The sequence below is a fragment of the Pedobacter sp. GR22-6 genome (assembly GCF_037402555.1).
GTDB lineage: Bacteria > Bacteroidota > Bacteroidia > Sphingobacteriales > Sphingobacteriaceae > Pedobacter.
This window is the reverse complement of record NZ_JBBEUC010000008.1, coordinates 1-93,964: the sequence shown is the minus strand read 5'-3', so window position 1 is coordinate 93,964 and position 93,964 is coordinate 1. Positions and strand designations below refer to the sequence as shown.

The window sequence follows — 93,964 nt, the reverse complement described above, 5'->3', positions numbered from 1 at the left end:
TTGTCATGCTTTAGATACCAAGTCTCTGGGGCCATCCTTTAAGGCAGTTTCCCTAAAATACAAAGGCAGTAAAACTGCGGAATCAGCACTTACTAAGAAGGTGATCAATGGCGGTTCCGGCGTCTGGGGAGATGCCATGATGCCTGCGCATTCTTCAATGCCAGTAAGTGAAGTCAGCTCTATTGTAAAATACATCCTGAGCCTGAGCCAAAAAGCCCCGGCCAGTAAAAACCTGCCTGTAGTAGGAAGCTACACAACGAATGTAAAGCCAGACCAGACCAATAAAGGCACATTTATATTCCGGGCTGCTTATAAAGACCGTGGAGCCAAGCTCGCTCCCGCACAGCTTGGAGAGCACATCGTGGTGCTGCGCCATCCGCATATTCTGGTCAACAACACCGACGGTTCTCATGAAATGAATTTCAATAAAGAGCGGACAATAGCGAGTTCCAAATCAGCAGGTGCTTTTCTACAACTCAAAAGCATAGACCTCACAGAGCTCAAAGGTATAGAGTTCATACTCAACGGCGATGTCAAAGGAAGCATCGAAATACATCTGGACTCGCCAGCAGGCTCAATTATCGGGAAGACTGAAGGCACTTCTGCGATTGCCAATCTGCAGGCCATTGAAGGGAAGCGCAACCTCTGGTTGGTTTTCACTGAAAAGGGAAATAAAATATCAGCAATAAAAATGTTAGGGATATAAATGCCTAGTTTTGTACCATTCAGTCAGCAATGTGAAAGCCAATATCCCATTACATAAGCTCAAAGAGCGATCAAAAAACGGCCTCGAAATGCACCATTTCGAGGCTGTTACATTGGTTACGGATACCCCCTTACAAGAAGCCCATCGCGACGATCACTATATTTTTATCTTACAGGAAAGCGGCAGAAACCAGTTTATGCTCGATTTCAAATTGCTGGATATTCCCGATGCCGCGATGCTCTATGTATTGCCCGGACAAGTGCATCATGGCGTGCTTTCTGAAAATACTACGGGTTATTTTTTGGCCATCGATACTTTGCTGGTTGCAGAAGAATACCGTACCATTTTCGAGCAGCAAATCCCCATCAACGCACCGCTCGCGCTGGATGCCGTACAAAAAAACAGATTGAAACAGAGCCTGGAACTGCTCTACCACAGATACCTGAACATGGAAACCAGCTTGGGCAAATCCATAGCACATGCTTTGGCATCGGCCTTTATCGGTTTGGTTGCCGAGCTGTACCTGGAGCAGGGGAGTGCTACACTACAGCAGAATTCAAGACCAGTACAGATCAGCAACGAGTTCAGGCAATTGTTGCTGCAGCACTACAAAACCACTAAAAGTCCTTCCGCCTACGCGGGGTTATTACACATTTCCCTGAGCTACCTCAATGAGGTGCTGAAATCTGTCACGGGCTTTTCAGTCAGCTACTGGATCCAGCATGAACTGATGCTGGAAGCCAAACGCTTATTGTATTACACGGATCTAAACGTAAAGCAAATCGCTTTTGAACTCGGCTTTTCCGACCATACTTATTTTTCCAGATTGTTTAGCAAATCCGAAGGGATGTCCGCAGGCAAATTCCGCTCTGCTTACCGCTGATTGTCCAATACTTACCTCAGATCATTCATTGATACCTAGCGCTATTTAGCCTTGCTTTGCAATGTTAAATACATCAGTTATGAATATTATCAAGAAAAAAGCCATAGATATCATTGAAAAGCAGTTTGCGAAAACCGCTCAGGTACTCGATGTTCGTGCATGGAATCCTTCAACTTTTTATGAAATTGACCTGCATCTCCCAGGCGTAGACATGCAGAAATGGCAAAGCGTACAGCACATGAAAATAAAAGTAGCAGCGCATACCTTTAGGGATTATACACCTGCAGATTGGGATGCCAGCACCGAAACCTGTACACTCTACGTAGATGCTGCGCATGACGGTGCAGGCAGCCATTGGGCGGCTTCCCTGAAAACCGGCGACGAAGTCCGCTATATGGGCATTAGCACTACCTTTACCAAACCCCTGGATGCTGCCATGTTGTTTTGTCTTGGCGACAGTTCCGCTATCGGACATTTCCTGGCCCTTGAACAGTTAGCGGGTAAAGGTAAGTTGTCCGGAGCCCTGGTCATTAGCGATCCGGAGCACCGCGACTTTTTCAGCCGCGATTTCGATTCCCGGCTGGAAGCGATTCCCCAGGAAACTCCTGATAATATCGATAACCTGCATGCCTGGCTCCAGGAGCAACAATTGGACAACAGCACCGTGTATCTTGCAGGCAATGTGCCTATGGTTGTAGAACTTAGGAAAAAAATAAAATCAATGTCAGGATTTAAAGGATTGGTAAAGGTGCAGGGATTTTGGTGGTAAAGTCTTATCTTTGCCGCCGAAATATTTTAAAAGGGGCAGATGAATACAGCGCTGGAAAGAATCAAGAATACCATTGAGCCGTTACGGCAACAGATTATTAACCACAAAGTTTACTCAGTGATCAATGACCTGGAAGACCTCCGGGTTTTTATGCAATACCACGTTTACGCGGTTTGGGATTTCATGTCGCTGCTCAAATCTCTGCAGATCAACCTTACCTGTACTACCTTGCCCTGGTTTCCGGTTGGCTCTGGAAGCACACGTGCGCTGATCAATGAGATCGTGGCCGGCGAAGAGTCCGATGTAGATGCCGAAGGCGAGAAAAAAAGCCATTTTGAGATGTATCTCGATGCCATGGAACAATGTGGCGCTGATACCTTTGAAATGGATTGTTTCATTGCTGCGCTCAAGCAGACAGGCGATCTGGAGAAAGCTTATGCGATGGCCAGTACTCCTGAAGAAGCCCGTAATTTCGTAGATTTCACCTTCGAGATCATCAATAGTAAGCAAGCACATTTACAGGCCAGTACCTTCACCTTTGGCCGGGAAGACCTCATCCCTAATATGTTTCATGCGATTGTCAACGACCTGAACAAAAAGTTTCCTGATCAGATTTCTCTTTTCAAATATTACCTCGACAGACACATCGAAGTAGATGGAGACCACCACAGTCACCTGGCACTGGAGATGACTGCTGAACTTTGTGCTGAGAATGAAGAATTCTGGAATGCTGCCGAAGCCGCTACTGTCGCTTCTTTGAAAAAGCGGATAGAACTTTGGGACGGCGCTTATTATAAGATCAGCGCAAAAAGTCTGGCTGCTATTTAATCAGCGTAAAGAATTTTGGCAGATCTTTGTCTTCACTGGAGAAGTAAATCAACTTCCTGTCAGGACCAAACAGATACAATGCCGGATATTGTTTCGGATGGAAGAGGGGAATGAATACACGATCTCTGTCCTGTACGATAGTCACGTTTTTCATGGTCAGTAAGGTCTTGCCGTAATTGTTCATGAAATAATCAATGGAACGTTGCTCATCCTGGGTCACCAATAAGATATTGATATTGCTGAATTCCTTATTCCTTTTAGAAATCGTAGCTGCCACCTTTTGGCAATGCCCGCAAGTGGCGTCAAAGAACATCAATAACGTCTTTTTACCACGTACTACCTGATCAGTACTAAAAGTGGTCCCATTGGAACGATAAAATACCGCTTTGGGGATATCTGTTCCCGGAGCCAGTCCCTGAGCACGTACACTTACTGCAGCACTGCAGATCAATAAAGCTAAAAGAAGGTGTTTCATAAGGTTTCATTTTTCAGTGCAGCTAATATCAGATTCTTTCACTTAAGTTTTGTCATCTGAAGGGTAAAATTCCTATGGCATTCTTTGCAACAAAAGCAGGATATTGCCCTGGTTGGAAGCGATTTTAAAAAACTTTTAATTAAGTTTGTTATATACAAATGAGACAAATATAATGGAAGTAAAGGAGTTGGCGCCCAAGGCGCTTTGGGTCAATTTTGCAGGCCTGAACGCCATACCGAGGGCATCAAAAAAGGAGACGAGGGTGATCCGGTTTATGGTAGATTTCGGACATAGCCTAGGGCTGGAAACCATACAGGACAGTATCGGTAATGTAGTGATCAAGAAGCCAGCCACAGCCGGAATGGAAGACCGCCAGACGGTCATATTGCAGTCCCACCTGGACATGGTGCACCAAAAGAATAGCGACAGTAATTTCGATTTCGATACCCAGGGTATAGACATGCATATTGATGGCGATTGGGTTCGTGCCAAAGGCACTACATTGGGCGCAGACAATGGCATAGGCGTAGCCACCATCATGGGAATTCTCGCTGCATCTGATATCCCGCATCCGGCCATAGAAGCACTGTTTACTATTGACGAAGAAACAGGCATGACCGGAGCCAAACAACTCGATCCGACCAATTTATCCGGCAGCATATTGCTGAACCTGGATACGGAGGAGGATCATGAGCTGACCATCGGCTGCGCCGGGGGAATCGATACTAATACGATTTATAACTATAAACAACAGGCAGTAGCTGCAGATGATCTCGCTTTTGAGTTGAGCATCAAAGGGCTCCTGGGCGGGCACTCCGGCATGGACATCCATAAAGGCAGGGCCAATGCCAATAAACTGATGAACCGCCTGCTGCATGATGCACTTCAGGTATTGCCATTGCAGGTCGCCGCCATAGATGGGGGTAGCCTGCGCAATGCCATTCCCCGCGAATCTAAAGCGGTTGTCGTACTCGATAAAGCTGATGAACAATCTTTCAAAAGCTTTCTGGCGCAATTCCAAAATACCATTCAGGCAGAATACCGATCTATAGAACCGGGCCTCAAAATCAATGCTGTACCTTCCGAACTGCCTTCGCATGTGGTAGCTCCTGAAGAGCTCAAAAAGATGATTTACGCCATTTACACATTGCCAAATGGGGTGTTCAGGATGAGTCCTGATATCGCCAATCTGGTAGAAGCTTCTTCAAATCTGGCAAGGGTCATTGTAAAAGGCGGCGACTTCATCACGCAATCGCTCCAGCGCAGTAGCGTAGAAAGCAGCAAAACGGATGTGGCCAACGCAGTTGCCTCGGCTTTTGAACTCATGGGCTGCAATGTCTCCCGTAGTGGCGATTATCCCGGATGGAAGCCCAATGCCGATTCGGATATACTCAGATTAATGACCGAACTTTACAGAACGACGTTCAATGAGGAACCTCATGTAAATGCCTGTCATGCCGGTTTGGAATGTGGTATCCTGGGAGCTCATCTGCCCGGAATGGACATGATCTCTTTCGGTCCTACCATCCATGGCGCCCATTCTCCTGATGAATGTGTGAAAATTTCATCCGTACAGAAATTCTGGACTTACCTGCTCAAAGTATTGAGCCAAATTCCCGTAAAAAGCTAGCATCAACATGAAAGGATATCAATATACCGTTCTGGGCATTGTGCTGTTTTCACTGTATCAGTGTCAGAGCTACAAAATGGCAACCAGCACCAGTCAGGCCAGTGGAATGGCCAAAGGCATAGATTTTAGTAGCTCACCTGTAGTGGCGGCCGATGAAGCCATCACCAAGATGAGAATTGAAGAGGGCTTTGAAGTAAAACTCGTGGCTGCAGAACCTATGGTCAGCATGCCGGTGGCCATGTCTTTCGATGGCAAAGGCCGCATGTGGGTTGTGGAGATGAACGGCTACATGCCCGATTCCCTTGGCAGGGGCGAAGACAAACCCAATGGCAAGGTTGTGATCCTGGAAGATAAAAATGGAGATGGCGTAGCCGATACCAGGAAACTGTTTCTGGATTCCCTGGTGATGCCCAGATCCATTTGCCTCATCGAAGATGGCATTCTAGTGGCCACGCCACCTAATTTATGGTATTACAAGATCAAGGATGATAAACCCGCAGGCCGCACATTGGTAGATTCCAAATTTGCCACTGAGGGCAATGTAGAGCATCAGCCCAATGGCTTGATGCGGGGACTGGACAACTGGATTTACAATGCCAAAGACAACAGACGTTTCCGTAAAAGAGGCGAAGACTGGATTATAGAAAATACCCATTTCCGCGGACAATGGGGGGTAACGCAGGACGACTATGGCCGCTTGTATTACAACGATAATTCTACCAACCTCATCGGCGATTACTTTGCACCTGGCTTTGGTGCCGGCAACAAGAGCTTACGCAATGTAGCTGGTTACAATGAAAGGACTGTGCCCGACAATAAGGTATATCCGATCAGGCCTACTCCCGGTGTCAATAGGGGCTATGTCAAGGGAATGCTGGATGACAGTCTGCGTTTAAAGGAATTTACTGCTGCATGCGGCCCGCTGATCTACCGAGGCAACCTCTTTGGCGATGCTTACAAATGGAATGCATTTGTAGCTGAACCTTCTGCTAATCTGATCAAGCGTAACATCCTGACAGAAGACCGTTTTAAGGTAAAAGGAAAGCAGGCTTATGCGCAAAAAGAATTTCTGGCGAGTGTCGACGAGCGTTTCCGTCCCGTAAGCTTATATAACGGTCCAGACGGGGCCATGTACGTGCTGGACATGTACCATGGCATCATACAGCACAAAACCTATGTGACACCTTATCTGATGAAGCAGTTTGCAATGCGCAATCTATCGCAGCCTGTAGGTTGTGGCCGGATCTATAAGATCGTACCAAAAGGTAAGAAACCAAAAGCGGTCAGCATACCAAACGACCCTGCTCAGCAAGTCGCCTTATTGGGCAATCCTAACGGTTTCATCCGGGATCTTACCCAGCAGATTATGGTCGACCAGAAAAATAGGAAAGCCATCCCATATCTGAAAGCAGCGCTGAAAAATACACAGAATCCGATGCAGGTCATCCATGCCATGTGGGTGTTGGAAGGGCTTTATGCACTGCAGACCAACGAGGTAACCGATCTGATGCAGAGCGGCAATTGGGTCATCAGGACCCAGTCCTTAGCTGCCGCCCCTTCAGTAATCAATCTATCCAGCTACCCGGCCTACGTAAAGGCTTTGAAACAATTGCTAGCCAATGGCGATGAATTTGCTGCTCCCTATATTGCTTACGTAGCCAATTACATCAAACCATTCAATGAGCAGGAAGCCAGTCAGTTGTTGCTGGATTTAGCCAGGAAATATCCCGACAATAGTTACGTAGTAGATGCCATAGTAAGTACATTGCCGATGCGGGAAGAAGGCTTTCAACAAAGCATAGCTCAGCAACTTCCGGATACCAATCTAAAGATCAATAAGCAGTTGGCAAAGGTGATCAACAACTTTAGGAGCGCACAGAAAAACCGTGACCCAGAGGTTATTGCCAGGGCATTTCCGAAAGGGGCAGCCTTGTTCCGCAGTACCTGTCAGACCTGCCATGCGCCGGACGGCAACGGGATTAAGTCACTGGCACCGCCGCTCAACAAATCAGAATGGGTTACGGGTAGCCTGAATAAGTTGATTCCCATTGTGATGTATGGACTAACGGGTCCAATTAAGGTCAATGATCACCTTTACCAATCCCCTGAGATTTCTGCTGATATGCCGGGTGTAGCCTATGGTGAGGAAATCTCTGATGAAGACATTGCCCAGGTCTTGAGTTTCATCAGAAGCTCCTGGCAGAATAATGCAGGTAAAGTAGAAGTCAAGGACATTGCTGCTGCACGCCAGAAATACAAAGGCAGAGAGACTGCTTTTACCCAGGAAGAATTGAATAACATCAAATAAAATAAAGCAATATGAAAGTTGTCATCGGATCAGACCACGCAGGATTTAAATACAAAACCATCATCGCCAAGCTTTTGGTGGAAAACGGCTATGAAGTCGTCGATAAAGGCACCTTTACCGAGCAAGCTTCAGACTATCCAGACCATGCGGCAGACGTAGCACTGGCCTTACTAAACAGGGAAGGGGAAAGGGGTATTTTGATCTGTGGAAGTTCTGTGGGCGTCAGTATTGCGGCCAATAAATTTAAAGGTATCAGGGCAGGAGTCTGCCATGATACCTATTCTGCACATCAGTCTGTGGAACATGATGATGTCAATGTCTTGTGTTTGGGAGAGCGTGTATTGGGTATTGAGCTCGCAAAGGAGATCGTATTTGCTTTTCTAAGGGCCAGCTTTACCAATGAAGAGCGTCACGTAAAACGATTGGAAAAGATTCGGGCCATTGAAAACAGGGATTTGTAGCAGGCCTAGTTGGCTACTACAAATCCGCCGAAAGGTTTCTCAGACTCGGCTGGGGTCAGTAAACCCTTGGCAATGATTGTATAAATGCCGCCTTTCTTGATATCTACTTCAGCCATCTCAGCTTTACTCAGGTTGCTGGCTTTATCTTTTAGATCGAAAATGTATTTCCTTGCTTCTACCTCAACGAAGGCGCTTACGCTTTTGTAGGCTTTGTCGGAAATGATGGCATCTTTGCCCTTTTCATGCAGGTTTAGTGCCGGTGCATCGGGAGAGAGGTTGATGAAGCGAATCAGTGCTTTATCAGTTGCAGGCGCTTTCAGCTCATCTTCAACCTGCAGGATGTCAAATTTATCAGTGCCCTCAGTCTTTCCAGCCCTTCCGATGATGAATAAAGAATAACCTTTATTTGCATCAAAGCTAAATTGCTTGCTGAGCTTATTTTCTGAACTGCTCTCCGGTGTCAGTTTTACAGTGTACGTAGTTGGATTGATCTGTTTGTAGGCGATATTGCCTTCATAAGGAAGTGCACCATTGATCAGCTTATTGGCATCAAAATAAATGTTGTAAGTTGCGCTGCTTGGTGAGGCATTGGTTACGCTCACGAAAGTGTAATCGGGAATAGTTACAGGGTCTTTTTTGCAGGCGCTAAGCAACGAAGCTGCAGTCAGCATAGAAAAAAAAGCGGTAGTAAAGGATCGTTTCATAATTCGGGTTTTAGTTTTTTTTGGAAAAAGAAATGGAGCTGGATCCGAAGACCCAACCCCATCATCTAATTTAACGCTCTCATATAACCAAACGAGGCGAGTGCCAGATTCGCTACAGTAATGATGAAAAAAAATCAATCTTTTTTCAAGAGCATGTCAGACAATGGTTTATCTCTTTCGTAAATGTCTTTTCTAAAGTTTAATAAATTGTTTCGGTCTATAAAGGATGTAAAATAGGCAATAAAAACCGGAACAGGTTCTTTTAGTGTCACATACTGTTCTTTGCCGGAGTTCATGGCGGTTTTTATTTTCTGCTCATCCCAGTTTTTGCTGTTCCTCAAGAGGAAGCCGGCAAGCTTTGCAGGTTCAGAGATGCGGATGCAGCCATGACTAAATGCCCTTGAAGATTCAGTAAACAGGGATTTAGCGGGTGTGTCGTGGAGGTAGATGTTGTAGCTGTTTGGGAAAAGGAATTTCACCTGGCCCAATGAGTTTTTCGGTCCGGGTTTTTGTCTTACCACCGGCAGGCCTTCGCTTTTCCCGGTGATCTCCATCCGCGCAGCATTCAGGTAGCCCGGATTGCGACGCATGGCCGGCAGCACCTCGTTGCGCACAATGCTTGGTGGTACATTCCAATAGGGACTAAATACCACATATTTCATGTCGCCACCAAAAATTACCGTTTTATGCACCGACTGTCCGACGACCACATTACAGCTCCATAAAAGGCTGTCTGCATGGTAAACATGCAAGCGGAACTCGGGAATGTTTACAGCCAGATAATCTGAATTCATATGCACTGGCAGCCATCTGCAGCGCTCCATATTGACCAATAGCTGAGTGATCCTGGTCTTCAATGGCGTATTCAATGCAGCAAATGTGCCAGGACCTATTGCGCCATCTGCGATAAGTCCATGCCTGCTCTGAAACTGCTTCATCGCCACAAGTAGTTCATCGTCGTAGTGGGTATCTAAAGTATCCCCTTTAAAATCCTCCAGCTTGAACAACCTCGTTTTTATAGCCGAAAGCACGGTTGATGAATCACCTGGTTTATAGGATTTCTGGTCCGCAACAATCACTGGCCAATCGTCCTTTTCATCCAGCGCCCTGTATTTCTGCAGGAAGGTTTTCAATAAGTCGTACTGTCGATATACCGGTGCAACGCCGATGCCGGAAAACTTGCCTGGCGACTTGATCATGCTGTCCAGGTATTGCTCATAAGCCACCTTTTTCCTTGGTAGGAACCACTGAGTCTTTTTACTGATGGAAGCATCCATTCCCTGCCAGGCCAGTTTGGCAAATACGAAATATTGGGCCGTAAGCATCAGCTCCAGGTTGAGGTCAGGCTTCTTTGCCGACTTTTCGTACAGTAAAGAATCCAGCGTACTTAAATATGGTGCTGGTTTGGCAACACCCTCTTCGCCAAGGTTTCTGATCCGGTCGGCAAGGTTACCTGCCTGCTCAATCAGCCCTTTTTTGGTATACCAGGCGTAGGCGAAATTGCGACCTGCGTAGAATTTCCTGATTTCCGGGGCATAAGTAGCCAGTTCAGGTTTTTGTTTCAGGAAGTCTTCAATTTTTAATGTATCAAAAAACAAATCCTGTTCAGCGCTAAAGTTTCCAGGGATGGTTTTGTTCCAATCCTTGATGGCACGTTTTTTCAATGTTTGCCTGGAAATCTGCTTTTTTTCCCTATCGGGCGAGCGACAAGCTTGCAGGTAGGATAATATACCAAACAGAAAAAGGAGCAATAATTTGGAATAATTGATCTTCATAAGCGGATGTTGTACGTAAATATGTGAATAAACTGTGTATAAACCTCAAATTAATGTGTAAAACTTTGTGGATAACAGGTGTATAACTAAAAGCCTTTAAAGCTTTGTATTGTAGTCAATTGTCTGTATATTAGATATATCAATTAGCAGGTACTTTGACAGTCTGAAGAAATTCCAAAAAGAACAATAGCCTAAGGGCAGAGGGTTCTGGCAATTTCAAGAGCAGAAGCATAAGGGCCCGGCAGCAATGGAGACATGGCAAGCGGGACATCAAATTTGACAGGAGCTGAGAAGCGAATGCAAAATAGCAGAACTCAAAACAGACATTAAACAGCAAGAAGGGGATATTCTACGGAAAGAGCCAGAAGCTTTAATTTAGACGGGTTTGGAAGTTCCAAGGAACTAGGAAAACTACGAAAGGTCAGGTAACAAGAAGCAATTGATGGTCATTTCACAGCTAAGGCTGGAAATGATTGGAAACGGAGCACTGAAATCGAAAGAAGACAGGCTCCGTTTTCTTTTTGCCCTAAAATTCCTTAGTTGTTAATTTTTGTTAAAGTAATTTATTTTATTTTGCTTTTATGTCAAGCGTTTTTATATTCGTTAAACATAAACACACAAATATAAACAATTATGAAAAAACAATTGATTTTCGCTCTGGCAATGCTCTTATCCGTTTCCGGATACGCTCAAACAAAAGGAACCAGCACTTTAGGTCTTACTCTTGGTTCTAATACCATCAAAAATGATTACACCGACGCTGCTAATGCTGACACAAAAATCACGGGATTAGATATTGGCCTAGGCTATGGATTTTTCATTAAAGACAACTCAAAAATTAGCTTGGACTTGTCCTATGGACGAAATAAACAGAAAAGCGCAGGTACAGGAGGTTCCGATAGCAAATCAGATACTTACGGTGCAAGCATCACCTACCAAAAGTACTTCCCTTTAGTAGGTAAGTTCTATGCTTATGCTGGCGGGAAAGCAGATTATTTTCGCTCTAATCAAAGTCAGACAGTAATATACAATGTCGATCCTGAAGTAAGAAATTACAAAGGTGACACTTATAAGCTGAATGCTGTAGGAGGTTTGAGCTGGTTTTTTGCAAAGCATTGGGCAATAGAAACGCAATTGCTTTCGGCAGGTGCTCTGTATGCTAATTATAAACAGAAATATGCTTCATCAACTACGCAATTAGCTGAACAAACTGGCTTTTCTCTTAACAGTGGAGGTTTTCTTAAAGACACTAGTTTCAAAATATACTTCTTGTTCTAAATTAATATCAATGCTCCCGTGTAAAAAGCAGCCCGCAAGGCTGCTTTTTTTGTTTGTATTCCCTATTTTAGTACATCATGAGCAAATCCGCAAAACAATCTTCCCAGCAGCAGAAAATCTTCGTTCTCGATACCTCTGTGATCCTCTATGATCACAATGCCTTTAGCAATTTCCAGGAGCATGATGTAGCCATTCCGATCCAGGTTTTGGAGGAACTCGACAATATGAAGAGCGGTAATGAAACCCGCAATGCGGAAGCGCGTAGCTTTATCCGACTGATGGACAAAGCTTCCGGAGAACAAATCATGAACAAATGGATTCCTTTTAATGGCAGCATGAAAGGCAACTTTAAAGTGGTGATGGACACCAAACCCGATCACCTCGATGCCGAAGCAGTATTCGGTACCGGCAAAATAGACCATAAGATACTAAATGCGGCCCTCAGCCTCAGGCAGGAGTTTCCTGCAAAGAAGGTAATCTTGGTATCTAAAGACATCTGCCTCCGGCTCAAAGCGAAATCTCTTGACCTGCATGCAGAAGATTACGAAACTGGGAAGGTAAAGAATCTCGATGAACTTTACACCGGAACGACCACGCTCAGCAAAGTTCCTGAACTGCTTTTCCACGAACTGAAAACAGAAGGTAGCATCCCAACGAACGAACTACAGCTTTCCAATAGGACCGGCAACCATTTCTGCATCCTGAAAAGCAACCGCAAAACGGCAATGGGCTGGTACGATTTCCAATCGGAACGCATTGCGGCCATCAAACCCAGGTCGATATTCAAGATCGCTCCCCGAAACCATGAGCAGTCTTTTGCTGTTCATGCCCTGCTCAATCCAGACATCAAGCTCGTCACCATACAAGGTAAAGCGGGCACGGGAAAAACCCTGTTGGCCATTGCCAGTGCGCTGGAGCAGCGTAAGGACTACCGGCAAATTTATGTCACTAGACCTATCGTAGCATTGAGCAACAAAGACATCGGCTTCCTTCCCGGTGATGTAAAATCTAAAATAGACCCTTACATGGCGCCGATCTGGGATAACATGCGCTTCATTAAGGAGCAGTATAGCGACGATCCCAAAATGCAAGCCCGTATAGATGAATTTGTGAAGACCGAAAAGATCGTGATCACACCCTTGGCTTACATCCGTGGACGCACCCTCAGTAAGATCTTTTTCATTGTAGATGAAGCTCAGAACCTCACACCACATGAGATCAAAACCATCATTTCAAGGGCAGGAGAGGACACCAAGATTGTGTTTACAGGAGACATTTATCAGATCGATACCCCATATCTGGATGCGGAAAGTAACGGCCTTTCTTATTTGATAGAAAATGCTAAGAACCATCCGCTTTATGCGCACATCACCTTAGCGAAAGGCGAGCGGAGCGAACTGGCGAACCTGGCCAATGACCTGTTGTAGGAATCTTTAGCTGAGCAAAGTAAAAAGTAAAATCAAAATATAGGCCCCGGTGCCGATGAGCAAAAGGAGCCTATCGGCCTTCAGGATTCCCATTCCCAGAAGCACCAATGATATGGCCAGTGCGGGCAGTTGTAAGCTGAACATTCCATTGGCCAGCAGGTAGATGAGATGCGCAAGGCCGATATTGCCCGCAATAAGCGCTATGGGAATCAGCGTATGCTGAATGACTTTAGCCTCCTTCATATGCCGATAGTTTTAGTTGTCGAATTTCTTTTGTTAAGCATAGCTACCACGATGGCGTAGAAGATGTAGCCAAATAAACTGCCATTGACCAGCCAAGCTGCTATCGCAGATGCCTGGCGATAACCAATAAACATGCTGATCAGCGCAATCACCACGAGTACAATCAAAATAACGAGGCAATACACAAAGGTAGTTTTCCAGGGGCTCATCCGGCGTTGTTGCTTTTTGTCGGTTCGGTAGAGGTATACTACGAAACCGCTGATCGACAAAAATGCGCTTGTTAATCCCAAAATGGTGTAGACGATCTTCAATCCCAGGCCACCATAGTCTCCAAAATGAAGGGCTTCCTGCACGGAATAAAAGCGCTGAGCGAAAGTCATTGTTCGCACATCACATTTGAAAAGCGGTTTATAGCTGGTCTTGGCCAAAACCAAAGCGTTGATGTTTTTCTCATACACCTGACCATCTATGCTTCCATGCACTTCGATGGTGGCCGTTCCGTCTTCAGAAGCACGCATATAGCCAGGTTTCAGGTCTGGAAACTCTTTTTTCAAAACCAGGAAAACCTCATCCCAATGCACTACGGTTGCCGCATCCACTTTGGGCTCCAATAGCTTAGGGAAATCATGGTCATTTGGCGCTTTTATATTAAACCATTGCATGAGTTTCGGTTGTAAACCCAACCATGCACCAGTACAGGCAATCACAAAATTGAAGGCCAGGGCACTAATGCCCAATATTTTATGCCAGTCGCCCATCAAGATTCGCATTCCTTTGCGCCTGACATTTGGATAAGTCTGCTTTTTCATAAACTGACCATAGATCAGAAAACCGGTTACAGTCACTACGATAAAAGCCACACCCGCAAGGCCGACCAATTGTCTGCCCCAAAAGCCCTCGTACAAGCGCACATGCATCTGCCTTAGGTAATTGGCCAACGAGTTCTGACGATCCCGGCTTCCGAGAATCTTGTCTTTTGCCGGGTCTACAAATAAAAAATAGAACTTGCTGGAGGCCTTGTCCTTACCCTTTACCGCGAAACTGAAGGTAGCCACACCTCCCGGCTGATCTGGCATATCGATCAATAAGCCAGTCATTTTTGGATATTGTTTTCTGGCTTCCGCCAATGCCCCGTCTATTTTGGGAGCTTGCCCAGGTACGGGGCTGGAAGCATAAACCGAATAATAACGACGTTGGATCAAACTATCAATCTCAGGGATAAATACGGCAATGGCACCTGTAAAGCAAAGGATGCCGATCACGAGACCTGCATAGAGGCCCGACCAATGGTGTATTTTCCAGAGTAGCTTCTGATCTTTTTTGTCCTTATTATTCGGCTTCATGTTGCTAAATTAGAAAGTATAACCGATACCGATCAGGAAATTCCGTGGTGCTCCAGGATACAGACGGTTGAAATCGTATCCGCCCACCCAATGTGTTTTATTGAACACGTTGTTCAGGTTTCCGGAGATCTTGAATTTATCAATGTTATAATAAAGCGCTGCGCTGAATAAGGTGTACTCCGGAAGTTCCAGAATCGTATTCAAGGTGTTTCTCTTTCCGGTATAGTTTACACCAGCACCTACACCAAGACCTTTTAAATCTGGATTCAGGAAGGTATATTTTGCCCACAGTCCACCTTGCGCCTTGGGCGCATTGGCTGCAAGTGTTCCAATAAGTTCGGGTTTGTCGCTTTTCGTAGTTTCATTTCTGCTGATCGCAAAGTTGGCCGTGATGCTGAAATTAGGCATAATGGCACCGTTTACATCCAGTTCGATCCCCTTAGAGCGCTGCTGGCCAATTTGGGTAAGCTCATCTGTGTTTCCGGGATTACCTGCATTTACCAATACGTTATTTTGTTCTATTCTGTAAAAAGCCAGATTTGCTGACAATCTTTTTTCAAACAATTCCGTTTTGGCACCCACTTCATACATATTGCTGATCAGTGGATCAAAAGGGCCACCAAAACGGGCTGGATCACCTATTGTTCCCGCACTCTGTGGCTGATAACCCTCCGTGTAAGTTCCGTAAAAGCTGACTTGGTCCAGCGGTGTGTACACCAGGCCAAATCTAGGCAACAGGGCTTTTTGCTCTACTTTCTTTTCTGTAGCTTTCTTGTAGTTCAATACATCGGTAAAATACTCTTGTCTTAAACCAACTAGCGCCTGGAATTGTCCAAAGCTGATCTGATCTTGAATATAGATACCATGCTGATAGTATAGTGCCGGATCAGTTTGAGAGGAAGCATTGATGTAACCAGAAATTTCTGAAATGCTGTAATCAGGGTTTACCAAATCGAAATGAGGAACGTTCGGTACAGGATTGCCATCTTTCATGACAAATTGTGCCGCATTATTCTTGTTATAGTTGGCAACGGTACCGTCCAATTTTCTGTAACCCGTTGCATTATAGTTGGAGTTTCCTATCGGTGATTGATTTTGAATGTAATCATAACCAGTCACGATTTTGTGCGTAAGCGGACCGGTTTTCAAATCCGTAACAAAATAAGCAGTAATGTTATCACTGTAGTTTTTGCCTTGTCTGCGGATCGTCTGCATTTCCATTTTGGTAGGAACAGCTACACCAGCTGCATCCACGGCATAACGGTTCGAAGTACGGTGCTCCAACAAATCCTCGTCATATAAGAATTTCATGTAAGAAACGTTGAATGTTACCTTTTCACTGATCTTGCGGCGCAATGAAGTAGTCACATACAAATTCAGCTCATTTTCAAAATCGTTTCTTTTTCCAAGTGCAAAAGAGATAGGAGTAGAGTTCAAATCAGTTCCCGCAGTTGCACCAAATATCGGCTGGCCACGATCCAGCCTGCTTTTAGTCTTGGAATACACAAAGTCAAAGTTCACGGAGGTCTTCTCATCGGGAATAAAGGAAATCGATGGTGCAATCACGATGTCCTCGCCACCCTGGAGCACGCGGAAAGATTCTGCGTTCTGATAAGCCAGGTTCAAGCGGTAAAGCAAAGTTTTACTTTCATTCATAGGGCCGGTAAAATCTGCCATCAAACGGTTTGTGTTCCAGCTGCCTGTAGCGAAATTGATCGACTTACGTGCCTCCTCCAAAGGTTTTTTTGTTACCGTATTTACGATACCTCCGGGATCTGCATTGGCAAACAATGCCGAAGCAGGTCCTTTGATCACTTCCACACGCTCCACGTTGGGTAGCAAAGGCTGGCTCCAACTGCTTGTAGGTGTACGTAATCCATTGATCAAAGCATTGCTGGATCTGAATCCCCTTAGGGCGATGTCATTATTATAGTAAGAAAAATGAGTGGCGCCACTCATGTTTTTGATCACATCACTCGCTTTAAAAGCCTGCTGGTCTTCTATTACTTCTTTAGTCACATAACTGATCGACTGAGGTACATACCGCATAGGTGTTTCCGTTTTGGTGCCGGAAAAAGACTTGGTATTCTTGTAAGCCTGTTCTTTACGGCCCAAAATCTCCACTCCCTGTAAGTCATTGTCTTCCTCTATGAGACTGATGGTAAAATCGCCACTGCTTGCCTTCAGGTTGATTTTGCTATTTTTTGTGGTGTAACCTACATAGGAACTCTGCACAGTGTAGTTGCCCTCTGGCAGGTCTACAAAGCTAAAGCCTCCTTGCTGGTCAGTAGTTTGGAGCAGGTTTTTCTCTACCAGCTTTATGGTTACACCTGGCAAAGGCTTATTTTGTTGATCTACCACCCGTCCTTTAAGCGTAGATTGCGACATGGCCGCCAATGAAGTTGCCATTATACACGAGAGCGTGATTAAATGGTATATAAATCTCATATCTTATTTAGATTAATTAAAAACAGTGGCAAATATATAAGTATTTCCCGCAAATTTTCATTCTAACTGTTACAAAATATTCAGCATATTTAACATTCAAATTCCAGTCATGAAAAATCTACTCATCTTACTGCTGCTCATCGCCCTTGGCAAAGCCAATGCTCAGGAAAACCTCAACTTCGGACGTCAAAAAGAGGTGGTGTCGCCACAGGTCAACCCAGACGGTACGGTCATCTTTCGGATGAAGGCGCCAGGGGCGAAACGCGTGCAAGTGCAGGGCGATTTCCTGCCAAGGAGTGGATCCGCAGACATGAAGATGGATGCCGATAGCATTTGGAGCTATACCTCAGCGGTATTGCCTTCAGAACTATATAGTTACAGTTTTGTAGTAGATGGATTGAAAGTTCGTGATCCCAACAATGTATACCTGATCAGGGATGTAGCTTCGGTAGTCAATGTCTTGCTGATCGGCAATGGTAAGGCTGATAATTATAAGGTGCAGGAAGTACCTCATGGCACGGTTGCCAAGCGCTGGTATAGTTCTGCGGAGCTGAAAATCAACAGGCGCATGACGGTCTATACCCCACCGGGCTACGAGCAAAGCAAAGAAAAGTATCCTGTACTATACCTGCTGCATGGCATGGGCGGCGATGAAGAAGCCTGGCCGGCATTGGGCAGGGCTACACAAATTCTGGACAACCTCATTGCCCAGGGCAAAGCCAAGCCGATGATTGTGGTGATGACCAACGGCAATGTATCTCAGGAAGCCGCACCTGGCGAATCTTCCAAGGGCTTTTACAAACCGGGGATGATGCTGCCAAATACCATGGATGGTAGGATGGAGGAGACTTTCCCGGAGGTGATTAAATTCATTGAAAGCAACTATAGGGTAAATGCACGGAAGGATCAGCGCGCCATTGCGGGACTGTCCATGGGTGGTTACCATTCCCTGCACATCTCCCGTTTTTATCCCCAGACTTTCGATTATATCGGCCTGTTTTCACCAGCGGTGATGGCCGATGGAAGGCACAAATCTAAGGTGTATGCCAATTTTGAGGAAAGCCTGAAAGTGCAAAAAAACAACGGTTATAAATTGTACTGGATCGCCATCGGCAAAACCGATTTCTTATACAAAAACGTGGCCGACTACCGCGCCAAGCTGGACCAGATCGGTATGAAATATACGTATAGAGAGACTGAAGGGGGACATACCTGGTCCAACTGGAGGGATTACCTCTCGGAATTTGCGCCTTTGTTATTTAAGTAATTTCCTAATACATTTCTTTTATTTTTTTTAGGCGCTGAGGGCGCCGTGGATTTCCTATGCGCAAACCTTGCTGGTATGTAAACCCGGATAATCTAATGGAAAAGTTCGGAGAAAGTTTTGTATAAACTTGGATTTAATACATGATTAGTACTGGTTTGAGTCGTATCTATGCGAATCAAACCCCTATCAAACCTGTATCAAACCCGACTCAAACCTAAATAGATAAAATGCTTTTCCTATACTTTTTCATTATTTATTTGAAATTTTTTTGCTTTATGGTATTGATATTCCCAATAGCTCTATTTATATTAGTGTCAATAACCAAATATTTAACCTTATAGAACAAAGATTATGGGCATCTCAAAAGACGGACTCCATGGCAAAACAAATGGTAAAGTAGGAAACCTGGTTTATTACGAGCGATTGGGTAAAAATATCGTTCGTACTATAGGTCAGAATTCAAAACCAGCCTCAGTGGCTCAGCTCCAAAGTAGACAAGAACAATCCGTATGCAGTAAAATGATGAGCGCAGTGCTTCCCTTTATTAAGGTAGGCTATAGCATGCAGATTGTCGGCACCGATAAAAGCGCATTTAATATGGGGATGAAGTACAATAGATCGCATGCGCTAAGTGGTACATACCCCGATGTAGCAGTTGTATACGAAAAAATTCAGTTGAGCGATGGGAAGCTCTTACCGGCCCAGGAGCCAGTGGTAGTACAAATTGCGGAGGGACTGGAGTTTAGTTGGTTAGCAGATCCGTATATGGCCTGGGAGGAATCTCAGGATCAGGTAATGCTCTGTGCTTATTTTCCTGAAAATAATGTATTTAGCTACAAATTGTTCGGCAACACCAGGCTTACAGGCAGGGATATACTTTTTTTAAAGGAAGAAGAGCAATCGCAATACATGGAGGTGTATATATCCTTCGTGGCTGCCGACAGGAAGAGTGTAGCATTGAGTACTTACTTAGGAAATTTCAATAAACCCTAATTATGGGCATACAAAAGTCGGGGCCATTTGGTGGCTTTTACAAAAAAACCGGACCGATTATAGGGCGAAGATCAAGGAATCAGAACGTGATTACGGCTTTGCACCACCCGAGTAATAAACCATCTTCGGAGGATCAGCTTGTGGTGCAGGATAGGTTTACGTTGCTAACGGAGTTTTTGAATGAGTTGAAGCTTTTGATTAACCTGGGCTTCAAGGCCTATGCTAAAGGCAGATCGGCTTTGAATGCAGCGTTTAGTTATAACTATCCCCATGCTTTTTTATCGACGGAATCTGGTTTGGCGATCAACTATCCAAAGATGGTGTACAGCCGTGGTAAGATCAATTGGGTTTCAATTACGCAGTTGTCGAGGAATGGCCAGGAGTTGAATTTGACATGGTCTCCGGATGTGCAATCTGATTATTGCCAGTTCAGCGATCTGGGTACGCTTTTGGTATACAATGCAGATATTGGTAAGGGGATGGCTTATCCAAATGCGATGAAGAGGAAGGATTTGGGCTATGTAGCAGTATTGCCGAAAGGTTTTGAATCGGCCACCTTGCATTGTTATCTGGACTTTTGTTCGGCAGATGGGAAGTTGAGGGGGAATAGTAAATATTTGGGTTGTATCAATTTTTAGTTTGCATAAGATTGCTGGAACTTGTAAAAGTATATACTTTAGTCCGTACAAAACGAAAATATAGCATTAGGGAGGCGGCGGATACCGGCTCCCTTTTGTTTGCCTACCAGAGCTCAGTTTACTTTTAATTTATATTTCCGTGAAATGGACATACATTCCCAAAGCTATTAAATCAAGCGTTTTATGATCTGGATGCTTCGTATGAGTTCTCCTTCTGTAGATGATGCAAAACCAAGTCTTAAACCATTCTCGTAAATGGGTGTTGTTCCTATTTTTCCATCCGATAGCAAAAGTCCCTTTTGGTAAGCTTTGGTCACAAGTGATTGAAGATCAATTTCGGGATTAAATTTAGTCCATACAGACATCCCACCGTCCGGTATATTAAAATCAACTTGGTTTGGCAGTTCATCCGCCAGGAGCTGACAAAAGAGATTCCGTCTCTGCTCATATATTGGCAGTGCTCTCCTTAAATAACGTTGTATAGTACCTTCATTAATCAGCTCTGCCATTGCGTTATCCATGATGTGATCGCCTTGCCTGTCGTGCAATATCCTCACTTTAGCCAAATGCGCAATCACGTTTTCTGCCGCAACCAGATAGCCCATTCTAAATGCAGGCGAAAAGCTTTTACTGAAAGACCCACAGTAAATCACAACTGCATTTCATCCATACTCGCCAATGGCAGCAGCGGGCGGTGTTTGTAATGAAAATCAAAATCGTAATCATCTTCCAGAATGATGAAACCATATTCAGCGGCGAGCCGGAGCAGTTCTAATCGTCGGTCCATTCTCAGTGATACCGTAGTTGGGTAATGATGATGCGGCGTCACATATACCATTCTTACACGATGTTTTTTTTTAAGATTTTCTTCAAGACTTCAACTACCAAACCATTTTCATCTACTGGAATTCCGATATGCCTGGTTTTTGCATGCATAAAATTATGCTCTACTCTTTTCCAGCCCGGAACGCCAGATACCACTATATCGCCTGGAGTAATCAAAGCACTGCAGACCAAATGAATACCCATTAAGGTTCCTCTTGTAGAAAGGATATTGCGGCTACTCGTTCTCAAACTACGCGTAGTATTTAAGTAATCGGACATAGTTTGCCTGTAGTATGGTGATCCTGACGGATTGCCATAGCTGCCAAACTTTTCATATACGCCCCTGCGGGTAAGCTGGCTGCGATATGCCCTGTATAGCTCTTTCATCGGTGCCAGTGCCGGGTCAGGATAGCCGTCGTCCAGATGAAGTTCCGGGATGTCTATATCTTGAACGCCATCCAAGTATTCTGCGGGTTTAATGGTAAAGCCAGCTTTTTTGAATGTTTCACCAAAAGCCAGTTTCTCAGGCTTCCTCGTATCATGATCTGTGAGGTGCCGGGAAACAAACGTACCGCGGCCCAGCTTGCTTTCCAGCCAGCCTTGCGCTTGAAGCTCTTCAAAGGCTTTTTTGATGGTGATCCGGTTCAGCCTGAGTATTGTTGCTAAATCCCTGCTACCTGGAAGCTTTTGCCCGGCCTGCAGTTTGCCTCTCTGTATCAAGAACAGCATACCATCAGCGATTTGAAGGTATATTGGTCGTTTAGTACTGGGATCTATAGCTATTTCCTCAAATAGTTTCCATAAAATTGGGCTATCCATTATCTTGATATTGGGCTACAAATGTAATCCAATGTCTTCGTAATTTTGTAATAACATAGCAACTAGATAGTCAATGATGCATAATGATAACATACAAATCCGTAAAGCAATGGAAGAAGACAGCGAAAATCTATGGATTTTAATGCAAAAGCTGGCCATCTTCGAAAACTACATCGATTCATTCGAGATTACTCCAGAGGTGGTTCGGGAACGGGGCTTTAAGAAAAGCCCTCCCGATTTTTATTGCCTCCTGGCAGATGATCATGGTATTATTGCTGGAATGTTGGTATATTATTTTCATCCCTATACCGCCCAAAACAGACCTGCTATATTTATGAAGGAACTCTATGTTGAGGATGCCTATAGAGGACTAAAGATTGGCGAGCGGTTGATGCATGCCATAAAGCAGGAAGCAAAGCTAAATAACTGTAAGCAAGTTAAATGGGGAGTTGCCCCCTGGAATGAAGCTGGGCTGAGATTTTACCACCGTTTGGGCGCAGTCCAGAACAACGACTGGCTGAATTATGAGTGGAATATTGATTGAGCAAAAATATAAAGATGGAACCTATTGAAATAAAGACTGCTAGCCTAAATGATATAGAGCTGTTGCAGCAAATCGGACGACAAACCTTTTATGAGACCTTCGCCGCCTCAAATACAGAGGAAAACATGGCTAAATACCTGGAGGATGGCTTCTCGATTGAAAAGCTCGGAACGGAACTGAGCAATGCAGGATCGGAATTTCACTTAGCTGTGTTCAATAACGAAGTCATTGGCTATCTAAAAATTAACTCCGGGGAGTCTCAGACTGAGCTCAAAGAAGCCCAATCACTGGAAATTGAGCGCATTTATGTGTTGAAGCAATTTCATGGACAAAAAGTAGGTCAGCTTCTTTATGAAAAAGCGATACAGCGGGCATTGGAAAAGAAAGTTGCTTATGTCTGGCTTGGCGTGTGGGAAGAGAACACACGTGCCATTCGCTTTTACCAAAAGAATGGTTTCGTCGAATTCGATAAGCATATTTTCAGATTGGGAGAGGAGGAGCAAACCGATATTATGATGAAAAAGCAGTTAAACGCGACTTTAGATCTGCAAGCAATTTTGGAAAATGAGCACATCGCACTTTATCCTTTAAGCGCACATGATTTTGAAATGCTGTATGCAGCAGCTTCCGATCCGGAAATCTGGCGCCAACATCCAAATAAAGATCGCTGGAAAAAAGAGGTTTTTCGTAATTTTTTTGAGGGCGCTTTACAAAGCAAAGGTGCTTTCAGAATCGTAGATAAAACCAGTGGTAAGACGATAGGCAGTACACGCTACTATGATCATGAGCCGAATGACAATAGCATTTTTATCGGCTATACTTTTTATGCCACATCTTGCTGGGGCAAAGGCATTAATCCGGCAGTAAAGGCGCTAATGCTTGACTATATTTTTCAATTCGTAAATAAAGTTTACTTCCATATTGGGGCAGGAAATATCCGGTCACAAATCGCTATTCTCCGCCTCGGTGCAGTAAAAATTGATGAGCAGGAAGTTACCTATTTCGGTGAAAGTGCTAAACTCAATTTTGTGTATGAGATCCAAAGGGATCAATGGCAGCAACGAAAGCCTGTACATTGTTAAGATTCATGGCTTATTTGGATAGAATCAAAAATAGTGATTCTGTGTTTTTTTTCAAAATATTGAATTTTTCACCAAAATTCTTCAATTAATCACAATAAATTAATTACAGAGAAACATTTGGTTGTTTTAGTTGTTGTTGGTATATTTGTTTCAACTTGTCATTTAGGTTAAACAGATGAAAAAATACCAGGATAAATTAGAAGATATACTAGCGGATACTACGGTTGCTGAATCTGCGGGCGAGTATATTAATGCGGAGGAGCGTAACCCTTTTATTAACCCTTTAGTAGACTGGGCTTTTAAGCGGATTTTTGCGAGCGAGGCGAATAAAGGAGTAGCTAAAGCTTTTCTTAATGAAGTGCTAAGAGGAAGAAGGGAAATTGTATCCATTGCCTATGGTAAGAATGAGTACCCGGGAGAGATAAAGGGTAAGCGGGGCGCGGTGTTGGACTTTGTTTGCAAAGATCAAGATGGGGTTTCTTTTCTGGTGGAACTGCAAAGGCAAGAACAGCCCTATTTTAAGGACCGCTCTCTGTTTTATGCCAGCAGATTGATTAGTGATCAGGGATCGAAAGGAAAGGATTGGAACTATGAATTGAAAGCTGTTTATGTGATTTGCTTGCTTGAAAAATCCAGCTTTTTAGGAACAGCGGAGGAAATGTATCTGCATGATGTTTCCTTGATTAACACCAGAGCGGGTGCAATTTTTAATGATAAACTTCATTTCGTTTATATCGAACTGGACAAATTTAACAAAACAGAATCTATGGTGGAAACCGGTTTGGATAAATGGATTTACAGTTTGAAAAATGCTGGCAAAATGACCACGGAACCGGTATTCGCAGAAGAAATGAACGTATTTTTTGAATCGGCAAGATGCGCCAATTTGACAAAGGAGGAACTAGACATGTACAGAACAGCACAAGAAGAACAATGGGACAATCAGAATGCTTTTAATTTTGCGACAGAAAAGGCGATGAAAGCAGGTCTTGAAAAGGGAGCTTTAACTAAGGCAATTGAAATCGCTTTGGAGTTGCTTAAGGAAGGGATTGATATCGAGCAGATTGCTAAATATACAAAGCTTTCTAAAGCACAAATATTGGCATTGTAATGAATGCAATGAGTTGGATATTTTATTGCGAGATGTCCACAAATTGACTTGTTGTTTAGATGGAACAAATGAAAATGCAATTAGAAAGCTATTATATAAAAAGGGATATTCCTACTAAAGTTGGTGTTAAGTATTATTTTTTGAGTACGGGAAATAACAATGTTATCAAAGCAGTTGATTACTCCTACTCAATGACACTTTAATGGGCGAAGGGTCTATAATATGGGTTTTGGAGATTTTGATATGACTACTAACCAAATAAACGATACAGCAAACACCCAAAACGGAGATGTGTATAAGGTATTTAATTCTGTCTTAAATACTATTCCTATGTTTTTCGATTCTTTTCCAAGGGCTATTATGATCGTGAAAGGAAGTGATAGTGCTCCTCATTTTATCGAGCAATGCAAATTAATGTGTCAACGAAAATGTGAGGATATATGTCTTAAATCTCATAGGAGAATAAAAATATATCAAGGATACGTAGACAAGAACTACGAGATATTAAGCATTACGTTTAAGTTTTATGGAGGAGTTGATCTTGAGAGTCAGATTATTATAGAGGATTATGTGCTTGGTCGGAGATATGACGCAGTATTACTTTCAAGAAATATTAATTAATTTTGTAATATGAAAACCAAGAAAAAAAACACAGACAAATTGGTGAAAATATCAGAGTCTGCATTGCTATCGTTGGTGGCTTATCGATTAAAAGATAGGGTTTTATTTCCCGAAAAGGTTGAAAGCTCTCGTGAGTTTCTAAAAGCTGTAACTAAGAGCACTCTTTAGCCATTTTGATTTAAGGTTGAGGTGTTCACAAATTGGCCACCCATTAACTATAGTCCTTGACTACCCTTATTTAGAACTGGAAAAATAAAAAGATACAAAATATATAGCCAATGAAATAAAGAAATAGAACAACATATCATTACTTCTTAAATGAGGTATTAATTCAAAGAGTCTCGAGTATCAAATTACCACAATGTTGCAAACGAGACAATAGATTAATGCCCATGACAATATTTGTTGTACTTTTGCAGGTGCAAATAGTGTCGTGGGCTCTATTGTAAAACCGTTTTGCAAGGCTGTGGTAAGCCCGATACTACGGTATTTAGAGCCCCGCGCTATTTGCACTTTCGTTATATATAGTTCTATTTCATGGAACTAGCTTTAGAAAAAGCATGGCTTTCTAAATCCTTTTGAGACTCATTTTTAAACCATTAAAAATGAGCTTATGACAAATCAAAACAACCTTGAAAACCCTCGCGTGCTGAATCAGCATACATTCATCAACAGATTAATCGAAATTACCCCTATTGAACGCATTTTCATCAATTACCGTTATCGCGAAGATGTGCAGATTAAAGAACTGACCATACTCATTCCAAAATCTGCAACACGGCATCCTTCGGAAGTCAGGCCATTGCTGGATATGGTAATGAAGGATTATGAGGATTGCCTGTACAGGGTATTTACCACACCAGAGGTAAAGCGGATATTGGATCAGGGAAGTCTTGATTTGTATGTCAGATGCAGACCAGATCGATTGTTTTATAAAGCGCCTGGTTGTATGGAGTTTCCCTTAGACACGTATCCAAGGGCTTTCCTGCGGAAGGCGGATTACAGATTTAAAAATGAGCAAAAAAAAGTATTGGGCTTTAAAGAGGGCTTTCAGTTCTATTATGATCGGGAAAACTATTCCCTTGCCTGTTTTATGCTACACCAGGTAATGGAGTTGAGTTATCGTACGATTGCGGTAATTTCGGTTGGAAAAGAGAAGATATCCCATAGCATTAGCAGTCATCAAAAGTTCATGCGTGGTCACATAGGCAATTTTGAGGTTGTTTTTGATTTGGAAAGTGAACAAGACAAGGCCATGCTAGACTTGTTGGATGCATCTTACAGAGCAGTTAGGTATGAACAGGACTTTGCTATAGAAAAAGAACAATTGTTGTGGCTGTTGAACAAAGCGGATCAAATTGAACATTTAATGCTCAAAATGTATCATGCGTTATTCCTACATTTTATTAGAGAGATGGAAGCTGAAAAAAATGCAGCAGTTTCATCCGATGAAGTTCCTGCTAAGGTTGCATACACCGAAGATAGTCGTTTGAATCAGATCATCGCTAAAATTTCAGGTCTGGTGCCGGTAAGGCGAATTTATAATCTGGCGCGGCATGCGAATGTAGATAGGAAGTTGGGCATGTTCGTTGATGGCGATAAACAGTCCGTCGAAGTGCATTATTATTTATTAGTAATCTGCAATAAGCCCTGTACTCCGGAGGTGTTTAATATACAATGCATCATCAATCAGGATGAAAAAATAGAGGCTACCGTGACTTTACTAATGCACAATACAAAAGATGTACAGGGTGCATTGCAGGATCATCAACCCTTTTTATATAAACTGTTGCGTGAGGGGGAGTTGGTTTATGGGCTTGATTCAGTGGAGTTTTCTATACCCGAATTAGATGCCGACCAAGTGCGGCTACATAAAGCGCAGCTATGGTACAACAGGTTCAATAGGGCGATAGCATTGATGGAAGCCGCAGATAATGTGACCGAAGAGGAAAACGGTATCGTAATGGCGAGTATGCTGAGCCAGGCAATGGTACAGATCTGCTTGGTCTATATAGAGGAAAAGATTGGCTATCGCCCAAATCAGCTTTCTTTGAAGCATCTTTTTGCTTTGTGCAGGATGATCGATCCTATGATCGATGAGGTATTTCCGGTAAGTAGGAAGGAAGATGGGGATCTATTTAACTTTTTGCTGGATGCGGACAGGAACATGAGATACAGAACGCGAGCTTGCATAGATACTACGGATCAGTGTATGTTGTTGAGGAGGTGTAATACCTGGATGGAGCATGTAAGGGGTCTAAAGTCCCTTCCATTATAACCGTACCTACTGGTTAAAGCTGATCTCCCCGGAAGCAAAAGGCCCTTTCAAATTAGAAAGGCCTTTTCTAGTGATTTAACCCCATTTTGTTTTTTTTAATTCACTACCTTTGCCGCCAATGATCAACCGATTTATTGCTTTTACTTTATTACTAGCATTGGTAAGTGCCAACTTATCCCGGTTTTTCATTTATGCTGAATTCGAACTCAATCAAAAATTCATTGCTGCTAAACTTTGTGAAAACAGGGACAAACCTGAAATGCATTGTAATGGTAAGTGCTATTTGATGAAGAAACTGAAAGAAGCTGAGGAAAAAGAGAAGAAACAGGAACAGGCTGCACAAAAGAAGGGCATTCAGGATTTTTGCATTGTCAACAATCCCTTAGTGATCACTTTTCAGGCACTGAAGCTCAAAAAGCAGAAACCTGCACATCTTCCTTTTAAACTTCCTAAAATCAGTACGGAGATCTTCCATCCGCCTTCCTTTAAATTGTCTTAAATATTATTTTCTTGGTTATACGCTTGGTCGCACCTGACTTTGGCGCAGCCTAGTTATGCTTTGGTTTATTTTAGCCCGACGACCGTATTGACGGGTTGCGGGAAGAAATCTGTATTAAAAACAATTTAAAAATGAAAAAATTATTATCTATTATAGGATTATCTGCCTTACTATTTACGTCTTGCTCAAAAGATGAGACTTCACCAGAATACAATGAAAATAACCTGGCTTCACTTTCTGTGGAGTTTGATAACATCGTGGGCGAGCGTACCCTGGTACTCAACAATACCGGAAGCCCTTACAGAAATGCAGCAGGAGAACCTTTCAGCATCTCTCGTCTGCAGTATTTCATCAGTAACATCAAGGTTGGAATGGCCGACGGGAAAACATACACTGTAAATCCCGATAGCAGTTATTTTATGATTAATGGAGCAGACAGGGGTACCCGTTTTACGAAAGTAAGGGTTCCTGAGGGCGATTATGTAAGCCTGAGTTTCATCGTAGGGGTTGACAGTCTGCGCAGTACGATGCCCATCGATAAGCGTACCGGTGTTCTGGATCCGGCAGCAGGAGGAGGCATGGAAGGGGCCGGCATGTACTGGGGCTGGAACAGTGGCTACATCTTCTTTAAACTGGAAGGGAAGTCGGATGTGGTTTCCAACGATGCGAATGGCGATCCTACCGGGAACAAACAATTCAAATACCATATCGGCTTTTTTGGCGGTTATAGTGCGCCAACGCTCAACAATATCAAGGTGGTCAATGTAGATCTTCGTACTGCAGGTATTGCAAAAGTCCGGAAAGACCGCCAGAGCAATATCCATCTTTTTGTGGATGTGATGAAGGTCTTTAATGGAAAAACGCCATTTAAGATTGCAGAAAATCCAAATGTGATGTTTAGCAATTTCACGACTACCATCGCAGGTAATTTGCCTGGTATGTTTAGGCATGACCATACAGAAAACTAGCGATGATGAATAGCAAATACTGGATCAGCCTGCTTTCTATTGCCTTGTGTCTGCTTGCCTGCAAGAAAGAGAATGGGCTGAAAGAGGAGACCATCGATTCCTGGGTAGGTTTTGTAAAGCCGGTACATTTTCCCGAGCCGGTTTACAACCTGAAAAACAATCCGGTAACCAAGGAAGGTTTTGAACTGGGAAGGGCATTATTTAATGAGCCGAGGCTTTCCCGCAACAACACGATCAACTGTGCGTCCTGTCACATCCAGTCTTCCGCTTTTACACAGCATGGGCATGATGTGAGTCACGGTATAGACGATCGGCTGGGCACGCGTAACTCGCCACCGATCATGAACCTGGCCTGGAATAAGGCTTTCATGTGGGGCGGCGGGGTATTTGACCTGGACCTGCAGCCGATCACACCCATTACAACACATGAGGAAATGGATGAAACGCTGGAAAATGTGCTCAAAAAGATTGGGGCTACGGCTAAATACCCGCCGATGTTCAAGGCAGCTTTTGGTTCTGAAGAAGTGACTACCTCAAGGTTTATGAAGGCACTGTCACAATTTATGCTGATGTGCATCAGCAGCAATTCTAAATACGACAAAGTACTGCGTAAAGACCCCGGTGTGAGTTTTACCGAAGAGGAGCAAGCCGGCTACCTGTTGTTTAAAGAGAAATGTGCTTCCTGCCATGCAGAGCCCTTGTTTACCGATGGCTCTTTCCGCAACAATGGCTTGGGCATCAGTCCGATAAACGACCAGGGCCTGTATGCCGCTACCCTCATTGAAACCGATCGGTATAAGTTTAAGGTGCCTTCATTGCGCAATTTGCAGTATACCGCACCTTACATGCACGATGGCCGTTTTCTTTCTCTGGCAGGGGTACTGGAGCATTACAACTCAGAAGTGCAGGCTACGCCCAACCTGGATCCCTTGCTGAACCAAAACGGCAGGCGGGGCATCGCCCTGAGCAGCAGTGATAAGGCTAAGCTGACGGCTTTCCTGAATACTTTGAACGATACCGATTTTATCAATAACCCATTATTAGCAGAACAATAAATGAAGCGACTGTTTATAGGATTGTTTTTGACAATCATGACCATAACTACTACGAAGGCCTGCGACATCTGCGGATGTGGCGTAGGGAGCTATTATCTCGGTATTCTGCCTGAATACAACAAACGTTTTTTGGGTTTGAGGTATCAATACAAAAGCTTGAGGACCCACCTGGGCCCGTTTGGTGAAAGCACGCCGCTGAGCACCGATGAGACTTACCAAAGTGCAGAAATCTGGGGAGGTGTCAATGTAGGGTCCAGGTTCCGGGTGCTGGCATTTTTGCCTTATAATTTCAACAGCAGGGAGAGCCAGTCTTCCACTGGTCACAAAAATGGCTTGGGTGACATCGCTGTGATGGGCTATTACAAGGTGTTTGACAATATGGGTACTGCCGGCGAAAGGCTTCTGGTACAGTCGCTTTGGCTGGGAGCAGGGCTGAAAATTCCTACAGGTAAGTATGAGCCAACGGAACGTCTGGCCGTGTCCGAGTCGCCAAATAACTTCCAATTGGGTACAGCCAGTACAGATTTTACCCTGAATGCGGCTTATGACATCCGTTGGAATGACCTGGGACTCAATGCAAACCTGAATTACAAGATCAATACAGAAAATAAGTACAACTATCGTTATGGCAATAAGTTTACTTCAAATGTACTGGTGTACCATAAGTTCAGAATTGCGCATAAAGTCACTGTAGCGCCAAATCTTGGAGTCTTGTACGAGACTGCTTTGAAGGATGTGGAAGATGGAAAATATGAAGTGGGGGTGTCGGGTGGACATTCTTTGTCGGCGGTTGCGGGGATTGAGATGGGTATGAAGGGTTTATCCCTGGGTGCCAATTATCAGGATATACGCTCACAAGATCTTGCCGGTGGCAGGGCATATGCCGGAAACCGGCTGATGGTTCATGTATCTTTACCTTTTTAATTGATAATCAAAAAGTGCTTTATGGCTTCTGTTCCGAAGGATGTAAAAAATCCTTTATTAAACAGCCAGATAAGTATTTGAAGAAATAGTTTAATCACCGTTACTGGGTATTTTTAACAAATTTTATTGGGATTTTGTTGTCTCCATAAAAATTAAATATATTCGTAAACAATAGGGATGATTAACATTAGGGGCAAAATAGCAATATGGCGCCCCTTTTGTTTGACAACACGTTGCATTTACAGTGATTTTCGTTGCAGATTTATTGTATAAACTTGACTGATAGTTTATGATAAAAGCCCAGTCTATTGATAAAGAAAGGATTATAGAGATTCTGACACTTGCTTTTGAATCAAATGCAAGTGTGAACTATATCATCAAACAGGACGGACGGAGGATGCAGCGGATCAGGCACCTAATGGATTATTCGGTAAAGGTATGTACTGCCTTCGGCAAGGTACTTCTTTCTGATGACCGCAATGCTGCAGCGCTGGTGATGCATGAACCGAAGTCTTTTAGTCTGCAGTCTTTATTTTGGGACCTGCAATTGATTGTACGGGTTACGGGCCTCAGGAAGCTAAGGAAGGTACTTCAAAGAGAGGCATTGATCAAAGCGCAGCATCCGGCAGGAAATTTTTATTATTTATGGTTTATTGGTGTACATCCTGTTCATAAGGGCTATGGCATTGGCTCTGACCTGCTGAATGAGCTGATTGCAGATGCGGAAAGCCTGGGCCTGACTGTTTATCTGGAAACATCTACGGCCAAAAATGTACCCTGGTATGAAAAGTTTGGCTTTCTGAACTTCAAGGAAATTGACCTGGGCTATAGGCTTTATTTTCTGAAGCGCTGAGGCTGTACTTGAACATTAAAACGAGTCGGTACTAATACATTAAAAATGAGGGTGTCCGAAAAGGTGCAATTTACTATTCTATGTTTCTCGTCATCCTGAATTTAGTTCAGGATCCCCGCTTGAGCATGGTTTAAATAGCATGTCCGTAGATCCTGAAATAAATTCAGGATGACGTACGTACCTTTTCGGACATCCTCATTTTTAATTGGCTTCTTCTGCGTGCATCCAGGCAGTAGTTCCTGCTGAAGGCACTTTGATTGCCGTAGGATCTTTCCGTTTGTTCTCAGGACCTTGCAGCTGATCTGCATGTTCACGTGTGGTTTCCCTTAAGTCGTCATATAAATGATCTTTCAGCTCTTCCGGCACTTCATAGATTTCTGGAGATAGCTTGTCTACGATCTTGTTTTTCAGTCCTGCCGTGGCATCGCCTATGGCTGATCTGGTATTTTTACCACTATCAGGTGCAAATAATATGGAAAGTGCAGCACCAACAGCCAGTCCTGTTACGACAGCAACGGCTATTAAAGAATTGTCCTGGCTTCCTTGTATGGTCGATTTAATGAGTTTTTTGTAATTCATAGGAATAAGTTTTAGTAGATATGGATGTACTAGTCTAACAACACAAGCTGTATTTGGTTTGCAAAATGATTAATCCGCAGGGATTTACTATTTTTGCAGGGTTTGATACTGAACCTATGAAAGCATCTTTTCTCTTTATTCCCATCTTGATGATCTTATCCTGTACCACAAAAAAAGCGACTGAAAGCAGTGCTTCTGCTAATGATCCGCATTCTTTTGCACGTCCCTCTGAAGCTGTGGCCAAACACCTCGACCTGGATATTAAAGTTGAATTTGAATCACAACAGATCTCTGGTAAGGCTGTGTGGACGATAGAAAATAAGACTGCTGCTAAGGAGATTATTTTTGATGATAGCCAGCTGAACATCCAGAAAATTACCCTGGGGCCGGAGGAAAAAGAGACTACTTTTGAACTGGGTAAGGAAGTGGAATTTCTCGGAAAACCCTTGCATGTAGCCATAGCTCCGGATACCAAACAGATAAATATTTATTACAGTACGGGCAAAGGTGCGAGTGCTTTGCAATGGTTGCAGCCTCAGCAGACTGCGGGTAAAAAGCATCCTTACCTGTTTACACAATCACAGGCCATTGCAGCCCGCAGTTGGGTGCCTTGCCAGGACAGTCCCGGCATCCGCTTTACTTACAATGCACGCGTAACAGTACCGAAGGAACTGCTGGCGCTGATGAGTGCGGAGAACCCTCAGGCTAAAAATAGCACGGGGGTTTATGAATTTAAACAAGTGCATCCGATCCCTTCATATCTATTGGCATTGGCAGTAGGGGATATCACTTTCAAGGCCGTGGACGGTCGCACGGGTGTATATGCAGAGCCTTCTGTGTTGGATAAAGCGGTTTATGAATTTGCTGATATGGGTAAGATGGTCACTGCTGCGGAAAAGCTATACGGTCCTTATAGATGGGGAAGGTATGATCTGCTGGTGTTGCCGCCGAGCTTTCCTTTTGGCGGAATGGAGAATCCAAACCTGACTTTCATCACGCCGACGATCATCGCGGGCGACAGGTCGTTGGTGAGCATCATCTGTCATGAACTGGCCCACAGCTGGAGCGGCAATTTGGTGACGAATGCGACATGGAATGACTTCTGGCTGAATGAAGGCTTTACGAATTACTTTGAACGCCGTATAGATGAAGAGATCTTCGGTAAGCAGGAAGCGGAGATGCAGGAGGTGTTTGCCAAACAAGCTTTGGAGGAGACCGTGAAGGATATGGGGGCGACGAGTAAAGACACCCACCTGAAAACAGATTACACGAATAGAAGTCCGGATGAAGGCACGAATGACATTGCTTACGAAAAGGGATATTTTTTCCTGAGGGCGATAGAGGAAGCAGTAGGACGTGAAAAGTTTGATGCTTTCCTGCGTAACCATTTTGACGGTCATGCTTTTCAGTCCCTCAGTACCGAAGATTTTCTAAAAGACCTGGATCAAAACCTGATCAAAGGAGATAAAGTGCTTGAGGAAAAGATAAAGGTGAACGATTGGGTGTACGGCCCCGGTATTCCTACGAATCTGGTGGCTGTGGGTTCGGCGCGTTTCAAAGCAATAGATGCTTTGTTGGCCGACTGGAAGAAGACCGGTGTGGCTAAAGGTCTTGCGAAACAACTGAGCTCCAATAACGAGCGTAAATATTTCATTAGCGGTTTGCCTGCAGGCCTTAGCGCAGCGCAGATGCAGGTTTTGGATGCGGAGTTCAATTTCACAGGTTCACACAACACGGATATTCAGAAGGCTTGGTATGTGCTGGCTATCCGTCATGGTTACAAAGCAGCAGATCCTCAGATCAAAAACTATCTGCTGACTAATGGGCGCATGTGGCACATCATCCCGGTGTATAAAGCGTATATGGCCAGTCCTGAAGGGGCTAAGTTGGCCAGGGAGATTTACAAGATTGCAAGGCCAAATTATCATCCGATGACCTATCAGGCTATAGATGAACTGCTGAAGTAAATTTATTTTCTTTTTCATGTAGCGTTTGAGGGGGTGTGAGCGTCTGATAGGTATAAACTAACCAACAAAACTTAACGTCATGATGAATGCTAACCCATCGAATTTACTTGTTGTAGACAGTGAGGATACTGCGAAAATCCAGGAACTGTCTGTCTTGTTCCCTAAATTGACCAGTCTGATCCTGAAAAATGAGAATAAAAACTTTGTGATCAATTTTAAGGATGGCGAACGGTCATTGATCGTTATGGTGGTTTGCAAGTCTAAAATGGCGATCGCCAGTTGAGTTAAATTTCATCACCACACGGTATGCAAGTCGCTTGAATATTGTTTTGCTGGATAATTATTGCTAATTTTGTTAGTAATGAAAAGATCCGGTTCAGCTGATTTACCACTACATCATGGTCATGTACCGAAATGGCTGGCCGAACGCATGTCGAGACTAGGGCTGGCGATCACGGAGGCTATAGTGGCCGATTATGGTTCGGCTGAAGTGATGCGCCGCTTGAGCGATCCCTTTTGGTTCCAGAGCCTGGGCGCGGTCATGGGGATGGACTGGCATTCCTCCGGAATTACGACTTCAGTAATGGGTGCTTTAAAAGCTGCATTGAATCCACATTACCGGGAATTGGGTATTTACATCTGCGGTGGTAAAGGCAATAAGTCGAGGCAAACACCAGAGGAGTTGCTTCGGTTTGGGGATAGGACAGGACTTAATGGCCAGGAACTGGTCCGATGTAGCAGGTTAAGTGCAAAGGTAGATAACACCGCGCTTCAGGATGGTTTTCAGTTGTATACGCATAGTTTTATTGTTGATTCCAGTGGATTGTGGACGGTGGTGCAGCAAGGTATGCAGACTGGAGGGACAACCGCTAGAAGGTATCACTGGCATTCATCTTCATTGCGCTCTTTTGTAGATGCACCACATACAGGGATTTGCGGACAAAATCAGGGACGCATCATGAACCTGGTGGCTCAGGCCGCGGCACCATCAAGAGCGGCAATGCTGTCGATCACTTCAGAGCACCCGGAGCGGATGATTGCGGAGGCACGTCGGCTCATCTTACCCAATCGCCATGAAGTAAAAGCAAAGGATGTAGACCTGAAAAGGTTGGGCGCTATGCTGTGGCTCACACATGAAAAGCGCCCGGCAGATTTCGAAGAGCTGCTGCTATTGGAAGGGATGGGCCCACGCACACTACAGTCTATGGCACTGGTGAGTGAGGTGATCCATGGTACGCCGTCGCGATTTGATGATCCCGCCCGGTTTTCTTTCGCCCATGGCGGAAAGGATGGTCATCCTTTTCCGGTTCCTTTAAAAGTATATGATGAGACAATTTCGGTCTTGAGCAAGGCGGTACACCGTGCTAAGGTTGGTGATTCGGATAAGTTGCATGCCATCCGGAAGCTGAGTGAGTTATCTTACCAGGCTGAAGCAGGTTTTAGCCCGAATGACAATTTTGATGAACTGATCGCCAGGGAAAGAAGGGATTCCTGGAAATATGGGGGAAAAACTATTTTTGGAGATGCCATGCCACCGGTAGAATCTCAACTTCGTTTATTTTGATTATTTGTATATTTAGCTGTAGCGTAATTTATCTGGACCGCGTCTGATCAGATAATGATCCTACTGACCCTTGAAAAACGAATGATATGAAAAAAACACTGATACTTTTGATGCTTGGCTTTGCTGTTGCTGGCTGTGGCACTATGAAAGAGAAAAAAAATGCAGGTACTGTTCAACTGAGCGGCAAGATTGAAAAACTGGAGATGAGCACTTTCCAATATGGCACCCATGTGCTGAAGCAGGGAGAGAAAATCTTTGCATTGAGGAGTGATAAAGTTAAACTAGATACTTATGTAGATAAAGAGGTGACCGTTAAGGGCCTTAAGGTAGAAGGTTACCCTGTAGAAAATGGTCCGGATTTCATCGATGTTCAGGAAGTAACCGTCAAATAGCAGATAAAAGCTATCTTTGCGGATGCTTGAAATCGTATATCAGGATGATCACCTGATCGCAATCAATAAACCCCATGGCCTGCTCGTTCACCGTTCTTCCATCGCAAATGACGCGAAAGAATTTGCGTTGCAATTGCTGCGGGATCAGGTCGGTCGGCATGTGAGTCCGGTACACCGGCTCGACAGAAAGACGGGTGGGCTGTTGCTGTTTGCTTTCGATAAGGAAACGGAAGTGGCAATGCACCAGCAGTTTATGGAGGCTGAGGTTACTAAGAAATACCTGGCTATTTTAAGAGGTTATGCTCCTGATCATGAGGAGATAGATTATCCGCTGGCAAAGGAAAACGGTACGATGCAGGAAGCCTTTACGGCCTTCGTCACTTTGAAAAGGGCGGAGTTGGATGTTGCTTTCGGAAAACATCCGACTTCCCGTTATTCTCTGGTGGAGGCTACGCCAACTACAGGCAGGATGCACCAGTTGAGGCGGCATTTTGCACATATCTTTTATCCGATCATTGGCGACCGCAAGCATGGTTGTAATAAGCAGAATAAGTTTTTCAAGGAGCAGTGGGAGATGACGACCATGCTTTTACATGCATCGGAGCTGAGTTTCAAGCATCCGGTTACGGCCGATCCAATACACCTGAAAGCACCGGTTCATGAAGAATTCAGGAGAGTTATGGAGCTAATGGGCTGGGATTTGGATGTCTGATCCCAGTTTGGAAAAGCTGTTGTAAATTTCACATATTTCCTGTATTATTGGATGGATTACATCTCGTAAGCTAACCAAATGAGAAACGCTCAGTTCAAACCTTGTTTAACCTTCATCATCCTCATCTTTTTGGGACTAAGCCCTTCATGGAGCATTGCGCAAAGTCTATTTGAAGGTCAGGTATTCAACAGGCGCACTGAAACGCCTATTGCAGGAGTTACTGTGACATTGCAGAAAGAAAAACTCGCTACAAGTACAAACGATCAGGGCTATTTCAATTTACGTTCCTCCACAGAACAGCCCAATGATACCCTGATTTTTACGGGGATAGGTTACGTCACTTTAAAGATTCCTGTAGCGAATTTTGATGTGGGAATGCAGGTATTGCTGACAGAAAGTACTAACATGCTGGAACAAGTGGACATCAATGTCAGAAAGTTAAAGGTAGAGCGGCTGAATGCCTTTTCCTTTGCACACATCAGGGAAGACCCTATGGGCGACGTGAGGACCCGCGCCTACACCACCACTTTTCAGTATGCAAAGCTCTTCGTGGCTCCACAGGAAAATGTAATGCTGCATCAGATAGATATTGGAAGACGAAACTTCAACCCGAGTTTCTCCCCGGTACGTGAATTAATCAAATCAAAAACCCAGGCGCGCTTTAAATTGCACATTATGCAAGTGGACTCCAAGACCGGAGGTCCGGGCAAAATTCTTTTTAGTAAAGATGTCTTACTTCGGGATAATAGCCTGATGATCGCCATAGATTTGAGCAAAGATCAAATTGTACTGAAAGATCAGCGATTTTTTGTTGCGGTGGAATGGCTGCACATTCCATTTAACGAACTGGTAAAATTGGAGTATGCGGCTAAAGTAAACAAGATAAACAGGAAGGGCAATCAGGTTTTGGAGGATGTCGCCAATTATAGAATTCTTTACCAGCCTGCTTTGATAGAATATGATGGCTGGAAACCTGCGGAGTCCTGGGTAATGAAAGAAGATGGGAGATGGCGCATGAACCCGCCGGTTAAGACCAATAAAGGGTCAGATGTTGCGCTGTCTGCCACGATTAAATATTAATAGAATGTATAGAATATTGACCGTTTTAGCCCTTCTAATGTACTTTACAGCTTCAGCCCGGCAAGTTGCTAAGCCAAAGGAAATTGTAAATTCCTTTCAAATCGTGGATGAGGTCAGCAAAAAAGCGGTGCCTTCAGTTTCTGTTACCATTTTACGAGCGGAATTGTCAATCACAACGGAGAAGGACGGCATTTTCAATATTGCCGGAGACTTGAGCAAGATGCGGGATACCGTTGTATTTGAGCTTTTAGGCTATCTCCCCTCGAAAATGGCCTTGAAGGACCTGTATGGCCGCGATACCATCAGTCTGGTTGCGAAAGCCTGGAGCAGCACGGCTATAACGGCACTTAAAGGTGAACGGATCCAGGTCAATGAATTCAAAGCTAAAGAGATCGTGCATTATGCCGGATTGAATACCACTACAGCGAATTTTGATTACCTGCAACTGGCACAGCGTTTTGATGTGGAAAAGGCGGGTGGACAATTGGGAAAAGTGGTGATCAACCGGCTCTGGTTCAATGTTGATTACGAAGCGCAGGCTGATTTTGTGGATTTGGAATATACCACTTTCCGGTTACGGATCTACAGTGTTGAGGCATCCGGCAAACCAGGAAAGGACTTGTGCGATCATACGATTGAAATGGAAAGTAACAATTCGCGTTCTGTATCGATCAACCTCGATAACTACGGCATCCGCATACCTGATCGTTCGTTTTTTGTAGCTATAGAATGGATGCGGGACCACCGGAACGTGGGCTATGCAATGGTGATAGATAAAAAAACGGGTATTTACCAAAAGACCGTCAATTTCAGGCCGGCAATAGGTGTTTCCCCAATTGAAGGGAAAAGGTTAAACATCTGGGCCATGACGATGAAGAAAAAGTGGGTTCCTTATAACTATTTTATGCCTGAAGGAACTGATCTGGCCATAACAGCTACAGTACTTTATTAATGCTGTTGTTTTTTGCCTAATGCGATGGCAGTAATTTTCACCGCTTTATGACGGTATTCCTTTTGGAGATGGGAAAAAATATAGAAACGTTTAGGCGAAAGCGTAAGGCTCGCATTGAAATCCTTGCTCTCTTAAGATGTGACTCACTACATCTTCACAAGGCACATTGGTGAAAATACGGAGTATTCTTTGTTCGAATGTAAACTGCCATTTCTTTTCTCCAAAAAGCAAGTTGAATAATGGTGCTATGGATCCCAGATCCCTGAACTCTTTTACCGATGTTTTAAAAATAACCATGTCCGTCTGTTTGAAATTAACTAATGTAAAGATGTGGTGTTTATCGACGCGAATAAAGGAGTATTTGGTAGAGCGGACAAAAAGCTCGGTGAACGGTAAAAAAGTACCGGTAAAATTTCAGGAAGCTATGCTGGGTTTCGGCTTATAGAAGAATTGCAGGTAGACCAGAGCCATCAGTGTGATGCCGGTACAGTAGAAAAAGGTGACCGGGATCATACGGATATCATCTACAAAAAGCCAGCCGGCAAGGAGTGCTCCCAGACCAATTCCAGCTTCAAGAGCAATATACATGGTGGCCATAGCTTTGCCTCTTTGCGTTGGTTCGCTGAGGTCGACCGTCCAGGCAGTTGCTGTTGGAGAAAGCATACCAGTAGCTACACCATAGAGGGCGGAGGCAAGCATCAGCCAGATTGAAGAGTTGGCGAGGGCGATCATCGCCATAGCAAGGGCCAGCAGAGATAGAGAAATCTTGAGGATGATGGGGCGGCCATAGTTATCCGATGCCTTCCCGGCAACAAAACGAATGAGCAAGGAAGTGAAGGTAAATGCCATGAAGAACAGTCCCTTATTGCTGGTGCCGAGATGCGCACTCCAATCGGAGATAACAGTAAGGATAGCCCCATAGCTGATGTAGCTGAGGAAGATGATGATCACCGCGGGTATGACCCGCCATTCTATAATGTCGCGGCGGTCGATCTTTAAATGTTCTGCCCGGAATTTTTGTTTGTCGGTCAGCGTCTCTTTCATATTGGCCAGGATGACAATGGAAAGTAATGCAAACAGGGAGGAGCAATAAAAAAGTATGTTGATGGAATAATGATCTGTAATGGTACTTCCTATGGCAGGACCAATGGCCAGTCCCGTGCTGAAACAGATACCGTGGACACCCATTGCTTCGCCCCATTTGCCTTGTGGGACCAGGTCGGCCACATAAGCGGCGGTAGCTGTTGGTTTGAATCCTGTAGAGAAACCATGGATCAGGCGGAGGAACAAGAATCCGGCAACTGTAGTGAGCAAAGGGTACAGGAAACCACATAGAAAACAGACGATAGAGCCAACGGCCATGATGGGAATGCGGCCTACTGTATCCGTGAGCTTGCCACTGAAAGGCCTGCTGATCCCTGCGGTAAGTGTAAACAAAGCGATGATCAGTCCCTTATACTCGGCACCACCCATTTTGCTCAGGTAGGCAGGTAATTCCGGGATTAGCATGTTAAAGCTGGCAGAAAAGAGAAAGGAGCTTAAGCAAACGAGACCGAACTGTAGCGTATAAATACTGGGGGAGGATTCCTGGGACATAGTTAATAAATCATGGCTGCGCGCAGACCTTTCAGGCCAGATACGCCTTGCAGGTCTTCAATATCGAAACGTTCAACTTCTGGTTTGAGTATCTGTTCTTGTTGTAATTCGGCAACGTATTCCAGGTATTCCGCTTCGTCCGTCTCATCACTATAGACAATTGTGATTTTTCCGGATTCGGTAATGCGCTCTGTGGTGTCCTTGATATAGGCTTTGTCAATGCGTTTCTTGACAATCTCAAATCGTGCATTATAACTGCCATCTACATCAAAGCGCTTTTCGTCCATTCTGAAACGGATCGCAATGGTAGAATTGTAAACCAGGATCAAAGACGTAACAGGAAGTGCATAAGGCAGGGATGGCATCAGTTGCTGATGGGCGCGTTCCATTTCACACATGGTGCGGAGCTGCCATAGCCGGAGCTGTCTCAATATTTGCCTGTTGAAATCAAATTGCGGGGCTATAGAAGCTCCAATGTAAAGGTTGTGTTCCACACCATCTGTTTTGAACCTTTCGAAATAATGCGGAAATACCTTTTGGGCTTCCAACTGACGCATGTCGAGGATCTCGGCCATTTTAAGGTTGATCCTGGAGATGGTTCTCTCGTACTTTCTGCGGTAGGTATGAAATATCCCTGTTTCCATCTCATTTTCGGAGAAATAACTTCTGATGAGGTGGTCCAGCTGCCTGTGTTTGATGTCCCTTAACCTGTCATGTATTTTCTGATCCAGGTAGTTGACGATCTGATGCTCTGTATTGGCTAGTATGGGCGATTGGAGCCAGGTCCGGAACCTGCTGATCTGCTCGATCTCCGCACTGAAATCGGCAGCGTCTTCATTCTGGATGCCTTTCAGCAATTGGAAAAGGTCTTTCAATTGGAGCTGGAGGTCATTCTGTACACTTAAATTCCGTGCTTCCGAAGAACCCTTGACATCGATTTGCCCATAAAGGGGGAATATGTTGGGAAAGACGATGTCTTCCAGTGCTGTTTCCTGATTTAGCCCCTGGTTGAGTAGCAGCTGTTTGGCCTGGTCACGGAATTTCCAGTTGACACTCGGATGAAGTGTGGTGAATCGGAGCTGAATGAGGGCCTGTATGGCGTTTTCCAGTTCTACGACCAGGCGGTCTACCTTTTCCGTAAGGAAAGGCATAATCACATCCAGCTTGTTGGCATTGATGCTGTTGAGTTCTTTTGGTCGCTCTGAGACTACTTCCAGTACGCCCAGAAGCCGGCCATTCTTCACGATGGGTGCAAGAATAAAACTTCGTATGCCTTGTTTTAACATGATCTCCATGAGCGGACTAGCCGCGTTTTTGAGCTGAAGCTCCTGAGTATCAGATGCGGCAAAGTATTTCTTGTTGTGGACCAACTGGCGGTAAGAAGGAAGGCAAAGAATGTCTTTGTCCAGCTGTTCTGCTTTATCGGGCAGGATATGACTTACCATGTGGTAGGCGAGTCCGGTAGTGCTGAATTTGCCCTGGTCTTGATTAAAGAGTGTGAATCCTATTCTCAGATCCGGGATCCGATATATGGAGCGATAGACGGAGGTAATGCTTTGGTTGAAGTTGGGTGTATTGAAATCCAGTAGTTTTTCTTTAAAGATGGAAACTGCATTTTCTACAGTTGCATCGTATAAAGTCATGATTGCAAAGCCTTTGAGGGTCCAGCTTTCAAGAGGGAATTTTGCCCTCCAGAGTTCGATATTATCGTAGTTGTCTACCAGTTCATCTATCTCGGCCTCGGAGAGGTGTACGGTCTTTTCTGTAGGCAGGATGTCCAGGAAGTCTCCATTGTACAAGATGCGGTAGTGGCGTGTTACGCCGTCTGCAGTTGGGATATCATAAAATATAGGCTTACTGAAATCGAGCTGACGTCCATATACGTTATTGAGGATGATGCAACAGCTCAGGACGAAAAACTGGTGTTCATCAAAATCCCGGATTTCGATTTCAAAATCTTTTCCGGCAGCCCGCATGATGTTCTTGAAACGGTCACTGAGGTTGAAAATGGTATTGATATAGGGGATACCAATTGCTTTGATTTCATTTAATGTTAGTTCCGGTGGAAGATAGTCGATTAGCAATTGCCCGATAAGCGCTTCATTCTCTAACAGTACAGTAAGATCTGTAATTCCATCGCGCAATTGCGGATACTTTTCGACCTGATCAAGCAGACTTTTGGTAGCCTCTGGATTGGCGGCAGTGTGGTTTTTCAGAGAGGCTTCTAATTTTTTGATAACCTCTTCAAAGGAGAACGTAATCTGAAACGGCGTTTGAATTTCAGTGGAAAGGTTTGGCATCGTTTGGTGTTTGGCTTCAAAGTTAACTATTTATCTGTTATTGCTAAGTTTGGTTTGTATGGTAAATGACAGATTTTCCAATGCTTTTGAGTAAATTTAGCTCATGATGTTACATAGAAAAGCACTGTTTGCTGTCGTATTATGCCTTTTTACCGGCTTTAAATTATCAGCTCAGCAGACTCAAAAGCCTGTTTTACATGGCAGCAACTGGATGGCCATCACAGGCAAACCCATGGCAGCTACAGCAGGTGCAATGATCTTTCAAAAGGGAGGAAATGCCGTGGACGCTGCATGTGCGATGCTGGCAGCCACTTGTACCATGTGGGATACACTGAGTTGGGGCGGAGAAACGCAGGTGCTGATCTATGACCCGAAGCAGAAAAAGGTCATCGCGATCAATGCCATGGGGGTGGCGCCGACGGGTGCAACAGCAGATTTTTTTAAGCAAAAGGGCTATGATTTTCCACCTGAATACGGACCTCTGGCGGCTACTACGCCAGGTACGCCGGGAGGACTAATCTATATGTTGATCAACTATGGAACAATGAGCCTGGAGGAAGTGCTGGCTCCATCCATACAAATGGCTGCTGGCTATGCTATTGAGAGTCAGGCTGCCAATATCATGGAGCGTCAGAAGGAGATGATCAAACAATGGCCGTATAGCGCGAAGGTTTTTCTGCCGCATACGGGCGAAAAACGAGAAGCACCAGAAGGTGGGGAGATCTTTGTTCAGAAAGACCTGCTGGCTACCTTAAACAAAATGGTGGCTGCGGAAAAAGCCGCTTTGAAAAAAGGGAAAAGCCGCAAAGAAGCACTGATGGCAGCATACGACCGTTTCTATAAAGGCGATATTGCTGAAGAATTTGTGAGGGGATGCCAGGAGCAGGGCGGACTGATCACAATGAAGGATCTGGCCAACTGGAAACCTTTGACTGAAGAACCTTTGATGGTGAACTATAAGGGCGTCGATGTCTATAAATTGAAACAATGGACGCAGGGACCGGTGATGCTTCAGGCATTGAATATCCTGGAAAACTTCGATTTGAAAAGTATGGGCTACAATAGCTCAAAATATATCCACACGGTCTACCAGGCTATGAACCTGGCTTTTGCAGACCGGGATTTCTATTACGGAGATCCTTATTTTGGGCCGGATGAACCCATCAAGGGCCTACTGAGCAAGGATTACGCAAAGGAGCGTGCAAAGTTGATCAGCCTGGATAGAAACAATCCGAACATTGGCCCTGGAAATCCATATCCTTTTGAGGGAAAGGTAAATCCATACATCGATCTGCTGAAGAAACGAGGCTATGAACTGGATACTAATAAGCGCAATTTTGCACCGAAACACGATTTGGGCAATTACTCGCCTAAGGGGGAATATGAAGACAGGCTTTGGAGAGGTACTACTTCTGTGGAGGCTGCGGATAAGGAAGGTTGGGTGGTGTCTATTACTCCAAGCGGTGGTTGGCTACCTGCTTGTATCGCCGGAAATACAGGAATTGGAATGAGTCAGCGCATGCAGAGTTTCGTGCTCGATTCGGCAATTAATCCTTTCAATGTGGTAGCACCAGGTAAACGGCCGCGCGTGACACTTTCTCCATCATTGGCGATGAAGGATGGGAAACCATTTCTTGCCTCTGCCGTGCAGGGAGGAGATACGCAAGATCAAAATCTGCTACAATGCTTTCTGAACATGACCGAATTTGGGATGAATGTGCAGCAGGCCGCTGAGGCCCCTAATTTCAATACCAATCAATTGTGGTTATCGCTGGGCGGTACAAAAACTGCGGACCGGATGCCAAAACCTGGTCAGCTCTTGCTGCAGGAGGGTACATCGGAGAAAGTACGGGGGGAACTGAAAAAGATGGGGTATATCCTGAGCTTCGACGACCGGACCAGCGGCCCGATCAATGCCATTTATTTTGATTGGAAGCACGGTAGTCTATGGGGAGGTTCCAGCAATCATGGTGAAGATTACGGCATAGGCTGGTAACTCGCTGCTGGGCTTGACAAGCTTGCTGAGGATAATGACAAAATTGCTGAATAATGCTGCGGTCATTCCTTTTAGTTTTGATTGACACGTACACCAAATGATCCAACGAAATGAACAAGCATTCTTTACTATTTTTTATGGTATTTCTGGGCCTGCAGTTACAGGCGCAAAACACCCGGCAGCTTTCCAATACAACTACACTGAAGTTGTGGGAAGATAAACCCGGAAAGGTTTGGATGACCGATGCTTATCCTATCGGCAACGGCAGGATCGGTGGTATGGTTTTCGGAGGAGTGGAGCAAGAGCATATTCAGTTTAATGACAATACGTTATGGACAGGCAATGAAACAGACAGGGGAGCTTATCAGGCTTTCGGGGATTTATTCATTGATTTTGATTCCAGTGCAGGTTTTTCAAACTATCACCGTGAACTGGACATCAGCAAGGCGTTACATCAGATCAGTTACCAGCAAAGGGGAATTCGCTTTAGCAGGGAGTATTTTTGTAGTTTCCCGGATCAGCTGATGGTTTTGCGTTTTAAAGCAAATACCAAAGGAGCTTATTCGGGAGCCATCAGGCTCAAAGACGCACATGGCGCACAGCCTACCGTGACCGGCAATAGGATACAATTTGCCGGGAAACTAGGCAATGGAATGCTTTACCAGGCTTCGGCTCAGGTGCTCTTAAAAAATGGTAAAAGCAGCGTGGAGGCCAATCCAAATGGTGGCTCACAATTGAAGATCATTGGCGCAGATGAAATCACGATCCTTTTGGCAGGAGCAACCAACTTCAGTAATAGCAGGTCAACTCAGTGGCGGGGAGAATCGCCAGATCCAAAGATCAAAAGAATTTTAAGCGCAGCAGCCGAAAAATCTTATACTACATTGCTGGACCGCCATGTTAAAGATTATCAATCCTTGTTCAACAGGATGAGTTTGGATCTGGGCAAAAGCACACTCGCCAAAGTTGAGCTCCCTACACTCAGCAGATTGCTGGACTATAAAAATGGTGGAGATGCGGACCTGGAAGCTTTATTGTTCCAATATGGCAGGTACCTGCTGATCAGTTCTTCGAGAAAAGGAGGGTTGCCAGCTAATTTACAAGGATTGTGGAACGATAGCAATAATCCGCCCTGGGGTGGAGATTACCATACCAATATCAATATTCAAATGAATTATTGGCCAGCGGAGCCGGCCAACCTTTCAGAATGTCATATTCCTTACCTGGACCACATCAATGCGATCAGGGAAATCCGGAAGATCAATACCCAGAAAGAATATCCGGGTGTTAGGGGCTGGACGCTGAGGACAGAAAGTAATCCCTTTGGTGGGGAAAGTTACCTTTGGAATACACCGGGAAGTGCCTGGTATGCGCAGGCCTTATGGGAGCATTATGCTTTCACTAAGGACCTCAACTATCTCAAGAATTTTGCTTATCCAATACTGAAAGAAATCTCTGAATTTTGGGACGATCACCTCAAGCGCAGGCCTGATGGTACGGTGGTGGCGCCTATGGGCTGGTCGCCGGAGCATGGTCCTACGGAAGATGGAGTAACGCATGACCAGCAGATCATTTACGATCTGTTTACCAACTACATAGAGTCGGCCGATGCTTTAGGCATAGATAAAGCTTATAGAGACCATATCGCAGATTTGAGGGCACATTTGTTGAAACCAAAAATCGGTAAATGGGGACAGTTGCAGGAATGGGAGACAGACAGAGACGACCCTAAAGACCAGCACAGGCATGTATCGCACCTGTTTGGACTTCATCCGGGAAGAGAAATCAGTACAATAAAAACACCGGAACTGGCCAAGGCAGCGAAAGTGAGTCTGTTGGCCAGAGGTGATGCTTCTACCGGTTGGTCCATGGCCTGGAAGATCAATTTCTGGGCGAGGTTGCAGGATGGCGACCATGCGCATCAGATCATTCAAAATTTTATAACACCTGTTGGTGTAGCAGGTATTGACTACAACAATGGCGGTGGAATCTACGCAAATTTGTTTTGTGCCCATCCGCCTTTTCAGATTGATGGCAATTTCGGTTATACAGCCGGAATCGCTGAAATGCTGATCCAGAGTCAGACCGATGAGATTCAGGTACTTCCAGCCTTGCCAAAAGCCTGGCCAAATGGAAAGGTCAAAGGACTAAAAGCCAGGGGAAATTTCGAGATATTGAACCTGGAATGGAAAGATGGTAAGGTCAATCTTCTGGAGATCAAATCGTTAGGTGGCGCAGACTGTAAATTGCGGCTTCCTTCAAAGCTGAAGTCGGTTCAGAAAATAGCGGCTGTCGCAATTGCGGATGATTATCAATACACATTTCCAACTCAGGTGGGTCAGAAGTACACATTCTCATTGTAGCGTCTGGTTTTGCGCAAAAGCCTTAGATTTGCGTAACTAAGCATTGCCGATATGAAAATTTTTGCAGAGACAGACCGGATTTTATTGAGAGAAATTGTAGTGGAAGATGCCGCCGCGATGTTTGAGATGGATGCAGATCCGGAAGTACATCGCTACCTGGGTAATTCACCTATTGAATCAATTGAAGAGGCTGTAGCAAATATCCTGTTTATCAGGAAACAATATGAGGAGATAGGCATCGGTCGCTGGGCGATTTTAGAGAAGGAGAGAGGAGCATTTGTGGGCTGGGGAGGCATGAAATTCAGGACAGACGAGGTAAATGGCCATCAGAACTATTATGATGTAGGTTACCGCCTGTTGCGGAGACACTGGGGGAAAGGATATGCGACGGAATCTGCAAAGGCCTCGGTAGATTATGGCTTTTCCAGAATGGAAATGCAATCGATCTATGCAATGGCACATATAGAAAATCTGGGCTCCATAAATGCTTTACAAAAAACAGGATTGAAAATCACCGGCCAGGTGGAGCACGAAGGCATTTTGTGTCACTGGTTTGAGATTAGCAAACAAGATTGGTTGAAGCGATGATGGAAGTAACCTGCGCAATTATCATAGACGAGAATGGATTGGTTTTAGCGACCCAACGGAGCGAGCAGATGAAGATGCCTTTGAAATGGGAATTTCCCGGTGGTAAAGTCGAGGCTGGCGAAAGTCTGGAGGAATGTTTAAAGCGGGAAATACAGGAAGAGCTTGGGATTCTGGTAGCTGTTGGAGAACAACTCCTTGATCATACACATCATTATCCGGATTTTTCCATTAGGCTGATCCCGTTCATTTGTAAGATTATAGCCGGCAGCATTGAGCTGAAAGAACATCTGAAATATGGCTGGCTGAGGGCTGAAGATTTGCCGGAGCTCGACTGGGCGGAGGCAGATGTGCCTATCATGACCAACTACCTTAAATACCACAAAAAAAATGACCCTAAATAGATCGCACAGTACAAAACATTCAAGCTTCATCTTTGTAGTTTCTTTGATATCTAAAACAATCGTTATGAAAAATCTTCGAGTATTTGCCGCTATTACATTGGTCAGTTTTTCGCTTTGTTCCTGCTCTTTAAATAGGTCTGTCGGCAGTGGTAAAACAAAGACTAAAGTCAAAGGATTAGATCCAAAAGAGACTAACCCGAGTAGGGCAGTGATCAATGCTACTGGAGATGGGATGAGTCCGGGTATTAACTCTGGTCAGCATGGAGTGGGTTCGGAACCGAATGCCCGTGCGATAGCCGATCAGGCGATTGCCCGTGCAAACAATGTTTCCAGGGAAAGCGTGGTAAAAGTTGATCCGATCAGAGTGACCGATGGTTTACTGCAGCCGGGACGCGCCGCTGGGAAGATCAGCATCGGACAAAATGCAGAGGATGTGTATAAGGCGATGGGTAAGCCTGATGGCGGCGATGCGGCTATGGGCAAAGCGGTGGCCTACTGGCACCAGAAAGGCGAGGCTGCCGATCATGCCACTTCGATATATACCGCAAGAGATACAGGTGAAAACCCGATTGCAAGGGTGAGGCAGATCCGTGTGAGTTCAACCGCTTTTAAAACTGAAAATGGCATGGGTGTGGGTTCTACACTTGCGGAGATTCAAAAGGCCTACCATGTGACCAAATCTGAATCTTATAAAGTCGGAGGCCAGAGCTACACCGTATACAGTGACCCCTCAGGTATTTCTTTTGAGGTAGATACCAAGGGGAATTGCGTCGCAGTGATCATTTATACCAAGGGTGCGCAGCCTGGAAGTTATTTGAGCCTGAGGCCTACAAATTAATAGGACCTGTTTTTCGGGATTTTGAGATGATCCTTACAGTTAATAAATTGAAATTGATCTTTACGAGAGTGGTATGTATTTACTAAGATAATTTTCCTGTTAAATGCGTCTGGTATTGCCGAAATAATTCTTTTTGATAATATTGCATATAAATTAACGACGTTGATATATGCTTTCAATAGTAGATGAAAAGCCAGAAAAGATAAAGGCTTCAAAATCAAAGAAAATATGGACTGGCATCCTCCTGGCCTTATTGGTCGGCTGCCTGATTTGCGCTTTTATTGTTGCTGTTGAGGAGCCGCTTCTCATTATCATTAGTGTAATTTCTATCGTAGCCCTTCAATCGATGTGGTTCGAAGTGCTTCCAAACTCCAAATGGAATCGCTTTGCAAATACAATGCTTGCATTCGGGATGGCTGTTCCCTTCATGATTGGGCTTATACAGCTCAGAAAGGCATATATCAGATATGAACTAGACCACTATGGCCTCAGCACAGAGGCAAAAGTAGTGCATACTTATACTAAGCGGAGGCTAAAAGGAGGAAATAAAAGCTACGCGGTACTTCAATTCAATGTAGGGGGCAAGATGACCCTTTCGCAGCTTGAGAATAATCGGGAAAAACTAGGTCTCCATGAAGAGCTTAGCATCCGATACTCATCCCGTAACCCGCAAATCCTGGAAGTTCTGAAACGGATTCCGGCAAAGTATTTCTCTAATGATTATTTGCCGGTATCTCAGGGCAAAGAGGGAAAAGGTTTAAAAGCGGAAACTTTTATGGAATCCCCACCGAAATTCAGGGGCGGTGCAGACGGTTTGTATGCTTATCTGAGGTCCAGTGTTCAGTACCCTGATGAGGCCAGGAAAAGAGGTATTACTGGCAAGGTTTACCTTTCTTTTACGATCGGTAGAGATGGTAGTGTGCAGGATATTAAAGTCGACAAGGGCATAGGTTATGGTTGCGATGAAGCGGCTGTTGCAGCACTGGCCGGATGTCCAAAATGGCAACCCGCTGTTCATTCTGGAAAGGTTGTCAAAGTAAAATATCATATACCTATTAACTTCAGCCTTTAAAAACACTTTTAGAAGAATTTGTGTTGTATAAGGATATGATGAAACTTTCCTTACCTATCTGGACGATTGCTGCTCCCATTATCGCCTGGCTGGCCTATTTTGGCATTAGCCTGGAATTGGGTGATTACTACAAATTTTTTCTCGGAGCTGTGCTGATTGCCAGCGTACTTGCTGCTGTACACCACGCTGAAGTGGTAGCGCATAAAGTGGGTGAGCCATTCGGTACGCTTATTCTAGCATTAGCGATTACTTTTATTGAAGTGGCGCTGATTGTCTCGATCATGCTTTCCGGTGGACCGGAAATCCTGACGCTGGCCAGAGATACTGTATTTGCTGCGGTGATGATCATCATTACCGGAATGACTGGTATATGTATCCTGACGGGTGCGTTGAAATTTAAGGAGCAGACCTTTAAGTTGCAGGGGGTAAGTGCGATATTGATCACGCTGACTGCGATTTTAGTACTTACTTTAATTTTGCCCAATTACACTACAGGCGAACCTGGACCGGCATTTACGCCAGTACAGTTGGGTTTTGTCGCCATCATTTCCTTGATCTTATATGGCACTTTTGTATTGGTTCAGACTGTTCGCCATAGGGATTATTTTTTGCCTAAAGAGGTACAGGATGAAGAAACCCATGCCGATCCACCGACATTGAAGACTGCCTTATTCAGTTTATTGCTGCTGATCCTTTGTCTTGGAATTGTGGTGTTACTGGCTAAATCACTGGCCTATGACATTGAAGTTGCGGTGATCAGCGCAGGTGCACCGAAGTCCTTGGTTGGTGTAATTATTGCCGCAGTGGTGTTGTTGCCGGAAGGATTGGCTGCCTATAAAGCAGCGCGTAACAACCGTCTCCAAACCAGTCTGAACCTGGCGCTAGGCTCTGCTTTGGCGAGTATTGGACTGACCATTCCCGCGGTAGCGGTGGTTTCCATGATGACGGGGCTCACCATCACATTGGGCATAGATTCCAAGTCTGCTGTACTACTGTTTTTATCCCTGTTCACCGTCACCATCTCCCTGGCTAATGGCAAAACCAATATTCAGCAGGGCGTCGTGCTTTTGGTGATTTTCGCGGCTTATTTGTTCACGATGGTTATGCCTTAGTGATTGAAAGATTGCAGATACCTATAATGTTTCTAAACTAAAAATCGGCAACCGAACTGTTGCGGGATTGTCCTAGTTTTGGCCAACGAAAAAATTCATATGTCAAAAACAAAACTAACAATCAACAACAACGGTTCGGTGAAAATAGAGGGCGATTTCGAGATCGTTGATAGAAATGGTAATGTATATGGCTTGCAGGGTAGGGAGGTTTTGTCCATCTGTCGCTGTGGCCTTTCTAAAAATAAACCATTTTGCGATGGCGCTCACAATGGCCATTTCGAGCATGAGGCGATTGCTTTCGACCTGCCTCCTAAAAAAGTTTAATTTCTTTTTCGCCATTTCAATACGACCAGAGATGAGGTATTTGTTGTTCCTGTTCCTCTTTACTTTCAATTTGGGCAGTTTTGCCCAGGAACTTAAAGTCTGTTCATGGAACATCCAGAACTTCGGTAAATCTAAGGACGATGTTGAAATGGCGTATATTGCCAAACAAGTCAACCAATTCGATCTCATTGCCATTCAGGAGGTGGTAGCCAGTGCAGGAGGACCGCAAGCAGTGGCCCGTCTTGCAGATGAGCTGAACCGGATGGGCAGCCAATGGGATTATGCGATCAGCAATCCGACAACGGGTAAAGCGAGGGAACGCTACGCATTCTTATGGCGGACATCGAAAGTCCAGAAGAAGGGGGATGCCTGGCTGGAACAGAAGTACGAGAAGCAAATCGAAAGAGAACCCTATTTTTGCCGGTTCATCGCTGGTAAAGCCAGTTTTACGATGGCCAGTTTTCATGCGGTCCCCAAATCAAAACTCCCCGCTACGGAGATTAAATATTTAAAATTCCTGCCTGCACGGTACCCCAGCGATAAGCTGATCTTCTGTGGTGATTTTAACCTGCCTCAATCGAATAACGTTTTTTATCCATTGAAAGATCTGGGCTATAAACCGGTTTTGGTAGGGCAGAAAACTTCTCTGAAGCAGGAGTGTGTGGCCGATAATTGCCTGGCTTCTGAATACGATAACTTCTTTTTCAGGTCAAGTGAGCTTCCAGTTGTCAAATCCGGCATCCTTCATTTTTACAGCGATTTTGCTGATATGCTGACCGCACGGGCGATCTCTGACCATGTGCCGGTATTTATTTACCTGAGCCTAAACTAAATCCTTTTCGGAAAAAAGCTAACATTCCCTTTGCTGATTTGTTGCTATACAAAGCGTATTTTTATACACCTTATACGAAGCATTCATGGAAACAGCAATAGTGATAGGCGCCACGGGTTTAGTGGGTTCGGCTCTAATAGATTTACTGATTGGGGATTCGGGATTCAGCCGGGTTCTGGTGTTCAGCCGGAGGTCCATAGGACGCAGCTCCAGCAAGCTGGAAGAGCACATCATCGATTTTGATCAGCCGGAAAACTGGAGGAACCTGGTAAAGGGGGATGTCTTGTTTTCTTGTTTGGGCACTACACTGAAGCAGGCAGGCAGTAAGGAGAAGCAATACCAGATTGACTACACCTACCAGTATCAATTTGCAGAAGCTGCATCAGAAAACGGAGTGCCTTTTTATGTACTGGTTTCATCAGCAGGTGCAGATCCTGAGTCTAGGTTGTTCTACAGCCGGATCAAAGGCGAACTTGAAAGGGATGTGAAAAGGCTTCATTTTTCAGGAATTCATTTTCTCCAGCCCAGCTTATTGCATGGCAAGCGCAAGGATGAGCGTTTCGGGGAAAAATTTGGTTATCGTTTACTGAAAGGGCTCAATGCTGTCGGACTATTTCGCAAATACCGACCTATTGACGGAGCTACTGTTGCGAAGGGCATGATCGCCGCGGCATTGGCAGAGAAACCTGGTGTACATAGCTACACCCTCGATGAAATCTTCCCGCTCGCCCGCGAATAAGGCAATTTATCGTTACTGGTATGTCATTTCTAAGCTACAATTGCAGATTATCTTCGGAAGAGGGTGCTGGAAATCAATGGAAGTGTAACTTTGCGCGCTGAAGGCGCAAGCTGAATACACACCAAATACAAAGAAATGATTAAAAAGTTAGGTTCGATCCTTTTCTCCACCCGTACGATGGGCACGCTCTTACTGTTATATGCCTTCTCTATGGCGATGGGTACCTTCGTAGAAAATGACTATGGTACGCCTGTGGCAAAAGCATTGATTTACAATTGCTGGTGGTTTGAACTGATCATGCTGATCCTGGTGATTAATTTCATCGGAAATATCGGCAGGTATAAACTTTATCAACTCAAAAAACTCCCTCTATTGGTATTTCACTTAGCTTTTGTGATCATTTTTATCGGTGGTTTCATTACGCGTTACATCAGCTTTGAAGGCTCTATGCCGATCAGGGAAGGGGAATCCAGCGACCGCATCATTTCCGATGCTACCTTTTTTAAGGTGCAGATCGGCAATGACAACGATGCCCTTGCTTATGACGATGTGCCTGTAACTTTGCTTTCGGATCGTGTCCCTAGTTATCTGAAGCCGTTTAAAAAGACTTTTTCAGGTGAATATGATTTCCGTGGCGAACGCGTGAAACTTAAGGTAGTCGGTTTTTATCCACGTGCCCAGGACTCACTCGTTCGGGATGCATCCGGGGTGCCTACTTTACACCTGGTGGTATTGGAAAATGGCCAGCGTGTCAATAAATACATTCCATCCGGCAATGTGCAACTGATTCAGAACATGTTGTTCAGTTTCAATAAGGAAACTACCGGCGCGATCAACATTACGGATGCAGGCGGCAAATTTCAGATTTCTTCGCCCTATGAAGGGAATTACATGATCATGGCCACCCAGGAGCGTAAGGTGGTGACTGGCAATAATGAAGTGCAGCCCTTCAATCTGAGGAGCTTATATACCTATGGAACGCTTGCTTTCGTGGTGCCTGAAGCGGCAACCCCAGCGCGAATCATGCGTTATGAGGGTGACAAAAAGACCCATGAGAATGATCCTGATCTGATAGAAGTGGCCATTACGACAAGTACGGCCAGCGATACGGTTTCATTTTACGGAGGTAAGGGAATGACCAACTTCCAGCACCAAAGCACTGTTGGAGGACTTCGCATTTCACTTGCATATGGTTCTAAAGTTTATACTGCACCTTTTTCACTGAAACTGGTCGATTTCAAAATGGAGAAATATCCAGGAAGCGATAGTCCTTCTGCTTATTCTTCTGATGTGATGATTCAAAGCGAAGGAAAAGAGACGCCTTACAAGATTTATATGAACCATGTCCTTGACCATTCCGGTTACCGTTTTTTCCAATCCAGTTTCGATCCTGATGAATTGGGAACCATTTTGTCGGTCAATCACGATGCCTGGGGCACTAACATTACTTATATCGGTTACACTTTGCTGTTTCTGGGGATGTTCGTCACCCTGTTCTGGAAAGGCACCCATTTCTCCAAATTGAATGAGCAGTTGAGATCGCTTTCTAAATCTAAGGCGACCCTGGTGCTGCTGATGCTATTGCCTCTGGGCGGTGCTTACAGTCAGAAGATCGACATGCACGGGACGGATGGCACACACCAGCACACGCCTGGAGATGGGCATGATCATGCACATGATGCGCAGGCTGAAGCACAGCAACAGCCAGCTGGACATGAACATACCGCGGAGGTGAAACAAGTCTTGTCTATGGCTTCCGTAGATGCCAAATCATTTGCTGAAACGGTGAAGATAAATCCACAGCATGCGGAGCAATTCGGAAGCCTGTTGGTGCAAAATATAGATGGCAGGATAGAGCCGGTCAATACGCTTGCCCTGGAGGTACTACGTAAGATTCATGGCAAAGAACGTTTTTATAACCTGGATGCCAACCAGTTTTTATTGTCGGTGTCCACAGCTCCTTTCAGTTGGGTGAATGTACCCCTGGTGAAAATCAGTACTAAGGGTGGACCTGAAGTATTGAAGACTTTAAAGGCCGATGAAAATGGCTATACCTCTATGGTGAACCTGCTGAATCTGAGTGCCGATGGATCAGCCGAATTTATTCTTGCGGAAGACTATCAAAAGGCTTTTGCCAAAAAGCCGGCCGATCAGGGCACGTATGACAAGTTTGTGCTGGACCTCAACGATAAGTTATACGCGATGCAGCAATTGCTGGATGGTCAGTACCTGAGGATTTTACCGCTTGCCGGTGATGCCAATAACAGATGGGTAGCGATGCCTTTTAATCCTATCGGTACGGAAACGCTTTCTAATCCTGTGGCCTTGTATTTCGGCAGCGTGATTGCAGCGCAGACCTCGGGCGATTGGACAGGAGTGGATGCGAAGCTGGACCACATCAAGGGCCTACAGTTGAAGCACGGAAAGAATGTGGTGCCGTCTGAGGCTAAGATCCAGTGGGAGATCAGGTACAATTCCTGGAACATTTTCCTGAAACTAATGATCGTTTATGCCTTGTTGGGTTCTGTGATCCTGGCTTTGGCTTTTGTGAGGTTGTTTAAGCAAAATAAAACTTTAAACCGGTTGGTGACCTTCTTCCTGATCCTAATGGCCTCTGCTGCAGCTCTGCAGGCTTTAGGACTAGGTGTTCGCTGGTATATATCCGGACATGAGCCCTGGAGTAATGGTTATGAAGCGGTCTTATTCATCAGCTGGATCGGTGTCTTGTCGGGGATGCTGATGTACCGAAATAGTAATGCTTTTATCCCGGCTGCAGGTTGTTTGATCGCGGTGATCCTGATGGGATTTGCCCATGGTGGTTCTCAGATGAATCCTCAGATCACACCGCTTGTACCTGTACTGAAATCTTACTGGCTCATGATCCACGTGGCCATCATCACTTCAAGCTATGGATTTTTTGGTTTGAGCGCTTTATTGGGTACGGTGGTACTCGTACTTTATATCATTGATGGAAATAAGATCGCTGCCAAAGTAAAAGCATCCATTGCCGAGCTGAGCATCGTGAATGAAATGTCGCTCACTGTAGGTATCTTCTTGCTGACTGTAGGAACCTTTTTAGGTGGTATCTGGGCCAATGAAAGTTGGGGCCGTTATTGGAGTTGGGATCCAAAGGAAACCTGGGCGTTCATCTCGGTCATCGTATATGCATTTGTATTGCACGTTCGCCTGATCCCTAAGCTGAAGAGCAAATATTTATTCAATCTGCTCTCGCTGATCAGCTTCTCTACGATCATCATGACTTATTTCGGCGTAAACTATTACCTGACCGGATTGCACTCTTATGCGCAGGGAGATCCTGTACCAATTCCATCATGGGTTTACATCACCGTAGCCTCTGTGGCGGTTCTGGGCTTTGTTTCTTATAAGCGCTACGCTGTGAGGAATAAGAAAGCCGCTTAGCTTTCTGCTATTGATACTACGAAAAGACGATTGCCCATGGCAATCGTCTTTTTTACATAGGGAGAATTTGTTATCTTAAGGGCTTAACCAAATCTCCCGTATAAACATGATAAAACTCAAATCTAACCAAATTATTGCAGTCAGCTGCTTAATCTGCATGCTCGTCATCAGCAGTTGTAGTAAGAAAAATGGCTCAGAAGTCGAAATTCCATCGGCTATCCCGCCACAAGAAGAAAAGCCAGAGCAAGCCATTACTGAAATGGACATCACAAATTTGGGTACTTTATCTGTCAATATAGAAAATACCGGTGGCAAATCTGCAAAGGAAGGCTCGCTCAAATTGGTAGATAATGACATCAAGACAAAGTTTTTGATATTCTCCTACGCTAAAACGTTTTTTATGCAGATGACATTTCCTGAAGCGAAGAAAGTAGGCAGCTACACCATTACTTCAGGAGACGATGCGGATGATCGTGATCCACAAAGCTGGACCATTACGGCGTCAAATGACGGGATCGAATGGATTGAACTCAATACCCAGCCCTATGAATATTTCCCTGAGCGAGGACAAACTAAGAAGATCAGCTTTAAAAATCCTGCTGCTTATCGGTATTACCGATTGAACGTAACTGACCTGCGTGGCGGTGCCTTATGTCAGCTTGCAGAATGGCGTCTGATCCAGGTACCGGACAATAAGCAAACTACATCACTTGTCAGTAAAATGGAAACAATTGTTCAGGGTAAAAACACACTGGTGTTTGTAGACAAATCACCGGATTTGTCTGCTACTGTGAAAGCCGGACTGATCAATGTATTTAAGGAGAACTATCAGAAAGAAGCAGATTTATATAATGTAAATGCAACCAATAAGGTCGTCTTCGTGATGGAGCCCTTATACAAAGGTGTTGCTGCTGCTTTCGGAGGGGCGATAATTCGCTATGACCCTTCCTGGTTTAAAAGTAATCCTAAGGATCTTGATGTGGCGACACATGAAATGATGCATGTGGTACAGGCGTATCCATATGTCGCAGACGCGGGCTGGGTCACTGAAGGTATTGCGGATTATGTTCGCTTTACGATGGGGCTTAGTAATCCTGAGGCCAATTGGAGCCTGCCTAATTATTCAGCCAATCAATCTTACAAGGATGCTTACCGTGTTACGGCCCGTTTCTTTTACTGGTTGGAAAAGCATGGCTATGCAGGGATCGTGGTTAAATTGGACAGCAGCATGCGCAGCGGCGCTTATACGCCATCTTTCTGGACTACGAATACGGGCAAGACGGTCGATCAGCTCTGGGCAGACTACGGTAGCAATCCAGCACTATAAAGACTAAAAAGCTTCAGTAAGACCGAGAAAGAATCCCCTCGCACCATATTTTCCAAAGGCATAGTCCAGGCAAAGATTGGTGCGGGTGGCTTTATTGAATAAAACCCTCAAACCTGCGCCACCACCTGGCTGCCATCGCTCAAACAATGCAGTACCTTGCATGTCATTGGCACTTTGTACATTGAAAAAGGTCACGCCGCTAAGGAATTTATTGTTCAGAATCGGAAAGCGGTATTCCAGTTCCGAGTAAAAATACTGTGGTGCTTTGAAGTAACCAACAGTATAACCCCGTCCACTTCTGAAATAACTGTCCCTGCCCGTTCCCGGTAATTCCAGGTAGGGAAGTTTCCCACTCACTAAATAGGAACCCCAGTTCCAGAAGGCGATCACATGCTCCGGATGTGTTTTTGATAGGCTCCAGTACTTCCTGAAGTCAGTAGTGACCTGTACTGCATTCTTGGAACTGCCGATCCAGGTCTGATTGGCACGGATACCCGCATCAATATAGATCCCTTTGTAGGCCCGGTTTTGATTGTCCCGGGTAGTATACTGTACGTTGAAAAGAAAACCGTTTGATTGGTAATGGTCTCTGTTGAAGCCATAACGATCGCTGTAGATGTTGTAGGGAGTCAGCTCATTTGTAGCGCCCCGGTCTTCAATATTTCGTCTGATCTCAAAAGAGACGCCAGCGCCAAGAAACAGATTGTCTTGTACCTGCTTGTAAATTTTTTCTCTAAAATTGTAGTATTCTGCATGGAGCACGTAGGCCTTTCGGTCCGGATTGCTGAGTGCCAGATTAGCCTCAGAACCAGTTGCGGCATTGCCAATTCCCAGTCCAAAATCCGGGGTCACCGTCTTGGCAGCGACCAGACTTCCCTGCAAGTTCCACTTGTTGGCGGGTGTATAGATGTTGTGGTTCAGGTAAAAATACAGAATGCCTTTGGTGGTAATAGACGCTGAAGTGGCAGCGATTGACATTAACGTATTGGGTTCTGAACCCAAAACCCTTCCTGCAACCGCCTTAATGCCAATTTGGGCGCCGATACTTGGGTTGTAGGCGAAATTGGGGATGATGGTGATTCCGGAGGGTTGCTTTTTGGTATTTGCGGGTCTTCCCGGGTGAAATAGGTTCCTAAACAGATCTCCGACATCGTATTGATCTGAAATGGGTTTTTGACGTAAACTATCCCTCACTAAAGTATCCGGCGTAGGTACTACCTGCGCGCTCAAACTGTGGATGCCGAACATGAAACAGGATAAACTAATGATGATGTGCTGAATTCTCAATCTGTTGTGTTTTGGTTTATAACGATAAATCAGAGCCTATATTTCCCAGCTCCTCCCGTTGTTTCTTAGACAGGCTGGCCAATACCAGGTCATAAGAATGGTCGATGAGTTCTTTTAGAAAACTGAACTTCAGTCCACCGTCCATAGCTACCGTATTCCAGTGCTTTTTATTCATATGAAAGCCAGGAACGATTTCATGGTGTTGTTCGCGTAGTTCAATAGCCCTTTCAGGATCACATTTGGCATTGAAACGATCGCCCCGTTCCAAACCTACGAGTAAAAAGATTTTGCCACCGATTTTAAATACCAGAGTTTGATCGCCGAAAGGCAGGTCTTCACTCGCTCCCGGTTTTTGTAAACAATAATCCCTTAATTCTTCTATGTTCATACTCAAAAATACATTTCTTATCCTATATCAAGGTTCAGGCTCACTGCATTTGTTACTTTTGACCATCAAAAAATAAGAAGATTATGGAATTAGGTATAGGAATGTTCGGTGATTTGTCCTTTGACGCGAAAACAGGTAAACCGCGCCCGGCCGGGCTCAAGTTGCGGGAGATTATGGAGCAAATCAAATTGGCGGATGAGGTTGGTCTGGATGTGTTTGGTCTTGGCGAACACCATAGGCCGGATTATGCAGTTTCGTCCCCCGAGATTGTATTGGCTGCAGCAGCCAGCATTACCAAAAACATCAAGCTCATGAGTACGGTTACGGTACTGAGTTCTGCTGAACCTGTAAAAGTATATCAGGATTTCTCTACCATAGACCTGATTTCTGATGGTCGTGCAGAAATTGGCGTCGGACGTGGAAGTTTTATTGAATCCTTTCCGTTATTCGGCTACAATTTAAGTGATTATGATCAACTGTTTGAAGAAAAACTAGATTTGTTGTTGGCCATCAATGCGCATGAAGTGGTGAACTGGGAAGGAAAGTTACGGGCGCCGCTTCAAAACCAAACGGTATTGCCGAGGGCTACAAACAATGGGAAATTACCCATTTGGATTGCAGTAGGTGGTACTCCTCAATCCGTATTGCGCGCAGCTGTACTGGGCTTGCCCTTGGTTGTTGCGATCATCGGAGGAATGCCAAAACAGTTTCAGCCATTGATTGAATTTTACAAGCAGGAATACGTGAAGCATGGACATGACCTGGGTAAGATGCAGATTGGGATCCATTCTCATTCCTTTGTGAGCAATAATGAATCGGATATTGATCAGTATTATTACAACTATGCTGCGCAGATGGATCGGGTTGGCGCATCACGCGGCTGGGCGCCTTACGCAAAGGAACAGTTTGACGGTGGCCGGTCCAAAGAAGGTGCCTTATTTATGGGAGATGCAGCGCAAGTGACTGATAAAATCCTGTATATGCAGGAGCTGTTTGGCATTACCAGATTTATCGGACATATGGATGTAGGCGATCCATCACACAAAGAGCTGATGAAATCGATTGAAATCTTCGGAACCCAGATTGCCCCTGCAGTGAGAAAAGCGTTGGCGGTTTAAGTGGACATGGCATCGCAACTGTTAAATAATGTTATAGTTTATTGTTTTTCCTGACCGAAAGTCTATATTTAGCGCCTCATAATAAAAACTGTATTGTCTGCTAGGGACGATACCCAAACATCAGCATGAAGAAGAAACTGAACTTATTATTGATGGCTGTGGCCTTTGCTGCCACAGCTTCAGCACAACAGCCAGGATGGCTGCACAAAGACTTAAAAGCGGATTCTGTTTTTGGAATCAGTGCCGACAAGGCTTATAAAGAACTCTTAAAAGGCAAGAAGCCAAAACAGGTGATTGTTGCGGTGATAGATGCAGGTGCAGATTACAAACATGAAGACTTGAAGGATGTGATCTGGAAAAACAAAAAGGAAATTGCAGGCAATGGAAAGGACGACGACAAGAATGGTTATGCTGATGATGTGTATGGCTGGAATTTCCTGGGTTCTGCAAAAGGTAGCGTCATGTATGACAACATGGAGATTGCACGTATTGTAAAATCCAATCCAAACTCGCCTTTAAAAGATACCCTTGCAAAAAAGGTTAATGAGGCCAGAATGAATGCAGGCAATATTGCCGGTTTTCAGCAGGTCCTGAATGGGGTAGTAGCGAAGCTAGGTACTACACCTGACTCCACTGCTTTTAAGAATTTCAAATCTGCCGATGGACAGCAAGCTCAGGTTGCTAGGATCATCTATCAAATGATGCAGGGTGGGGCTACTTACCCGGAGATTAAAGATGGGATCGCGTCTGATCTGAAGCATTTTGAAGATGAACTGAAATACAACCTCAATGTAGATTACAATTCCCGGGATACCGTAGGCGATAACTATGCCGATGTCAATGAGAAAATCTATGGCAATGCTGTTGTAGATGCACCAGATTGCGACCATGGTACCCATGTATCCGGAATTATTGCGGCAAAGCGTGGCAATGGATTGGGGATTGATGGCATCGCAGATGCAGCATTGATCTTGCCAGTTCGCGCAGTACCTACCGGTGATGAGCGCGATAAAGACATTGCCAATGCCATCTATTATGCAGTAAACAATGGTGCCAAAGTCATTAACATGAGCTTCGGTAAAGGCTACTCTCCGGAAAAGGAGGCAGTAGATAAAGCGGTGAAATATGCGGTTAGCAAAGATGTATTGTTTGTTCACGCTGCTGGTAACGATGCCAAGAACGTGGATGTAGAAAACAATTTCCCAAGAGCAGCTTATTTGAACACCGGTGATGCAGCTGCAAACTGGATCGAAGTAGGTGCTTCTGGTTGGTCAAATGATGAATCGCTGCCTGCGTCGTTTTCGAACTTTGGTGCTAAGACGGTTGATGTGTTTGCTCCAGGTGTAAAAATCAATTCTACCACACCGGGATCAAAGTATGCAGATCATGATGGTACAAGTATGGCTTCTCCGGTAGTAGCGGGTATCGCTGCGCTGGTACGCGAATATTATCCAGCGCTAACTGCCAGCCAGGTAAAAGAGATTATCGTTAAATCGGTGGTGAAAGTCAATTATAAAGTAAAAAAACCAGGTACTGATGATCTGGTAGATTTTACCGACTTGTGCAGTTCGGGAGGCGTTGTCAATGCTTATGACGCACTGGTGCTGGCTGCAAAATACGCAAAAGGACAGGTGTCAAAATAAGACACCTGATCCATTATTTTTCCCTGAGCATGTGGTATGTCTGATGGGCAATTTCATATTCCTCATTAGTGGGAATGACCAATATCTGAACTGCTGAGCTTTCCTTATGGATCGCCAGCAGTTCTTTTTTGTACTGCCCATTTTTCTCTTCGTCAAGGACGATGTTAAGGTAATTCAGTTCACGGCAAACTTCAGCCCGCATGGCGACGTCATTTTCGCCAACGCCTGCGGTAAACACAATGGCGTCTAAGCCATTTAATACCGCAGCATAGGCACCAATGAATTTTTTAATGCGGTAGGCGTAAAGTTTGATGGCCAATTGGGCAGCTTCATCACCCTGTTCGACTTTCTTTCTGATATCGCGCATATCACCGGTTCCACCTACACCTAATAAACCCGATTGCTTGTTCAATAAGTTGCTGAGCTGACTGAGGGTATAACCGGAATGTTCCATCAGGTGAAAGACGACAGAAGGATCGATGTCACCGGAACGCGTGCCCATCATCAGGCCACTAAGAGGACCAAAGCCCATGGTCGTATCTACAGATTTTCCGGCGTTCACCGCTGTCATGCTACAGCCGTTACCGAGGTGGATCGTGATGAGTTTAGCATCTGGTTTATCTAACCACAGCATAGCTTGTTCACTCACATATTTGTGGCTTGTACCATGAAAACCATATACACGAATGCCGTGTTCTTTATAATAGGATTCCGGAATGGCATAACGATAGGCCTGCTCGGGAATGGTCTGGTGAAATGCGGTGTCAAACACGGCAATTTGCCTGGCATTTGGGAAAGTCTCTTCCGCTACTTCTATGCATGTGTAATTGGCGGGATTGTGCAGCGGGGCCAGGGAAAATAGTTTCTTGATCTGGGTCTTTACAGCTTCGTTGATGATGACCGCGGCAGAGAACAGTTCTCCACCATGTACTACACGGTGGCCCACAGCATGGATGTCATCCGTGCTTTTGATCGCTGCTTCCGCCCCGTTGGATAGTGCTGCCAATACCTGCTTCAATGCAATAGAATGATCCTTGACTTCACTTCCTTTTTCTCCGATCCGTTCTACCAGTCCGCTGCGAACTGGTGTCTTCGAAGGCATACTAAATAACTGGTATTTCAGGGAACTGCTTCCTGAATTGATCACTAAAATATTCATGGGTATCTGCTTAATTGTCCTGGCATTGTATGGCGGTGATCACCACGGTATTGAATATGTCATCCACCGTACATCCCCGGCTTAGATCGTTAATTGGTTTATTTAATCCTTGTAACATCGGTCCGATGGCCAATGCCCCTGTTTCCCTTTGTACTGCTTTATAGGTGTTGTTCCCGGTATTTAAATCCGGGAAAATCAGTACACTTGCCCTGCCTGCCACTTCAGAGCCGGGGAGTTTTTGTCGGCCGACAACCGGGTCTACTGCTGCGTCATACTGGATAGGCCCTTCTATCTTCAGTTCGGGATGTCTGGCCTTCACAATTGCCGTTGCTTCACGCACACGCTCCACATCCTCACCTTCACCAGAAGTTCCGGAAGAGTAGGAAAGCATGGCTATTCTGGGTTCTATGCCAAACCTGGCACTGCTTTCTGCTGAGGAAATGGCAATTTCTGCCAGTTGTTGTGCCGTAGGGTTGGGGTTCACGGCGCAGTCGCCAAAGATTGCTACACGTTCTGGCAAACACATAAAGAAGATAGAAGAAACGACAGATACGCCAGGCTTGGTCTTCACAAACTGCAGGGCGGGCCTGATGGTATGCTGGGTGGTATGCACGGCGCCTGATACCATTCCATCCGCATGCCCTTTGTAGACCATCATCGTTCCGTAGTAAGATACATCGGTCATCATGTCCCTGGCCATTTCCATGTTTACGTTTTTGTTCTTACGTAATTCGTATAGCGTTTCTACATAATCAGTGTAATTGGAAGAACTCGCTGGATTATGGATGTGGATGCTGTTGATATCAAGACTCAGCCCAAGACGTTTGATGCTGGAGCCAATTTCCAGTTGATCGCCAAGTAATGTGATGTCCACAATGTCCTGGGCGATGAGTTTTTCTACTGCCTTCAGGATCCGCTCGTCGTTGCCTTCAGGAAGAACAATGTGTTTTTTCTGACTCTTTGCCCATTTTACCAGTTGATATTGGAACATGTGGGGTGTAATTCCAGTGTAGTTGAAGGTAATGATCTTGTCATCCAGTGCCTTCATATCCACATATTTCTCGAACACATCTATAGCCAGTTCGATCTTCTTGGTATTTTCTTTCGTGATCTTGGAATGGATACTTCCCATCCTGGTAGAGGTCTCAAAAGTCCCATAATTTACCGAGATGATCGGAATCACGGTCTGCAGACCTTCAATTAGTCGCAGCATGGGTTCGTCCGGCAGACTTCCTGCGGTAAGAACAATTCCAGCTACTTTAGGATAGTTGGCAGAGATGTTTGCCTGTAATGAACCAATGATAATGTCTCCTCTGTCACCAGGGGTAATGATGAGTACATTCTCCTTGATGTGGTTCAAAAAGTTAGGAAGCATCATCGCACCTGTTACGAAGTTGTCAACCGGATTGGCCATGAGTTCCTCCCCAAACAACACCTTGGCATTAAGTTCATTGGTGATTTCCTGCATCGTTGGACTTTGAAGTCCTTTTTCCATTGGAATTACCGCGATCATCAGCTCTGGAGGAAGCTGGTTGACCAACGCCTGCTTTATGCGTTCCGCTTCATCCGGATTGACCATATTGGCAATTACTCCAAGTACCTGAACATCACGCAATAGAAAGTTTCGGTAGATGTTGATTGCTGTTTTAAATGTCTGACTGGCTGTTTTATCTTTTCCAGATACAACAATGAGTACGGGTGCCGCCAGGTTTTTGGCCATCAGTGCATTGGACTCAAATTCAAAGGCAATGCCTTCTCCTAAAAAATCACTGCCCTCGATCACTGTAAAATCATAATTGTCTTCAAGCTTTTTATACTTGCTGATGATGGTATTGATGATTTCGCCAGTTTCATCGTTCGCGGAATGCAGCATATCCTGTCTGGTGAAAGCAAATGCATCTTCATAATTTACCGGCAGTGAAAAATAATCCAGCATTGCTTCCACATGAAGGTCTTTTTCCTTGGGGTCATCCTGTGCAATTATGGGTTTAAAATACCCCACTTTCTTAGTTTTGGCAAGTAACATGTTAATCAAACCAAAGGCAATCACCGACTTGCCGGAATAAGGTTCTGCGGAGGCTATAAATATATTTTTAGTCATAAGGAGGGCTATGTTATGTCTAATAACGAAACATTGGCAAGATAGTTGAAAAAAGTAAAAATCTAGTAATTTTGTAACCTGCGATAATTTTGCATCCACACCTTTATGATTAATATTGACCTTACCAACTGTGACAGAGAACCTATACACATACCCGGAAAAATACAGTCACATGGATTTTTGCTCGCTGTAGATGCATTGACCTACCAAATCAGCTTTGCGAGTGCCAATGTAGGCGATTATCTGGGGTTAGATGGCGCTGCGTTACTTGATAAAAATATCTCAGATTTAAACATGCTGCTGGCTGGGGACGATGACTTCGACCTGAAACAGTTGTTGAAACTGGGTAAATTACAGGGGAACTTTGACATCATCAATCCCTATAAATTGATGATTGGCGAAGTTCACTATTACCTGATCATCCACCGGTCTGAAGCACATTTTGTACTGGAATTTGAACAGGCGACACTACAATACGACATACAGAATATCATAGGCAAATCTATATCCGAGATTTTGTCCAATAAAAACCTGGATGGACTGCTGAGCCGCGCTGCACAGGAAATTAAAAGTATGATTGAGTACGACAGGATCATGATCTACAAGTTTAAGGAAGATGGGCATGGCGAAGTGGTTGCGGAAGTTAAAAATGAGGATTTAGAACCATTTTTTGGCTTACATTATCCCGCGTCTGATATTCCTAAGCAGGCTAGGGAATTGTATAAGCTCAATATGACACGGATTATTGCAGACGTGAACACCGAGGCTTCAGCTATACTGGCTTACGAAGAGGGGATCACATTAGACCTGACACATTCCACATTAAGGGCTGTTTCACCCATACATATTCAATACCTGAAAAATATGGGGGTAGCAAGCAGTTTCAGTATTTCATTGCTTGCACATGGTGAGTTATGGGGATTGATTGCCTGCCATAATTATACGCCTAAGTTCATCGATTTTAAAGCGCGGGAAGGAACTAAACTGATTGGGCAAATCCTTTCTTCAGCTTTGGAGTACCGCCAGGTGGAGGAAGATAACGAACAAAATACCTTGTTGAACGAGGCTGTAAACGAATTGGCTGTTTACCTGGATAGGGATGCTGATGTCATCTCAGCGCTGACTAAACATGAGAAGACATTGGTGGATATGGCTCATAGTACCGGAGTAGCCATTCTCTTTGAAGATCGGATATATACTTTGGGCAGTACTCCTGAAGAATCTGATTTGCTCGAGCTATTCAATTGGCTAAAGTTAACCATGGACGAATCTGTTTACCACTCGGCCAAACTATCTGCAGTTTACAGACCTGCCCTAAAGTATACAGATAAGGCCAGCGGGATACTGGCCGCAATGTTGTCTAAAGATATGGGCGAACTGATCGTATGGTTCAAACCTGAGAAAATGCAGACGATTCACTGGGCTGGAAATCCAGATAAAGCAATGGAGCCTGCAGCGGATGGTACCTTATCACTTTCACCGCGCAATTCCTTTGCCAGCTTCGCAGAAATTGTAAGGCATACGTCCGAGCGTTGGACCAAAACCGAGATTTCAGGTGTCCTGAAACTCAGGGAGAAGATCATGACCACAGTCAACAAAAAGGCAAACGAAATCCGTTTGCTCAACGAGCGACTGAAATTAGCTTATGAAGAGCTGGATACTTTTAGCTACACCATTTCACATGACCTAAGAACACCACTTACTTCCATCAAAAGCTATACTGAAATGTTTCTTTTGAAAAATAAAGATCTCGACGAGCAGGGTAAAAAGCTGCTTGGCAGGGTGATGATCGGTGCAGATAAAATGGGCTACCTGATAGATGAGATTCTGAAGTTGGCCAGGGTAGGTCGTTCGGACGTAGAAATGGTAAGAATAAGTATGGAAACGCTTATAAAAGACATTGCTACCGAAGTCAGCGCGGCACAGAAAGCCAGTCATGTGCAGATCCAGGTTGGTGATTGTCCGGATATAGATGGTGATTTTACCCTCATTACTCAGGTATTTACCAACATCATTTCCAATGCTGTAAAGTACTGCGCTAAATCAGTGAATCCTAAAGTGAGCATAGAAGGTGTTGCTGAGGCCGATGAAATTATTTATAAAATCACCGATAATGGCATTGGTATTGACATTAAGTATTACGATCGGGTATTTGAACTTTTCAAGCGCATGGAAAACGTAAAGGACTTTGATGGAACAGGAGTGGGGCTCGCAATAGTCAAACGCATCATCGAACGTCATAACGGTAGAATATGGTTTGAAAGTGAACTGAATGTTGGAACTGTTTTTTACCTGGCCTTTAAAAAATAAGATATGATTTCCCCGGATATTTTTTACGTAGAAGACGATGAAGATTTTGCATTTATCCTTGAGCATGCTGTGAGAGAGGTTAAGGAAGATCTTACTTTGAAGGTGGTTGATGATGGTAAAAATGCGATTGCAACGCTAGAAAAGCTGGTGGAGCAGAAGCATAAGCCAAAATTGATACTGCTGGACCTGAATCTTCCAGGTCTATCAGGAATTGATGTCCTGAAAAAAATTAAGGAGATACCTTTTCTGAAATATGTGCCCGTGATCCTTTTTTCTACCTCTGACAATCCAAAAGATGTAAAGGCATCTTATGAATTTGGAGCGAATGCATTTGTGACTAAACCCTCAGGTTATTCTGATCTGCTGAGTTGCATGAGGTCACTGCACGAATTCTGGTTTACCCACAATAGAAACATTAATTGAGTTAGCTTTAAAATAAAAAAGCATCCTTTTAAGGGGATGCTTTTATTAATTTATAAAATGAGTTTAATTAACTGATCTTAACATTAATTGCGTTTAAGCCTTTTTTACCTTGCTCAACGTCATAGCTTACTGAATCATTCTCACGAATGCTATCGATTAAGCCTGAAGTGTGTACAAAGATTTCGCTATCTCCGTTAGCCGGGATGATAAAACCAAAACCTTTTGTCTCATTGAAAAACTTTACTGTTCCTTGTTGCATTATATTGTATTTAAATTATGCACAAACGTACAATTAATTTATTGAAAATCAGCAGGATATTTTATTATTATTTTGGAGGCTGTGCCTGATTGAGCTTTAAAGCCCCTTGAAGGTTCTTTCTGTAGATCGCCAGGTACCTTGAGGCATAAGACTTTATCTCCCGATCAGAGGATTTGCTCCCACTCTCATAAAGCGTTATCGCTTTTTTCTGATCCTCTATCATCATCTGAAGGTATTCTTTATCGAAATCACTGGTGTCCACTCTTGTTTGCATGCTGTTTATTGGAATAGACATCGGCTCAGGCAACTTTACTTTCTTCTTTTTTGCCAGACTCTTGAGCTGGGCATTAGCTACCATTTGATGGTTTAATACTTCCAGGACGTAGGCCTTTGCTTCAGGATTTTCCAATTGTTTCTGTCCAAGGTTTGCCAGGGCTTCAGCATTCATGCCTAAAGTTGCGGCCTCTTGAAGAAATTTTACTGAGTTGTGTAGGGTGCGCTGTCCGTAGCTGCTTAGCGCCAGCAATTGCAAGAGGAGCAGGGCTAGTGTTAATTTTATGTTTTTCATGGTATTTGAAATTAGTGTCAGATCATCAACAGACCGATCCCACATTTGGTTTGGATAATCCGGTCTGGATGGAAACTTATCTTAAGATCAATTGTTCAATTAATACCATTATTTAAACAAATAAAATTATGACACATCAAGAAACTATCTCCCTGCTTGAAATCATTGATCAGCAGGTAAGTTCTTCTATCCTTGGCGGTATGGAAGATCAATATGAAGAATTGGAAAGACTAGGTTATGTGGTCATTGATCGGCATAGTGTGCAGCATGCGGCATCCATAACTCCAGAGGGATTGGAATTTTTACATCATACCAGTACTGAGGGTACAGGGGTAAATCGACCTGTACCTTCAGCTGGTTCCGTGATTGTTGTTAATGAACATATGGACGAAGAAGCACGTCTTTCAGACGAGCCCGACAGTTTAGGTGTTGATCTGGATGGCACCAATCCGGGTTCAAACAAACATCCTATGGATTAAAGTTCGGTAATGATCATCACAGGATAATGGTCCGAAGGTGTTCTTGCAGGGGAATTTTGTAATTTGATTTCCCCCGGCGCATTGGCCGGATTAAAAGCCTCTGTAGAATTTTCGAGTGCCCGGTAAGTATCCGTCAATATGCCATATCTGCTTACTTTGAATGTTTTGGTGAGGAAGATATGGTCGATGCGGCTATTGGTTACCGAATTTGCTTTAAAGCTGTTAAAGGTGCCGGTTGCTGCATAACGGAGCTCCGCCAGGCCAAATGCGTCTTTTAATAGACCTGAATTGTTGATGACGGCATAACTATCGCTGTTCTGGTCTACATTAAAGTCACCGGTAAGGATTGCAGGGATTTTATCTGCACCAATTTCCCTGATCTTCGCCATGATCAGTTTAGCACTTTCCTGCCTTGCCTTCACACCCACATGATCAAAATGTGTGTTGAAAAACATAAACTTCTTTTTGGATTTTTTGTCCTGGAACAATCCCCATGTGCAAATTCGTGGTAACACTGCGTCCCAGCCTTTATTGGGTTTGCTGGTATCTTCCGAAAGCCAGAAGGTTCCGGTCTTTAGCACACTGAACTTATCTTTTTTATAGAAAATAGGTGCATATTCTCCTTTTTTTGCACCATCATCCCGACCTACTCCGGTGTAGGTATAATCTGGCAATAACCTCAGCATAACTTCCAGTTGATTGTTGAGGACCTCCTGTGCACCAAAGATGTCAAAATCGTGAAAACGTATGAGTTGTGTGAGTGGAGTTTGGCGTTGTTTCCAACCATCGCCCTGTTTGGCGTCACCGTCTGAGTCGTAACGGATATTAAAAGTTGCAACTTTTAAGGTCTGTGCGTCCAGTGATCCTGTAAAGAGGAAAATAAAAAGCAATAGTAGATAGCAGTTTCTGTTCATGTATGGTGGTTATTTTGTGTCTCTAAAGTTATTGATTTTGGCTGGCAGTGGGGGAAACGAATTTCGAAAATACTACCCTCGCCCGGTGTGCTGCTATATTGGATGTTTCCACCCTGCAGTTCCGTAAATTCCTTGCAGAGAAGTAAGCCTAATCCTACGCCTTTTTCATTATTGGTACCATAGGTTGCACCTGTATTGAGTGTAAAGATCTTATCCTGTTTCTCCGGACTGATACCAATACCGTTGTCGGATACTTTAATGGATACAATGTCTCCGGATAAGGCGGTACTGATATTGATCTCCCCGCCTTTATGGGTGAATTTGATGGCATTGTTAATGAGGTTCCTCACCACTAGTTTAAGCATTTCCAGATCAGCTATGATGTGTAGATCCGGATCTATGTTATCGAAAATTTTGATGTTCTTTTCCTGTCCAACAGTTTTTTGGGCATTCAGCGACGATTTCAGGGCCTCGAAAATGTTTATTTCTTCCAAATTAACCTTTACTCCGCTATCCATTTGAGATTTCGTCCAGTTGAGCATGTTAAATAACATCGATTGCGTATTCTTCGTTTCCTGTAGAAGGCTCGATTTGATGGCTTTCTCTTCATGTTCTTCCAGGTCGTAAGCCACAAGAAGTTCCAGAAAGCCTTGTATGGAATTTAGTGGTGATTTCAAATCGTGGGAAAGGATAGACAGCAGTTTGATTTTGGCTTCATTGGCTTCCCCAAGTGCAAGTGAAGCATCCTGCGCTTTTCTTTTTTCCCTGCGGTAATTTCTTAAAATATAGGTGATGATCAGTACAATGCAAGTGGTGCCCGCAATGTAACTGAACCCCATGTCCGTAAATAAACTTGCACGGCTGTCATAGGTGTAAGCAATTGCCCCGGGATTTAGAAAGTCATAGCTGAGCAGGGAGAGTACGGTGATGGAATTGAAACTGAGCCAGAACACATGCGCCCTGGCGGGCATCACTGCGATAATGAAGATCGCAGAGAGAATAAACAGCATTAATGTGGGGCCTTGAATTCCGGAATTCAGGAAATAATTAGTAGCGAGGAAGCCGTTCACGAACAGGGTGAACAGCGTGGTACTGATTTTCAGTCTGCCATGCACCCTCGAATAATAGTACACCGCTGCTGTGAACAGAAAGAGCGTTGTCATGGCCAGCGTCGTGTGAGGAACCTTGGTAAAGATATTGGACACTATCGCGAAAGGTAAGAAAAACAAGACTACGACACAGACCTGATGAAATATTCTTGCCTGCAGGATCGTATTTTTAGTATCGCCGATAAATTTGTAGTACAACAGCTTTAGAGCGTTCGTCATTTGATCAGGTTTCTTTCTAAGTATGACAAATATATCGAAAAAACTGGTCTTAAGACCATAGACAGAGTGAATATCTGACTCATTTCATGGTCGTTATTTGCCATAGACCATAGATTTATTACTGCCTAAGTAGTATATTTGATCAACAAACACCACACAACTTATTGATTTATGAAAAGAATGTCAATTTTTACCGGTCTTGTACTGACTGCTTTATCCGCAATCGCACAAGAGCCAGCATTCAAACCCCTCACAAATATTGCTGTCACTCCTGTGAAAAGCCAGGGACAATCCGGAACCTGCTGGAATTATTCCACCACATCTTTGATTGAATCGGAGAGTATCCGTAAAGGGCTTGGTGAGTTCAACCTCTCAGAAATGTATACAACAAGAAATGTCTACATCGAAAAAGCTCAGAATTACATTTTGCGTCAGGGGAAAGCACAATTTAGCGAGGGTGGCCTCGGGCATGACCTGATTCAGGCGACTGCAAAATATGGCGCCATGCCTCAGGAAGCCTTTCAGGGTGTACACGGTAGCATACCCAATCATAGCGGACTGGAACAGTCATTGAAAACCTATCTTGATGCGACGTTGGCCAAAAAGCCATTTGATGCAGATTGGTTGAAAGGCTATATTGAGATCTTGAATCAAAAAATAGGCTTGCCACCTTCGGATTTTGAATACAAGGGTAAAAAATACACTCCACAGACTTTTGCGAAAGATGTCTTAAAGTTTGATGCAGCGGATTATGTGAACCTAAGTTCGTTTAGCCATCATCCCTATTTTAGTAGCTTTGTGCTTGAAGTTCCGGATAATTTTTCCAACGGTTCTTTTTACAATATACCATTGGAAGACCTGATCGCCGTCAGCAAGAATGCATTAAAATCCGGGTATAGCATCATGTGGGACGCTGATGTCAGTAATCCTGATTTTCAACAAAACAAGGGTTACGCAATGTGTTTTGAAAACGAAGCAGATGCTAAGGCTCCTGTCATCAACCCTGCAGCAAAGGAAAGGACATTCAATGCGATGATCCGTCAGCAATTGTATGAAAACCTTAGCACTCAGGACGATCACCTGATGCACCTGGTCGGCATTGACGAATCAGCAGATGGCAAGGTGTTTTTTAAGGTTAAGAATTCCTGGGGTGAGGTTGGACCATTTAAAGGTTATATTGAAGTTTCAGAGCCTTATTTTGCCATCAATACCATGAGCCTGGTCATTCCAAAAGCCGCTTTGCCCAAGACTTTATTAACTAAGCTATCACTGTAGCGATGATTTCTTCTGAATCCGGTAAGCAGCTTGCAGGTACGTCCGATAATTTCTAAATTGCAGCCTTTAAAGTAAGATCATGAAAAGATACATAATCCTTATCGCAATGGTGGCCTGTATGCACTCTTTTGCAAAGGCCCAATCTCAAAAAATGCCTACTGCACAGGAACTGACCGTGAAAAGTATAGATGAAATGGTAGAACGCTTAAAATTGAGTGCCACACAGCGGAGTGTTATCTATAACTATACTTTTGAACTGTACAAACAGCAATTAGACCTGGTCAAACGCCAGCAGGCGGGTACTTCAAAAGAAGAAGATGTCACTAAGTTCTATAAATTTCAGAACGAGACCAACAATAACATCAAAACAATATTGAAGGGTGATCAGATTGCTCAATTCGATCAGTTGCTGGAGGATCGTTTGAATGGAGATAATAAAAAGAAAAAGAATAAGAAGAAAAAGAACTCAGCTGAAGAAGAGGAAGTCAGTACAGGAATATCTGGCCTGGTCAACCCGGCAAAACCCTAATGATACAATAATAGGTTGGAGAATAGCCGGATCTAAAAAAAATGAAATAAAAGCAACAGAATAATTGCTTTAATAAGCTAGATTTTTTATGTTTGCCCACCGAATAAAAACAACCATGCCCGGATGGCGAAATTGGTAAACGTTGCGGTCTCAGAAGCCGTTGGAGTACAATCCTTGAGAGTTCGAGTCTCTCTTCGGGCACAGAAACGACAAGCGTAGAAATTACGTCTTGTCGTTTTTTTTATGATTCCACTGTTCCCAATTATATCTACATTTGTTGTCAGCATGAAAAAGGAACAGGAAAATAATAAGGGAATTAAAGAAATTGCAAAACTCGCCAAAGTTTCCATAGGTACGGTCGATCGGGTGATTAATAACCGTACAGGGGTCTCACCAAAAACTAAGGAAAGGATTCTGGAGATCATTGCAGAATTGGATTACCAGCCCAATATTATGGCCCGCATGCTCGCTTCAAAGAAGGTCATCAAAATTGCCGCTTTAATTCCAGCTGTATCTAATGAAACAGGTTATTGGAATGCACCATTAAAGGGAATCAATGAAGCCGCATCAGAGATCAAAAACTTTGGCGTGTCAGTAGACCTTTATTTTTTTGATCAGAACTCAAAGCAGACTTTTATAGACCAGGCGGCCTTAATTCTAAGGAATGGTTATGATGGGGTGTTACTGGCGCCGATGTTTGAAAATGAAGCTATTGATTTTCTCGCACAATGCCGCGAGAACAATTTGCCTTTTGTGCTGATCAATTCCGATTTGGAGAATCAGTCCCAGGTTGCTTATGTCGGACCCGATTTATTTCAAAGCGGATACCTCGCAGCACACCTGACTAAATACCTACTACAAGCGGAACAAACCGTGCTGATCGTTAATATCTCGAGGGAGATAGATCTTCATCATCACCTGTTGAAGAAAGAGGAGGGATTTAAGAATTATTTTCATACGCATCGCAATTCAATACATATTGAAAAGGTAGACATCAAGGAAACAGATTATCAATCGGTACAAAAAAATCTGCGTGAACTGTTCCTTTCTAAACGACCGGACTTGGTGTTTGTGACCAACTCGAGGGTGTCATCAGTCGCCAGGTTCTTTCAGGAAACCAATATAGAAGGAGTAAAACTGATTGGCTACGATTTTCTCGAAGAAAACATCAATTACCTTAAAAATGGCACCATCGATTTTCTCATTTGCCAAAAGCCACAGGAGCAAGGCTATAAAGGTTTAATGTCCATCTATCAGCATCTCCTGAATTCTTCCTTGGTAGAACAGCTGCAATACATGCCTATTGACATCATTACAAAAGAAAATTATAGCTATTACCGAAATTAATCACATTATGTTGGCCAAATATTTGTTTTTTAAAATATAATAAATATATTCGTGTACGTTAACGAAACAGTAGCACTGATCTTTTCTGCAAAAAATCCATTGAAGTAGCCGAATACTTCAATTTTTTTACCCAATTTACGTGTACGTTAACGTAAATATATAAGGGTAGTCTAACAGGGTATGAACAGGAATGTATCGGTGATGAACCTTTTAAACAAAATAGATGGTATAGGACTAAACAACGAATCAGATCAACCAAAAAAACGACCAACAAAACAATCAACTAAATTTAACCAAACAAACTATTGAAATGAAACAAAATTTACAATCGGCCAAAGTACTCAGTGCTTTGATGCTCCTTGTTTTGGTAGTGGTCTGTAGCCAGATCAGTTATGCGCAGACACCAGCTGCCTTTAACCAGACCGGGATAATTTCAGATCAAAGCAAAACTAAGCTGCCAGGTGTCAGTGTGTTGAATAAAAGAACGAAACAGTCCGTTGCCTCCAATGTCGATGGTGGCTACAGCGTCAGGGCGGTTAATGGCGACACGATTCAGGTGAAAATGATCGGCTACGTTACGCAAACATTTCTGGCCATAGACACAAAAAAGAGGGTAGATTTATTCTTAAGGGAAGATGTACAACAACTGAAGGGCGTGGAAATCACCACGGCACTGGATATTAAAAGAGGCGAAAAGGAATTGGGATATTCTGTTACCCAGGTCAATGGAGATGATATCAATAAAGCAAAGGAAACCAATGTGATCAACTCCCTTTCGGGTAAGGTTGCCGGTTTGGTCATCAATAGCGGCGCCGGTGGTCCTGCTGGTTCATCCAGGGTGATCGTCAGGGCGGCAACAAGTATTACAGGTAACAATCAGCCTTTGTACGTCATAGATGGTATCCCGATGGACAATTCAAATTATGGTCAGGTGGGAAGTGATACGTTCGCTGGTGGTGTGGATATGGGAGATGCCATATCGGCGATCAATCCGGATGATGTGGAATCGATTACCGTATTGAAGGGGCCAGCGGCAACTGCGCTGTATGGAAGTCTTGCTGGCAATGGTGTGATTTTAATCACCACCAAAAAAGGCACAAACAACAAAGAACTTGGTATTGATTTTAACAGTACGAATACCATAGAAACACAGTTGACAAAGTACGATGATGTTCAGTATTTATATGGGCAAGGCAGAAATCAACTCATACCAACAGATCAGGCACAGGCCTTTAACAGCTTGTTCATCAACTTCGGCGCAAGATTGGATCCGGGTGTGAATTACGTTGGTTTTGACGGAGTAACCAGGCCCTATGCCCTGGTGAAAGACAACATTCAAAATTTTTTCCGAACAGGCTCTTCATTTAATAATACCATCGCCTTATCCAGCTCAACAGATAAATCAAGTTTTAGATTTTCTGCAGCAGACCTGCGGTATAAGGATATCGTACCTACCAGTGATGTGAGGAGAAATACCTACACTTTTTCAGGACGTTCGAAGTTTGGAGAAAAACTGTCGCTCGAAGTGAGGGCTACTTATTTAAACGAAGATGTAAACAACAGAGCTGGATTAGGTGATTCCCCTTCTAACATCGGAATGAATTTCAATGGTCTGGCCAATAATATCGATCAGGAGTTATTCAAAACGAATTATAAAAATGCGCAGGGCGATTATCTGGATTGGGGCGGTGGCCAATACCGCATCAACCCATATTGGGTAATCAATGAAATGTATAACAAAACAAATAAAGACAGGCTTACAGGCGCTCTGAATGCAACATATAAATTTACAAAATCGTTTAGTCTTAATGCAAAGGCCGCTACCGATGTTACATTTCTGGACTATGAAAGCTACCGTCCTAAAACAACGCCAGGTGCTTTGGGGGGCCAGCTGGATCAGGTAAACCAACGTTATACCACCAATCAGGTTGAAGTTCTGGCCAGCTATACCAAGCAGGTAAGTAAAGATTTCAATGTGTCTGCAAGACTGGGTGGAAGTATCAACGACCGTATTCGCAAAGGAACAAATTCTTCTTTCTCAAATATGATTGTTTTAGATGCCATCAGCGCAACAAGCTATTTGGATAAGGTAGTGATACCTAACGACATTCCCCGTCAGATCAGATCGGTATATGGCTTGGCAACTGTAGGCTTTAAAAACTATTTATTTTTAGACGCTTCTATCAGAAGGGATCAGTCATCAACATTGCCGGAGCGTAACAATACCTATACTTATCCATCTTTATCTAGCAGTTTCGTCTTTACCGATGCCTTTAAATTCAAAAGCGACATCTTATCATTCGGTAAGTTAAGGGCTTCCGTAGCAGAAGTCGGAAATGATACTGATCCGTTTTTATTAGATCTGTACTACACGCTAAATCAACTTCCTTTTAACGGGGCCTTGAATGGTAAAGTTTCATCGAAAGTTATACCGCCTATAGATTTAAAGCCAACACGGACCAGGTCATATGAATTTGGTACAAACCTGAAGTTTTTCAAAAATAGGATCAATTTCGATGCGACATATTACAATTCGGATTCAAGAGATCAGATCAACATTGTTCCGGCAGCACTTTCGTCCGGATTTCCACAGCAACTGATCAATGCGGGTGTCATTGCTAACCAGGGAATCGAGTTATTGCTTTCAGGAAGCCCGCTATCGCCCAACAGTAAAATCAAATGGGATATGGGTATCAATTTCGCCAGAAACGTGAGTAAAATAGAATCTTTGTCTGACCGTGTCGGCGAATATCTTTCGTTGTCAGAGGCACGTTGGGCTGGTTTACGCGTGGTAGCTAAGCCAGGAGAGCAGTATGGAACATTGATGGGTTACGACTTTTTAAGGGATCCAAACGGAAATGTTGTATTAAACTCTGCCAGTTTATTGCCGATCATAGACCCAAACATGAAAGTATTGGGTAAGGGCGTATTCGATTGGACGGGCGGTTTTACCAGTCGTGTTTCTTATAAAAACTTCAGTTTAAATGCTGCAGTCGACGTAAAATATGGCGCAGACCTATTTTCTATGACCAACCTGTTTATGCATTCAAGGGGATCGGCTATCGCCACATTAGAGGGAAGGGCAGAATGGATTTCATCTGAAGAGCAACGCATATCGGAAAAGAAAACGGCTGCGCAATGGCAGACTGAAGGTAGAGTGAGGGGGTTTGTACCTAAAGGTGTAATTAACACGGGAACAGCCGCTAATCCAATTTATACTGCCAATACCAGGGCAATGGACCCCACACTATATTGGCAGACTTTTGCAACGGATGGTTCCAACATCGCTACACCTTTTGTATATAAAGCCACTTATGTAAAAGTTCGGGAGCTGACGTTTACCTACACTTTAACTCCCGCTTTTAGCAGCAAATTGGGGCTAAAAGGTGCATCCCTGGGCTTCGTGGCCAGAAATCCATTTATCCTGTATAAAGATGTACCAAATGTAGATCCAGACTCAAACTATAACAATAGCAACGGCCAGGGATTGGAATACGGGTCATTGCCTACAAGGAGAGGTTGGGGTTTTAACCTTAATGTGAAATTCTAAAAAGAAAAAATGCGATATCAAATAATGTGTACACATTAAAATCATAAGAAGATGAAAAAAATTACATATATCTTATTACTCGCAATGGGGCTGGGTTCATTGGGCTGCAAGAAATTTGGTGATATGAACACAGATAAGACCAGGTCTACATCCCTGGATCCTGCAGCGCAACTGATGTATGCTCAAGTATATTTCTCGGGAGATTTGGGCATACAAGAACGAACAAACTACTTTATGCTCATCCCCATGATGCAGCAGTTTGCTGGTGCTTTTAATATGAGTTTCGGTGCAGTATATAAAAAAACGCCCAGTTATTTGTGGAGAATGTTCGATGAGAGTTATCCAAATGACATCCTGAATCTTGTAGATGCTGTAGAACGTACGAAAGGAGTGGCAAATAAAACCAATTTGAATGCGATGTGCCGCATCATGAAGGTCTACACCTTTGCCCGCTTAACGGACTTGTATGGAGATATTCCCTATTTCGAGGCAGGTAAGGGAAGCATTGGGACGATCAGACCAAAATATGATGCACAAAAAGACATCTATAATGATTTTCTTAAGGAACTCGCCGAAGCTTCTGCGCAATTAGATGCTTCAAAAGATCCTGTACCCGGGGAATACTTCTACAAGGGTAATATTCCTGCCTGGAAGAAATTTGCCAATTCGCTGCGCTTACGGTTAGCGCTTCGTTTAGCAAAGAGGGATCCGGAAAAAGCAAAAGCAGAAATTCAGGCAGCTTATACCGCTGGTCTCTTTACCAGCAATGCTGATATCTGTATGACCAGACATGAGAATATACCCAACAGTTATCAAGATCAAAGACCCAACGGTATATCGGCGTCCTGGAATGTTAAAAATGAAATGGGACGTGTAGTGAACACTTTCTTAAATGCACTAACCAGTACCTCCGATCCACGTGTAAATCATTTGATCAAATGCTACAGGGAATTTAATCCGGTTGCCCCTACAAGATTTTTAGAAAGAGAAGACATCACCGCACAAGTTAGGGCGAAGATAGGCCTTGTTGGAGGAATCCCCGGCGCTTATAATTCTGACAATGTATTGAGTACTACTGCAATTATATTGGCCAATGGAACGTCCTACACACCTAGAAGTATAGATCTCAAACCACAACTCAATCATAATTTATTGAGAAATGAAGCCCCGTTTTTTCACATTACCTATGCAGAGGTGGAACTGTTATTGGCGGATGCAACGCAGCGTTTTGGACTCAATTTGGGTGGTACAGCTCAGGATCATTACTACAAAGGGGTTGAAGCAGCCATGCAGCATCTTAGCCTGTATCCTAACGGTCCAGTGGTAACCACAACCGAAATCAACAACTTTAAAACTGCCAATCCATTAATTGCTGGTAGAGAACTGGAGCAAATCAATACGCAACTTTGGATCGCTTTGTTGTTGAATGGAAATGAAACTTATTCCAACTGGCGCAGGAGCGGATTTCCTGTGTTGACACCCTCACCAACTACGGAGTCTGTATCGCAGACCATCCCGAGAAGATTCGAATATCCACTGACTGAGAAACAGCAAAATACGGCCAATGTAAACGCTGCTATTCAAATCATTGGTACGGATGACTGGACAAAACGTGTATGGTGGGATCAGGAATAATTTCATGTCGTGGATCTGATGAATACGAAGTAATGGTATCACATTGATAAAATTTAAAAGGATGAAAAAAATTAAAATATTAGCCTATATCTTATTTTCATTTATACTATTTATAGGATGTAAGGAAGATGAGGTCGCAGTACAGGAAAGGGACCATGCATTTACACCGAGGATTCTTGGCGGAGACATCGCATCGTTATTTCCAAATCCCAATGCAAGTCAGGTATTGGATGTTGGCGAGAAAGTTGATTTCAGCGCGGTTCAATTTTCCCCCGCTGGTAAAGTAAGCGTAGTTTGGAAAGTAGACGATGTACAGGTATCGACCGGCGAAAAGTATATTTATACCGCTACAACCGCTGGTGACCACAGGATAAAAGTAGAAGCTTCTTACAATGGAACTATGGTAAGCAGATACAAAGACGTCTTTGTCTTGGCTGCTGCGGGAGCTGCATTTACACCAAAAGCCTATAATAAAGTGACGATGTCTTACATCGGCGAGAACGGAGACATTAGTGCCATGAACTGGAATAACATAACCCATGTTACGTTCAAAGCAGCACTGGTCAATGCTGCCGGAATACTGGATTTGTCAAAAGGTGAAACCGGACGCAAGACGCAGGAAATAGCAACAAAAGCGCATTTGAATGGTGTATACGCATTGTTAGGTGTAAGCGCTGCCTTATCTGCAAATGGCTGGAACGTTTATGATAGCAATACTTTCGGTACGGCGCTGAAAAACGTTACTCAAAGGGGGGTATTGGTTCAGGACATTAAAAAATACCTGACAGACAGAAGCTTGGATGGTGTGGATGTGATGATGGCTGATGTGGGTAATACGGTAGAGGCAACCACCACAGCCAATATAGCTGCTACCATACTTTTTATCAATGAACTGCGTGCTGCCTTAGGGGCCTCTAAAATTATCACACTTACGGTGCCGGTTAACTACACACACAGCAATTATACGGCGGCAAATCTAACAAACGTAAACTGGGTGAATGTCCGTGCATTTGAAAGCGGTCTGAATACCGGAGTTGGTAGACCTTTAGGTAATCCTTCGGGATATCAGTACATGGTTACGAGTGCCGAAATTTGGAAGGCGAAAATGCCTGCTGACAAATTGGTTATCGGCATTCCGGCAATGGGTCTGAGGTATACTGCCGTGGATGCAAATGGTAATAACCTCAATTTTACTTCATTCAATTATATTCCATATAAAGACATTTTGGCCTTATCTCCTGCAGCTTTTGACAAAGAGAAATTGGACCTGACACCAGCACCTTTAGCTATTTATTACAATGGAGTTCCAATGGTCACTCAAAAAGCGCAATACATTAAAGCGACAGGTTATTTGGGCGCCTACATTTGGCAAGGGGATTTCGATGTTAACGGACCAAATTCATTAACCCTGGCGATTAGCAACGCCCTAAAATAGTCTTGATGAAGAAGCTGAATTATATTCTTTTTGCTTTGGTCTGTCTGGTCCTGCCAGGCAGATCAAATGCGCAGTTTAAAGTGCTGGGCTACATCTGGTCCAAAACCAATATGGTGCAGGATTTGAAAAATATAGACCTTGAGAAGATTACCCACCTCAACATTGCTTTTGTCAATCCAGGACCGGATGGGAGTTTTAAAGCTTTGCCCGCTATAGATACGGCAGTTAAGATCGCGCATCTGAAGAATATAAAGGTGCTAATGTCTTGCGGCGGCGGTGGTAGTCATGCTTATTACGCAGAATTGCTGAAGGGAAATAAGCGGAAAAAGCTGGTTGAAGGTTTCATCGCTATCCTTGATCAATACAACTTGGATGGGATCGATGTAGATTTGGAAGGTGACGACATTGACGAAAATTATCAGGATTTTGTAGTTGAATTGCGGAAAGCATTATCAAAAAGAAACAAATTACTTACAGCCGCTGTCGCCTGGTGGACGAGGGACAGGATTACCGACAAGGCTTTACGACAGTTTGATTTTATCAACATTATGGCTTATGATCAAACAGGTCCCTGGAAACCCGAAACTCCTGGTCAGCACGCTCCATTGAATTATGCGATCGGCCATCTGAAGTATTGGAAAGAGGAGAGGGGCATGCCGAAGGAAAAGCTAAATCTTGGATTACCTTTCTACGGCTATGGATTCGGGGATTTACCACGGAAGGATGCTGCGTTCCGCTCTATGGGCTGGAAGGACATTGTGAAAAAGTTCCCCGATTCATTACAGCTAGATGAGATCAACCTACCGGAAAATGCTGGTACTATTTATTACAATGGTAAAGCGACTGTCAGAACAAAAACAGAACTGGCCCTTAAAGAGGCAGGCGGTGTGATGATCTGGCAGTTGATGTACGATACACAGGATGAACATTCTTTACTGAAATTAATCAATGAAACAGTGAAAGAGTAACCTGCTTTATAGCAGTAGTTTAAAAATTTAAGAAAAGCCCTTTAACTAAATTAGATAATATGAAAATGAGTTTGAATGTTTGCACTTTGTTTTTGCTGGTATTTTTATCCTGCAAAGGCGATATGCTGATGAAAGCTGGTGACAGCACAAATAATATTGTCAGTTCCAATAGCGCCTTTCACTTGAACGGCAGGTTAAAAGTTGTAGGAACACAACTGTCCAACGAATCCGGTCAGGCGATCCAGCTTCGGGGCATGAGTACCCATGGCCTGCAATATCGGGGAAATTGTTATAACAACACTTCTTTAAATCTTTTGATGCGTGACTGGGGTGCGGATATTCTTAGAATATCAATGTACATACAGGAAGGTGGCTATGAGAGCAACCCCGTCTACTATACTAATTTTGTCGACAGTCTGGTCAACAAGTGTTATAGCGAGGGAATTTATGCATTGATCGATTGGCATATGCTTCATCCGGGAGATCCCAATCACAATACCGAACTCGCCAAAGTGTTTTTTCAGCATGTGTCTCAAAAACACGCCAGCAAGGGAAATGTCCTCTACGAAATTTGTAATGAACCCAATGACAGTGAAGGGGTGGTGACCTGGCCCATGATCAAAAATTACGCAAATCAGATTATCCCAATCATCAGGGCAAATGATCCCAATTCTGTCATCATCGTTGGTACCCCGGAAAGCGCATCAAGACCGGATCTTGTTGTTGGCAATGCATTGGCTTACAATAACCTCATGTACACCATGCATTTCTATGCTGCAGATTCCTGGCAAACGAACCATCAGGGTCGACGAATGGGCTATGTTTCCAAGGCTATCGCAGGTGGAATACCCGTATTTGTGACTGAATTTGGCACTCAGGATGGTTGGGGTGACGGTGCAAATGACTTTGCAATGTCTGCCAGATGGCTGAAATTTCTGGCTGAGCGAAAGATTTCCTGGTGTAACTGGAATTATTCGGACAGCCCGCTTTCCGGAGCAGTATGGAAGACTGGTACTTGTCCCAATGGACCCTGGACAGATGCCAATCTCAAGGAGTCCGGCCTGTGGATCAGGCCACGCATCAGTAGTCCTGCCGACGATTGGACGGGAAACTTTCCTGCCTGGGAATGGGAATACAATTTGGCTTCGGGAACAGGCACATCTACACAGATCAGCCCGGGTTCCAGTATCCAGGTTTCAGAATCTAAAAGCGGAACACCTGGATTTTTGCCTTATCCCACCAATGGTACCGCAAGAACGGTATTGGCGGCCAATGCGGGAGCAGGATTTAGCCTAACCAGCTCAGTGCTGCAATTTGGTGCCAGCAATGCCGATGTACCTAATAAGTTTTCATTTTATGACATCAAAGAAGTTTCATCGCTGGCCTGTGTGTCGTTCAGGCTATCGTTCAACAACAGTACAAATGGAACTGCAATTTTAAGTATTGGCAATTCAGAAGGCAGCTTATACAAAAACTCGGCGGCTTATTCTAATCTGAAACAGCAGGGACAGTTCGCCGCGATCCGCTTTTTAGTAGGCAATTCTTCTACTAATGCACAATACAGGTATGCGGACGGTACATCGTATTTTCACCGGTCACATGATGCCAACCTTTTCGCCAGAAGCGGAAATCTGGACATCGAGGTATATTGCAACAATACGGAAGTAAGCAAAGTCTACGAGAGAGCTGGGCTCAGCTATACCTTACCGGCCACTTCCCTGCATATGTTTGTAAATGGTGTTCAGGTTAAATATGCTGGTTCCGCAGATATCGCATCAACCGGAGAGACATTTTCTTATTCACCAATTGATGCCTTTATGTTTTCAGGAGCCAACAGTACCGGAAATACCTTAAATTTCTCCGTAAGTAACATTAAAATTAAATCACTGACAGGAGGATAAATTCAGCTATGAGATCAATAAGAATAAAATGGAATGGTTCGCTGCTAATGATGGTTGTGGTTATGGCCCTGCTTTTTGCAGGCCATAGCTATGCACAACCAATAGAACCCAAGGAGCCATTTAAGATCAGGGGCTTTCACCTGGACCTCAGGGTGCAGGTAATGAAGATGCCGGCACTTAAGGAGTTTGCACTGCAGCTCAGCAGGAATGGCATCAACACCTTGATCATGGAGTGGGAAGCTGCCTATCCATACGAAAAGCACAGTGTGATTACCGGTCAGTATGCCTACAGCAGAACCGAAGTCAGGACTTTCATTGCCTATTGCAAATCATTGAATATAGATGTCATTCCATTGCAGCAGAGCTTTGGACATGTCGAGTATATCCTAAGGCACTATCGTTACAAGGAGCTGAGAGAAGACAAAAAGGATTTTTCACAGGTAAATCCCCTAAAGGAAGCGCTTTGCAAAGAATTGTTCACAGACCTGTTTAAAGACATGATTACCACTCATGATTCTCCTTACATTCATATCGGTGGGGATGAAACCTATTTGCTGGGCCATTCGGAAGAGTCAAAAAAGAAGGTGGCTGCAGTGGGGAAGGGCAGGTTGTATGGCGACTACATCAAAATGTTATGTGACCTGGTCATCAGCTTAGGTAAAAGGCCTGTTGTGTGGGCAGATATTGCGCTGAATTATCCGGATGCGTTAACAGGCTTGCCTAAAGAAACGATTTTTGTCGACTGGAATTATGGCTGGTCTCTGGACCGCTTTGGCGATCATGAAAAACTCATGAAAAGTGGCTTTGAAATCTGGGGTTCTCCGGCCATCAGGAGTCATCCCGACAATTACTTCCTTACAGAATGGAAGAAGCACTTCGAGAACATCCGGACTTTCATCCCCCAGGCCAGAACATTGGGCTATAAGGGAATGGTAATGACCTCCTGGTCTACTTCCGGCTTGTACTCAGGTATACAGGAGAGCACTACAGACCTGCTTGATCTGCAGGCCATCAGAAGGGTTTATCCCATCTCGGGCTTCCGTATGCTCATCGCAGCATATTTTAATCAGCTGAAAAGTTCGCTTGCTTTTGATATCGACCGTTTTGTTCATGATTATGCGAAGGAAACTTATGGATTCAATCAGAGTCAGTCGGTTCTGTTTTGGAAGGCACTCCAGCGCGCACCATTTGAAGTCAATCAGGGTAAGGTCAGCCAGGCTGACCTGAATGTTGTCAATCTTCTGGACAGCGCGAGGCGGAGTGCCCTGGACCTCCATTCATTGAAAGCTGCCAGGAATAAACGGGAATTTGCACATTACGTATTGATGGCTGACATCAGGACGTTTTACCTGACCTGCATTTGGGTAGAAAGTGAAATGAATTCAACCGATTATAATTCAGGTAAGGCCTCCGGGTTACTCAAGGTTCTCCAGGGATTGGATGCAGAAGAATTGAACCAGAGGTTTGAGGAATTGAACAGTGATCTGTTGTTTAAGGACGAAATTAATGTAGAGAACAAGCTCAGGAACGAGAGACTGGAATTACTCAGGCGAAAGTTAAGTCAACAAATTAATTAAAATTTAGCCGATACAATTTACATATAGATGGCAGCATTAGAAAAAACCGTACAAGCTTCCTCGATGACTCGAAAGGACACGATGATCTCCATATCCATCATTGGCTTGTTGTTCTTTATTTTTGGTTTTGTGACCTGGATCAATGCCATATTGATACCCTTCTTTAAAATTGCCTGTGAACTGAACAATTTTGAGTCCTACCTGGTGGCCTTTGCCTTCTACATCGCCTATCTGGTGATGTCCTTACCCGCCGGGTACCTCTTGAAAAGGATCGGGTTCAAAAAAGGGATGATGTGCGGCTTTTGGGCAATGGCCCTTGGTGCTGCACTGTTTATACCGGCCGGTCTCAGCAGGACTTATCCTTTGTTTCTGTCGGGCTTATTTACGATTGGAATTGGCCTCGCCATCCTGCAAACAGCTGCAAATCCTTACATCACCATATTGGGACCAAAGGAAAGGGCCGCGCAGCGTTTTAGTATCATGGGGATTTGCAATAAGCTGGCGGGAATACTTGCTCCCTTGCTTTTTGCTGCGGTGATATTAAGGCCTGAAACAGACAATGAACTGTTCAAACAGGTTACCCTCATGCAGGGTGCGGAGAAAGAACAGGTACTCAATGAAATCATCAGCAGGGTAGTAGCGCCTTATGCAGTTGTCGCTGTAATTCTGCTTTTATTGGGTTTTCTGGTCAGGTTTTCACCACTTCCGGAAATCGATACTGAACATGAAGACGAAACGCTGTTGGTTACAAATGCAGGCAAAAAAAGCATTTTGGAATTCCCGCACCTGGTGTTGGGTGCGGTCGCTATTTTTTTTCATGTAGGTTCCCAGGTTATCGCAGTCGACAGTGTGGTCAACTATGCTTCACACCATGGAATGGGCTTCCTGGAAGCAAAAACATTTCCTTCTTACACCTTAACAGCTACCATCATCGGTTACCTTCTGGGTATCTCATTTATTCCTAAACTGATCAGTCAGTTGACAGCGCTCAAAATATGTACTGTCCTGGGACTGGTACTCAGTTGTTTCATTTTGTTATTTGCAGGGCGGGTTGAATTCCTGGGACACCAGACAGACCTATCGGTTTGGTTTATTGTGCTACTTGGTTTCGCAAACTCCATGATTTGGGCGGGAGTCTGGCCATTGGCACTGGATAATTTGGGACGTTTTATAAAAACAGGTGCTTCATTACTCATCATGGGATTGTGTGGAAATGCCATCATGCCCCTGATCTATGGCTACTGGGCCGATCAGCATGGACTTCGTGAAGCTTATTGGATACTGATACCTTGTTACCTATACCTTATTTTTTATGCATTCTACGGGCACAGTTTGAAATACTGGAAGTCCGGGAAATAATCATTCCTATGAACTATATCAAAATTTATAATGCGAATATCCTTACACCCGGAGGAACAGTTAAAGAAGGCACCCTGGTAATCTTTGACGGGAAAATTTTAGAAATAAGCGACAAAAATATAGACATCCCGGCTGCTGTTCCTGTAGATGCAAAGGGAAAATACCTTGGTCCGGGTTTCATAGACATGCACGTACATGGTGGCGGAGGTCATGATTTCATGGACAATACTGTTGATGCCTTTTTAGCTATAGCTAAAAAACATGCTGAATATGGTACTACAGCATTGATGCCCACTACGCTCAGTTGCGAGCAGGAAGACCTCATCGATACCATCAAAACATATGAAAGAGCCGATCCCTTGAATCTCGGTGGTGCGCAGTTTGTGGGGCTGCATATTGAGGGGCCTTATTTTTCCATGGCCCAGAAAGGTGCACAGGATCCAAAATATATCAGAAATCCGGATCCCGCTGAATACCGGGAAATACTGGCAGGTACAGCGATCATCAGACGCTGGAGTGCAGCTCCGGAACTGCCCGGTGCCCTGGATTTTGGAAGGGAACTCAAGCAAAAAGGTATTCTGGCAGCGATTGCCCATACAAATGCAATATATGAAGAAGTAATGGAAGCCTGGGATGTTGGTTACACCCATGCCACACATTTTTATTCCTGCATGTCAGGCGTATCCAGGAGAAATGCCTACCGGTATGCGGGGGTGATCGAAAGCGCTTATTTGCTGGACGAGATGACCGTAGAGATCATTGCCGATGGCATACACCTTCCTTCAGCGTTGTTGAAACTGGTCTACAAGATCAAAGGTGTTGAAAATATTGCATTGATCACGGATGCAATGAGGGCAGCGGGAATGCCTGCCGGCAAAAGCATACTAGGTAGTTTAAAAACTGGTATGGAAGTGATCGTAGAAAATGGGGTAGCCAAACTACCTGACCGTTCGGCCTTTGCCGGCAGCGTAGCTACTGCCAATCAACTGGTTAAAAATATGATCGATCTGGCTGATGTCAGTTTGCCGGATGCAGTCCGCATGATGACTGAAACACCTGCAAGGATATTGAACCTCCAGCATCAAAAAGGGACCATTGCCAAAGGTAAAGACGCAGATCTCATTTTGTTCGACAAAAATCTTCGGATCGATACTACTATTGTCGGCGGCAGAATTGTACACAACTCATCATCATCCCACAAATCAGCACCTCTGTGAAGAAACTAAAAATCCCTTATATTAATAGCAGCCATTTCAAAGACGTCAATGAGCTGATCGTCCAAATGGAAGGCCTGGAGAATGTGCCGATATCCTGCAAACCCTGGCCTGAGTTCAGCTCGGAAACCAAAGCCGGGTTTAGTATTGCACACGACCGGAATTCCATTCTGCTGAAATACCAAATAAGCGAAAAATACCTCATTGCCAATGAGGTCAACAATGGCAATATTCATAACGACAGTTGTGTAGAATTTTTCATTGCATTCAACAGTGAAAAGCATTATTATAACCTGGAATTCAATTGTCTGGGCTTTACTAAAATTGGTTACGGAAACGGACGTATCAATAGGCAGTTGCTTGCATTGGAGGTGATCCGTAAGCTTGGTTTTTCTTCCAGGATCAACTCCAATCTCCAGCCTTCAAATGGCGGCTTCGATTGGCAGATTTTGTTGGTGATTCCAAAAGAGGTTTTTGTGTACCATCAGATTTCTTCCTTTGACCAGGTAAAGGCCCGGGGCAATTTTTATAAATGTGGTGACGGCTTACCAGAACCCCATTTCCTAAGTTGGAATATGGTACATGCTGACCAGCCTGATTTCCACAGGCTCGAAAGCTTTGGTAAGCTCGAATTCCTGTAAGTTATAAGCATGGGCTTCCATCAAGGGAAGCCCATGCTTATGACTACTTATAGACATCGATACTTCTTCCACCACGTTGTGTGTCCGTAAATACCTTCAATTTTAAAGTTTTATTATAAGGGATTGGCTGATGGTACAGCGGGCTTTTTGTGTCTGGCTCAGTTCCGTCGGTCGTATACCTGATGCTAAATCCTGGGTAGAGCAGGTTTACCTTCACCAAATTCTGATCAACCACATAACCTGCTGCCGGGATGCGGTATTTGAAGCCACCGGCATAGTAATTTAATCTCGGTAGTTCGTTTCTACCGATCTGGTACACAAAGTCTGACCATGCCTTTTCATACAATTGCTTACTTTTTGCCGAATCCTGCTCCTTCGCCCAGTCCGGATCAGCTGCCCAGCTCCGTTCTGCAAGCCCCAGAACTTTTGGCAGCAGCAGGTACTCAAATTGCTCAGTTCCCGTGATAATTTCACTCCATAATGGGGCCTGTAGACCGATAATATTCGCTCTCCCGGCATCGCTGAGCTTTTCTTTTCCATCATAATGATTTTCCGGCAATGGATCACCCTGGCTATCTTCTTTTTGATTTTTGTAGTAATCAAAAGGAATAAAACTGAAGGGCTTATCTACATCAACATAGCCGCCCCAGTACTGACCAGGTTCGAAATAGCTCTTGTTATAAGCCAAATCCAGGTACATGTTGGTCACATTGGTCAATACCACCTTATATCCTGCATTGGCAAGCTGATAAGCAAGGTCCTCATTTCCGCTGAGGTTATTCCATACATCCGTATGAAAATTTTGAGGAACAGCCCGCTGATCCAACACCATTTTCGAACTATTTCCGGTTCGGACCTTACGCAAGCCAATTTCTTCCCAGCCCGACAGGTACAGGTTTCTTGACTTGAGCATTCCATTTACCTTCTGAAAATAATGATACCAGAGATCATCTACGGAAGTGATATTGGAATTCTCCTTCAGCAGTTGAACCACAACTGGCGATTTCTCCCACACACCAGCCGGAACTTCATCGCCTCCGAAATGAATGGTCTTTAACGTAGCACCTGCATCCCGATACATGGAAATGGTTTCATCTATAATTTTCTCCACGAAGCGGTAGGTTGAAGGTAAAGCAGGATTGATCACATTATCGTTGAAACCTTGCACAGAGCGGTAGATGGACTGGTCATTGAGATCGCGCAAAAGATAGGCCTTAGCTTCCTCAGGCTTCCTGGCTTTCATTAACCTGGCATAACGGGCATCCATCGATTTAATGGCTGCGCGGGCGTGACCAGGAGTTTCATATTCCGGAATCACCTGAATGTGCCGCTCTGTAGCATATTTCAGAATTTCTATAAAATCTGTACGGCTCAGGTATCCGCTTCCTGAATTTCGGTTGGCCAGGGGGCCTGATCCGTAGGAAGGGATTAAAGCAGTTTCTTCTTTTATAGTGTGTGCTCGTTTGGCACCAATTTCCGTAAGCTCCGGTAGTCCCTTAATTTCTATGCGCCAACCCTCATCATCATTAAAATGTAGGTGAAATACATTGATTTTGTAAAGCGATAGCACGTCAAGGGTTTTCAGGATCTCCTGTTTCGGCTGGAAATTTCTGGCGATGTCCATCATAAAAGCCCGGTGTCCAAACCGTGGAGCATCATGCACTTCCATTGCCGGAACGGTAATCTGAGCTTGTTTGCTTTTCCATGCAATTGCAGGGAAAAGCATTTTCAGGGACTGGATGCCATAAAATGCCCCTGCAGGATCAGGTGCTGAAATGGTGATGAGGTCATTTGTAATTTGCAACTGGTACGCCTCATTCCCCTTTAGTTCCATATGCTGCAGTGCAATCATGTTTTTTTGTTTTTGTCCGCCTACTAAGGGCTTTTTATCCAGCACTTTATCTAGCTCATTGCTCAGGTAAACTGCTTCTCTGCTGAAGGCCGGATCGGCAGAGATTCCTACAGAAGCAGTGATCGAAAAAGTACCTTTGCCTGCCTTTGATTTTAAAGGACTTGGAAGTATGGCAGGCACTTGTCCGGGTGCCATCCGCGCAACAGCCTCATTTTGCTTGTAGAGGGCGTTTGACAATTGTTTCTCTTTGTCGATAGGGCTCAACGGATCTATTTTTAAAACCAGGTCAATGGGACTATCCGGCTGGCTGTCCAGGATGAGATAGAAACCAAGGCCGTAGTCAGTCTTGTTTTTTATCGCTCTGGAACGTATCTTAAATTTCGATTCCTGATTACTTCCCATTCTTTTGAATCGCGAGTGGGGGAACATTTTGAAAAAGTCGCCATTAATGTGTTTTATGCCAATTGCAGCGCTACTGGTATCGAGTACTATCGGATCAGGCCCATTAAAATAGATGCTCCAGCCTTTTTCGGGGAGTGTAGCAGACCCGGAATTTGAGAGAACCAGTTCCGAGAGCGTTTCCCCGTCCGCATTGAAGTTCTGTTGGAGCACCTTCCAGGTTAAGGTCAGCTTACCGGCAAATGGGCTTTTGTTTTTTTGAGCAAAGCAGCTGCATGCGAATAGCAGCAGGGCGATACTAAAGAGATTAAGTTTCATATATAAGCAGTAGGTTTAAACGATTAGACTTTAACGTAGATCCGGTTTTTATCCATTAAGAATCCCGTCAGCCACATCAGTAATAGGTAAGAAAGGGCGAAAAGGAGAGAGGCGTCTTTTGGCGCCGCCCAGCTCAGGAGAAAGTTTTTATGTACATAGGATGCTATTGTAGTATCAGCGATCGGGATCAGGTAAAGTAAATCAATAACCACCCAGGAGACGATATAGATAAATAAAGGATTTTTACCAAAGACCTCAAAAAAATAGGTCCATTTTTTGAATTTAAGGACATCTATGAAAAAAATCAGACAGGCGAGGATGAGTAAATCCCAACCTATACTGAGTAGCGCATACGAACTGCTCCAAATCGGTTTATTGATAGGGAAGGCCATGTTCCATGCGCTGGCAATGAGTAACATCAGTAGTGCCGCTGCCGACATTTTAACAGCTGTGATTTTATGACTGCCCCCCATTTGTATGAACCTGCCTGCAGCATATCCCGCAATCACATTTATGGTCGCGGGGAAGGTGCTCAGTACGCCTTCCGGCTCAAATGGAATCCCAAATCCGCTGTATAGATTTTGAGGATCGAATAGCTTCAGGTCCAGCATACCTGCAAAATTACCCTCCAAACTGTAAGGATCGCTTGCTGAGCCAAGGAAGTAAAGTATAGCCCAGTAGCCCAGCAAAATGATCATGCTGCATATAATGAGCCCGGTTTTGTTAAGGTAGTAGAGCATCACATTGGCCAGAAGATAACAGACCGCAATCCTTTGTAATACACCCCAGATCCTCAACTCCAGGATGTCTTTAAATTTCATACCAGATTTCTCAAATTCAACAAAGGGGAAATAATTTAGCAGCAAGCCGATCAGGAAAATGATCGCTGTTCTTTTCAATACCTTTTTAAAAAAAGCTTGCGCGGTAGTGGAGCTTGCCTTCTGCCAGCCGAAACTTAGCGCGTTTCCCACTACAAATAAAAAGGTAGGAAATACGAGGTCGGTTAAGGTGAATCCATGCCATTCCGAATGCATGAAAGGAGCATAGATAGCGCTCCAGCTTCCCGGGTTGTTTACGGTGATCATTAAAGCTACAGTCATCCCCCTCAATACGTCAAGAGGTAAATTTCGCTGTGTGGTCAGTTGTTTTGGTTTGGTCATTTTGATGTTGGTTTTTTAAACTTAAAACCGAATATAGACAAAAAAATAATCTTTTCGTGTACGTACACGAAAAATATGATTACTTTAGCAAAATCCTATTTGAAAAACAGAGAAGTACTAGAGCATATCATTTAATATCAAAACTTTTGACATGAATAACCACATCGATGTAAGAATTTATGAGTCCAGAAAGGGGATGGGCGCCGCTGCTGCAGAGCGTTTTGCACGGGAAGTTGACCGACTATTGCAGTTTAAGGAGGAAATCAACATTGTATTTGCGGCAGCACCTTCCCAAAATGAGTTTCTGCATTACCTCTTTGAGCACAATTTGAAATGGCATAGGATAAACGCCTTTCACATGGATGAATATATTGGACTGCCGGCGGATGCACCACAGGGCTTTGGCAATTTTTTGAAAGAACGCCTCTTCAGCAAATATAACTTCAAGTCCGTTCATTACCTGAATGGCAATGCGGCCGACATCCAGTCTGAATGTTTGCGGTATACCGGTTTATTGGAAAGCCACCCGGTCGATATTGTCTGCATGGGAATAGGGGAAAATGGCCACCTGGCCTTTAATGATCCACCTGTAGCCGATTTTGAAGATACAGCTACGGTTAAGATGGTATTTCTCGATCAGGCATGCAGGCTTCAGCAAGTCAATGATGGTTGTTTTCAGCACATTGATCAGGTTCCGGTTTCTGCACTTACACTTACCATACCTGCTCTGATGAAGGCCCAGTTCATCAGTTGTGTAGTTCCGGGTTCCACTAAGGCGAGGGCGGTCAGAAATACTTTTGAACAGGAAGTCTGTTCGGAATATCCATCCACTATATTGACCAGGCACGACAATGTCGTTTTGTATCTGGATTTTGAAAGTAGTTCCTCACTCATATCATAGATTTAAATATATATACC

At 44.1% G+C, this 93,964-nt stretch carries 81 protein-coding genes, 1 tRNA gene and 2 pseudogenes; 61 read left to right on the top strand and 23 right to left on the bottom strand.

Annotated features, from left to right (window positions below):
• The 4 genes and pseudogenes from WAE59_RS25640 to WAE59_RS25625 all read left to right on the top strand — a co-directional run.
• Positions 1-706 (top strand): annotated as a pseudogene (locus WAE59_RS25640) (hypothetical protein); the annotation flags it as partial.
• A gap of 10 nt (positions 707-716) precedes the next feature.
• On the top strand, positions 717-1,589 hold the full coding sequence (locus WAE59_RS25635) for a helix-turn-helix domain-containing protein (RefSeq protein WP_337858871.1): 873 nt from the start codon (positions 717-719) through the stop codon (positions 1,587-1,589).
• A 79-nt stretch (positions 1,590-1,668) separates the two neighbouring features.
• Positions 1,669-2,358 carry a hypothetical protein gene (locus WAE59_RS25630; protein ID WP_337858870.1) on the top strand — a complete coding sequence of 230 codons (690 nt, stop codon included), beginning with the start codon at positions 1,669-1,671 and terminating at the stop codon, positions 2,356-2,358.
• A gap of 39 nt (positions 2,359-2,397) precedes the next feature.
• Complete coding sequence (locus WAE59_RS25625; RefSeq protein ID WP_337858869.1) at positions 2,398-3,186, top strand: DUF3050 domain-containing protein; 789 nt, start codon at positions 2,398-2,400, stop codon at positions 3,184-3,186.
• Here WAE59_RS25625 and WAE59_RS25620 read toward each other — a convergent pair.
• Entirely contained in the window at positions 3,179-3,661 is a 483-nt protein-coding gene (locus WAE59_RS25620) for a redoxin domain-containing protein (protein ID WP_337858868.1), read from the bottom strand. The two genes, WAE59_RS25625 and WAE59_RS25620, sit on opposite strands and share 8 nt — an antisense overlap.
• A gap of 172 nt (positions 3,662-3,833) precedes the next feature.
• On the opposite strand from WAE59_RS25620, the gene WAE59_RS25615 reads away from it, so the two are divergent.
• From WAE59_RS25615 to rpiB, 3 genes are read left to right on the top strand one after another with little or no spacing between them, the layout of a single operon-like run.
• Positions 3,834-5,291: an aminoacyl-histidine dipeptidase gene (locus WAE59_RS25615; protein ID WP_337858867.1), complete on the top strand. Its 1,458-nt coding sequence runs from the start codon at positions 3,834-3,836 to the stop codon at positions 5,289-5,291.
• Between the two features lie 7 nt (positions 5,292-5,298).
• Positions 5,299-7,599, top strand: a complete 2,301-nt coding sequence (locus WAE59_RS25610; protein ID WP_337858866.1) for a DUF7133 domain-containing protein — start codon at positions 5,299-5,301, stop codon at positions 7,597-7,599.
• A gap of 11 nt (positions 7,600-7,610) precedes the next feature.
• Positions 7,611-8,060, top strand: coding sequence for a ribose 5-phosphate isomerase B (gene rpiB, locus WAE59_RS25605; RefSeq protein ID WP_337858865.1), 450 nt, complete (start codon positions 7,611-7,613; stop codon positions 8,058-8,060).
• 5 nt (positions 8,061-8,065) lie between these two features.
• Here the strand turns inward: rpiB and WAE59_RS25600 are convergent, their stop codons facing one another.
• Complete coding sequence (locus WAE59_RS25600; RefSeq protein ID WP_337858864.1) at positions 8,066-8,764, bottom strand: DUF4397 domain-containing protein; 699 nt, start codon at positions 8,762-8,764, stop codon at positions 8,066-8,068.
• A gap of 134 nt (positions 8,765-8,898) precedes the next feature.
• The gene (locus WAE59_RS25595; protein WP_337858863.1) at positions 8,899-10,539 is read right to left on the bottom strand and encodes a L,D-transpeptidase family protein; all 1,641 of its coding nucleotides are present in this window, start codon (positions 10,537-10,539) and stop codon (positions 8,899-8,901) included.
• A 633-nt stretch (positions 10,540-11,172) separates the two neighbouring features.
• Between WAE59_RS25595 and WAE59_RS25590 the strand changes: the two genes are divergently transcribed.
• Both WAE59_RS25590 and WAE59_RS25585 read left to right on the top strand, forming a co-directional pair.
• Positions 11,173-11,817, top strand: coding sequence for an autotransporter outer membrane beta-barrel domain-containing protein (locus tag WAE59_RS25590; protein ID WP_337858862.1), 645 nt, complete (start codon positions 11,173-11,175; stop codon positions 11,815-11,817).
• 77 nt (positions 11,818-11,894) lie between these two features.
• On the top strand, positions 11,895-13,244 hold the full coding sequence (locus WAE59_RS25585; RefSeq protein ID WP_337858861.1) for a PhoH family protein: 1,350 nt from the start codon (positions 11,895-11,897) through the stop codon (positions 13,242-13,244).
• A 6-nt stretch (positions 13,245-13,250) separates the two neighbouring features.
• Here the strand turns inward: WAE59_RS25585 and WAE59_RS25580 are convergent, their stop codons facing one another.
• Genes WAE59_RS25580 through WAE59_RS25570 form a run of 3 tightly spaced genes read right to left on the bottom strand, consistent with a single transcriptional unit; the run spans position 13,251 to position 17,239 of the window.
• Positions 13,251-13,487: a hypothetical protein gene (locus WAE59_RS25580; RefSeq protein WP_337858860.1), complete on the bottom strand. Its 237-nt coding sequence runs from the start codon at positions 13,485-13,487 to the stop codon at positions 13,251-13,253.
• A complete protein-coding gene (locus WAE59_RS25575; RefSeq protein WP_337858859.1) occupies positions 13,484-14,830 on the bottom strand; it encodes a PepSY-associated TM helix domain-containing protein in 1,347 nt (448 codons plus the stop codon). Before WAE59_RS25575 ends, WAE59_RS25580 begins: the two co-directional genes overlap by 4 nt.
• 9 nt (positions 14,831-14,839) lie before the next feature.
• Entirely contained in the window at positions 14,840-17,239 is a 2,400-nt protein-coding gene (locus tag WAE59_RS25570; protein WP_337858858.1) for a TonB-dependent receptor, read from the bottom strand.
• Positions 17,240-17,387: 148 nt separating this feature from the next.
• Between WAE59_RS25570 and WAE59_RS25565 the strand changes: the two genes are divergently transcribed.
• The 3 genes from WAE59_RS25565 to WAE59_RS25555 all read left to right on the top strand — a co-directional run bounded on the left by WAE59_RS25565 (position 17,388) and on the right by WAE59_RS25555 (position 20,176).
• Positions 17,388-18,545 (top strand): alpha/beta hydrolase-fold protein, encoded by a 1,158-nt coding sequence (locus WAE59_RS25565; RefSeq protein WP_337858857.1) that lies wholly within the window; start codon positions 17,388-17,390, stop codon positions 18,543-18,545.
• Positions 18,546-18,896: 351 nt separating this feature from the next.
• Complete coding sequence (locus tag WAE59_RS25560; protein WP_337858856.1) at positions 18,897-19,538, top strand: DUF6266 family protein; 642 nt, start codon at positions 18,897-18,899, stop codon at positions 19,536-19,538.
• 2 nt (positions 19,539-19,540) lie between these two features.
• Positions 19,541-20,176 carry a DUF6266 family protein gene (locus WAE59_RS25555; protein ID WP_337858855.1) on the top strand — a complete coding sequence of 212 codons (636 nt, stop codon included), beginning with the start codon at positions 19,541-19,543 and terminating at the stop codon, positions 20,174-20,176.
• A 167-nt stretch (positions 20,177-20,343) separates the two neighbouring features.
• On the opposite strand, the gene WAE59_RS25550 is transcribed toward WAE59_RS25555, so the two are convergent.
• From WAE59_RS25550 to WAE59_RS25540, 3 genes are read right to left on the bottom strand one after another with little or no spacing between them, the layout of a single operon-like run.
• Positions 20,344-20,781: an aminotransferase class I/II-fold pyridoxal phosphate-dependent enzyme gene (locus tag WAE59_RS25550; protein WP_337858854.1), complete on the bottom strand. Its 438-nt coding sequence runs from the start codon at positions 20,779-20,781 to the stop codon at positions 20,344-20,346.
• 44 nt (positions 20,782-20,825) lie between these two features.
• Positions 20,826-20,963, bottom strand: coding sequence for a hypothetical protein (locus WAE59_RS25545; RefSeq protein WP_337858853.1), 138 nt, complete (start codon positions 20,961-20,963; stop codon positions 20,826-20,828).
• Positions 20,964-21,016: 53 nt separating this feature from the next.
• Positions 21,017-21,820 carry an aminotransferase class I/II-fold pyridoxal phosphate-dependent enzyme gene (locus tag WAE59_RS25540; protein ID WP_337858852.1) on the bottom strand — a complete coding sequence of 268 codons (804 nt, stop codon included), beginning with the start codon at positions 21,818-21,820 and terminating at the stop codon, positions 21,017-21,019.
• A 73-nt stretch (positions 21,821-21,893) separates the two neighbouring features.
• Here WAE59_RS25540 and WAE59_RS25535 point away from each other — a divergent pair, with 73 nt between their 5' ends.
• The 11 genes and pseudogenes from WAE59_RS25535 to WAE59_RS25490 all read left to right on the top strand — a co-directional run bounded on the left by WAE59_RS25535 (position 21,894) and on the right by WAE59_RS25490 (position 31,755).
• Positions 21,894-22,364, top strand: coding sequence for a GNAT family N-acetyltransferase (locus tag WAE59_RS25535; RefSeq protein ID WP_337858851.1), 471 nt, complete (start codon positions 21,894-21,896; stop codon positions 22,362-22,364).
• Between the two features lie 14 nt (positions 22,365-22,378).
• Positions 22,379-23,446: a GNAT family N-acetyltransferase gene (locus tag WAE59_RS25530; protein ID WP_337858850.1), complete on the top strand. Its 1,068-nt coding sequence runs from the start codon at positions 22,379-22,381 to the stop codon at positions 23,444-23,446.
• A gap of 175 nt (positions 23,447-23,621) precedes the next feature.
• Positions 23,622-24,557, top strand: coding sequence for an Rpn family recombination-promoting nuclease/putative transposase (locus WAE59_RS25525; protein ID WP_337858849.1), 936 nt, complete (start codon positions 23,622-23,624; stop codon positions 24,555-24,557).
• Positions 24,558-24,770: 213 nt separating this feature from the next.
• A pseudogene (locus WAE59_RS25920) lies at positions 24,771-25,178 on the top strand (DUF6934 family protein); the annotation flags it as partial.
• Between the two features lie 9 nt (positions 25,179-25,187).
• On the top strand, positions 25,188-25,346 hold the full coding sequence (locus WAE59_RS25520) for a hypothetical protein (protein WP_337858848.1): 159 nt from the start codon (positions 25,188-25,190) through the stop codon (positions 25,344-25,346).
• 445 nt (positions 25,347-25,791) lie between these two features.
• Positions 25,792-27,456: a HEPN domain-containing protein gene (locus WAE59_RS25515; protein WP_337858847.1), complete on the top strand. Its 1,665-nt coding sequence runs from the start codon at positions 25,792-25,794 to the stop codon at positions 27,454-27,456.
• A 118-nt stretch (positions 27,457-27,574) separates the two neighbouring features.
• On the top strand, positions 27,575-27,955 hold the full coding sequence (locus WAE59_RS25510) for a hypothetical protein (protein WP_337858846.1): 381 nt from the start codon (positions 27,575-27,577) through the stop codon (positions 27,953-27,955).
• A gap of 131 nt (positions 27,956-28,086) precedes the next feature.
• On the top strand, positions 28,087-28,923 hold the full coding sequence (locus WAE59_RS25505; protein WP_337858845.1) for an MbnP family protein: 837 nt from the start codon (positions 28,087-28,089) through the stop codon (positions 28,921-28,923).
• Positions 28,924-28,925: 2 nt separating this feature from the next.
• Positions 28,926-29,978: a cytochrome-c peroxidase gene (locus tag WAE59_RS25500; RefSeq protein ID WP_337858844.1), complete on the top strand. Its 1,053-nt coding sequence runs from the start codon at positions 28,926-28,928 to the stop codon at positions 29,976-29,978.
• A gap of 36 nt (positions 29,979-30,014) precedes the next feature.
• Entirely contained in the window at positions 30,015-30,902 is an 888-nt protein-coding gene (locus WAE59_RS25495) for a transporter (RefSeq protein ID WP_337858843.1), read from the top strand.
• Between the two features lie 289 nt (positions 30,903-31,191).
• Positions 31,192-31,755, top strand: coding sequence for a GNAT family N-acetyltransferase (locus WAE59_RS25490; RefSeq protein ID WP_337858842.1), 564 nt, complete (start codon positions 31,192-31,194; stop codon positions 31,753-31,755).
• Between the two features lie 201 nt (positions 31,756-31,956).
• On the opposite strand, the gene WAE59_RS25485 is transcribed toward WAE59_RS25490, so the two are convergent.
• Positions 31,957-32,334, bottom strand: coding sequence for a YtxH domain-containing protein (locus WAE59_RS25485; RefSeq protein ID WP_337858841.1), 378 nt, complete (start codon positions 32,332-32,334; stop codon positions 31,957-31,959).
• A gap of 116 nt (positions 32,335-32,450) precedes the next feature.
• On the opposite strand from WAE59_RS25485, the gene WAE59_RS25480 reads away from it, so the two are divergent.
• The 7 genes from WAE59_RS25480 (at position 32,451) to WAE59_RS25450 (ending at position 39,001) form a co-directional block, all read left to right on the top strand.
• Positions 32,451-34,301, top strand: coding sequence for a M1 family metallopeptidase (locus WAE59_RS25480; protein WP_337858840.1), 1,851 nt, complete (start codon positions 32,451-32,453; stop codon positions 34,299-34,301).
• Positions 34,302-34,380: 79 nt separating this feature from the next.
• The gene (locus WAE59_RS25475; RefSeq protein WP_337858839.1) at positions 34,381-34,584 is read left to right on the top strand and encodes a hypothetical protein; all 204 of its coding nucleotides are present in this window, start codon (positions 34,381-34,383) and stop codon (positions 34,582-34,584) included.
• Between the two features lie 78 nt (positions 34,585-34,662).
• Positions 34,663-35,865 (top strand): DUF763 domain-containing protein, encoded by a 1,203-nt coding sequence (locus WAE59_RS25470; protein WP_337858838.1) that lies wholly within the window; start codon positions 34,663-34,665, stop codon positions 35,863-35,865.
• Between the two features lie 86 nt (positions 35,866-35,951).
• Positions 35,952-36,257, top strand: coding sequence for a hypothetical protein (locus WAE59_RS25465; protein WP_337858837.1), 306 nt, complete (start codon positions 35,952-35,954; stop codon positions 36,255-36,257).
• A gap of 22 nt (positions 36,258-36,279) precedes the next feature.
• Positions 36,280-36,969, top strand: a complete 690-nt coding sequence (locus tag WAE59_RS25460) for a pseudouridine synthase (protein WP_337858836.1) — start codon at positions 36,280-36,282, stop codon at positions 36,967-36,969.
• A 78-nt stretch (positions 36,970-37,047) separates the two neighbouring features.
• Positions 37,048-38,049 (top strand): carboxypeptidase-like regulatory domain-containing protein, encoded by a 1,002-nt coding sequence (locus tag WAE59_RS25455; protein ID WP_337858835.1) that lies wholly within the window; start codon positions 37,048-37,050, stop codon positions 38,047-38,049.
• Between the two features lie 4 nt (positions 38,050-38,053).
• On the top strand, positions 38,054-39,001 hold the full coding sequence (locus WAE59_RS25450; protein ID WP_337858834.1) for a hypothetical protein: 948 nt from the start codon (positions 38,054-38,056) through the stop codon (positions 38,999-39,001).
• A gap of 90 nt (positions 39,002-39,091) precedes the next feature.
• On the opposite strand, the gene WAE59_RS25445 is transcribed toward WAE59_RS25450, so the two are convergent.
• The 3 genes from WAE59_RS25445 to WAE59_RS25435 form a co-directional block, all read right to left on the bottom strand.
• Entirely contained in the window at positions 39,092-39,298 is a 207-nt protein-coding gene (locus tag WAE59_RS25445; RefSeq protein ID WP_337858833.1) for a hypothetical protein, read from the bottom strand.
• 117 nt (positions 39,299-39,415) lie between these two features.
• Positions 39,416-40,597: an MFS transporter gene (locus tag WAE59_RS25440; protein ID WP_337858832.1), complete on the bottom strand. Its 1,182-nt coding sequence runs from the start codon at positions 40,595-40,597 to the stop codon at positions 39,416-39,418.
• A gap of 2 nt (positions 40,598-40,599) precedes the next feature.
• Positions 40,600-42,897 carry a GAF domain-containing protein gene (locus tag WAE59_RS25435; protein ID WP_337858831.1) on the bottom strand — a complete coding sequence of 766 codons (2,298 nt, stop codon included), beginning with the start codon at positions 42,895-42,897 and terminating at the stop codon, positions 40,600-40,602.
• Between the two features lie 103 nt (positions 42,898-43,000).
• Between WAE59_RS25435 and WAE59_RS25430 the strand changes: the two genes are divergently transcribed.
• The 12 genes from WAE59_RS25430 to WAE59_RS25375 all read left to right on the top strand — a co-directional run bounded on the left by WAE59_RS25430 (position 43,001) and on the right by WAE59_RS25375 (position 57,909).
• Positions 43,001-44,893: a gamma-glutamyltransferase family protein gene (locus tag WAE59_RS25430; RefSeq protein WP_337858830.1), complete on the top strand. Its 1,893-nt coding sequence runs from the start codon at positions 43,001-43,003 to the stop codon at positions 44,891-44,893.
• 110 nt (positions 44,894-45,003) lie between these two features.
• Positions 45,004-47,256, top strand: a complete 2,253-nt coding sequence (locus tag WAE59_RS25425) for a glycoside hydrolase family 95 protein (protein ID WP_337858829.1) — start codon at positions 45,004-45,006, stop codon at positions 47,254-47,256.
• A 51-nt stretch (positions 47,257-47,307) separates the two neighbouring features.
• Entirely contained in the window at positions 47,308-47,844 is a 537-nt protein-coding gene (locus WAE59_RS25420; RefSeq protein WP_337858828.1) for a GNAT family N-acetyltransferase, read from the top strand.
• Positions 47,841-48,245, top strand: coding sequence for a (deoxy)nucleoside triphosphate pyrophosphohydrolase (locus WAE59_RS25415; RefSeq protein WP_337858827.1), 405 nt, complete (start codon positions 47,841-47,843; stop codon positions 48,243-48,245). The genes WAE59_RS25420 and WAE59_RS25415 overlap by 4 nt, the downstream gene beginning before the upstream one ends.
• 64 nt (positions 48,246-48,309) lie before the next feature.
• Complete coding sequence (locus tag WAE59_RS25410; RefSeq protein ID WP_337858826.1) at positions 48,310-49,083, top strand: hypothetical protein; 774 nt, start codon at positions 48,310-48,312, stop codon at positions 49,081-49,083.
• 169 nt (positions 49,084-49,252) lie between these two features.
• Positions 49,253-50,155, top strand: a complete 903-nt coding sequence (locus tag WAE59_RS25405) for an energy transducer TonB (protein ID WP_337858825.1) — start codon at positions 49,253-49,255, stop codon at positions 50,153-50,155.
• Positions 50,156-50,190: 35 nt separating this feature from the next.
• Positions 50,191-51,267, top strand: coding sequence for a calcium:proton antiporter (locus WAE59_RS25400; protein ID WP_337858824.1), 1,077 nt, complete (start codon positions 50,191-50,193; stop codon positions 51,265-51,267).
• A gap of 99 nt (positions 51,268-51,366) precedes the next feature.
• Entirely contained in the window at positions 51,367-51,591 is a 225-nt protein-coding gene (locus tag WAE59_RS25395; RefSeq protein WP_010600649.1) for a CDGSH iron-sulfur domain-containing protein, read from the top strand.
• A 31-nt stretch (positions 51,592-51,622) separates the two neighbouring features.
• Positions 51,623-52,423, top strand: coding sequence for an endonuclease/exonuclease/phosphatase family protein (locus WAE59_RS25390; RefSeq protein ID WP_337858823.1), 801 nt, complete (start codon positions 51,623-51,625; stop codon positions 52,421-52,423).
• Positions 52,424-52,508: 85 nt separating this feature from the next.
• Positions 52,509-53,162: an NAD-dependent epimerase/dehydratase family protein gene (locus WAE59_RS25385; protein WP_337858822.1), complete on the top strand. Its 654-nt coding sequence runs from the start codon at positions 52,509-52,511 to the stop codon at positions 53,160-53,162.
• Between the two features lie 135 nt (positions 53,163-53,297).
• Complete coding sequence (ccsA, locus tag WAE59_RS25380) at positions 53,298-56,582, top strand: cytochrome c biogenesis protein CcsA (protein WP_337858821.1); 3,285 nt, start codon at positions 53,298-53,300, stop codon at positions 56,580-56,582.
• 106 nt (positions 56,583-56,688) lie between these two features.
• Complete coding sequence (locus tag WAE59_RS25375; protein ID WP_337858820.1) at positions 56,689-57,909, top strand: basic secretory protein-like protein; 1,221 nt, start codon at positions 56,689-56,691, stop codon at positions 57,907-57,909.
• Between the two features lie 3 nt (positions 57,910-57,912).
• Here the strand turns inward: WAE59_RS25375 and WAE59_RS25370 are convergent, their stop codons facing one another.
• Complete coding sequence (locus WAE59_RS25370) at positions 57,913-59,196, bottom strand: BamA/TamA family outer membrane protein (protein ID WP_337858819.1); 1,284 nt, start codon at positions 59,194-59,196, stop codon at positions 57,913-57,915.
• Between the two features lie 16 nt (positions 59,197-59,212).
• Positions 59,213-59,584 (bottom strand): MmcQ/YjbR family DNA-binding protein, encoded by a 372-nt coding sequence (locus WAE59_RS25365; RefSeq protein WP_337858818.1) that lies wholly within the window; start codon positions 59,582-59,584, stop codon positions 59,213-59,215.
• 83 nt (positions 59,585-59,667) lie between these two features.
• Here WAE59_RS25365 and WAE59_RS25360 point away from each other — a divergent pair, with 83 nt between their 5' ends.
• Positions 59,668-60,702 carry an LLM class flavin-dependent oxidoreductase gene (locus WAE59_RS25360; RefSeq protein WP_337858817.1) on the top strand — a complete coding sequence of 345 codons (1,035 nt, stop codon included), beginning with the start codon at positions 59,668-59,670 and terminating at the stop codon, positions 60,700-60,702.
• A gap of 125 nt (positions 60,703-60,827) precedes the next feature.
• Entirely contained in the window at positions 60,828-62,345 is a 1,518-nt protein-coding gene (locus tag WAE59_RS25355) for a S8 family peptidase (RefSeq protein ID WP_337858816.1), read from the top strand.
• Positions 62,346-62,358: 13 nt separating this feature from the next.
• Here WAE59_RS25355 and WAE59_RS25350 read toward each other — a convergent pair whose 3' ends face one another.
• Together WAE59_RS25350 and pta are read right to left on the bottom strand one after the other, a co-directional pair.
• On the bottom strand, positions 62,359-63,504 hold the full coding sequence (locus tag WAE59_RS25350) for an acetate/propionate family kinase (protein WP_337858815.1): 1,146 nt from the start codon (positions 63,502-63,504) through the stop codon (positions 62,359-62,361).
• Between the two features lie 10 nt (positions 63,505-63,514).
• A complete protein-coding gene (gene pta, locus WAE59_RS25345; RefSeq protein WP_337858814.1) occupies positions 63,515-65,605 on the bottom strand; it encodes a phosphate acetyltransferase in 2,091 nt (696 codons plus the stop codon).
• Between the two features lie 105 nt (positions 65,606-65,710).
• Between pta and WAE59_RS25340 the strand changes: the two genes are divergently transcribed.
• Together WAE59_RS25340 and WAE59_RS25335 are read left to right on the top strand one after the other, a co-directional pair.
• Positions 65,711-67,915 (top strand): ATP-binding protein, encoded by a 2,205-nt coding sequence (locus tag WAE59_RS25340; RefSeq protein ID WP_337858813.1) that lies wholly within the window; start codon positions 65,711-65,713, stop codon positions 67,913-67,915.
• A gap of 3 nt (positions 67,916-67,918) precedes the next feature.
• A complete protein-coding gene (locus WAE59_RS25335; RefSeq protein ID WP_337858812.1) occupies positions 67,919-68,338 on the top strand; it encodes a response regulator in 420 nt (139 codons plus the stop codon).
• A gap of 67 nt (positions 68,339-68,405) precedes the next feature.
• Here the strand turns inward: WAE59_RS25335 and WAE59_RS25330 are convergent, their stop codons facing one another.
• A complete protein-coding gene (locus tag WAE59_RS25330; protein WP_337858811.1) occupies positions 68,406-68,597 on the bottom strand; it encodes a cold-shock protein in 192 nt (63 codons plus the stop codon).
• Between the two features lie 67 nt (positions 68,598-68,664).
• Positions 68,665-69,165, bottom strand: coding sequence for a DUF4142 domain-containing protein (locus tag WAE59_RS25325; RefSeq protein WP_337858810.1), 501 nt, complete (start codon positions 69,163-69,165; stop codon positions 68,665-68,667).
• Between the two features lie 128 nt (positions 69,166-69,293).
• On the opposite strand from WAE59_RS25325, the gene WAE59_RS25320 reads away from it, so the two are divergent.
• Positions 69,294-69,644, top strand: a complete 351-nt coding sequence (locus tag WAE59_RS25320; protein WP_337858809.1) for a hypothetical protein — start codon at positions 69,294-69,296, stop codon at positions 69,642-69,644.
• Here WAE59_RS25320 and WAE59_RS25315 read toward each other — a convergent pair.
• Both WAE59_RS25315 and WAE59_RS25310 read right to left on the bottom strand, forming a co-directional pair.
• Complete coding sequence (locus WAE59_RS25315) at positions 69,641-70,558, bottom strand: endonuclease/exonuclease/phosphatase family protein (protein WP_337858808.1); 918 nt, start codon at positions 70,556-70,558, stop codon at positions 69,641-69,643. The genes WAE59_RS25320 and WAE59_RS25315 overlap by 4 nt on opposite strands.
• Positions 70,555-71,886 carry a sensor histidine kinase gene (locus WAE59_RS25310; protein ID WP_337858807.1) on the bottom strand — a complete coding sequence of 444 codons (1,332 nt, stop codon included), beginning with the start codon at positions 71,884-71,886 and terminating at the stop codon, positions 70,555-70,557. The genes WAE59_RS25315 and WAE59_RS25310 overlap by 4 nt, the downstream gene beginning before the upstream one ends.
• A 171-nt stretch (positions 71,887-72,057) precedes the next feature.
• Here WAE59_RS25310 and WAE59_RS25305 point away from each other — a divergent pair, with 171 nt between their 5' ends.
• The 13 genes from WAE59_RS25305 (at position 72,058) to WAE59_RS25245 (ending at position 89,317) form a co-directional block, all read left to right on the top strand.
• Positions 72,058-73,161, top strand: a complete 1,104-nt coding sequence (locus WAE59_RS25305; RefSeq protein WP_337858806.1) for a C1 family peptidase — start codon at positions 72,058-72,060, stop codon at positions 73,159-73,161.
• Positions 73,162-73,240: 79 nt separating this feature from the next.
• Positions 73,241-73,690: a hypothetical protein gene (locus WAE59_RS25300; RefSeq protein WP_337858805.1), complete on the top strand. Its 450-nt coding sequence runs from the start codon at positions 73,241-73,243 to the stop codon at positions 73,688-73,690.
• Between the two features lie 117 nt (positions 73,691-73,807).
• Positions 73,808-73,891 (top strand) — tRNA-Leu (locus WAE59_RS25295).
• A gap of 84 nt (positions 73,892-73,975) precedes the next feature.
• Positions 73,976-75,037, top strand: a complete 1,062-nt coding sequence (locus WAE59_RS25290) for a LacI family DNA-binding transcriptional regulator (RefSeq protein WP_337858804.1) — start codon at positions 73,976-73,978, stop codon at positions 75,035-75,037.
• A 310-nt stretch (positions 75,038-75,347) separates the two neighbouring features.
• Complete coding sequence (locus WAE59_RS25285; RefSeq protein ID WP_337858803.1) at positions 75,348-78,587, top strand: SusC/RagA family TonB-linked outer membrane protein; 3,240 nt, start codon at positions 75,348-75,350, stop codon at positions 78,585-78,587.
• Between the two features lie 51 nt (positions 78,588-78,638).
• On the top strand, positions 78,639-80,222 hold the full coding sequence (locus WAE59_RS25280) for a SusD/RagB family nutrient-binding outer membrane lipoprotein (protein WP_337858802.1): 1,584 nt from the start codon (positions 78,639-78,641) through the stop codon (positions 80,220-80,222).
• Between the two features lie 61 nt (positions 80,223-80,283).
• Complete coding sequence (locus WAE59_RS25275) at positions 80,284-81,657, top strand: glycosyl hydrolase family 18 protein (RefSeq protein WP_337858801.1); 1,374 nt, start codon at positions 80,284-80,286, stop codon at positions 81,655-81,657.
• 5 nt (positions 81,658-81,662) lie between these two features.
• Positions 81,663-82,625 carry a glycosyl hydrolase family 18 protein gene (locus tag WAE59_RS25270; RefSeq protein ID WP_337858800.1) on the top strand — a complete coding sequence of 321 codons (963 nt, stop codon included), beginning with the start codon at positions 81,663-81,665 and terminating at the stop codon, positions 82,623-82,625.
• A gap of 59 nt (positions 82,626-82,684) precedes the next feature.
• Complete coding sequence (locus WAE59_RS25265; protein WP_337858799.1) at positions 82,685-84,526, top strand: glycoside hydrolase family 5 protein; 1,842 nt, start codon at positions 82,685-82,687, stop codon at positions 84,524-84,526.
• A gap of 8 nt (positions 84,527-84,534) precedes the next feature.
• Positions 84,535-86,103 (top strand): beta-N-acetylhexosaminidase, encoded by a 1,569-nt coding sequence (locus WAE59_RS25260; protein ID WP_337858798.1) that lies wholly within the window; start codon positions 84,535-84,537, stop codon positions 86,101-86,103.
• Positions 86,104-86,130: 27 nt separating this feature from the next.
• Positions 86,131-87,462, top strand: a complete 1,332-nt coding sequence (locus WAE59_RS25255; RefSeq protein WP_337858797.1) for a sugar MFS transporter — start codon at positions 86,131-86,133, stop codon at positions 87,460-87,462.
• 8 nt (positions 87,463-87,470) lie between these two features.
• Complete coding sequence (gene nagA / locus WAE59_RS25250) at positions 87,471-88,679, top strand: N-acetylglucosamine-6-phosphate deacetylase (RefSeq protein WP_337858796.1); 1,209 nt, start codon at positions 87,471-87,473, stop codon at positions 88,677-88,679.
• On the top strand, positions 88,676-89,317 hold the full coding sequence (locus tag WAE59_RS25245; RefSeq protein ID WP_337858795.1) for a carbohydrate-binding family 9-like protein: 642 nt from the start codon (positions 88,676-88,678) through the stop codon (positions 89,315-89,317). The genes nagA and WAE59_RS25245 overlap by 4 nt, the downstream gene beginning before the upstream one ends.
• Positions 89,318-89,360: 43 nt before the next feature.
• Here WAE59_RS25245 and WAE59_RS25240 read toward each other — a convergent pair whose 3' ends face one another.
• Both WAE59_RS25240 and WAE59_RS25235 read right to left on the bottom strand, forming a co-directional pair.
• A complete protein-coding gene (locus WAE59_RS25240) occupies positions 89,361-91,886 on the bottom strand; it encodes a family 20 glycosylhydrolase (protein WP_337858794.1) in 2,526 nt (841 codons plus the stop codon).
• Between the two features lie 23 nt (positions 91,887-91,909).
• On the bottom strand, positions 91,910-93,046 hold the full coding sequence (locus WAE59_RS25235) for an acyltransferase family protein (protein ID WP_337858793.1): 1,137 nt from the start codon (positions 93,044-93,046) through the stop codon (positions 91,910-91,912).
• A gap of 151 nt (positions 93,047-93,197) precedes the next feature.
• On the opposite strand from WAE59_RS25235, the gene WAE59_RS25230 reads away from it, so the two are divergent.
• Positions 93,198-93,947 carry a glucosamine-6-phosphate deaminase gene (locus WAE59_RS25230; RefSeq protein WP_337858792.1) on the top strand — a complete coding sequence of 250 codons (750 nt, stop codon included), beginning with the start codon at positions 93,198-93,200 and terminating at the stop codon, positions 93,945-93,947.
• Positions 93,948-93,964: the final 17 nt, after the last annotated feature.

What these genes read in the sequence shown, in the direction of transcription:
- WAE59_RS25630 (WP_337858870.1), top strand. Translation starts at nt 1,669, where the DNA reads ATGAATATTATCAAGAAAAAAGCCATAGATATCATTGAAAAGCAGTTT.
- WAE59_RS25625 (WP_337858869.1), top strand. Translation starts at nt 2,398, where the DNA reads ATGAATACAGCGCTGGAAAGAATCAAGAATACCATTGAGCCGTTACGG.
- WAE59_RS25620 (WP_337858868.1), bottom strand. Translation starts at nt 3,661, where the DNA reads ATGAAACACCTTCTTTTAGCTTTATTGATCTGCAGTGCTGCAGTAAGT.
- WAE59_RS25615 (WP_337858867.1), top strand. Translation starts at nt 3,834, where the DNA reads ATGGAAGTAAAGGAGTTGGCGCCCAAGGCGCTTTGGGTCAATTTTGCA.
- WAE59_RS25610 (WP_337858866.1), top strand. Translation starts at nt 5,299, where the DNA reads ATGAAAGGATATCAATATACCGTTCTGGGCATTGTGCTGTTTTCACTG.
- rpiB (WP_337858865.1), top strand. Translation starts at nt 7,611, where the DNA reads ATGAAAGTTGTCATCGGATCAGACCACGCAGGATTTAAATACAAAACC.
- WAE59_RS25600 (WP_337858864.1), bottom strand. Translation starts at nt 8,764, where the DNA reads ATGAAACGATCCTTTACTACCGCTTTTTTTTCTATGCTGACTGCAGCT.
- WAE59_RS25595 (WP_337858863.1), bottom strand. Translation starts at nt 10,539, where the DNA reads ATGAAGATCAATTATTCCAAATTATTGCTCCTTTTTCTGTTTGGTATA.
- WAE59_RS25590 (WP_337858862.1), top strand. Translation starts at nt 11,173, where the DNA reads ATGAAAAAACAATTGATTTTCGCTCTGGCAATGCTCTTATCCGTTTCC.
- WAE59_RS25585 (WP_337858861.1), top strand. Translation starts at nt 11,895, where the DNA reads ATGAGCAAATCCGCAAAACAATCTTCCCAGCAGCAGAAAATCTTCGTT.
- WAE59_RS25580 (WP_337858860.1), bottom strand. Translation starts at nt 13,487, where the DNA reads ATGAAGGAGGCTAAAGTCATTCAGCATACGCTGATTCCCATAGCGCTT.
- WAE59_RS25575 (WP_337858859.1), bottom strand. Translation starts at nt 14,830, where the DNA reads ATGAAGCCGAATAATAAGGACAAAAAAGATCAGAAGCTACTCTGGAAA.
- WAE59_RS25570 (WP_337858858.1), bottom strand. Translation starts at nt 17,239, where the DNA reads ATGGCAACTTCATTGGCGGCCATGTCGCAATCTACGCTTAAAGGACGG.
- WAE59_RS25565 (WP_337858857.1), top strand. Translation starts at nt 17,388, where the DNA reads ATGAAAAATCTACTCATCTTACTGCTGCTCATCGCCCTTGGCAAAGCC.
- WAE59_RS25560 (WP_337858856.1), top strand. Translation starts at nt 18,897, where the DNA reads ATGGGCATCTCAAAAGACGGACTCCATGGCAAAACAAATGGTAAAGTA.
- WAE59_RS25555 (WP_337858855.1), top strand. Translation starts at nt 19,541, where the DNA reads ATGGGCATACAAAAGTCGGGGCCATTTGGTGGCTTTTACAAAAAAACC.
- WAE59_RS25550 (WP_337858854.1), bottom strand. Translation starts at nt 20,781, where the DNA reads ATGGGCTATCTGGTTGCGGCAGAAAACGTGATTGCGCATTTGGCTAAA.
- WAE59_RS25545 (WP_337858853.1), bottom strand. Translation starts at nt 20,963, where the DNA reads ATGGACCGACGATTAGAACTGCTCCGGCTCGCCGCTGAATATGGTTTC.
- WAE59_RS25540 (WP_337858852.1), bottom strand. Translation starts at nt 21,820, where the DNA reads ATGGATAGCCCAATTTTATGGAAACTATTTGAGGAAATAGCTATAGAT.
- WAE59_RS25535 (WP_337858851.1), top strand. Translation starts at nt 21,894, where the DNA reads ATGATGCATAATGATAACATACAAATCCGTAAAGCAATGGAAGAAGAC.
- WAE59_RS25530 (WP_337858850.1), top strand. Translation starts at nt 22,379, where the DNA reads ATGGAACCTATTGAAATAAAGACTGCTAGCCTAAATGATATAGAGCTG.
- WAE59_RS25525 (WP_337858849.1), top strand. Translation starts at nt 23,622, where the DNA reads ATGAAAAAATACCAGGATAAATTAGAAGATATACTAGCGGATACTACG.
- WAE59_RS25520 (WP_337858848.1), top strand. Translation starts at nt 25,188, where the DNA reads ATGAAAACCAAGAAAAAAAACACAGACAAATTGGTGAAAATATCAGAG.
- WAE59_RS25515 (WP_337858847.1), top strand. Translation starts at nt 25,792, where the DNA reads ATGACAAATCAAAACAACCTTGAAAACCCTCGCGTGCTGAATCAGCAT.
- WAE59_RS25510 (WP_337858846.1), top strand. Translation starts at nt 27,575, where the DNA reads ATGATCAACCGATTTATTGCTTTTACTTTATTACTAGCATTGGTAAGT.
- WAE59_RS25505 (WP_337858845.1), top strand. Translation starts at nt 28,087, where the DNA reads ATGAAAAAATTATTATCTATTATAGGATTATCTGCCTTACTATTTACG.
- WAE59_RS25500 (WP_337858844.1), top strand. Translation starts at nt 28,926, where the DNA reads ATGATGAATAGCAAATACTGGATCAGCCTGCTTTCTATTGCCTTGTGT.
- WAE59_RS25495 (WP_337858843.1), top strand. Translation starts at nt 30,015, where the DNA reads ATGACCATAACTACTACGAAGGCCTGCGACATCTGCGGATGTGGCGTA.
- WAE59_RS25490 (WP_337858842.1), top strand. Translation starts at nt 31,192, where the DNA reads ATGATAAAAGCCCAGTCTATTGATAAAGAAAGGATTATAGAGATTCTG.
- WAE59_RS25485 (WP_337858841.1), bottom strand. Translation starts at nt 32,334, where the DNA reads ATGAATTACAAAAAACTCATTAAATCGACCATACAAGGAAGCCAGGAC.
- WAE59_RS25480 (WP_337858840.1), top strand. Translation starts at nt 32,451, where the DNA reads ATGAAAGCATCTTTTCTCTTTATTCCCATCTTGATGATCTTATCCTGT.
- WAE59_RS25475 (WP_337858839.1), top strand. Translation starts at nt 34,381, where the DNA reads ATGATGAATGCTAACCCATCGAATTTACTTGTTGTAGACAGTGAGGAT.
- WAE59_RS25470 (WP_337858838.1), top strand. Translation starts at nt 34,663, where the DNA reads ATGAAAAGATCCGGTTCAGCTGATTTACCACTACATCATGGTCATGTA.
- WAE59_RS25465 (WP_337858837.1), top strand. Translation starts at nt 35,952, where the DNA reads ATGAAAAAAACACTGATACTTTTGATGCTTGGCTTTGCTGTTGCTGGC.
- WAE59_RS25460 (WP_337858836.1), top strand. Translation starts at nt 36,280, where the DNA reads ATGCTTGAAATCGTATATCAGGATGATCACCTGATCGCAATCAATAAA.
- WAE59_RS25455 (WP_337858835.1), top strand. Translation starts at nt 37,048, where the DNA reads ATGAGAAACGCTCAGTTCAAACCTTGTTTAACCTTCATCATCCTCATC.
- WAE59_RS25450 (WP_337858834.1), top strand. Translation starts at nt 38,054, where the DNA reads ATGTATAGAATATTGACCGTTTTAGCCCTTCTAATGTACTTTACAGCT.
- WAE59_RS25445 (WP_337858833.1), bottom strand. Translation starts at nt 39,298, where the DNA reads ATGGTTATTTTTAAAACATCGGTAAAAGAGTTCAGGGATCTGGGATCC.
- WAE59_RS25440 (WP_337858832.1), bottom strand. Translation starts at nt 40,597, where the DNA reads ATGTCCCAGGAATCCTCCCCCAGTATTTATACGCTACAGTTCGGTCTC.
- WAE59_RS25435 (WP_337858831.1), bottom strand. Translation starts at nt 42,897, where the DNA reads ATGCCAAACCTTTCCACTGAAATTCAAACGCCGTTTCAGATTACGTTC.
- WAE59_RS25430 (WP_337858830.1), top strand. Translation starts at nt 43,001, where the DNA reads ATGATGTTACATAGAAAAGCACTGTTTGCTGTCGTATTATGCCTTTTT.
- WAE59_RS25425 (WP_337858829.1), top strand. Translation starts at nt 45,004, where the DNA reads ATGAACAAGCATTCTTTACTATTTTTTATGGTATTTCTGGGCCTGCAG.
- WAE59_RS25420 (WP_337858828.1), top strand. Translation starts at nt 47,308, where the DNA reads ATGAAAATTTTTGCAGAGACAGACCGGATTTTATTGAGAGAAATTGTA.
- WAE59_RS25415 (WP_337858827.1), top strand. Translation starts at nt 47,841, where the DNA reads ATGATGGAAGTAACCTGCGCAATTATCATAGACGAGAATGGATTGGTT.
- WAE59_RS25410 (WP_337858826.1), top strand. Translation starts at nt 48,310, where the DNA reads ATGAAAAATCTTCGAGTATTTGCCGCTATTACATTGGTCAGTTTTTCG.
- WAE59_RS25405 (WP_337858825.1), top strand. Translation starts at nt 49,253, where the DNA reads ATGCTTTCAATAGTAGATGAAAAGCCAGAAAAGATAAAGGCTTCAAAA.
- WAE59_RS25400 (WP_337858824.1), top strand. Translation starts at nt 50,191, where the DNA reads ATGATGAAACTTTCCTTACCTATCTGGACGATTGCTGCTCCCATTATC.
- WAE59_RS25395 (WP_010600649.1), top strand. Translation starts at nt 51,367, where the DNA reads ATGTCAAAAACAAAACTAACAATCAACAACAACGGTTCGGTGAAAATA.
- WAE59_RS25390 (WP_337858823.1), top strand. Translation starts at nt 51,623, where the DNA reads ATGAGGTATTTGTTGTTCCTGTTCCTCTTTACTTTCAATTTGGGCAGT.
- WAE59_RS25385 (WP_337858822.1), top strand. Translation starts at nt 52,509, where the DNA reads ATGGAAACAGCAATAGTGATAGGCGCCACGGGTTTAGTGGGTTCGGCT.
- ccsA (WP_337858821.1), top strand. Translation starts at nt 53,298, where the DNA reads ATGATTAAAAAGTTAGGTTCGATCCTTTTCTCCACCCGTACGATGGGC.
- WAE59_RS25375 (WP_337858820.1), top strand. Translation starts at nt 56,689, where the DNA reads ATGATAAAACTCAAATCTAACCAAATTATTGCAGTCAGCTGCTTAATC.
- WAE59_RS25365 (WP_337858818.1), bottom strand. Translation starts at nt 59,584, where the DNA reads ATGAACATAGAAGAATTAAGGGATTATTGTTTACAAAAACCGGGAGCG.
- WAE59_RS25360 (WP_337858817.1), top strand. Translation starts at nt 59,668, where the DNA reads ATGGAATTAGGTATAGGAATGTTCGGTGATTTGTCCTTTGACGCGAAA.
- WAE59_RS25355 (WP_337858816.1), top strand. Translation starts at nt 60,828, where the DNA reads ATGAAGAAGAAACTGAACTTATTATTGATGGCTGTGGCCTTTGCTGCC.
- WAE59_RS25350 (WP_337858815.1), bottom strand. Translation starts at nt 63,504, where the DNA reads ATGAATATTTTAGTGATCAATTCAGGAAGCAGTTCCCTGAAATACCAG.
- pta (WP_337858814.1), bottom strand. Translation starts at nt 65,605, where the DNA reads ATGACTAAAAATATATTTATAGCCTCCGCAGAACCTTATTCCGGCAAG.
- WAE59_RS25340 (WP_337858813.1), top strand. Translation starts at nt 65,711, where the DNA reads ATGATTAATATTGACCTTACCAACTGTGACAGAGAACCTATACACATA.
- WAE59_RS25335 (WP_337858812.1), top strand. Translation starts at nt 67,919, where the DNA reads ATGATTTCCCCGGATATTTTTTACGTAGAAGACGATGAAGATTTTGCA.
- WAE59_RS25330 (WP_337858811.1), bottom strand. Translation starts at nt 68,597, where the DNA reads ATGCAACAAGGAACAGTAAAGTTTTTCAATGAGACAAAAGGTTTTGGT.
- WAE59_RS25325 (WP_337858810.1), bottom strand. Translation starts at nt 69,165, where the DNA reads ATGAAAAACATAAAATTAACACTAGCCCTGCTCCTCTTGCAATTGCTG.
- WAE59_RS25320 (WP_337858809.1), top strand. Translation starts at nt 69,294, where the DNA reads ATGACACATCAAGAAACTATCTCCCTGCTTGAAATCATTGATCAGCAG.
- WAE59_RS25315 (WP_337858808.1), bottom strand. Translation starts at nt 70,558, where the DNA reads ATGAACAGAAACTGCTATCTACTATTGCTTTTTATTTTCCTCTTTACA.
- WAE59_RS25310 (WP_337858807.1), bottom strand. Translation starts at nt 71,886, where the DNA reads ATGACGAACGCTCTAAAGCTGTTGTACTACAAATTTATCGGCGATACT.
- WAE59_RS25305 (WP_337858806.1), top strand. Translation starts at nt 72,058, where the DNA reads ATGAAAAGAATGTCAATTTTTACCGGTCTTGTACTGACTGCTTTATCC.
- WAE59_RS25300 (WP_337858805.1), top strand. Translation starts at nt 73,241, where the DNA reads ATGAAAAGATACATAATCCTTATCGCAATGGTGGCCTGTATGCACTCT.
- WAE59_RS25290 (WP_337858804.1), top strand. Translation starts at nt 73,976, where the DNA reads ATGAAAAAGGAACAGGAAAATAATAAGGGAATTAAAGAAATTGCAAAA.
- WAE59_RS25285 (WP_337858803.1), top strand. Translation starts at nt 75,348, where the DNA reads ATGAAACAAAATTTACAATCGGCCAAAGTACTCAGTGCTTTGATGCTC.
- WAE59_RS25280 (WP_337858802.1), top strand. Translation starts at nt 78,639, where the DNA reads ATGAAAAAAATTACATATATCTTATTACTCGCAATGGGGCTGGGTTCA.
- WAE59_RS25275 (WP_337858801.1), top strand. Translation starts at nt 80,284, where the DNA reads ATGAAAAAAATTAAAATATTAGCCTATATCTTATTTTCATTTATACTA.
- WAE59_RS25270 (WP_337858800.1), top strand. Translation starts at nt 81,663, where the DNA reads ATGAAGAAGCTGAATTATATTCTTTTTGCTTTGGTCTGTCTGGTCCTG.
- WAE59_RS25265 (WP_337858799.1), top strand. Translation starts at nt 82,685, where the DNA reads ATGAAAATGAGTTTGAATGTTTGCACTTTGTTTTTGCTGGTATTTTTA.
- WAE59_RS25260 (WP_337858798.1), top strand. Translation starts at nt 84,535, where the DNA reads ATGAGATCAATAAGAATAAAATGGAATGGTTCGCTGCTAATGATGGTT.
- WAE59_RS25255 (WP_337858797.1), top strand. Translation starts at nt 86,131, where the DNA reads ATGGCAGCATTAGAAAAAACCGTACAAGCTTCCTCGATGACTCGAAAG.
- nagA (WP_337858796.1), top strand. Translation starts at nt 87,471, where the DNA reads ATGAACTATATCAAAATTTATAATGCGAATATCCTTACACCCGGAGGA.
- WAE59_RS25240 (WP_337858794.1), bottom strand. Translation starts at nt 91,886, where the DNA reads ATGAAACTTAATCTCTTTAGTATCGCCCTGCTGCTATTCGCATGCAGC.
- WAE59_RS25235 (WP_337858793.1), bottom strand. Translation starts at nt 93,046, where the DNA reads ATGACCAAACCAAAACAACTGACCACACAGCGAAATTTACCTCTTGAC.
- WAE59_RS25230 (WP_337858792.1), top strand. Translation starts at nt 93,198, where the DNA reads ATGAATAACCACATCGATGTAAGAATTTATGAGTCCAGAAAGGGGATG.